The 98,281-nt window shown below is 73.4% G+C and carries 95 protein-coding genes and 1 pseudogene (1 of these 96 only partly in view); 50 read left to right on the forward strand and 46 right to left on the reverse strand.

The features are described 5' to 3' along the window. Nucleotides 1-96: the 5' end (the start) of a DUF5997 family protein gene (locus tag FB563_RS30195; RefSeq protein WP_055707890.1), read on the reverse strand. 306 nt of this gene lie to the left of the window's left edge; the window shows 96 of its 402 coding nt (coding positions 1-96); its start codon is at nt 94-96; the stop codon falls past the left edge of the window. 58 nt (nt 97-154) lie between these two features. Here FB563_RS30195 and FB563_RS30200 point away from each other — a divergent pair, with 58 nt between their 5' ends. Continuing rightward, nucleotides 155-916, forward strand: a complete 762-nt coding sequence (locus FB563_RS30200) for a LysR family transcriptional regulator substrate-binding protein (RefSeq protein WP_107100702.1) — start codon at nt 155-157, stop codon at nt 914-916. 584 nt (nt 917-1,500) lie between these two features. Here the strand turns inward: FB563_RS30200 and FB563_RS30205 are convergent. The 3 genes from FB563_RS30205 to FB563_RS30215 form a co-directional block, all read right to left on the reverse strand. Beyond that, nucleotides 1,501-2,964 carry an MFS transporter gene (locus FB563_RS30205; protein WP_055707892.1) on the reverse strand — a complete coding sequence of 488 codons (1,464 nt, stop codon included), beginning with the start codon at nt 2,962-2,964 and terminating at the stop codon, nt 1,501-1,503. 211 nt (nt 2,965-3,175) lie between these two features. Continuing rightward, entirely contained in the window at nt 3,176-3,871 is a 696-nt protein-coding gene (locus FB563_RS30210) for an HAD family hydrolase (RefSeq protein ID WP_055707900.1), read from the reverse strand. A 20-nt stretch (nt 3,872-3,891) separates the two neighbouring features. Then, entirely contained in the window at nt 3,892-4,368 is a 477-nt protein-coding gene (locus FB563_RS30215) for an Lrp/AsnC family transcriptional regulator (RefSeq protein ID WP_055707893.1), read from the reverse strand. Nucleotides 4,369-4,609: 241 nt separating this feature from the next. On the opposite strand from FB563_RS30215, the gene FB563_RS30220 reads away from it, so the two are divergent. Next, entirely contained in the window at nt 4,610-6,100 is a 1,491-nt protein-coding gene (locus tag FB563_RS30220; protein WP_055707894.1) for an FUSC family protein, read from the forward strand. 1,048 nt (nt 6,101-7,148) lie between these two features. Next, nucleotides 7,149-8,186 (forward strand): lactonase family protein, encoded by a 1,038-nt coding sequence (locus FB563_RS30225; protein WP_055707895.1) that lies wholly within the window; start codon nt 7,149-7,151, stop codon nt 8,184-8,186. 96 nt (nt 8,187-8,282) lie between these two features. Here FB563_RS30225 and FB563_RS30230 read toward each other — a convergent pair whose 3' ends face one another. From FB563_RS30230 to FB563_RS30245, 4 genes are all read right to left on the reverse strand, one after another. After that, nucleotides 8,283-9,209 (reverse strand): sirohydrochlorin chelatase, encoded by a 927-nt coding sequence (locus FB563_RS30230; protein WP_107100703.1) that lies wholly within the window; start codon nt 9,207-9,209, stop codon nt 8,283-8,285. Between the two features lie 176 nt (nt 9,210-9,385). Beyond that, nucleotides 9,386-10,360, reverse strand: a complete 975-nt coding sequence (locus FB563_RS30235) for an N-acetylglucosamine kinase (protein WP_055707897.1) — start codon at nt 10,358-10,360, stop codon at nt 9,386-9,388. Continuing rightward, nucleotides 10,357-11,034, reverse strand: a complete 678-nt coding sequence (locus FB563_RS30240) for a uracil-DNA glycosylase (RefSeq protein WP_055707898.1) — start codon at nt 11,032-11,034, stop codon at nt 10,357-10,359. Before FB563_RS30240 ends, FB563_RS30235 begins: the two co-directional genes overlap by 4 nt. A 90-nt stretch (nt 11,035-11,124) precedes the next feature. Continuing rightward, nucleotides 11,125-12,213 carry a WD40/YVTN/BNR-like repeat-containing protein gene (locus tag FB563_RS30245; protein WP_055707901.1) on the reverse strand — a complete coding sequence of 363 codons (1,089 nt, stop codon included), beginning with the start codon at nt 12,211-12,213 and terminating at the stop codon, nt 11,125-11,127. Nucleotides 12,214-12,501: 288 nt separating this feature from the next. On the opposite strand from FB563_RS30245, the gene FB563_RS30250 reads away from it, so the two are divergent. Continuing rightward, nucleotides 12,502-13,092, forward strand: coding sequence for an Rv1733c family protein (locus tag FB563_RS30250; RefSeq protein ID WP_055707899.1), 591 nt, complete (start codon nt 12,502-12,504; stop codon nt 13,090-13,092). Nucleotides 13,093-13,310: 218 nt separating this feature from the next. Then, nucleotides 13,311-15,380: a serine/threonine-protein kinase gene (locus FB563_RS30255; protein ID WP_280116575.1), complete on the forward strand. Its 2,070-nt coding sequence runs from the start codon at nt 13,311-13,313 to the stop codon at nt 15,378-15,380. A 5-nt stretch (nt 15,381-15,385) separates the two neighbouring features. Here FB563_RS30255 and FB563_RS30260 read toward each other — a convergent pair whose 3' ends face one another. Further along, complete coding sequence (locus FB563_RS30260) at nt 15,386-17,371, reverse strand: hypothetical protein (RefSeq protein WP_055709364.1); 1,986 nt, start codon at nt 17,369-17,371, stop codon at nt 15,386-15,388. A 167-nt stretch (nt 17,372-17,538) separates the two neighbouring features. Next, nucleotides 17,539-19,218 carry a DNA alkylation response protein gene (locus tag FB563_RS30265; protein ID WP_055709365.1) on the reverse strand — a complete coding sequence of 560 codons (1,680 nt, stop codon included), beginning with the start codon at nt 19,216-19,218 and terminating at the stop codon, nt 17,539-17,541. Nucleotides 19,219-19,289: 71 nt separating this feature from the next. On the opposite strand from FB563_RS30265, the gene FB563_RS30270 reads away from it, so the two are divergent. The 4 genes from FB563_RS30270 to FB563_RS30290 all read left to right on the forward strand — a co-directional run bounded on the left by FB563_RS30270 (nt 19,290) and on the right by FB563_RS30290 (nt 26,467). Then, nucleotides 19,290-20,048, forward strand: a complete 759-nt coding sequence (locus FB563_RS30270; protein ID WP_055709368.1) for a PaaX family transcriptional regulator C-terminal domain-containing protein — start codon at nt 19,290-19,292, stop codon at nt 20,046-20,048. Further along, nucleotides 20,045-20,455 carry a DUF6221 family protein gene (locus FB563_RS30275; RefSeq protein ID WP_055709366.1) on the forward strand — a complete coding sequence of 137 codons (411 nt, stop codon included), beginning with the start codon at nt 20,045-20,047 and terminating at the stop codon, nt 20,453-20,455. The genes FB563_RS30270 and FB563_RS30275 overlap by 4 nt, the downstream gene beginning before the upstream one ends. An 805-nt stretch (nt 20,456-21,260) precedes the next feature. Then, a complete protein-coding gene (locus FB563_RS45550; protein ID WP_411573220.1) occupies nt 21,261-22,124 on the forward strand; it encodes a hypothetical protein in 864 nt (287 codons plus the stop codon). Nucleotides 22,125-22,132: 8 nt separating this feature from the next. Further along, entirely contained in the window at nt 22,133-26,467 is a 4,335-nt protein-coding gene (locus FB563_RS30290; protein WP_055709367.1) for a cation-translocating P-type ATPase, read from the forward strand. 606 nt (nt 26,468-27,073) lie between these two features. Here FB563_RS30290 and FB563_RS30295 read toward each other — a convergent pair. Then, nucleotides 27,074-28,153: an NADH:flavin oxidoreductase/NADH oxidase gene (locus FB563_RS30295; RefSeq protein WP_142219000.1), complete on the reverse strand. Its 1,080-nt coding sequence runs from the start codon at nt 28,151-28,153 to the stop codon at nt 27,074-27,076. A 131-nt stretch (nt 28,154-28,284) separates the two neighbouring features. Here FB563_RS30295 and FB563_RS30300 point away from each other — a divergent pair, with 131 nt between their 5' ends. Continuing rightward, a complete protein-coding gene (locus FB563_RS30300) occupies nt 28,285-28,641 on the forward strand; it encodes an ArsR/SmtB family transcription factor (RefSeq protein ID WP_142219002.1) in 357 nt (118 codons plus the stop codon). On the opposite strand, the gene FB563_RS30305 is transcribed toward FB563_RS30300, so the two are convergent. Further along, nucleotides 28,558-29,949: a nucleobase:cation symporter-2 family protein gene (locus tag FB563_RS30305; RefSeq protein ID WP_142219003.1), complete on the reverse strand. Its 1,392-nt coding sequence runs from the start codon at nt 29,947-29,949 to the stop codon at nt 28,558-28,560. The genes FB563_RS30300 and FB563_RS30305 overlap by 84 nt on opposite strands. A 168-nt stretch (nt 29,950-30,117) precedes the next feature. Beyond that, on the reverse strand, nt 30,118-31,452 hold the full coding sequence (locus FB563_RS30310; protein WP_142219004.1) for an FAD-dependent oxidoreductase: 1,335 nt from the start codon (nt 31,450-31,452) through the stop codon (nt 30,118-30,120). Between the two features lie 206 nt (nt 31,453-31,658). Here FB563_RS30310 and FB563_RS30315 point away from each other — a divergent pair, with 206 nt between their 5' ends. Beyond that, nucleotides 31,659-32,339: a DUF6214 family protein gene (locus FB563_RS30315; RefSeq protein ID WP_079048951.1), complete on the forward strand. Its 681-nt coding sequence runs from the start codon at nt 31,659-31,661 to the stop codon at nt 32,337-32,339. Between the two features lie 33 nt (nt 32,340-32,372). Here FB563_RS30315 and FB563_RS30320 read toward each other — a convergent pair whose 3' ends face one another. The 5 genes from FB563_RS30320 to FB563_RS30340 all read right to left on the reverse strand — a co-directional run bounded on the left by FB563_RS30320 (nt 32,373) and on the right by FB563_RS30340 (nt 36,010). Next, nucleotides 32,373-33,041, reverse strand: a complete 669-nt coding sequence (locus tag FB563_RS30320) for a TetR/AcrR family transcriptional regulator (RefSeq protein ID WP_055708299.1) — start codon at nt 33,039-33,041, stop codon at nt 32,373-32,375. 201 nt (nt 33,042-33,242) lie between these two features. Next, on the reverse strand, nt 33,243-33,932 hold the full coding sequence (locus FB563_RS30325) for an HAD family hydrolase (protein ID WP_055708315.1): 690 nt from the start codon (nt 33,930-33,932) through the stop codon (nt 33,243-33,245). Nucleotides 33,933-34,096: 164 nt separating this feature from the next. Then, complete coding sequence (locus FB563_RS30330; RefSeq protein ID WP_055708300.1) at nt 34,097-34,369, reverse strand: phosphatase PAP2 family protein; 273 nt, start codon at nt 34,367-34,369, stop codon at nt 34,097-34,099. Between the two features lie 60 nt (nt 34,370-34,429). Next, entirely contained in the window at nt 34,430-35,365 is a 936-nt protein-coding gene (locus tag FB563_RS30335) for a M56 family metallopeptidase (protein WP_055708316.1), read from the reverse strand. A gap of 87 nt (nt 35,366-35,452) precedes the next feature. Next, nucleotides 35,453-36,010 (reverse strand): DUF5134 domain-containing protein, encoded by a 558-nt coding sequence (locus FB563_RS30340; RefSeq protein ID WP_055708317.1) that lies wholly within the window; start codon nt 36,008-36,010, stop codon nt 35,453-35,455. Between the two features lie 173 nt (nt 36,011-36,183). Here FB563_RS30340 and FB563_RS30345 point away from each other — a divergent pair, with 173 nt between their 5' ends. Together FB563_RS30345 and FB563_RS30350 are read left to right on the forward strand one after the other, a co-directional pair. Continuing rightward, on the forward strand, nt 36,184-37,866 hold the full coding sequence (locus FB563_RS30345; protein WP_055708301.1) for an FUSC family protein: 1,683 nt from the start codon (nt 36,184-36,186) through the stop codon (nt 37,864-37,866). A gap of 734 nt (nt 37,867-38,600) precedes the next feature. Next, nucleotides 38,601-39,218, forward strand: a complete 618-nt coding sequence (locus FB563_RS30350) for a MarR family winged helix-turn-helix transcriptional regulator (RefSeq protein WP_142219088.1) — start codon at nt 38,601-38,603, stop codon at nt 39,216-39,218. A gap of 10 nt (nt 39,219-39,228) precedes the next feature. On the opposite strand, the gene FB563_RS30355 is transcribed toward FB563_RS30350, so the two are convergent. Then, entirely contained in the window at nt 39,229-40,281 is a 1,053-nt protein-coding gene (locus FB563_RS30355; protein WP_055708302.1) for an aldo/keto reductase, read from the reverse strand. Nucleotides 40,282-40,397: 116 nt separating this feature from the next. Beyond that, nucleotides 40,398-41,162 carry a VOC family protein gene (locus FB563_RS30360; RefSeq protein WP_055708303.1) on the reverse strand — a complete coding sequence of 255 codons (765 nt, stop codon included), beginning with the start codon at nt 41,160-41,162 and terminating at the stop codon, nt 40,398-40,400. A gap of 147 nt (nt 41,163-41,309) precedes the next feature. Here FB563_RS30360 and FB563_RS30365 point away from each other — a divergent pair, with 147 nt between their 5' ends. Further along, nucleotides 41,310-42,149: a class I SAM-dependent methyltransferase gene (locus FB563_RS30365; RefSeq protein ID WP_055708304.1), complete on the forward strand. Its 840-nt coding sequence runs from the start codon at nt 41,310-41,312 to the stop codon at nt 42,147-42,149. On the opposite strand, the gene FB563_RS30370 is transcribed toward FB563_RS30365, so the two are convergent. Next, nucleotides 42,146-42,538, reverse strand: a complete 393-nt coding sequence (locus tag FB563_RS30370; RefSeq protein ID WP_055708305.1) for a VOC family protein — start codon at nt 42,536-42,538, stop codon at nt 42,146-42,148. The two genes, FB563_RS30365 and FB563_RS30370, sit on opposite strands and share 4 nt — an antisense overlap. Before the next feature lie 69 nt (nt 42,539-42,607). On the opposite strand from FB563_RS30370, the gene FB563_RS30375 reads away from it, so the two are divergent. Further along, nucleotides 42,608-43,147, forward strand: a complete 540-nt coding sequence (locus FB563_RS30375) for a GNAT family N-acetyltransferase (protein WP_055708306.1) — start codon at nt 42,608-42,610, stop codon at nt 43,145-43,147. 5 nt (nt 43,148-43,152) lie between these two features. Here FB563_RS30375 and FB563_RS30380 read toward each other — a convergent pair whose 3' ends face one another. After that, entirely contained in the window at nt 43,153-43,836 is a 684-nt protein-coding gene (locus tag FB563_RS30380; RefSeq protein ID WP_079048952.1) for a glycerophosphodiester phosphodiesterase, read from the reverse strand. Between the two features lie 416 nt (nt 43,837-44,252). On the opposite strand from FB563_RS30380, the gene FB563_RS30385 reads away from it, so the two are divergent. From FB563_RS30385 to FB563_RS30405, 5 genes are all read left to right on the forward strand, one after another. Then, nucleotides 44,253-45,650, forward strand: a complete 1,398-nt coding sequence (locus FB563_RS30385; protein ID WP_055708308.1) for a DUF6421 family protein — start codon at nt 44,253-44,255, stop codon at nt 45,648-45,650. Beyond that, nucleotides 45,647-46,441 carry an SDR family oxidoreductase gene (locus tag FB563_RS30390; protein WP_055708309.1) on the forward strand — a complete coding sequence of 265 codons (795 nt, stop codon included), beginning with the start codon at nt 45,647-45,649 and terminating at the stop codon, nt 46,439-46,441. The genes FB563_RS30385 and FB563_RS30390 overlap by 4 nt, the downstream gene beginning before the upstream one ends. Next, nucleotides 46,438-47,508 carry a threonine aldolase family protein gene (locus FB563_RS30395; RefSeq protein WP_055708310.1) on the forward strand — a complete coding sequence of 357 codons (1,071 nt, stop codon included), beginning with the start codon at nt 46,438-46,440 and terminating at the stop codon, nt 47,506-47,508. Before FB563_RS30390 ends, FB563_RS30395 begins: the two co-directional genes overlap by 4 nt. Before the next feature lie 79 nt (nt 47,509-47,587). Continuing rightward, nucleotides 47,588-48,181, forward strand: coding sequence for a transglutaminase-like domain-containing protein (locus FB563_RS30400; protein WP_055708311.1), 594 nt, complete (start codon nt 47,588-47,590; stop codon nt 48,179-48,181). Nucleotides 48,182-48,238: 57 nt separating this feature from the next. Further along, a complete protein-coding gene (locus FB563_RS30405; protein WP_055708312.1) occupies nt 48,239-48,571 on the forward strand; it encodes a hypothetical protein in 333 nt (110 codons plus the stop codon). Nucleotides 48,572-48,751: 180 nt separating this feature from the next. Here FB563_RS30405 and FB563_RS30410 read toward each other — a convergent pair whose 3' ends face one another. Next, nucleotides 48,752-49,474, reverse strand: coding sequence for a lysophospholipid acyltransferase family protein (locus FB563_RS30410; RefSeq protein WP_055708313.1), 723 nt, complete (start codon nt 49,472-49,474; stop codon nt 48,752-48,754). 188 nt (nt 49,475-49,662) lie between these two features. Continuing rightward, nucleotides 49,663-50,079, reverse strand: coding sequence for a DUF4395 domain-containing protein (locus FB563_RS30415; protein WP_142219006.1), 417 nt, complete (start codon nt 50,077-50,079; stop codon nt 49,663-49,665). Nucleotides 50,080-50,154: 75 nt separating this feature from the next. On the opposite strand from FB563_RS30415, the gene FB563_RS30420 reads away from it, so the two are divergent. The 7 genes and pseudogenes from FB563_RS30420 to FB563_RS44255 all read left to right on the forward strand — a co-directional run. Next, entirely contained in the window at nt 50,155-50,568 is a 414-nt protein-coding gene (locus FB563_RS30420; RefSeq protein WP_142219007.1) for a TlpA family protein disulfide reductase, read from the forward strand. Between the two features lie 83 nt (nt 50,569-50,651). Further along, nucleotides 50,652-50,732, forward strand: coding sequence for a putative leader peptide (locus FB563_RS45555; RefSeq protein ID WP_425281743.1), 81 nt, complete (start codon nt 50,652-50,654; stop codon nt 50,730-50,732). 44 nt (nt 50,733-50,776) lie between these two features. Next, on the forward strand, nt 50,777-51,286 hold the full coding sequence (locus FB563_RS30425; protein ID WP_142219008.1) for a flavin reductase family protein: 510 nt from the start codon (nt 50,777-50,779) through the stop codon (nt 51,284-51,286). A gap of 218 nt (nt 51,287-51,504) precedes the next feature. Beyond that, nucleotides 51,505-52,290: an electron transfer flavoprotein subunit beta/FixA family protein gene (locus FB563_RS30430; protein ID WP_055710555.1), complete on the forward strand. Its 786-nt coding sequence runs from the start codon at nt 51,505-51,507 to the stop codon at nt 52,288-52,290. Between the two features lie 53 nt (nt 52,291-52,343). After that, on the forward strand, nt 52,344-53,306 hold the full coding sequence (locus FB563_RS30435; RefSeq protein ID WP_142219010.1) for an electron transfer flavoprotein subunit alpha/FixB family protein: 963 nt from the start codon (nt 52,344-52,346) through the stop codon (nt 53,304-53,306). A gap of 183 nt (nt 53,307-53,489) precedes the next feature. Beyond that, complete coding sequence (locus FB563_RS30440; RefSeq protein WP_142219012.1) at nt 53,490-54,788, forward strand: DUF6986 family protein; 1,299 nt, start codon at nt 53,490-53,492, stop codon at nt 54,786-54,788. Between the two features lie 122 nt (nt 54,789-54,910). Then, nucleotides 54,911-55,285: pseudogene (locus FB563_RS44255) on the forward strand (protein kinase domain-containing protein); the annotation flags it as partial. 67 nt (nt 55,286-55,352) lie between these two features. On the opposite strand, the gene FB563_RS30450 reads toward FB563_RS44255, so the two are convergent. Together FB563_RS30450 and FB563_RS30455 are read right to left on the reverse strand one after the other, a co-directional pair. Next, nucleotides 55,353-56,132, reverse strand: a complete 780-nt coding sequence (locus FB563_RS30450) for a hypothetical protein (protein WP_055710491.1) — start codon at nt 56,130-56,132, stop codon at nt 55,353-55,355. Between the two features lie 7 nt (nt 56,133-56,139). Next, entirely contained in the window at nt 56,140-57,189 is a 1,050-nt protein-coding gene (locus tag FB563_RS30455; RefSeq protein ID WP_055710490.1) for a LacI family DNA-binding transcriptional regulator, read from the reverse strand. A 217-nt stretch (nt 57,190-57,406) separates the two neighbouring features. Between FB563_RS30455 and FB563_RS30460 the strand changes: the two genes are divergently transcribed. After that, entirely contained in the window at nt 57,407-58,357 is a 951-nt protein-coding gene (locus tag FB563_RS30460; protein ID WP_055710489.1) for an ROK family protein, read from the forward strand. A gap of 48 nt (nt 58,358-58,405) precedes the next feature. On the opposite strand, the gene FB563_RS30465 is transcribed toward FB563_RS30460, so the two are convergent. The 3 genes from FB563_RS30465 to FB563_RS30475 form a co-directional block, all read right to left on the reverse strand. Beyond that, complete coding sequence (locus FB563_RS30465) at nt 58,406-60,445, reverse strand: NPCBM/NEW2 domain-containing protein (protein ID WP_142219013.1); 2,040 nt, start codon at nt 60,443-60,445, stop codon at nt 58,406-58,408. A gap of 226 nt (nt 60,446-60,671) precedes the next feature. Further along, nucleotides 60,672-61,436 (reverse strand): maleylpyruvate isomerase family mycothiol-dependent enzyme, encoded by a 765-nt coding sequence (locus tag FB563_RS30470; protein WP_142219014.1) that lies wholly within the window; start codon nt 61,434-61,436, stop codon nt 60,672-60,674. Continuing rightward, nucleotides 61,433-61,786 (reverse strand): hypothetical protein, encoded by a 354-nt coding sequence (locus tag FB563_RS30475; RefSeq protein ID WP_055709325.1) that lies wholly within the window; start codon nt 61,784-61,786, stop codon nt 61,433-61,435. Before FB563_RS30475 ends, FB563_RS30470 begins: the two co-directional genes overlap by 4 nt. A gap of 644 nt (nt 61,787-62,430) precedes the next feature. Here FB563_RS30475 and FB563_RS30480 point away from each other — a divergent pair. Both FB563_RS30480 and FB563_RS30485 read left to right on the forward strand, forming a co-directional pair. Next, on the forward strand, nt 62,431-62,637 hold the full coding sequence (locus FB563_RS30480; protein ID WP_199832984.1) for a hypothetical protein: 207 nt from the start codon (nt 62,431-62,433) through the stop codon (nt 62,635-62,637). Nucleotides 62,638-62,781: 144 nt separating this feature from the next. Beyond that, on the forward strand, nt 62,782-63,825 hold the full coding sequence (locus tag FB563_RS30485; protein WP_055709324.1) for an NUDIX hydrolase: 1,044 nt from the start codon (nt 62,782-62,784) through the stop codon (nt 63,823-63,825). 30 nt (nt 63,826-63,855) lie between these two features. On the opposite strand, the gene FB563_RS30490 is transcribed toward FB563_RS30485, so the two are convergent. Together FB563_RS30490 and FB563_RS30495 are read right to left on the reverse strand one after the other, a co-directional pair. Next, nucleotides 63,856-64,560: an MBL fold metallo-hydrolase gene (locus tag FB563_RS30490; RefSeq protein ID WP_055709328.1), complete on the reverse strand. Its 705-nt coding sequence runs from the start codon at nt 64,558-64,560 to the stop codon at nt 63,856-63,858. Between the two features lie 62 nt (nt 64,561-64,622). After that, a complete protein-coding gene (locus tag FB563_RS30495; protein WP_055709323.1) occupies nt 64,623-65,978 on the reverse strand; it encodes a dipeptidase in 1,356 nt (451 codons plus the stop codon). A 141-nt stretch (nt 65,979-66,119) separates the two neighbouring features. Between FB563_RS30495 and FB563_RS30500 the strand changes: the two genes are divergently transcribed. After that, the gene (locus tag FB563_RS30500) at nt 66,120-67,361 is read left to right on the forward strand and encodes a geranylgeranyl reductase family protein (protein ID WP_055709322.1); all 1,242 of its coding nucleotides are present in this window, start codon (nt 66,120-66,122) and stop codon (nt 67,359-67,361) included. A 126-nt stretch (nt 67,362-67,487) separates the two neighbouring features. Here the strand turns inward: FB563_RS30500 and FB563_RS30505 are convergent, their stop codons facing one another. After that, entirely contained in the window at nt 67,488-67,937 is a 450-nt protein-coding gene (locus tag FB563_RS30505) for a nitroreductase family deazaflavin-dependent oxidoreductase (RefSeq protein WP_055709327.1), read from the reverse strand. 126 nt (nt 67,938-68,063) lie between these two features. Here FB563_RS30505 and FB563_RS30510 point away from each other — a divergent pair, with 126 nt between their 5' ends. After that, on the forward strand, nt 68,064-68,756 hold the full coding sequence (locus FB563_RS30510) for a TetR/AcrR family transcriptional regulator (RefSeq protein WP_055709321.1): 693 nt from the start codon (nt 68,064-68,066) through the stop codon (nt 68,754-68,756). A 27-nt stretch (nt 68,757-68,783) separates the two neighbouring features. Here the strand turns inward: FB563_RS30510 and FB563_RS30515 are convergent, their stop codons facing one another. After that, complete coding sequence (locus tag FB563_RS30515) at nt 68,784-69,821, reverse strand: medium chain dehydrogenase/reductase family protein (protein ID WP_055709320.1); 1,038 nt, start codon at nt 69,819-69,821, stop codon at nt 68,784-68,786. A 184-nt stretch (nt 69,822-70,005) separates the two neighbouring features. Here FB563_RS30515 and FB563_RS30520 point away from each other — a divergent pair, with 184 nt between their 5' ends. The 3 genes from FB563_RS30520 (at nt 70,006) to FB563_RS30530 (ending at nt 72,624) form a co-directional block, all read left to right on the forward strand. Next, complete coding sequence (locus tag FB563_RS30520; RefSeq protein ID WP_055709319.1) at nt 70,006-70,656, forward strand: TetR/AcrR family transcriptional regulator; 651 nt, start codon at nt 70,006-70,008, stop codon at nt 70,654-70,656. An 82-nt stretch (nt 70,657-70,738) separates the two neighbouring features. Next, nucleotides 70,739-71,962, forward strand: coding sequence for a sensor histidine kinase (locus tag FB563_RS30525; protein ID WP_167528517.1), 1,224 nt, complete (start codon nt 70,739-70,741; stop codon nt 71,960-71,962). Next, entirely contained in the window at nt 71,959-72,624 is a 666-nt protein-coding gene (locus FB563_RS30530) for a response regulator transcription factor (protein ID WP_055709317.1), read from the forward strand. The genes FB563_RS30525 and FB563_RS30530 overlap by 4 nt, the downstream gene beginning before the upstream one ends. On the opposite strand, the gene FB563_RS30535 is transcribed toward FB563_RS30530, so the two are convergent. Together FB563_RS30535 and FB563_RS30540 are read right to left on the reverse strand one after the other, a co-directional pair. Beyond that, complete coding sequence (locus tag FB563_RS30535) at nt 72,585-72,869, reverse strand: DUF6332 family protein (protein ID WP_055709316.1); 285 nt, start codon at nt 72,867-72,869, stop codon at nt 72,585-72,587. The two genes, FB563_RS30530 and FB563_RS30535, sit on opposite strands and share 40 nt — an antisense overlap. A gap of 71 nt (nt 72,870-72,940) precedes the next feature. After that, nucleotides 72,941-74,431 (reverse strand): MFS transporter, encoded by a 1,491-nt coding sequence (locus FB563_RS30540; RefSeq protein WP_055709315.1) that lies wholly within the window; start codon nt 74,429-74,431, stop codon nt 72,941-72,943. Between the two features lie 85 nt (nt 74,432-74,516). On the opposite strand from FB563_RS30540, the gene FB563_RS30545 reads away from it, so the two are divergent. Next, nucleotides 74,517-74,915, forward strand: coding sequence for a MarR family winged helix-turn-helix transcriptional regulator (locus FB563_RS30545; protein WP_055709314.1), 399 nt, complete (start codon nt 74,517-74,519; stop codon nt 74,913-74,915). A 49-nt stretch (nt 74,916-74,964) separates the two neighbouring features. Here FB563_RS30545 and FB563_RS30550 read toward each other — a convergent pair whose 3' ends face one another. After that, a complete protein-coding gene (locus tag FB563_RS30550; RefSeq protein WP_055709313.1) occupies nt 74,965-75,717 on the reverse strand; it encodes a maleylpyruvate isomerase family mycothiol-dependent enzyme in 753 nt (250 codons plus the stop codon). Between the two features lie 81 nt (nt 75,718-75,798). Beyond that, entirely contained in the window at nt 75,799-76,977 is a 1,179-nt protein-coding gene (locus FB563_RS30555) for an MFS transporter (RefSeq protein ID WP_142219089.1), read from the reverse strand. A 507-nt stretch (nt 76,978-77,484) separates the two neighbouring features. Here FB563_RS30555 and FB563_RS30560 point away from each other — a divergent pair. Beyond that, nucleotides 77,485-77,880: a luciferase domain-containing protein gene (locus FB563_RS30560; protein ID WP_159045649.1), complete on the forward strand. Its 396-nt coding sequence runs from the start codon at nt 77,485-77,487 to the stop codon at nt 77,878-77,880. 141 nt (nt 77,881-78,021) lie between these two features. Here FB563_RS30560 and FB563_RS30565 read toward each other — a convergent pair whose 3' ends face one another. After that, nucleotides 78,022-78,801: a DeoR/GlpR family DNA-binding transcription regulator gene (locus FB563_RS30565; protein WP_055710545.1), complete on the reverse strand. Its 780-nt coding sequence runs from the start codon at nt 78,799-78,801 to the stop codon at nt 78,022-78,024. Nucleotides 78,802-78,926: 125 nt separating this feature from the next. Between FB563_RS30565 and FB563_RS30570 the strand changes: the two genes are divergently transcribed. Together FB563_RS30570 and FB563_RS30575 are read left to right on the forward strand one after the other, a co-directional pair. Continuing rightward, on the forward strand, nt 78,927-79,808 hold the full coding sequence (locus tag FB563_RS30570; protein ID WP_055710544.1) for an SIS domain-containing protein: 882 nt from the start codon (nt 78,927-78,929) through the stop codon (nt 79,806-79,808). 31 nt (nt 79,809-79,839) lie between these two features. Continuing rightward, a complete protein-coding gene (locus FB563_RS30575; protein ID WP_055710543.1) occupies nt 79,840-80,691 on the forward strand; it encodes a class II fructose-bisphosphate aldolase in 852 nt (283 codons plus the stop codon). Between the two features lie 12 nt (nt 80,692-80,703). Here FB563_RS30575 and FB563_RS30580 read toward each other — a convergent pair whose 3' ends face one another. Then, nucleotides 80,704-81,837, reverse strand: a complete 1,134-nt coding sequence (locus FB563_RS30580; protein WP_055710542.1) for a methyltransferase — start codon at nt 81,835-81,837, stop codon at nt 80,704-80,706. 79 nt (nt 81,838-81,916) lie between these two features. On the opposite strand from FB563_RS30580, the gene FB563_RS30585 reads away from it, so the two are divergent. After that, entirely contained in the window at nt 81,917-82,633 is a 717-nt protein-coding gene (locus tag FB563_RS30585; RefSeq protein ID WP_055710546.1) for an alpha-ketoglutarate-dependent dioxygenase AlkB family protein, read from the forward strand. Nucleotides 82,634-82,797: 164 nt separating this feature from the next. Further along, nucleotides 82,798-84,036: an ROK family protein gene (locus FB563_RS30590; protein ID WP_142219016.1), complete on the forward strand. Its 1,239-nt coding sequence runs from the start codon at nt 82,798-82,800 to the stop codon at nt 84,034-84,036. A 34-nt stretch (nt 84,037-84,070) separates the two neighbouring features. Here FB563_RS30590 and FB563_RS30595 read toward each other — a convergent pair whose 3' ends face one another. The 5 genes from FB563_RS30595 to FB563_RS30615 all read right to left on the reverse strand — a co-directional run bounded on the left by FB563_RS30595 (nt 84,071) and on the right by FB563_RS30615 (nt 87,059). Then, nucleotides 84,071-84,307: a hypothetical protein gene (locus FB563_RS30595; protein WP_055710601.1), complete on the reverse strand. Its 237-nt coding sequence runs from the start codon at nt 84,305-84,307 to the stop codon at nt 84,071-84,073. A 258-nt stretch (nt 84,308-84,565) separates the two neighbouring features. Then, nucleotides 84,566-85,477 (reverse strand): phosphotriesterase family protein, encoded by a 912-nt coding sequence (locus FB563_RS30600; protein WP_055710600.1) that lies wholly within the window; start codon nt 85,475-85,477, stop codon nt 84,566-84,568. Continuing rightward, complete coding sequence (locus tag FB563_RS30605; RefSeq protein ID WP_055710602.1) at nt 85,474-86,058, reverse strand: DUF4865 family protein; 585 nt, start codon at nt 86,056-86,058, stop codon at nt 85,474-85,476. The genes FB563_RS30600 and FB563_RS30605 overlap by 4 nt, the downstream gene beginning before the upstream one ends. Before the next feature lie 15 nt (nt 86,059-86,073). Then, nucleotides 86,074-86,463, reverse strand: a complete 390-nt coding sequence (locus tag FB563_RS30610; protein WP_055710599.1) for a (R)-mandelonitrile lyase — start codon at nt 86,461-86,463, stop codon at nt 86,074-86,076. 5 nt (nt 86,464-86,468) lie between these two features. After that, nucleotides 86,469-87,059 (reverse strand): TetR/AcrR family transcriptional regulator, encoded by a 591-nt coding sequence (locus FB563_RS30615; protein WP_055710598.1) that lies wholly within the window; start codon nt 87,057-87,059, stop codon nt 86,469-86,471. 183 nt (nt 87,060-87,242) lie between these two features. On the opposite strand from FB563_RS30615, the gene FB563_RS30620 reads away from it, so the two are divergent. From FB563_RS30620 to FB563_RS30630, 3 genes are read left to right on the forward strand one after another with little or no spacing between them, the layout of a single operon-like run. Continuing rightward, a complete protein-coding gene (locus FB563_RS30620) occupies nt 87,243-87,533 on the forward strand; it encodes an SHOCT domain-containing protein (RefSeq protein ID WP_142219017.1) in 291 nt (96 codons plus the stop codon). Next, the gene (locus tag FB563_RS30625) at nt 87,530-88,276 is read left to right on the forward strand and encodes an ABC transporter ATP-binding protein (RefSeq protein WP_142219018.1); all 747 of its coding nucleotides are present in this window, start codon (nt 87,530-87,532) and stop codon (nt 88,274-88,276) included. The genes FB563_RS30620 and FB563_RS30625 overlap by 4 nt, the downstream gene beginning before the upstream one ends. Further along, nucleotides 88,273-90,834 carry an ABC transporter permease gene (locus FB563_RS30630; protein WP_055709251.1) on the forward strand — a complete coding sequence of 854 codons (2,562 nt, stop codon included), beginning with the start codon at nt 88,273-88,275 and terminating at the stop codon, nt 90,832-90,834. Before FB563_RS30625 ends, FB563_RS30630 begins: the two co-directional genes overlap by 4 nt. Before the next feature lie 553 nt (nt 90,835-91,387). Here the strand turns inward: FB563_RS30630 and FB563_RS30635 are convergent. Together FB563_RS30635 and FB563_RS30640 are read right to left on the reverse strand one after the other, a co-directional pair. Further along, the gene (locus FB563_RS30635; protein ID WP_079049032.1) at nt 91,388-92,050 is read right to left on the reverse strand and encodes an ATP-binding protein; all 663 of its coding nucleotides are present in this window, start codon (nt 92,048-92,050) and stop codon (nt 91,388-91,390) included. A 253-nt stretch (nt 92,051-92,303) separates the two neighbouring features. Next, nucleotides 92,304-92,627 (reverse strand): hypothetical protein, encoded by a 324-nt coding sequence (locus tag FB563_RS30640; protein WP_055709253.1) that lies wholly within the window; start codon nt 92,625-92,627, stop codon nt 92,304-92,306. 328 nt (nt 92,628-92,955) lie between these two features. Here FB563_RS30640 and cds1 point away from each other — a divergent pair, with 328 nt between their 5' ends. From cds1 to FB563_RS30670, 6 genes are all read left to right on the forward strand, one after another. Then, nucleotides 92,956-94,080, forward strand: coding sequence for an L-cysteine desulfhydrase Cds1 (gene cds1 / locus FB563_RS30645; protein ID WP_055709254.1), 1,125 nt, complete (start codon nt 92,956-92,958; stop codon nt 94,078-94,080). Nucleotides 94,081-94,313: 233 nt separating this feature from the next. Beyond that, a complete protein-coding gene (locus FB563_RS30650; protein ID WP_199832979.1) occupies nt 94,314-95,516 on the forward strand; it encodes an ATP-binding protein in 1,203 nt (400 codons plus the stop codon). Then, complete coding sequence (locus tag FB563_RS30655) at nt 95,513-95,914, forward strand: roadblock/LC7 domain-containing protein (protein WP_055709255.1); 402 nt, start codon at nt 95,513-95,515, stop codon at nt 95,912-95,914. Before FB563_RS30650 ends, FB563_RS30655 begins: the two co-directional genes overlap by 4 nt. Then, nucleotides 95,911-96,285: a DUF742 domain-containing protein gene (locus FB563_RS30660; protein WP_055709256.1), complete on the forward strand. Its 375-nt coding sequence runs from the start codon at nt 95,911-95,913 to the stop codon at nt 96,283-96,285. Before FB563_RS30655 ends, FB563_RS30660 begins: the two co-directional genes overlap by 4 nt. Then, nucleotides 96,260-96,862 carry a GTP-binding protein gene (locus FB563_RS30665; protein ID WP_055709257.1) on the forward strand — a complete coding sequence of 201 codons (603 nt, stop codon included), beginning with the start codon at nt 96,260-96,262 and terminating at the stop codon, nt 96,860-96,862. Before FB563_RS30660 ends, FB563_RS30665 begins: the two co-directional genes overlap by 26 nt. 152 nt (nt 96,863-97,014) lie before the next feature. After that, on the forward strand, nt 97,015-98,281 hold a 1,267-nt coding region (locus tag FB563_RS30670; RefSeq protein WP_142219090.1), incomplete at its 3' end, for a cytochrome P450 family protein.

The raw sequence follows: 98,281 nt of genomic DNA on the forward strand, positions 1-98,281 counted from the left end.
CTCCTGGAACGAGGCGGGGGTGGCGGGGAGGTACACACCCAGCTTCTTCGCCGCGGTCGCGGGCTTCATCGTCTGGGTGCTCTGCTGCGAACTCATGAGGTCAAGGGTATCGGCCGCGTGCCGGGCCGCCGACCACGCCCGGTAACCTGGCCTGGTGACAGGCTCGGAGGAATCACCGTCGTTCCGGCTCGCGTACGTACCCGGAGTGACGCCCGCCAAATGGGTGAGGATCTGGAACGAGCGCCTGCCGGACGTCCCGCTCACCCTCGTCCAGGTCCCGGCCGCCCAGGCGTCCGAGGTACTGCGTGCGGGCGAGGCCGACGCCGGTCTCGTCCGGCTGCCGGTGGACCGCACGTTCTTCAGCGCGATCCCCCTCTACACCGAGACCACGGTGGTCGTGGTTCCGAAGGACCACCTGATCACGGCCGCGGACGAGGTCACTCTGGCGGATCTCGCCGACGAGGTGCTCTTCCATCCGCTGGACGACGTCTTCGACTGGGACGGCCCGCCCGGCGAACCCGCCTTCGAGCGCCCCGCGACGACCGAGGACGCGATCGAGCTGGTGGCCGCGAACGTCGGCCTCCTCGTCGTCCCGCAGTCCCTGGCCCGCCTCCACCACCGTAAGGACCTCACCTACCGCCCGGTCACCGACGCCCCCCAGTCCAGCGTCGCCCTGTCCTGGCCGGAGGAGGCCACCTCCGACCTGGTGGAGGACTTCATCGGCATCGTCCGCGGCCGCACCGTCAACAGCACGCGCGGCCGCGCCAAGCCTCCGGCGGAGCAGCAGCGGAAGCGCTCCGAAGCGAGCGGCACCCGGCAGAAACCGGCGCCGAAGCCGACGGGCCGCAACCCGCGGGCCCGCACGGCGGGGGGCAAGCCGACGCCCAAGCGGGGCAAGCCGCGCCGGAGGTCGTGAGCGGAGGGAGGCCGGCTTCCATCGCGCCGGTTCCCGACACCGACGGCGCCTTGTGGCGCGGTCGGGCGTGGCGGGGGCAGCCCCGGCGGCCGCGTGGCGGCGTGGACGCGACCCCCGGGAAGCGGGCCCCGGGCCCAGAGCCCGTCGGCACCGGTTCCAACGGCTTCCGGCTGCGGCAGCCGCGTCGGCCGGTCACGGAAATGGGTGCGGCTCGCCCCGCGCAAGGCTGCGGTCGGTGCCGTGCTGGGCGCGCGGGTGCTGATGCGGGACGCGAGCGCGTTTGGCGGGTGGGGGTTCGGCGAGGCGGGCCTCGGGTCGCGGCCCGGACAGTGCAGGGATCCTGGCATACGGCAACTTGTCCAGAGGCCATGCGCCCCACGCCCCGTACACACCCGGTGCCGTAGGCCCGATGCCGTACCGCCGCAGCCTCGACGTGCCGGCCCCGTCGCGCGACCGAGATCGACCGCCCTGCCACACGAGTCCTGGACACGCCCCGATGCCGGGGCCCGCCACCGCTCTCCGCGACCCCGCCCACTCCGTGCCGTGCCGTCACGGCCCGCCAGGCCCGGGCCGGCCACGGGCCCCTACACCCTCTCCCGCGCCGTCTCCCTGGGCTGCTGCGGCTGTGCATGGGCGCGGCGTTCGCGCAGGTCGGCGAAGGCCAGGCAGAGGGCCAGCAGGATGATGCCGACCGAGGTGAGCAGGCCGTACTGGAGCGCGGTCGCGGGGCTGCCATGGGTGGCCAGACGGGCGAAGTACACCGAGCCCACCACGGCGACACCGGCCGCCGAGCCGATGCGCTGCGCGGTCTGCAGTACGCCGCCCGCGGCCCCGCCCCGCCGTACGGGCACGAGGGACAGGGTGAGCGTGGTGTTGGGGGAGATGGTCAGGCCGGAGCCGATGCCGGCGAGGAGCAGCGGGACAGCGGCCGCCCAGGCCACGCCCCGCCCCGGTACCCAGTGCACGGCCGCGACGACCCCCAGCATCCCCGCCGCCACCGTGCACAGCCCGGCGATGACCAGCCTGCGCCCGAAGCGCACCACCAGTCGGCCGCCCACTGCGGCACCGGCCGCCGAGCCCGCCGCGAACGGCATGGACGACAGGCCCGCCGCCAGCGCGCCGTAGCCCATGCCGTTCTGCAGAAACAGCGTGTAGACGAAGAACAGCGTCGTGAAGCCGCCGAAGTACACCAGGCTCAGCAGCACGCCCAGTGAGAAGGAGCGCAGCGAGAAGAGCCGCAGGTCGACCAGCGGTGCCCGGTCGCGCCGTCCCTGGCGCCGCTCCCACGCCCAGAACGCGGCGAGCAGGCCGGCGCCCACCGGGAGCAGGGCCCACTTCAGCCGTCCTTGCCACTGCTGTTCCTGCACCAGGGGCAGCAGCAGGGCGAGCACACCCGAGCCGAGGAGCACGACACCCGGCACGTCGAAGTACTCACGCCGTCCCGGTGAACGGGGGGAGCGGGGCAGCAGCCGCAGCGCCGCGCAGAAGGCAGCCGCCCCGATGGGCAGGTTGACGTAGAACACCCAGCGCCAGGCGTCGGGGCCACCGACCGCCTGGATCAGCAGGCCGCCCGCGAGCGGGCCGACCGCCGTGGAGATGCCGATGGTGCTGCCCATCATGCCGAACGCGCGGGCTCGCTCCGCGCCCTGGAACATCTGCTGGATCAGCGCCGAGGTCTGCGGTGCGATCAGGCCCGCCGAGGCCCCCTGGACCAGCCGGAACAGCACCAGCCAGGCCGCGCCGGTGGACAGCCCGCAGGCCGCCGAGGCGAGCGTGAACAGCGCGAGCCCGGTCAGGAAGGTCTGGCGCCGCCCGCGCATGTCGCCGAGCCGCCCCGCCGGGACCAGGGTGAGGCCGAGGGTGAGGGCGTAGCCGGACATCACCCACGACAGCTCGGCCGGGCTGGCGCCCAGTCCGTGCTCCACCGAGGGCAGCGCCACGTTCACGATCGAGGTGTCCAGCAAGGTCATGAAGGCCGCGGTCAGGCAGACGGCGAGCGCTTGCCACCGTCGGTCGTGCGGGGCCGGCCCGGCCCGGTCTGTGGTCATGGGATCACGCTAGGCAGCCACCGCCGCGGGCGCACGGCAGGAACCACCACGGCGGGACGGCCTGCCCCACCCTCGCCGCCAGGAACTCACCGACCCGGGCGGGCGGTGCCTCCTTGCTCCGGACGGGTGCCCCGGCGCCAGGCTCAGCCGGACCGCGCCGTGGCCCGGCCCCCACGCTGAGCAGGCCCGCGCCGTGGCCCAGCCCCCACGCTCAGGCGGTGAGTGCCGTGGCCCGGAGCCACGCGTAGGCCGACTGGGCGGTGAACTCCGTCTGGCCGCCCCGCAACAGCAGGCTCGCGGTGGCGAACTCGGGCAGGTCGGCCTGGGCGGCCACGTAGGGGACGGCGATGCAGCGCATGCCGGCCGCGTGGGCGGCGGCCGCGCCAGGCGCCGCGTCCTCGAGGACGACACAGTCACCGGGGTCCGCGCCGAGCCGCCGGGCCGCCTCCAGCAGCACATCGGGGGCGGGCTTGCCGTGCGGCACCTCCTCGGCGGACACCACCGTGCGCAGGAAGGCGCCCAGGCCGGTGCCCGTCAGGATCGCCTCGATCGCCTCCGGGGAGGACCCCGACGCGACGGCCATCGGCACACCCTCGGCGGCCAGGAGCTCCACGAACTTGCGCATCTCCGGGTAGACCGGGGTACGCGCGCGGGCGAGTTCCAGATAGCGCTGGTTGAGCTCGGCGAGCAGTTCCCCGGCCGGCGCACTCAGGCCGTAGCGCTCCTTCCAGAGCCGCGTCGCGTCCTGGTTGCCGATGCCGACGTAGGCCTCGTTGTCCGCCCAGGTGAAGTCCAGGACGCCATGCCCGGCCAGGGTCTGCCGGCTCGCCTCGTAGTAGTTCGGCTCGCTGTCCACCAGCGTTCCGTCGAGATCGAAGATGACCGAGAGGCCGCCGAGATCGCTCATGCGCTCCAGCATGCCAAGCGTCAGGCGCGCGCCGCCCGCCCGATCGACTCCACCAGGGGCAGCAGCCGGTGCGGGACGCGCTCGCGCAGCGCCACCTCGGTACGCGTGCGCACGACGCCCGGCAGGCTGATCAGTTTCTGGATGACGTCCTCCAGATGGGCGTTGTCGCGGCCCACCACCCGGGCGAGCAGATCGCCACCGCCCGTGATCGAGAACGCCTCCACGATCTCCGGTACGGCGGCCAGCGCGTCCCCCACGTCGTCCAGGTGGCCCTGAGTGACCTCGATGTGCACGAACGCCAGCACTGGATGACCCAGGGCGGCGGGGGAGAGAGAGGGGCCGGTGCCCGTGATCACGCCGTCCCGCTCGAGTCGGTCGAGCCGGGCCTGGAGCGTGCCGCGGGCTACGCCGAGGATGCGGGCGTACTCGCGCACGCTGGTGCGCGGCTGTTCCAGGAGCAGTCGCAGGATGCGGGTGTCGAGTTCGTCCACGGCCATGATGGACGACTGTACCAATGGCTCAGCGGCCGCATCTGCGCCTGTGCCCTCCGACCTGGTCCGTTGGCTCTGCGCTCGGCGCGACCACAGGCGCGCGGCTGGACCAATGGCGCAGCGATTCGGGACACACTTGAGCCAGTGACGTCGGTGATGCTCTCATGGAGTCGTCGATGGCGCTGCGGACCTCCGCGGCGCCTTTTCCGTGCCGGTGCTCCATCCGGTTTTCATGGGGAGGGCAGTAGTGCTGAAGAGGATGTTCGTGGCTCCGGACCCGGGGCGGGCGCGGTTGCGCTTCGCCGCGCGGGCCGTCCTCGGCATCGGCCTCGCGGTCGTCGTCTGCTTCCTCGCCGGGCACTCCCTCGCCGGCGCGGTCACCGGTGGCCTCGCCGCGCTCCTCGCCCTGTTCACCGTCGCCGACCCGACCGTGCGCGGGCAGGCGGTCACCACCGCGCTGCTGCCCGCCGTGGGTGTGCCGGTGCTCGCCGCCGCGGCCGAGCTGCACGCCGTGCCCGTCGCGCGGGATCTCGTCTTCCTGGCCGTCGTCGGCGCCGGGGTGTACGCGCGCCGCTGGGGGCCGCGCGGGCACAGCCTCGGCGTGTTCGCCTTCATGACCTTCTTCGTGGCCCAGTTCCTGCACGCCACCCCGGCGCAACTGCCCGAGCTGTACGCCGCCGTCCTGCTGTCCGTGCTCAGTGCGGCCCTGGTGCGCTTCGGCGTGTGGTGCTACGAGCGCCGGCTGCCCCCGGCTCCCGTACCGGCCCCGCCCGCCGGGCGCGGTCTGGCCCGGGTGACCACGCGGCAGGCCGTTCAGGCGACCACGGGCGCGGGCTTCGCCCTGGTGGTCGGCCAGCTGGTGTCCGGACAACGCTGGTACTGGGCCGTCGGCGCCACCTGGTGGATCTTCGTGAACACGGCCTCGCGCGGGGAGACCCTGGTACGCGGCTTCCGCCGGGTCCTCGGCACGGTGATCGGCATCGTCCTGGGCTTCCTCGTCGCCGTCCCGGTGGGCGGCGCGCCGGTTCCGACGGCCGTCCTGGTCGCCGTCGCCGTCTTCGGCATCTTCTACACGGCAGCCGTCTCCTACACCTGGATGATGCTCTGCGTCACCCTGCTCGCCGAACTGCTCTACGGCCTCCTCGGGGTCCTGAGCCCCGGTCTGCTCGCGCTGCGTCTCGCCGAGACCGGCGTGGGCGCGCTCGGTGCCGCGCTCGCCGTGCTGTTCGTCCTGCCGGTCACCACCCACACCACCACGGACGCGTGGATCCAGCGTGCCCTGCGCTGCGTCCACGCCTGCACGGCCGAGGCCGCGGCCCGGCTCGCGGGCTCCCCCACGGCGGACCCGGCGCCCCGAGTCGCCGAACTGGAGCAGCTGCTCGGCCGGGTACGGCTGTCGGTGGCCCCGCTGGTGCACCCGCTGAACCCGATGCCGGCCCGCAAGCGGCGCGCCCGCCGGGTCCTGGCGCTCCTCGACGACTGCGCCCGTGAGGTGCGCGGCCTGGTGGCGGTCGCCGCCGATCCCGAGGCCTCGCACGACGCCCGCCTGGCCGCGGCCTGCTGGCGCGTGGAGTCGGCCGTCGAGGCGCTCACCGCGGGTCGGCCGGAGCCCGTCCGCAGCCCCGCCGAGCCGCCCGCCGAGCCCGCCCTCGCCCACCTGCACGGCCTGGAACGCGCTCTTGCCGACCTGGCCGAGCCCCTGCGGGCCCCGACGGGGTCGCGGCTGGTGGGGGCCTGAGGTATCGAGTGGGTGCGGTCGACGGGGCGGCGTGAGGGGCGCTCGGCTGGGGTGCGGCTGCTCGGTCCTGAGCCGTGGGCGTGGGGAGTGGCCGGCGGGGCCTGAGCCCTGGGCTTCGATGTGGGCCTGAGGGTGCTGCTGGTGACACTTCGACCGGGACGTCGCGGGTGTGTGGTGGGAGCCTGAGCCGGGACGTGCCGGAGCTGTGGCGAGGTCGGTCCCGAGCCGGGAAGTTCCGGATCTGTGTGACTTGTTCCTGAGCCGGGACGGGCGAGAGCTGTCTGGCTCAGGCCCGAGCCGGGCCGCTTCGTGGCCTGGCTGTGGGGGCCACCGGACGGGCGCCGGGTCGTGCCCGCGGCAGCGACTCGACCCGGGCAGCATCGGGAGTTGCGTTGACAAGGCCGGAGCCTGGGACATCAGGGACGGGGCTCGTGGGCCTGCGCACGCGGGCCCGAGAGGCACGGACACGCCGGAGGTCCCGACACGGGCCGCGAGGCGATGGCGCGGATCCGCGAGTCGATGGCACGGCCCCCGCGGCAACCGCGGGCCCTGCGCAGTCACAGGGCTCGCAGGGTAATGGCACCGCCCTGCGAGCAATGACACATCCCCTGCGGCAACCGCAGCCTTGCGGATGCGGGCCCGAGAGGCACGGACACGCCAGAGGCGCCGGTACGGGCTCGCGAGGCGATGGCACGGCCCCGGTCGATGGCGCGGACCCGCGAGGCGATGGCACGGCCCCCCGGCAACCGCAGCCTTGCGGATGCGGGCCCGAGAGGCACGGACACGCCAGAGGTGCCGGTACGGGCTCGCGAGGCGATGGCACGGCCCCGGTCGATGGCGCGGACCCGCGAGGCGATGGCATGTACCCCGCGGCAACCGCAGGCCCTGCGCAGTCACACGGCTGGCAGGGTAATGGCACCGCCCTGCGGAGCAATGACACAACCCCGCCAGGAAAAGAACCGCCGACAACCCCCGCCCCTTGGTCTAGACCGGCCATGATCGGCTGCTACCGTCGGCCCCGGACGGGCTCGACCGAGAGGGGACAGCGGTGGCACAGGACGGCAGGCCCGGCAGGCGTCGGGCCTTCATCGGCTCGTTCACGGCGGCGGGCGGCCCCGGACTCGTGACCGCCGAGGTCGCGCCGGACAGCGGCGCGCTCCTCCTCGGCACCGCGCTGTACGACGTACCCGACCCGTCCTACCTGGTCCTGTCGCCGGACGGGGAGATGCTCTACGCGGTCAGCGAGACGGCCGAGGGCGCCGTCGCCGCCTACCGCATCGCAGGCGGCCGGCCGGAACTCGCCGGGCCACCCGTCCGGGTCGACGGCAGCGGACCGACCCACCTCGGCCTGTACGGCGGGCATGTGCTGACCGCCAACTACGGCTGCGGCAGCGTCACCGCCGTCCCCGTGCGTCCGGACGGCTCGCTCGCCGCCAAGCCCTCCGGGCGGCTCCAGCACACCGGCTCCGGCCCGCACGACCGCCGCCAGCGCGGTCCGCACGCCCACCAGGTGCAGTCCGACCCGAGCGGCAGGTGGGCCGTCAGCGTCGACCTCGGCACCGACTCGGTGCGCATCTGCACCCTCGAGGACGGCGTGCCCGCCGTGCACCGCGAGTTCGCCCTGCGCCCCGGCTCCGGTCCCCGCCATCTGGCCTTCCACCCGGACGGCGCGCACGCCTACGTCGTCAACGAACTCACCCCCACCGTGACCGTGTGCCGCTGGGACGCCGGGGCCGGCTCCCTCAGACCGCTGGCCGAGGTCCCGCTGCTGTCCGGCGCCCCGGCCGGAGACGCCTATCCGTCAGGGATCGTGGTCGCGCCCGACGGCCGTTTCGTGTGGACCGCGACCCGCGGCGAGGACGTCCTGTCGATCCTCGCCGTCGAAGGCGAGGCGCTCCGGCTGATCGGCACGGTGCCCTGCGGCGGGCACTGGCCGCGCGCGCTCGCCGAGCACGACGGCTTCCTCTACGCGGCCAACGAGCGCTCCGGCGACGTGACGTGGTTCGCCCTGGACGAGGCGACGGGGCTGCCCCGCTACGAGGGCTCCGTGCCGGTCACCGCGGCCTCCTGCGTCGTCTTCGGCTGAGGAGCCTGCGGGCGGGGCGCCCAGCACGGCGCAAGGCCCGCTCCGGGGTGCGGAGCGGACCGTGTGTCGTACGGGTGCCGTGGAGGCCGGCGCGGGTCAGTGGACCGGCGTGCCCTGCGGCTGCGGCGGGACGATGCCCAGCGCCGTCGTGTACTTGGCGAGGGCGAGCTTGCCGATCGCCGGGTACGCGCCGAGCGCCTCGGCCGTGGCGCAGCCCGCCTCCTCGGCGGCCGCCGCCAGCAGCGCCGGGTCGATCTCCGGTCCGACCAGATACGGCGCCAGGGCCAGCTGCTGCGAGCCCGAGGAACGCAGCTGCTCGGCGACGGAGGAGATCGAGCCCTCCTGGTCCAGGGCCGCCGCCATCACCGGCACGGCGAGGCGCGCGGCGAGCAGCATGCCGGTGATCCCGGCCGCCTGTACGGCTTCCTCGCCGCCCACGGACGCCAGGATGATGCCGTCGGCTGCGGTGGCCACGGTGAACAGGCGCGCGCGGTCGGCACGGGCCAGGCCCGCCTCGGACAGCCGCACGTGCAGCGCCTCGGCGAGCAGCGGGTGCGGGCCGAGCACGTCGGTCAGATCGGCGGCGACCCGGCTGTCCATCACGGACTGGCGGATCTGCCGCAGCAGCGCGCTGTCCGGCCCGGCCAGCAGCGGGACGACGACGGCGACCGGGCCGTCGGGTTCCTTGACGCCTTCGACCCCGGCGGCGACGGCCTGCTCGTAACGGGCCGTGCGCTCCTCGGCCGCGCGCACCAGCACGGTCCGCAGCGTGGGGAACTCGGCGTCGTCCCCGTCCAGGAATCCGATCCGGGCGTCCAGGCCGGGCAGCTCGGAGCGGGCGATGCTCACGACCTCCTCGGCCAGGGCGCGCGTGGCGGCGCTGGGCGCACCGGGCACCGCGAGGGCGAGCGCGGGCGCGCCCTCGGGAGCAACCAGCGGTTCCGGCCGGCGGTGCCGTCCGGGCTGGCGGGGTCGCGGCATTCGTACGGGCAGGCCGGACGCGGGCCCAGTGGGGGTGCTCATGGCGCCGCATGTTACTGGCTTTCCGGGTTACTCCGTTCGGGGAGGGTGCAGGTGAGCGGTATCCGTCCGGATTTGTCTGATGAGTTGCGCGACGGAGACACGTGTTCCGGGCACGTGCCGGGTACATCGGCCGATAAAGGGTTCGTAAGGCGGAACAATCGGATTTTGCGGTGACCTCAATCGCCTTGTGCGGGGACCACGTAGAGCATGGTCGATTCACCCGGCAGGGTGAGCCGGCCGGCCGCCAGGTCGCTCGCGAGCCGTACCGAGCCGTGCAGGGGATCGCCCTCGGCGGGCACCTGCCGGGCGTGCGGCAGCCTGCGCGCCAACTCCTCCCGCAGGGGGGCGAGCAGGGGCTCGCCCAGCCGGAACAGGCCGCCCGTGAGCGCCGTTCGAGGTTCCCCGTCCGCCGGGCACACGGCCGCGACGGACTCCGTCATGTGCCGGGCCGCGGCGCGCAGGATGTCCGCGGCGACCGGGTCGTGCGCGGCGCACGCGGCCACCTGGGGGGCGAAGGAGGCCAGTACGGCGGGCCGGTCGGTGCGCGGGTAGAGCAGCCCCGGCAGTCCGCGCGCCGGGCCGAACTGCTCCTCCGCGCGGGTCAGCAGCGGTGCGGAGCCGCCGTCCCGGCCGTCGTGGGCGCGCAGCGCCGCCTCCAGCCCGGCCCGCCCGATCCAGGCGCCGCTGCCGCAGTCGCCGAGCAGATGGCCCCAGCCGTCGGCCCGGCGCCAGGCCGTGAGGTCGGTGCCCACCGCGATCAGCCCGGTCCCGGCGGCGAGCACAGCGCCCGGACGCGGACCGAGCGCGCCGACGTAGGCGGTGACGGCGTCGGCGGCGAGCGCCACCTGCCGTACCCCCAGCTCCCGGGCCAGGGCGCCCGGCAGTTCGGCGCGCAGGGCGTCGCCCAGGGTGGCGAACCCGGCGGCGCCGACGACGGCCGTCTCCAGCGGGCCGGTTCCGGCCTCGGCGGCGCACGCCCGCGCCAGCGGGGCGAGTTGGGCCATCAGATGGGCGGGATCGATGCCCCGCGCACCGGTACGGACCGGCTCCCGGGACTCCCGCTGTGCGGCGGGCGCCCGGCCGGGCACGCCGACGGCGACCCGGAGACCGGAGCCTCCGGAGTCCACCGCCAGATAACCGGCGACGGTCACGGCAGTCGCCAGTCCACCGGCTGTCCGCCCTGCTGGATCAGCAGGTCGTTGGCCCGGCTGAACGGACGCGAGCCGAAGAAGCCGCGGTCGGCCGACATCGGCGAGGGGTGCGCGGACTCCACGGCCGGCAGCCGGCCCAGCAGCGGACGCAGATTGCGCGCGTCCCGGCCCCACAGGATGGACACCAGCGGCTTGCCGCGCGCCGCCAGCGCCCGGATCGCCTGCTCGGTGACCTCCTCCCAGCCCTTGCCGCGGTGGGCGCCCGGGCTGCGCGGGGCCGTGGTCAGTGCCCTGTTGAGCAGCAGCACGCCCTGCTGGGTCCACGGTGTGAGGTCGCCGTTGGACGGCTGGGGCAGACCCAGGTCGGTGTTCAGCTCGCGGAAGATGTTGATCAGGCTGGGCGGCAGCGGGCGTACGTCGGGCGCGACCGAGAACGACAGGCCCACCGCGTGCCCCGGGGTCGGATACGGGTCCTGACCGACGATCAGGACCCGTACGTCGTCGAACGGCTGCTGGAAGGCCCGCAGGACGTTGGGTCCGGCCGGGAGGTAGGTGCGTCCCGCGGCGATCTCCGCCCGCAGGAAGTCGCCCATCCCGGCGATCCGTTCCGCGACGGGTTCGAGGGCCTTCGCCCAGCCCGGTTCGACGATCTCATGCAAGGGTCGTGGTGCCACGGGCGTCACCCTACTGCCGTACCCGGCCCGGTGATCAACCGATGGCCGGAGCCCGGCGGCGACGCCCGCCCGCGGCCCGCCCCGCCCGTGTCAGCCGATCACCGCCGCCCGCACGCACAGCACGTCCGGCAGATGGGACGCCAGCTGCTGCCAGCTGTCGCCGTCGTCGGCCGAGGCGAAGACCTCGCCGTTGCGGTTGCCGAAGTACACCCCCGCCGGGTCGGCGTCGTCGGTGCACAGGGCGTCCCGCAGCACCGTGCCGTAGTGATCCTCCTCCGGCAGACCCTTGGACAGCGGCTCCCAGGACCGGCCCGCGTCCGCGGTGCGGAAGACCCGGCAGCGGTGCTCTGCGGGCACCCGGTCCGCGTCCGCGTTGATCGGGAAGACGTACGCCGTCTCGGCGCGGTGCGGATGGGTGGCCACCGCGAAGCCGAACGTGGACGGCAGATCCCCGCCGATGTCGGTCCAGTGCGCACCCGCGTCGTCGCTTCTGTACACCCCCCAGTGGTTCTGCAGATACAACCGGTCGGGGTCGCCCGCGTCCTTGGCGATCTTGTGCACGCACTGGCCGAACTCCGGGTTGGGATCCGGCAGGAACACCGCCGACACACCGGAGTTGGACGGTGCCCAGCTGGCCCCGCCGTCGGTCGAGCGGAACACCCCGGCCGTCGAGACGGCCACGGTGACCGCCTTCGGATCGCGGGCGTCGGTGATCACGGTGTGCAGGCCCTCACCGCCGCCGCCCGGCACCCACTGCGAGCGCGTCGGATGCTCCCACAGCGGCCGGACCAGCGTGAAGCTCTCGCCGTGGTCCTCCGAGCGGTACAGCGCCGCCGGTTCCGTGCCCGCGTACACCACGCCGGGCTCCGCGGCGGCCGGGTGCAGCTGCCAGACTCGCTCCAGCGAGGCGCCGGTGTCCTTGGGGAACTTGACGGCCGGCTGCGGCGGTTCGGTCCAGGTGCGGCCGAGGTCGTCGGAGTGGAAGACGGACGGGCCCCAGTGCGCGCTGTCGCCGCCCGCCAGCAGCCGTGGCCGGTCCTGACGGGTGTCGATCGCGACCGAGTACACCGCCTGCGCGTTGAAATACGGACTGTCGTCGAACTCCCAGGCGCCGCCGCCCCTGCGCCGCCCGATGAACAGGCCTTTGCGGGTGCCCACCGCCAGCAGTACCTCGGTCATGCCGATCACCTCCGGGACGCCTTCGTCCAGGTAGTCGCGAGACACGTAGTCGTCGGTTATCGGCCAGTCTGCACCCCGCCACTGACACTCTGCCCTGATGTGCACGTTCCCGCAGGTCAAGGCGGTGTCGCCGGCCTGTGGCGGAGATCGGCCCGGGCTCGTTGCGGCATGCGCCTGCGCGGGCGGGGCGTGCCGTGCGACCGTCGGGGAGACGGCTCGTCGTGAGCAGCGGGGCGATCTCCCGCGTATGGGAGGGAGTTCCGGCCGGTCGGTGCGCTCGTGAGGAGGATGCCTTTGAAGGCGTTCCGTGGTCCGAAGGTGTGGCTGTGGCGCTGGCGGCGCAACCCGCTCAGGCGCCGGGCCGATGTGGTGGAGGCCTGGGTGGTGCTCGGCGCCTGGCTGCTGACCGTCCTGGCGGGGGTCGCGGCCGGCCTCGTGGCGGCCGGGACGGTGGAGCACGGACTCGCGAGAGAGCGCGCGGCCTGGCGGCCCGTCGTGGCCCACGTGGTGGAACGAGCCCCCGGAACCTCTCCCATGCACCGCCACGCCACGGCCGGGGAACGCGTCTGGGCCAAGGTCGGCTGGACCGTGGCCGACGGTTCCACCCACACCGGTCAGGTCCGGGTGGAGCCCGGCAGCAGGGCCGGCACGCCGGTCACGGTCTGGACCGACCCGCAGGGCCGGCTCGTCGGCCGCCCCGCCTCCGCCTCCGAGGCCGCCTTCCGGGGCAACCTGATCGGCTGTCTGGTGGGCGTGAGCGCCGCCGCCGTCCCCCTCGTCGGCGGCCTCGCCCTGCGCGGCCGCCTGGAACGCCGCCGCATGCGCGCCTGGGACACGGAGTGGGCACGGCTCGGACCGCAGTGGGGACGGATGGTCTGACCACGGCCGACGGCCCCGGCCCCCGGCCCGGCAGGGACCGGCACTGCTTGCGGAGCCGTCAAGTCCGGTGCAGAGGCCGCCTATTGTCACGATCCGATGACATCGTCCGAACCGAGGCAACCTCACAGGTTCTTCACCGGTCACACACGCGCAAGACACGGCATCCGGCCGGCCACGGGCCGGGGCCGCTGCCCACCGCACCAAGGAACGGAAACTCTGTGAGCACTGCCGGCTCCCCGGGACGCGTCCAGCCCGCCCACCCGGGCGACCCTTCCCGCATCGGCCCCTACCGGATCATCGGCCGGCTCGGCGTCGGCGGCATGGGCACCGTGCACGCCGGTCTGACCGCCGACGGGCTGCGGGTCGCGGTCAAGGTGATCCATCCCGCGCAGGCCGAGGACCCCGAGTTCCGTGCCCGGTTCCGGCGCGAGGTGCAGCTGTCCACCCGGGTGCAGGGCCCCTGCCTGGTGCCGCTCCTCGCGGCCGATCCCGAGGCCACCGCGCCCTGGCTGGCGACGGCCTACGCCCCCGGCCCCACCCTCAGCCAGTACCTGACCGACCACGGCCCGCTCACCGGCGGGAACCTGTACGCCTTCGCGACCGGCACCGCCGAGGCGCTGGCCGCCATCCACGCGGCCGGTGTCGTGCACCGCGACATGAAGCCGCAGAACGTCATCCTCACCCCGGCCGGCCCGAGGGTCCTGGACTTCGGCATCGCCCGTGCCGCGGACGGCACCAGCGTGACCCGCACCGGGGTGATGACCGGCACTCCGGGCTGGATCAGCCCCGAGTACTACCGCACCAGCACCGCGGGGCCCGAGGGCGACCTGTTCGCCTGGGGAGCGCTCGTCGCCCACGCGGCCACCGGGCGGCTGCCGTTCGGAGCCGGCGCCCCGGACGCGGTCGCCTTCCGGGTCATGTCCGGTGAACCCGACCTGGACGGGGTCCCCGAGGCGCTGCTCGGCCTCGTACGCAAAGCCCTCGCCAAGGCTCCCGCCGAGCGGCCGACCGCGGCCTCGGCGGCCGAGGAGTGTGCCCGGCTCCTCGCCGGCCAGGCCACCCAGGTCCTCGGCGGCGCAGCCGGGGCGGAGCCCACCATGGCCGGCGAACTGGTCACGGCCCGGTGGCACATACCCGCGCCGGACGACCCCACCTGGCACGCCCCGACACCCCCGTCCCGCAGGCGCACCCTGATCGCCGTCCTCGCCGCCGCGGCCGTGCTCGGCGCTGCCGCGGGCGGCGTCGTCGCGGTCGGCCGACAGGGGCACGGTGCCGCGGACGGCAAGGGCTCCCCGGGCCGCGCCACCGCGGCCCGGGCCGGCGCCTCCACCGGACCGCGCGCCGACGCGAGCCCGCACGGCAACACCCCCACCGGGACCCCGGACGAGGCCACGCAGTCACCGTCCGACCCACGCCGGATCCCCATCCCCGTGGACCCGCTGGCCGGGGTGCCCGATCCCGCCTTCACCCGCGCCGGCGACGAGTCCGAGCCGACCTCCGACGAGTGGCGGGCCAGTGCCGTCGCGAGCACCCCGCAGGAGCGGGCCGTCGACCGGGCGGTCCGGGCCGAGGTGACGGACATGCTCGCCACCAAGGACATGGACTTCATGACGCCCACGGTCACCTTCGACAGGCGGGCCCAGACCGTCATGGTGACCGGCGGCCCGGTCTCCCAGATTCCCCCCGAGGACCAGGAAGTCTTCGCCCGGGCCGGGGAGATGGCCGCCTGCACCGCTCTGGCCCGCCGGCTGAAGGACGACCCGGCCACGTGGGCCTATGGCCGTTACGCCGTCGCCTGGAAGGACTACGACGGCGATCCCGAGGCGGAGATCCTCGGCTTCGGCGAGGCCACCGACGGATGTTTCCACCGGATCGCCGGGCAGTGGCAGGGCGGCGAGGAGGGCATCGCCACCGCCGGGATCCCGAGCAGTGACAGGGCCGAGATACGGGTCGCCGACGCCACCGACAAGGCCATCACGGCCGAGTGGAACTCCCGGATCGCCCAGGGGAACGGCCTCGCGCCGTTCGGCAGCGCCGACCCCATCGACCTGGGCTTCGACCCGGTGGAGAAGGCCGCCTATGTGTGGGCGCGGGACACCGACGAGGTCCTCGTGGGCCGGGCCCAGCGGTCGGACTTCCAGGACGCGGTGTCCAGGACCGTCTGCCCGAGGCTCACGGCCGAGTACCGGCGCAACCCTGCCTGGAACTACACCCGCTGGAGCGTCGCCGTCTACGAGGCCAACAGCCGCGTCCCCGAGTTCATCGGCTCGGGCGAGTGCCTGCCGTGACACCCCTACACCCTCGCCAGCACCTCCCGGCACGCGGTCAGCAGCGCCTCGTCCTCCGCGATGTGCCGCACACCGCCTCCGCCTGCCTGGGCCAAGTGGCGGCGGGGGGCGGCCAGTTCCGCTGCCGCCAGGTGCCGTAGCGGCGCGGCGGCCGGGCCCATCGTGGGCAGGCAGCGCGCGATCGCACGGCGGGTGTGCGGGTCCTGGGCCCAGGCCTGCTGGAACACCGGCAGAACCGGCTCCGGATCAGCGCTGATGTGCCACACCGCGCACGCCGCCGGTACCCGCTCCCCAGCGTGCCGCGACCGGGTCATGCGGTGCAGCGCGGGCAGCGCGGCGCGCGCGGCCGGACCCAGCCGGCCGAGCTGAACGGCGGCCGTGCGCCGGCTCGCCGGCTCTCCCTCGGTCAACTCCCGCAGCAGTACGGGGAGTACGACGGAGGCGTCCCGCTGCGTCGACCAGAGTGCACCGGCCGCCGCGGCGGCGAGCCGGGTGCCGAGGAGCGCGCGGAGGGCCGGCACCGCCCGCGCGGTGGCGCCCAGTGCCTCCAGCGTTGCGATGACCCGGCCCGCGACAGCCTCGCCCCGCGCCCCGGGTTCGCCGAGGGCCCCCGGCAGCAGCCGCAGCACCTCCGGAACGGCGTCCTCGTCCCCGATCGCGCCGACCGCCGCCAGCAGCGGGGCGGCGAGCCGGGCGGTGTCGGGAGAGGCCGGCGGGATCCGGCCGAGGTGGTGCCGCAGCGCGGGGGCGAGCGGGGCCGCGGCGGCGCCCAGGTGGGCCGCCTCGAAGCCCAGGTCCACCGGTGCGGCCGGTCCGGCCAGCAGGTGTGCCAGGGCCGGGACCGCCCGCGGATCGCCGCTCCTGGCCAGCGCCTTGAGCGGACCGCCCAGCGTGCAGGAGCCGCGCTCCACGCGGTGCGTCCACAGGTCGGGCCGGGCATACACCAGGGCGTACAGGTCGTCCGCTGCGGGTGCGGCCAGCGCGAACAGCTCCGCCAGCACGGCGACCGCCGCCTCCGGCAACCAGTCCTGCTCCGCGTCCAGTTGGGCACCGAGCAGCCGGACCGTGCCGCCGTGGTCGCCGCGCCAGCCGCGCAGCAGCGCCGCCGCCATCCACACGCCGTGGCACCGGACCACCGGGTCCGGGCCGGTCAACTGCCCGCCGAGGAGCGCGATCCGGTCATCCACGCGGTCGCCCAGCGCCGTGTGCAGGGTGCGCAGCAGCCGGGCGCCCTCCTCGTCGGACGGGCGCAGCCGCCATATCCGCCCGACCAGGGAGTCGGCGACGCGGGGCTCGCAGACCCGGGCGCGGTGCGCGGAGCGCTCCCGCAGCAGCCGGACCGCCGTCGGCACCAGGTCGGCGGGCAGCCGGGCGGGCGCGACCAGTGCGAGCTGACCGAGTGCGGCGAGCCGCAGCCCCGGGGCGTACGGCGGCGCGCTCAGTTCGGCCAGGAGGTCCACCGCGGCGTCGGCGTGCGCGGGGTGCCGGCGGACGAACAGGGCGAGTGCCTCCGGGAGGGCGAGCAGGACCCGGTCGTCCCGCTCCGCCCGCAGCCGCTGCCGTAACAGGTCCAGGACCCGGGCCGGCGCGGGCAGGAAGTGCACCAGGGCGGGGGCGGTCGCCCGGCGCACCGCGGGGTCCGGGTCCCCGACGAGACGGACGAACACCTCGGCACCCGCGCACACGGCCTCCCGTGCGCGTGCGTCCCCGTCCGTGCTCTCCGCGCCGATGCCGACCAGCAGTTCCACGATGCCGCCCCGGTCCGGCACCTCCTCGCGGGCCACGAGCGAGAGCAGGAACGGGACGCAGGCCAGCGTCGAGTCGTACACACACCCCTGGGGGTGCAGCGCGCCGTACATCCCGTCGAGCGCGGTCGCACGCTCGGCGGCGTCCGCGGACGCCAGCGCCCGTAACCAGCCGGGCACGTCCTGCGCGCTGCCGTGGGCGTGCCGCAGCGAGGCCCAGTCGACCTCGTCGATCCCCGTGAACACGTTGTCCTCCCCAGACGAGTGCCACCTGATCGCGAGTGTGCACCACGGCACTGACAACGGTCCGGAGTTGCGTGCTGACTGTGTGCGATCCGTCGGCTGTCACCGGCCAGGGTGCGAGCCGCCCGCGGCCACCCGCCGGGGAGGAGCACCGGCGCCCGGGGGAGGAGTCAGTTCAGGCCGGGCAGGGCACGCTCGAGGATCGTGTCGAGGTCGGTCCCGGAGCGCAGCGTGCCGAATGCGTGCCCCCAGTCGCCGCCCAGCCGGCTCGCGCAGAAGGCGTCCGCGACCGGGTGCGGGGCGTGCCGTACCAGCAGGGAGGCCTGGAGGGCGAGCGCCATCCGCTCGACCAGTCGGCGGGCGCCCACCTGGTCCGTTTCGGCCAGCTGGTCCTTGATCGCGGCCACCGCCGCGTCCAGGCGGGCGTCCGCCCCGCGCGCGAGGCCGAGCTCGGCGAACAGGGCCTCGGCGGTGTCCGGTTCGCGGCCGAGGGCGCGCAGCACGTCAAGCGCGTTGACATTGCCCGAGCCCTCCCAGATCGACAGCAGTGGGGCCTCCCGGTAGTGCCGCGGCATGCCGGAGTCCTCGACATAGCCGTTGCCGCCCAGGCACTCCAGCGCCTCCGCGGTGAACGCCGGGCCCCGCTTGGTGACCCAGTACTTGCCGACGGCGGTGGCGATCCGCCGGAAGGCACGCTCCCCGGCGTCCCCGCGCACCGCGCGGTCGGCCGCGCCGGCCAGCCGCAGCGTGAGCGTCGTCGCCGCCTCCGACTCCAGCGCCAGGTCGGCCAGGACGTTGCGCATCAGCGGCTGCTCGATCAGCCGGGCCCCGAACGCGCTGCGGTGCCGGGCGTGATGCCCCGCCTCGACAAGCGTCTTGCGCATCAGGGTCGCCGAGGACATCACACAGTCCAGCCGGGTGCAGTTGACCATCTCGATGATGGTCTTCACCCCGCGCCCCTCCGGCCCGACGAGCCAGGCCACCGTGCCGTCGAACTCCGGCTCCGAGGACGCGTTGGAGCGGTTGCCCAGCTTGTCCTTCAGCCGCTGGATGCGGAAGGTGTTGCGGCTGCCGTCCGGCAGCACACGCGGCACCAGGAAACACGACAGCCCGCCCGGAGCCTGCGCGAGAACCAGGAAGACGTCGCACATCGGGGCCGACGTGAACCACTTGTGCCCGCGCAGCGTGTACACGCCGGGCTCCGCGGTGGGCGTGGCCGCGGTGGTGTTCGTCCGGACGTCCGACCCGCCCTGCTTCTCGGTCATGCCCATTCCCGCGAGCAGACCCGGCTTCTCCGTCGGCACGCGCAGCTGCGGGTCGTACTCCCGGCTGGTGAGCAGCGGTTCGTAGACCTTGGCCAGATCCGGCTGGGCGCGCAGTGCGGGCACGGCGGCGTACGTCATCGACGTCGGGCAGCCGTGCCCGGCCTCCGTGTGCCCCCACACCAGCCCGCCCGCGGTACGGGCCACATGGGCGCCGGGCCGCGCGTCCGCCCACGGGGCGCCGGCCAGGCCCTCGGCGACGGCCGTCCGCATCAGGCGGTGCCAGCTGGGATGGAACTCCACCTCGTCGACCCGGTGGCCGTAGCGGTCGTGGGTGCGCAGGACCGGCTCGTGCCGGTTCGCCAGTTCACCCCACTCCTGCGCCTCGGCGCTGCCGGCGCGCGCCCCCAGGCGCCGGATGTCGTCCTCGGCCCAGCCGGCGCCCTCCCGGCGCAGCCCCTCCAGCAGGGCCGCGTCGTCGGAGGCGTCGTAAGGGGCCGACGGCGGGGGCTGGTTGGTGACCTCGTGTGTGGCGTACTGCGGCTGAGGCTGCGGCTGCGCAGGCGACTGCGCGGGAATCGAGACCATGGGAACATGTTGCACTCTCGCTGCGGTCGTAGCAATGCTGCAACAAGGAGGTGCACGTACAGTACGCGTCCATGCTCATGAACCCCTCGCCCGAGCCGGAGGAGGCAGGCCTGCGGCCGCTGTCCGCGCGGTCGGTCGTGCTGAGCCTGCTCCTCGGCGCGCACCCGGCGGAGCTGCCGGTGAAGGACCTGGTCCGGCTGGTGGAGCCCTTCGGTGTCGGCGGCTCCACGCTGCGGGCCGCGCTCAGCCGGATGGTCACCGCGGGGGACCTGCGCCGCACCGACGCCGTCTACCGGCTCAGCGACCGGCTGCTGGCGCGCCAGCGGCGCCAGGACGAGGCGCTGCGGCCGGGCACGCGCGCGTGGGACGGCGACTGGGAGATGGTGGTCATCACGGCGACCGGCCGCGGCCCCGCCGAACGCGCCGAGCTGCGCACCCGGCTGGCCGCACTGCGCCTGGCGGAACTCCGCGAGGGCGTATGGCTGCGCCCGGCCAACCTCGACCGTCCCCTGCCGCACATGCTGGGCTCCGTCGCCCGGACGTACACCGCGCGCCCCGACGAGCCCGCGCACGACCTGGTCGCCCGCCTCTGGCCGCTGGACGCCTGGACGGCCACCGCGCGGACCCTGCTCGCCCGCACCGCGACCGCCCGGACCCCGGCGGACCGCCTCACCGCCTACGCCGCCGCCGTACGCCACCTGCTCACCGACCCCGTCCTGCCCCCCGGGCTCCTGCCCGCCGACTGGCCCGGGGAGACCCTGCGCGCGGCCTATGCCGGCTATCAGCGGGAGCTGGCCGCGTCGGTGGGGCGAAGGGAGCGCGCCGCATGACGGCCGTGGCCCTCGAACGGTTCCTGCGCGCCCGGTTCCAGGAGGAGGAACGGGTGGCCCGGGACGCGATCGCCGGTGCGCCCGGGGCGGTCTGGGGCGTCATGGCCGACGAGATCGAGCAGGTGCTCACCTCCCAGGACGCCAGGACCACGCACACACCCATGGTGCAGTTCGGGGCGGAGGATCCCGTGAAGCTGCTCACCCATGTCGCCCGGCACGATCCGGCGCGGGTGCTGCGCGAACTCGAGGCGAAACAGGCGCTGTTGGCGGAGCACCGCACACGGGACGACGGCACGTGCCGCGCCTGCCGCGAGGCCGAGTGGCCCCGTTCACCGTGCACCACACTGCGCCTGCTCGCCGTGCCCTACACCGACCACCCCGGATACGACGACTCCTGGCGCCCGTAGGCCGCCGGTCGCCGACCTCGGCCGTGGGCGCGCCCCGGTGCCACCGTCACGCAGCGCTGTCGGTCGCCGCGCCGGTTCGGGCGGCGGGGACGTCGTACGGGAGCTCACCCGCCATCGCCGCCCGCCCGGCCGGTCGAAAGGCCCAGGCTGGTCCGTCCCTCCGCGACTATACGGCGCGCCATCCCGGTGTCCGACAGGTCGACGGCGTCCGCGGTCGCCACCGGGACAGGCCGTACCTGGCCCCTGCGGTGGCGGATGGGCCACCGCCTGCTGTTCGACGGTCGGCGGTCGGCTTGATCCGGGGCTCGCAGACGATCACGACGGAGGCGGGCTGGAGGCTGAGCCCGACGCCCGCCGCCTGGATCAGGGCTGAGCGGCACGGTCGTGGCCGCAGGGAGGGTCCGGGCGACGGTGAGGCGCCAACGGGCGCGCACCGGGTCTTCGTGGATGCGGTAGGTCACGGCTCGGTCGACGCGACGCTGGTGATCGACTTCGACGGCGCGGTGGGCGACCCCGCGGCACCGGACCGCTGCCGGCCGCCCTCCAGGCCGGCGACTGGCTGCATCTCGACCCCGAGGGGTACGGGTCCTCGCCTCGGCCGTGCCCGAGGGGCTGTTCCACGACAGGCCGCTGAGCCGCCCGGGAACGGGACGTCCGGGGCGGGGTGCTCGCGCGGCGCGGGTGGCGCGGGCGCGGTGCCGGGCGTTCCCTGGATAGTGGACATCCCCGGGCGGGAAACGGGGATGACCAGCCCGGTGGCGGGCACTCGGTGGGGCACGCAAGAGGATCTCACCCGAGGAGAGTCATGGCTGAGCAGAAGTCGTCGTCGGCCCTCACGGCGCCCCTGCGCGGCGCGGCCTCGGTACTGCGCAGGGTGCCCGGCGCCGGGATGGTGAGCAGGGCCGCGGAGGGAACCCTGGACAAGGTCGGCGCGGTCTCGCCCCGCGGGCGGCGCATCGCGGTGTACGCGGGGGCCGGAGTGCTCGGTGCCGCGGGCGTGGTGGAGTGGCCCGTGGCCCTCACCGGCGCGGCGGTGGCCTGGCTCACCCAGCCCCGGCCCGCACATCCGGCGGACGGCGGGGGCGGGGGAGAGCACACCGTCGAACCCGCCCATGACCTCGCCACCGCCGCCCTCAGGTCCGGCCACGGCAGCGGGGCCCGGGCCCCCGCCCCGGGTGGCGCGGCGTCGGCGGGAGCGAGGGACCCGGGCGGTCGCGGCGCGGGGGTCGCGGAGGCCGCCGAGACCACCGGCGAAGCCTGGGACGCCGGCGCCGCGGAGGCCGGGGTCGAGGCGGCGGGCGCCGCCGAGGCTGCCGCGGCGGAGAGCCCGCCCCCCGGTGGCACCGGAACACACGGAAGCGGCCGGGCAGCCGGCAGCGCGACAGCGTCACGGACCGGCCGGGAAGGCGGCGGCACCGCGACTCCCGGCAGCGCGACGGAGTCCCCGGCCGCCCGGGCGACCGGCGGCCTCGGGACGTCCGGCGACACCGCCGCATCCCGGACCGGCCACACATCCGGCGGGGGCAAGGCGACCGGCAGCGCCAGAACAGCCGGAAGCCACGGGGCCACCGCCCGCACCCGGACCGCCCAAGGCGCCGAGAGCGCGGTGGGCAAGGCGTCCACCGGACGGCTCGGTCCCACGGCGCGGCCCGACCGCACCACGCTCTGAGGAGGGCCATGGTGGTCCGACTGCTGACGGTGCCCTCGGCGGCCGTACGCCTGCTGCCCGCCGCACCGCGGCTGCTGGCGCCGGCGGTCGGAGCGGCCGCCGGCGCCGCCGCGGGAACGGCGCGCGCCGGAGTGCGCGGCGCGGACGCCGCCGTACGGGTGGCACGGGTCGCGCGCAACGCGCTGCCCGGCGCCGGCGACCACTGGCGCGCCGGGGCCCGTGCCCATCTCGCCCTGCGCCCGGCGGAGCAGGAGCGCGTCCGGCGCGCGGGCGGCACGGCACATCTGGCGCGCCGGGTGGCCGAGACGCTGGCGGAGCGCCCCGATGTGCTCGTGGCCTACTGGGACCAGGGGCTCGCGCGTCTGGTGGTGACGGCGACCGAGGAGGAGGCCACCGACCGGATCATGGACCAGGCCGCCGAACTGGCCGAGCGGCACGGGCTGCTGCTGGCCGCCGCGGACGTCGACGACACCACGCATCCCGCGGACCCGGCCGGGGTGCGCGCGGCCGTGGCCACGCTCGCCGCCGACACGGTGGGCATCGGCGTCGCGCTCACCGCGTACGCGCTCCGGCTGCCGCCCTCACCGCGCCTGGCCACCGCGGTGGTGACACTGCTGCGGGAGAACCCGCGCTTCCGCGGCTGGCTGCGCGCCCGGGTCGGGGACAACCGCATGGACCTCCTGCTCGCCTGCGCGAACGCCGCGGTCCACGGGGCCGGACAGACCCCCACCTCCCTCCTCCTCGACGGTGTCCTGCGGGCCTGCCAGGTGGCCGAGACGGTGGCGCGCGCCGCCGCCTTCGACGCGGTGCACGACCAGTTGTGCGCGCCCGGCCGGGTCAGTCTCCCGGCGGACGGCGCCCCCCGCCCGCCGCTCAAGGAGTCCCCGGCACAGGAGTACGCCGAGCACGCCTCCGCGGGCAGCGTGCTGGGCGCCGCTGCCACCCTGCTGGTCAAGCACGACGGGACCGAGGCGGCGGAGGCGGTCCTCGCCGGCTCGCCGAAGGCCGCCCGCTACGGCCCCGCCGCCTTCCACGCGCTGCTGAGCGCCGCGCTCGCCCGCGCGGGAGTCCTGGTCCGCGACCCGGACCGGCTGCGCCGCCTGGAGCTGGCCGGCACGATCGTTCTGCACCCCAGCGCGCTGCGCACCGCCGAGGGAGAGCCCGACCCGTGGGCCGAGCCGGTGCTGGACGCGGCCCGCCGGGCCGGACTGCGCGTGGTGCTCGTGGACGACCCCGCCCTGGAGGACTTCACCGGCCTCGCCGACCAGGTGGTCGACGCGCGCCGGCCGCTGGACGACGTGGTGTACCAGGCGCGCGGCGACACCGGCGCGGTGCTCGCCGTCGCCCGGGTGCGCACGGCCGACGAACGCGACGTGCTGGACGGGCTGCGCTGCGCCGACATCGCCCTCGCCCTCACCGACCACGACGGCGCCGTGGTCTGGGGCGCGGACCTCCTCGCCCTGCACGGACTGCCCGACGTATGGCGGGTGCTGACCGCGATCCCGGCCGCCCGCACGGTCGGCGGGCACGCCCAGACCCTGGCCCGCTCCGGTGCCGCGCTGTCCGGGCTGCTCGTGGCCGTCGGCGAGTCGGGCAGCGGTCGCGGGCGCCTCGCCGCGCTGCCGGGGCTGCGGCACGCCCCGGTCGACGCCGCCGCCGTGTCGGCCCTGCTCTCCGGGGGCCGGGCCGCGCTCGGCGTGGCGGCGGCCCGGCCCCCGCATCCGCACCCGCGCGTGCACTGGCACGAGCTGGACCCCGAGCAGGCCCGGGAGCGGCTGGAGCACGAACCGGCCGAGGAGATCGGCGCGTTCGAGGCGCTGACCGGCCGGGCGCGCAACGCCGCCGCCGGCGTCCTCGGGCACCCGGCCGCCGCACCCCTGCGCTGGACCTACCGGCTCGGGCGTGCCGTACGGGGCGAACTCCACGACCCGCTCACCCCGGTCCTCGCGGTCGGCTCGGCGGCGTCGGCGCTCCTCGGCTCGATGGTGGACGCCCTGCTCGTCGTCGGCGCCCTTGACCTGAACGCCCTGGTCGGCGGCATCCAGCGGCTGCGCGCCGAAAGGGCGCTGTCCGGACTGCTCGCGGAGCAGCGGCAGAAGGCGCGCCTCGTCCCGCCGGAGACCGAGGCGCCGGCCGGCGGCACGCGCACGGTGGAGGCCGGCAAACTGCATCCCGGCGATGTGATCCAGCTCAAGGGCGACGACGTGGTGCCCGCCGACGCCCGGCTGCTGTGGCAGGACGGTCTGGAGGTCGACGAGTCGGCCCTGACCGGCGAGTCCCTGCCGGTGGAGAAGCAGACGGACCCGACCCCGCACGCCCCGGTCGCCGACCGGCGCTGCATGGTCTTCGAGGGTACGACCGTGGTGGCGGGCCAGGCCCGTGCCGTGGTGGTCGACATCGGTGACCACACGGAGGCCGCCCGCGCCGTCCACCTGGCCGCCCGGGTGCCCCCGGCCGGTGGCGTACAGGCCCGGCTGCAGGAACTCACCCGCAAGGCATTGCCGTTGACCCTGGCCGGCGGCGCCGCGGTCACGGGTCTGGCGCTGGTGCGCGGCACCGCCATCCGGGAGGCGGTCAGCGGTGGGGTGGCGGTGGCCGTGGCGGCCGTGCCCGAGGGCCTGCCGCTGGTGGCCACGGTCGCCCAGCTGGCGGCCGCCCGGCGGCTGAGCCGCGACGGAGTCCTCGTGCGTACCCCCCGCACGCTGGAGGCGCTGGGCCGCATGGACACCTTCTGCTTCGACAAGACCGGCACGCTCACCGAGAACCGGCTGCGCCTGGTGCGCACCTCGGACGCCGACGGCACGGTGCGCCCGGTGGGCGACGCCGGCTCCGCGGACACCGTCCGGGCCGCCGCCCGCGCCTGCCCGCGCATCGACGGAGATTCCGAGCAGCCGGTGCACGCCACCGACGAGGCCGTGCTGGCCGCGGCCGGTCCCGACCCGGAGTGGACGCAGCTGGCGGACCTGCCCTTCGAGGCGGCACGCGGTTACGCCGCCGCCGTCGGCCGGAGCGGGGACGGCCCGCCGGTGCTGGTGGTCAAGGGCGCCCCGGAGACCGTGCTGCCCGCCTGCGCCGGGCTGCCCGAGCACGCCGCCGAGGCGGCCCACACGCTGGCCGGGGACGGCCTGAGGGTGCTGGCCGTGGCCGAACGGCGGCTCGGCGCCGGCGAGCAGGAGGCCGACGTCCTCGAACAGCCGCTGGGCGACCTGGAGTTCACCGGGCTCCTCGCCCTCTCCGACGTACCGCGCGAGACCTCCACGGCGCTGGTGGCGGGGCTGCTCGAGGCAGGGGTACGACCGGTCATGCTCACCGGGGACCATCCGCAGACCGCGCGGGCCATCGCGGCCGAGCTGGGCTGGCCCGAGGACACCGTCGTGGTCACCGGCGACGAGCTGGCGGCGGCGGACCGGGCGTCCAGGGCCCGGATGCTGCGCGACGCGGGCGTGGTGGCCCGGGTGGCGCCCGAGCAGAAGCTCCAGGTCGTGGAGGCGCTGCGGGACGCGGGCCGGGTCGTCGGCATGGTCGGCGACGGCGCCAACGACGCCGCGGCCATCCGCGCCGCCGACATCGGCGTCGGGATCAGCGCGCGCGGTTCGGCCGCCGCGCGCAACGCCGCCGACATCGTCCTCACCGACGGTGATCTGACGGTCCTGATCGACGCGGTGGGCGAGGGCCGGGCGCTGTGGCACAGCGTGGCCGACGCCATCGCCATCCTGATCGGCGGCAACGCGGGCGAGGTCGGGTTCGGCATCCTCGGCACGCTGCTGTCCGGCCGGGCGCCGCTGTCCACTCGGCAGATGCTCATGGTGAACCTCTTCACCGACCTGTTCCCGTCGATGGCGGTGGCGGTGACCGAGAAGGAGGACGCGCCGGTACCGGGCCACGGCGGATCGCCCGAGGGCGGCGAACCCGGCGCCGTGCGTGCCCGCGGCGGATCGCCGGAGGACGCCTCCGCCGTCCTGGGCGCGCCCCTGCTGCGGCAGATCCGGCACCGGGCGCTCACCACCTCGCTGGGTGCGGTGACGGCCTGGCTGATCGGCCGCTTCACGCCCGGCAGCGCGCGCCGCTCCAGCACGATGGCGCTGTGCGGGGTGGTCGGCACCCAGCTCGTGCAGACGTGGCTGGACCGGCGCGAGAGCCGCCTGGTGCAGATTACCTGCCTGGGTTCCGCCGCCGCGCTGGTCGCGGCGGTGCAGATCCCCGGCGTCAGCCACGCCGTCGGATGCACCCCGCTCGGCCCGGTCGCCTGGACCGGCGTCCTGGCAGCGATCGCCCTGGCCCTGGCGGGCCAACGGGTCCTGCCCCGCCTGGAGGAAACGGTCGGCCGCCTGCTGCCCCGCTGACCGGCCTCTCGGCCGTGGCCGTACCGGCCGGCGGTGACCGTGGCGGCCGGCAGGTGCCGGGCGGTCGCGCTGCCTGGCCGGTGGGTGGCCGTGTGGCCGCGCTCGGACCGGGCTGGTGGTGGCTGGGGGCGGTGGTCGGGTCGGCTGGTGGTGGCGGGGTGGTCGCGCTGCCCGGCCGGTGGGTGGCCGTGTGGCCGCCGCTCGGAGCGGGCCGGTGCCGGCGGTCGGGTTGGCCGGTCGCTGTGGTCGGGCTGGGCGGTCGGCCTGCCGGGCCGGTGGTTGCCCGGTGGCCGGCCACCGACCGCGCCAAGGGTGGCCGGTTGCGGCCGTTGCCGGTGTCGGCGGTCGGGTTGGCCGGTCGCTGTGGTCGGGCTGGGCGGTCGGCCTGCCGGGCCGGTGGTTGCCCGGTGGCCGGCCACCGACCGCGCCAAGGGTGGCCGGTTGCGGCCGTTGCCGGTGTCGGCGGTCGGGTTGGCCGGTCGCTGTGGTCGGGCTGGGCGGTCGGCCTGCCGGGCCGGTGGTTGCCCGGTGGCCGGCCACCGACCGCGCCAAGGGTGGCTGGTTGCGGCCGTTGCCGGTGTCGGAGGTCGGGGCGGTCGGCCGTGGTCAGACCGACCGGTGGTACGGGTCCGGGACCCGTACCTCGCCGCCCAGTTCGCGGGCCGCGTGCCGGGCCCAGGAGGGGTTGCGCAGCAGCTCGCGGCCCAGCAGGACGGCGTCGGCCTCGCCGTTGGTCACGATCTTCTCGGCCTGCTCGAACTCGGTGATCAGGCCCACGGCGGCGACGCGCAGCGGTGTCTCGGCCTTCACCCGGGCGGCGAACGGCACCTGGTAGCCGGGCCCGGTCGGAATGGTCACGCCGGAGGCGTTGCCGCCGGTGGAGACGTCGAGCAGGTCGACGCCGTGGGCGTGCAGATCACGGGCGAGCCGGACGGTGTCCTCCGTGGTCCAGCCGCCGTCCTGGAGCCAGTCGGTGGCCGAGATGCGGAAGAACACGGGCTTGTCCTCGGGCCACACGTCCCGTACGGCGTCCACGACCTCGAGGGCGAACCGGGTGCGGTTCTCGTAGGAGCCGCCGTAGGCGTCGGTGCGGTGGTTGGAGTGCGGGGACAGGAACTCGTTGATCAGGTAGCCGTGGGCGCCGTGGATCTCGGCGATCTCGAAGCCGGCGGCGAGTGCCCGGCGGGCCGCTGCGGCGAACCGGCCCACGATCTCCTGGATCCCGTCCACCGTCAGCTCGGTCGGCACGGGGTGGTGCTCGTCGAAGGGCACCGCGCTCGGAGCGACCGGCTGCCAGCCGTGCGCCTCCGGTCCGACCGGAGCGCCGCCCTTCCACGGCTGGTCGGTGGACGCCTTGCGGCCACCGTGTGCCAGCTGGATCCCCGGGACCGTGCCCTGGGCGGTGAGGAAGCGGGTGATCCGGCGGAAGGCCTCCACCTGGGTGTCGTTCCACAGGCCGAGGTCGTAGGGGGAGATCCGGCCCTCCGGCGAGACCGCGGTGGCCTCCACGACGATCAGGCCGGTGCCGCCCGTGGCGCGCGCCGCGTAGTGCGCGAAGTGCCAGTCGTGCGGGGCGCCCGCGCGCGGACCCTCAGGCTCGGCCGAGTACTGGCACATCGGGGGCATCCATACCCGGTTCGGGATGGTCACTTCGCGCAGGGTGATGCTCTCGAAGAGCGCGCTCACGTCAGACTCCGTTCGCCACGGGACCTCTGGTCGACTCATACGATAGGACTCGTACTACGAGAGGTGTCAAACTACGACGCCTCTCGTATAATGGTCGTAGCCGAGACGTTCCGCGACGAAGGGCAGCCGCCGTGACCGACATCGCCCCCGCCGGCCGCGCGCTGCCGCATCCGGAGCGGGAGGAGATCCGCCTGGAGGCCGTGCTGCACGCGCTCTCCGACCCCATGCGGCTGCAGATCGTTCGTGAACTCGCCTCGCGGGAAGCGGAGTTGGCCTGCTCGCAGTTCGACCTGCCGGTGACCAAGTCCACCACCACGCATCACTTCCGGGTGCTGCGCGAGAGCGGGGTCGTCCGGCAGGTCTACCGCGGCACGGCCAAGATGAACGGCCTGCGCCGGGACGATCTAGACGGGCTCTTCCCGGGTCTGCTCGACAGCCTCCTCGCGGCCGCCGACCGGCAGGCCGGCCGACTTGGCGACGGCACCTGAACCCGACTTCCGCGGAAGGTGGTTGAAGAGCAGGTTGAGTACGATCGCGGACAGGCAGCCCGCGCTGATCCCGCTGTTCATCACCGTCTGGAACCAGTCCGGGAACTTCTCGTAGACCGTCGGCACCCCCACCGGCAGCATGCCGATCGCCACCGACACGGCCACCACGGTCGGATTGTGGTTGCCCCGGAAGTCGACCCGGGCCAGCGTCCGCAGCCCGCTCGCCGCGACGGTACCGAACATGACCAGCCCGGCGCCGCCCAGCACCGGCGCCGGGACCGCCGCGACCACCGCGCCCAGCTTGGGCAGCAGGCCGAGCAGCACCAGGATCCCGCCGGCCGTCGCGACCACCCAGCGGCTGCGCACCCGGGTCATCCCGACCAGGCCCACGTTCTGCGCGTACGCCGTGTACGGGAAGGTGTTGAACACCCCGCCCAGCACCGTCGACAGACCGTCCGCGCGCAGGCCGTCGGCGAGCGAGCGCGGCTCGACCTTTCGCCCGGTCAGCTCGCCCACGGCGATCAGGTCACCCGTCGTCTCGGTCATGGTGACGAGAGCGACGACCAGCATGGACACGATCGCGGAGGCCTTGAACTGCGGCGCCCCGAAGTGGAACGGCGTGCTGATGCCCACCCAGTCGGCGCCGGAGACCCCGCTGAAGTCGGTGAACCCGAACGGCACCGCGACCGCCAGGCCCACCGCGATCCCGATCAGTACGGCGATGCGGCCGAGGGTGGCGGGCGCGAACCGCTGCACGGTCAGCACCACCGTCAGCACGAAGGCCGCCAGCGCCAGGTTCCTCGGCTCCCCGAAGTCCTTCGCGCCGGCGCCGCCCGCCGCCCAGTTGCCCGCGACCGGCAGCAGCGAGATCCCGATGACCAGGATGACCGTGCCGGTCACCAGCGGCGGGAAGAAGCGCAGCAGTCGGCCGAAGACCGGCGCGAGCAGCACGATGGCCAGGCCCGCGACGATCACCGAGCCGTAGATCGCGGGCAGTCCGCCGCCCGTCGTCCCGATGAGCACCATCGGCGACACCGCAGCGAACGTACAGCCCTGCATGATCGGCAGCCGGACGCCGAACCGCCAGAAACCCACGCACTGGATCAGCGTGGCGATCCCGCACACCAGCAGGTCGGCGGTGATCAGATACGCCAGGTCGGCGGGCGACAGCTTCATCGCGCCGCCCACGATCAGCGGCACGGCGACGGCACCCGCGTACATCGCGAGCACATGCTGCAGCCCGAAGGCCGCCAACTGCCGTGCCGGTGGTATCTCGTCGACGGGGTGGACGTCTGCGGTGGTGGCCATGGGGACTCCAGCGGTGCGCGGGCGGGGAGTGGCATCCGAACAGGACGAGACCGTAAGCTGCTTGAACAGTTTGTTGATTTCCGGTCTGTTGCTGCTGTGTGTCCTGGTGTCCTGCCCGCCCGGCCGGTACGGAATCCCCGGCTCCACCGGGATGCCCGGCCACCGGGCCTACGCCGACCGTGCCGCCGTGAGCAGCGCGTCCCAGTCGGCCAGCTTGACCACGCCCCGCCCGAGCCGCGCGCCCAGCTCGGCCTCGGCCCGCTCGATCGCCAGCCAGCCCGTCCAGGTCACCGGTTCGATCCCGGCCGCCCGCAGCGCGGGCACCGGATCCCCGGGCACCTGCCGGCGCAGCAGCGCCGGAGCGTCCGCCAGCAAGGAGGTCACCGTCTCCTTGGCGCAGGGCCGGTTGGTGCCGATGACACCCGTCGGCCCGCGCTTGATCCACCCGGCGACGTACTCGCCGGGGCAGGGGGCACCCGCGCGTACGACACGCCCCGCCGCGTTCGGCACCGTGCCGCTCGGCGCGTCGAACGGCAGCCCGTCCGGCGGCACTCCGCGATAGCCCACCGAACGCAGCACCAACTGCGCGGGCACGTCCACGAACCGGCCCGTGCCCGTCACTCCGCCCTGCCCGTCCGGCGCCGTCCGCTCGAAACGCACGGCGCCCACCCGGCCGGCGTCCGCGAGCAGTTCCACGGGCCGCAGGAAGAAGCGCAGTCCGATGCGGCGGACGGCAGGGGCCGAGGACCGGGCGGCCCAGCCGCGGAGCACCTCCAGGTTGCGGCGCTGCACGGCGGGCAGGGCGGCGGGGTCGGCCGGATCCAGCGCCAGGTCGGCCGGATCGACGCCGACTTCGGTGCCGGGCAGCGCGCCCAGTTCGCGCAGCTCCTTGGTGGTGAAGCGGGCCTGTGAGGGGCCGCGCCGGCCCACCATGTGCACCTCGGTGATCCCGCTCGCCGTCAGCGCCTCCAGCGCCGCCTGCGGCATGTCCGTCGGGCGGAGCTCCGCCGCACCCCGGACCAGCATCCGCGTGACGTCCACCGCCACATTGCCCACGCCGATGACGACGGCCGACCGCACTCCACGCAGAAAGCCCGCGTCGGCCGCGTCCGGATGCGCGCTGTACCAGGCCACGAAGTCGGTCGCCGACCAGCTGCCGGGCAGCTCCTCGCCCGGAATCCCGAGCCGGCGGTCGGTCGCGGCGCCCACGCAGTACACCACCGCGTGGTACAGCTCCCGCAGCCGCTCGACGGGCAGCCCGCCCGGGCCGCCCACCCGGACACCGCCGAGGAACCGCACCCGCTCGTGCTCCAGCACCGTCCGCAGGCTGCCCTGCAGGGACTTGATCTTCTCGTGGTCCGGGGCGACGCCGTACCGGACCAGCCCGTAGGGACACGGCAGCCGGTCGAGGACGTCCACGCACACCTCGGGATCCTGCTGAACCAGACTCTGGGCGGTGTAACACCCGCTCGGACCCGAACCGACGACGGCGACACGCAGCACAGCGGTACTCCTCGGACGACGGAGGTGACGAAGGAGGGGCGTGCGGACCGTTCCAGCATCGCACTGCCGGGCGCCCGGCGGCAGGGGCTGGCGGGGTGACCTCGACGCGTGTCCGTTCGTACGGGATGTGATCACACGGGTACGTTGCGTGTGTGCCCGAAGCATGCTTTCTTCATCTTTCCGATCGGAACGCGGAGGACGGCGCGGTGTCCGTGTGGCCCGCGTGGAAGGTGCGGGAGCAGGGCGACGCCACGTCCTGGTTCTATGTGCGGCTCGCTTTCCCGGACGGCGCACGCGTCGACGCGCTGGCCGTCGTGCGCGAGGACTGCGTGTCCATCGAGGACGTCACGGCCGAACCGGCCCTGTCCCTCGCCGACCTCACGGTGCTCGCGGACTGGATCCAGGGGCCGCTGTTCGAGGCCTGCGGGGTGGCGGCGGAGCGGTCGTACGAGGGCGACGGCGAGGGCGGAAGCGTCGGCGACGGCCGGCCGGAGGCGCGGCACGAACCGGAGACCGCCGACCAGGACGAGCGCGAGGCGGAGAAGCCGGGCGAGGCGGAGTCCGCCGCGGAGGAACACGCGGAGCGGCCCACCGAGGATGCGGGCGACGGGCAGGCCGGCGACGAGAGGGCCCGCGACGAGAAGGCCGGCGACGAGTCGGCGAGCGCGTTCTGCGTGGGCCCGCGGCGCGCCCGGGCCGTCTGGCCGCGCGGCATCGAGGGCCGTCGGCTGGTCGCGCAGGAGTACCGCGCCGCACAGGAGGAGGGCGGCGACCCGGTGCTCGCCGTGATGAGCGCGACCGGACACAGTCGTCGCCGCGCCCTCAGACTGATCGCCCAGGCGCGCGACGCCGGTTTCCTGACCCCGCGTCACGTACGCCGCGACTGAGGCGGATCGCCGCCGTACCGCCCCACCTGTCCGTCACGCGCTGCTCGGGCGCTCCTCCGTGGCGAAGAACCGGGACAGATCCCGCTCCCGCCCCTTCCTGCCCGTCTCGCTCTCCGGTGGCACCCCCGACTCCCAGTCGAGCCCGTAGCGCTGGAACAGTTCGGCCCGCAGCACCGGAACGGGCATCGGCACCCCGGGGATCAGCGCCGCATACACGGCCCCCATCAACAGGGCCCGCAGCATCGGATAGTCGGCGGCGACGTCCTGGGAGCCGTACCGGTTGACGGTGTCGGTGAGCAGCTCCGCCAGCCGGCGCTGTTCCGGGCACGCCACGAACCCCTCGGCGTGGAGCAGCCCCGCCATGTGCTGGCGCATCAGCACCGGCCGGTCGTGGGCCAGGCCCAGGATCGCGTCGATGGCCCGGGCGAGGCGCTCCCGGCCGTCCTCGGTGCGCGGTTCCCGCTCCAGCGCCTCCTCCAGCGTGCGGTGCATCAGCCGGTGCACGGCGGACTGCACCAGCTGGCGCTTGCCGGGGAAGTAGTACGACACCAGTCCGCGCGCCGAACCGGCACGGTCCGCGATGTCGCCGAGCGTGGTGGCCTCGAAGCCGTGCTCGTCGACCAGTTCCACGGCGGCCTGCAACAGCCGCTCCCGGGAACGGCGCCGCAACTCTTCATTGACCGAGGCGCTGCGCGGGGACATCCTGTAACTCCTGCGTTGACTGGCTGCCAGCCAACTATACTCACCGCAGTGGGTACCGTCTTGCGCGGGCCCAGTCCAGGGCTGCCGTCCGTCTGGGGCGACGCGGGGGATCGTCTCAGGCGGACGGCGTGGCGGCGAGACCTTTTCCCGGGCGTCGCCGACCCTGTCGCCGCAGTGCCGCACCGAGGCCGGCCGCCGGGCTCAGCTCACCAGGTCCAGCACGGGCAGCAGCGCGTCGGGCCGGTCCGTCACCGGCAGGTGGTCGACGAAGTGCACCCGGCAGCCGAGCGCGGCCGCGCCACCGTCGGCCTCCTTGCTGTCGCCCACCATCACCACCTGCCGCGGATCGGCGCCCAGCGCCGCACAGGCGACCGAGAACAGCCGCGGATCCGGCTTCTGCACGCCGTGCTCGTACGACAGGACGTACGCGTCCACGTACCGGTCGAGCCCGTGCTCGCGGAACACCGGGCGCAGATTCCAGCCGATGTTGCTGACCACGCCCACGCCGATGCCGCGCTCGTGCAGCGTGCGCAGCACCTCGGGGGCGTCCGGGTACGGGGCCCAGGCGGCCGGGACCTTGTGCCGTTCGTACAGCGCGTCGTGCAGCCCGGGGTCGGGCAGCGGAACCCGCCGGGACAGGCCCGTGTAGGCGGCCCGGTGCAGCTCCGCGCTCTCGTCCCGCACCGCCCAGACCCCGGCCAGGTCCGCGGGCAGCTCCACCGGATTCGCACCGCCCGGCAGCGCACCGGCCGCCTCCAAGGCACCTGCGGCCGCCTTCAGTTCGGGTTCGGGCAAAGTGTGCCCCGTCTCGGCCAGTACGGCGCGCAGCCAGGACTCGGTGGACTCGACGCGGAACAGCGTCCCGGAGAAGTCGAACAACACGGCAGTCATGCACCCGACCCTATCCGGCCGGTGCTCGGCGGAGTCGGCGTGACCGGGCCGCGGCCACGCGTGGACGATCACGGCCAGGACCACCACCAGCGCCCCGAACAGCCGGCCGCCCAGCGCCTCCGAGGGCCGGTGGAGACCCAGCCACACCCGGGTCACGCCCACCCTCACCACCGAGACCACCGCCACCGCCACGGCCGTACACCACCGGACGCGGCCCCGCCGAAGCGGTGCGGCAGCCACAGCAGCAGGCCGCACACCATGGTGACCGTCATGGCGTGACCGGACGGGAAGGCCGCGTAGCGGGCCCAGTCGACGGGATCCGGCCACACCGGCCGGGACCGGCCGACGGCGATCTCCACCGGCCGCTGCACGACCGCCGCCAGGGCCACGGTGACCGCCGGCCACAGCACCGTCCACCAGACGGCGTGCCGCCACACGAGCAGAGAGGTCGCCGTCCACGGTGAGCAGCGGGTACCGGCGGATCACGACCAGGGGCGTCAGCCGAGTGCCCGCAGGCCCGGAACCAGGGCCACCAGTACCGGGATCACCGGCGCCAGCGCCGCGAAGGCCGTCAGACGCAGCCGGTGCAGAACGGGGAGCCGGTCCGGGGGAGTGAGCAACCGGTGTACGCGCTGCGGCACATGGGCCTGGGGGGTGGGGCAGGGACCGAACACGCCCCGCTCCTCATTGAGTTCGAGCAGCGCCAGCGCCGTCGTGAGCCGGCCGAAGCGCCGGGAGGCCATGTCGTCGGCGGCCAGCTCGACCAGCCGGTGCATCTCGGCGCGGAACGCGGCGAACACCGGTACCTGCGGGAACCCGCCCGCCAGCGCCGCCGAGCAGTGCAGCAGCCAGTCGTGCCGGGCCTGTGCGTGGCCCTGCTCGTGGGCGAGCAGCGCGTGCAGTTGACGCTCTTTCAGGCGCCGCAGCGCGGCCGTCGTGATGACCAGGCGGGGTGCCGCACCGGGCAGCCACCAGGCGTCGGGGCGCTCGCCCTCCAGCACCACCAGCCGGCCGCCCGTCGGTTCCTCTCCCGGCAACAGCGGTGCACGCGCGAGGAGTTCGGCCCTTCGGGTACGCCGCCGGGCCCGGGCCCGTACGACCTCGCGCACCAGCATGGCGAGGCTCCACAGGCCGCCCGCGGCGAGAGCCACGGCGGTGGGCGCCGCCCACGGCCCGGCCGTACCCAGGGCGTAGGCGTCCACGACCGCGCGCGGGGCCCGGGCGAACAACTGCCCCCGCACCTGCTGCCAGGCGGCCGACGCGCTGAGCGTCATCGACAGCGCGCAGCACAGCAGGACGGCCGCCACGACGCACTGCCACACCCACAGGGCGACGACCGGTTCGCGGTCCGCCCAGTCGGCCCGGGCGAGCAGCCGCGGGGCGAGGACGGCGGTGAGGGCGCCGAGCAGCAGCAGGGTCACGGGGACCATCATGGTCAGCACCCTATGAGCGCGAGGCCGCTCCCGGGTACGGCCCGGGCCGGCGAAGTGACGCAGGCAACGCACCCCGGCAGACGCCGCTCACATCGTCAGCAGCATCGCCACCATGCCGATCCCCATGGACAGCCGGCAGGCCCGCGCCAGCTCCGGCCGGTCGCCCCAGCCGACCGGGCCGCCGCCCGGCCCGGCCACCGCGACGGCGGCCGGCACCAGACGGGCGCCGGCGAGCAGGACGTAACCCGCGAAGTACAGCAGCAGCACACTGGTCAGCAGGGGCACCCCCGAGCCGCCGTGCACGTGATGGGCGCCGGGCGGGGCCGCGGCCATGGCCACCGCCATGTAGGCCATCGCTGAGGTGCCCACCAGGTGGTGCAGGTGGTGCGGGGCCGCGCGCGCGGCCCACAGGGCGCGCAGCGCCGCCGCGCCGAACACGGCCGCGTACACCGGCCACGCCCACCTCGGCGGCGCGAACACCGCCGCCGGTACGGCCATCACGGCCATCCCGAAGCCCATGAGCGCCTCGCCGCCCGCGGCCCGGCGCTGCTCCTCGATCCGGCTGCGCATCCGCAGCAGGCAGTAGACCCCGGTCGCCGCGCACAGGGCGACCAGCAGCCACGCTGCCGGTACCGGTCCGTGCACGCGCACCTCCCCGTTCGACGGTCGGTCGAGGAATGCGATGCCCACGCCATGCGGAGCGCACGCGAGCGCAAGGGTGTACACGGGGAGCATTCGGCGGAGCACGCCTGGTGAGCGCGCCGTCTCCGGACCTCCGCCAGGAATTTTACGAGTAAAACACATGCTAAATTAGTGTGATGCGCAGTGCCACCCTCCACCGACTTCCCCTCGCCGGGGTGCTCCGCCTCGGGCGGCCCTCCGACATCTGGTTCAAGCCCGCGCTCAGCGTGGTCGCCGCGGTCGCGCCGCCCAACCTGATCCTGCTGGGACTCGGCCGCCTCGACCTCGCGATGTACACCATGGCCGGGGCGCTGTGCGCGCTCTACGGGCACAACCGGCCGTACGCCGCCCGCGCCCGCGTCCTGGCCTGGGTGGTGCTCGGCATGGTCGGCGGCCTCGCGGTCTCCCTGCTCGCGGCGTCGCTCACCGGCAACGCCGTCGTCCTCGTCACCGTGGGCGCCGTCATGGCGGCCGTGCAGAAGACCGTGTGCGACGCCACCCGGCTCGGACCGCCTGCCAACGTGGTCCTGACCTTCATCAGCTCCGCCTCGCTGTTCGCGCCGCAGATCCTCGGCCAGGTGCCCGGGCACGTCGGGCTGGCCCTCGCGGCCGGCGCCTGGGCCTGGCTGGTCGGCATGGCGCCCGGGCTGCTCCGCCCGCACGGCCCCGAGCGCCGCGCCACCGCCCAGGCCCTGAGCGCGGCCGCCGCCTACGCCGACACCCGCGGCACCGCCGACGGGCACGCCCGGGCCCGGGCCGCGAGCGCCGCCGCGATCCACGCCGCCTGGCAGTCGCTGCTCGCCGCCGGCACCCGCCCCGACCGCACCCGGCGCGCCCTCGAACGGCTCCTTGTCCGCGCCGAGGTCGCCCTCGCCGCCCCCGCCGACACCGACCCGGCACGACTGCGTTCCTGGGCCCGCGGGCTGCGCGGCACCGGGCGGATCCCGCGCGTCGAGTCCCCGCGCGAGTCCGTCGACGAACTCCTCGGCATCGACGCCGAACTCGCCCTCCCCAGGCGGCCGTTGCGGCACCGTCTGGCCCCCCTCGCCCCGATCGCCGCACGCACCGCGATCGGCTGCGCCCTCGCCGGTTACGCCTCCCTCGCGCTCGGGGTGGGCCGTCCCTACTGGGCTCTGGTCACCGCGGCCTCCCTCTACCAGGCCAACGTCACCCTCACCTGGAGCCGGGGCGTCCAGCGGGTCGTCGGCAACGTCCTCGGCGTCCTCGCGTTCGCCGTCGTCGCCCCGCTCGCCCATCTCCACCCCGTCGCGCTGGTGCTGAGCTGCCTCGTCCTCAACTTCGGCGCGGAGGCGCTGATCGCCCGCAACTACTGGCTCGGCAGCGTCTGTGTGACCCCGATGGCCCTGCTGATCACCGAGTTCGCCCGCGCCCAGAACCCGGCCGAGCTGATCACCGAGCGGGTCCTGGACACCCTGGTCGGCGCGCTGGTCGGCTTCGTCGCGGCCGTCGCCGTCACCAACCGGCGCGTCGGCGACCGGCTCGAACACGCGCTGACCGCGGCGGAACGCGCCCGCGAGAACGCCGCCCGGCTGCTGGCCGAGCCGCACCCGGCACCCCGCGCCCTGGAGGCGGCCCGTCGCGGCCTCGCCGCCGCCCTCGCCGACCTGCGCGCCACGGCCGACGCCGCGTCCGGCGAGTGGTGGCAGCGCGCCCTGCCCGAGGAGCGGGTCGTGCTCGCCGAGCAGTCCGGACACCGTACGCTCGCGGCGACGGTGCGACGCCAGGGGTTCGTACCGCACGACCAGCAGCAGGGTCAGGTCCAGGACCCGGGCAGGACGACGGAGGGCATACGGCCATGACGGCGACGAACCGTGGACACGCGCCGAAGGGCGACACGGCCGACGCGGCCCCCCGCGATTCCGCCGCGCGGCCCGCCGGCGCCCGGCCCAAAGGAGGCGCGCGCCCGGGGAACAGCGAGGCCATGGCCGGCACGGGGAAGCGCCGTGGCGGCCCGCGTGCGGCCGGGACCGAGCCTGCCCCGGGCCGAGATGCCGGCGAAGCCGGCAACCCCGGCGAGCGGACGACCGGAACCGCCCGCAGCGCCGCCGCCGTGAGCGACGCCACCGCCCCGCGAACACCGCGTGGCACATCCCTGTCCGGGTCTGTCCCCGCCTCGCCCGAGTCCGGCATCGATCCCGATTCGCCTCCGCCCGGAAGTGTCTCGGCCTCGGCCTCGTCCGGTATCGGCCCCGTCTCGGCACCGCCCGGAGCTGCCCCCGCTTCGGCCTCGGCCGGGTCTGTCCCCGCCTCGCCCGAGTCCGGCATCGATCCCGATTCGCCTCCGCCCGGAAGTGCCTCGGCCTCGGCCTCGTCCGGTATCGGCCCCGTCTCGGCACCGCCCGGAGCTGCCCCCGCTTCGGCCTCGGCCGGGTCTGTCCCCGCCTCGCCCGAGTCCGGCATCGATCCCGATTCGCCTCCGCCCGGAAGTGCCTCGGCCTCGGCCTCGTCCGGTATCGGCCCCGTCTCGGCACCGCCCAGAGCTGCCCCCGCTTCGGCCTCGGCCGGGTCTGTCCCCGCCTCGCCCGAGTCCGGCATCGATCCCGATTCGCCTCCGCCCGGGACTGCCCCGGCCTCGCCCCCGCCCGGTACCGACCCCGGCGCTGACCCGGCCGGCACCGGACGCCCCGGGGCCGCCGGCTCCGCCGTTCACCACGACAGCGTCGCCTCCGTCGTGCGGCAGTGGCGGGCCGTCCACCCCGAGCTGGACACCGGGCCCATGGAGGTCATCGGCCGGATCAACCGGTGCGCCGCGCTGCTCCAGCAGGCCGAGGACGCGCCGCTGCGCCGGGCCGGGCTCAGCCGTCCCGAGTTCGACCTGCTGGGCGCGCTGCGCCGCACCGGCCACGAGCTGACCCCTGGGGAGCTGGCCCGCGAGACGTTCTCCTCCGGGGCCGCCGTCACCAAGCGGCTCAAGCAGCTGACCGAGCGCGGGCTGGTCGAGCGGCGCGGTGACACCCGTGACCGCCGCGTCGCCCACGTCCGCCTCACCGACGCGGGCCGCGACCTGGTCGACGGCATCCTCCCGGAGCAACTCACCTACGAAACAGCCGTGTTGAGCGTGCTCGCCCCGCACGGGCAGCGCGAACTCGCCGGACTCCTCGGCGAGTTGCTCGGTCGCCTGGAGGGCCGGATGGGGGCCCTGCGGGCGTAGGGCAGGGGCGTCAGAGGACGTCGTGCGCCGTACGACGGTACGTGGAGCGGCGGTCGACGATGTCGGTCCAGCGGTCGCCGAGTACGTTCCGCGTGATGAGCGGCTCCCGCAGGAAGTCGTGCGGGAAGCCGAGCGGCACCGCGCTTGCCTCGTCCAGTCGCTTCACCGCGTCCGCGTCCAGCCGGACCCCGGTGCTCGCGAGGTTCTCGGCCAGTTGCTCCGGCTTCGTGCCGGAGACGATCGGTACGACGTTCCCGGGCCGGCCCAGCAGCCAGGCCAGGGCCACCTGCGCGGGGCCCCAGCCGCCCTGCTCGGCGACCTCCAGCACGACGCTGATCACATCCTCCTCCCAGGCGGCAGGCCTTTCACCCGAGGCGTCCAGCCGTCCCGTCTCCCCGCGCCGGTACTTCCCGGTGAGCTTCCCCCGCGCCAGCGGCTCCCAGGCGAACACGGCGAGGTCGAACGCCCGGGCCTGCGGCAGCAGTTCGCGCTCCGGGGTGCGCTCCAGCAGGCTGTATCGCAGCTGCGAGCCCGCGAAGCTGGTCCAACCCCGCAGCCCCGCCAGGGTGTTGGCCTGGGCGATCTCCCAGGCCGGCCAGTCCGACACGCCGACGTACAGCACCTTGCCGGAGCGCACGACGTCGTCCAGGGCGCGCATCACCTCCTCGACCGGGGTGAAGTTGTCACGAGCGTGCACCCACAGGACGTCGAGCCGGTCCGTGCGCAGCCGGCGCAGGCTGTCCTCGACCGACCGGACCAGGTTCCCGCGGTGGTTGCCCGCCGAGTTGGGCTCCCCGTCCCGGGTGCCGCACGTGTACTTGCTCGCCAGGACGAAGCGGTCCCGGCGGCCGGCGAGCAGTTCGCCGAGGATCCGCTCGGAGCTGCCGTCGGTGTAGTTGTTCGCGGTGTCGACGAAGTTTCCGCCTGCCTCGGCGTAGACGTCGAGGATGCGCGCGCTGGTGCCCTTGTCCGCACCCCAGCCCCAGTCCTCGCCGAAGGTCATGGTGCCGAGCGCGAGTTCGCTGACGCGCAGACCGGTCCGTCCGAACAGCGTGTAACGCACGTGTGCTCCCTTTCCGAGTTTCCGGGATCCCCGGGCGACGGGTGGTGCACAGGACGCTAGGAGTTGAAGCGCACGCCAAGGCAAGCAAGCGGCACGGACGGCAAACCGAGCCCCCCTCAGCCCTCCTCGCCGGCCCGGTGCACCCCGAACGCCGCGCCCTGCGGGTCCCGCAGCACCGCGATGCGCGGGCCGTCGGGCACCGACACGGGTGCCAGGACGATCGCCCCGCCCGCCCGCTGCGCGACCTCGGCCGTCGCGTCCACGTCGTCCACGGCGAAGTACGGCAGCCAGTGCGGCGGCACCTGAGGCGGGAACCGGTCGCCCATGTCGGCCATGCCGCCGAAGTCGTCGCCGTCGATGCCCCACTGCGTGTACCACTCCGAGGCGTTGACGCTCCAGCCGAACACCGTGGTGTAGAAGTCCCGGGCCCGTTCGGTGTGCCGGGTCGCCAGTTCCACCCAGCCGAGGGTGCCGGGCGCGTTGAACAGCCCGGCGCCGGGGAAGGACCGCGCCTGCCACAGCTGGAACACCGCGCCGGTCGGGTCGAGGGCCACGGCGAACCGGCCCACGTCGAACACGTCCATCGGGCCGAGGATCACCGTCCCGCCGGCCTCCTCCACGCGCCGTACCGCCGCGTCCGCGTCGGTGACCGCGAACGAGACGTTCCAGGCCACCGGCTGGGACTCCTGGTACAGCGGGGTGAGCGCGGCGACCGCCGCGTCCCCCAGGTGTGCCACCGTGTACCCGCCCGCCTCCGGCCGCGGATCGGTCTCCGGCCGCCAGCCGAACAACTCGGTGTAGAACCGCTTGGCCCCCTCCAGGTCGCTGGTTCCGAGCTCGGTCCAGCACGGTCCGCCGGTCACCGGCCTGTCGAACTTCATGAGGTTTCCTTCCGGCCGGGGCCGCCGTACCGCACAGAGATCTCCTCCGCACGCTAACGCCGGCTCCCGGCCCCGGCCATCCGGGACGGACCCCGTGGCGGCGAAATCGGTTGATCGCGGCGCGCGGGCCGCGGGAGGGTTCCGGCCATGGACCCCGAGGACACCACGGCGCCCGCGCTGGCCGAGGAGATCGCCGAGTACTACGGACGCGACCGGGAGGACGCCCGGCTGCGCACCGGCGCCGGACGGCTGGAGTTCTGGCGTACCCAGGACGTCCTGCGCAGGCTGCTGCCGCCCGCACCGGCGCGGATCCTGGACGTGGGCGGTGGCAGCGGTGTCCACGCGGAGTGGCTGGCCGCCGACGGCCACGACGTGGAGCTCCTCGACCCGGTACCCCTGCACGTCGAACGTGCGGCCCGGCTGCCCGGCGTCCGGGCACGCCCCGGCGACGCCCGCGCCCTGGACGCCCCGGACGCGTCCGTGGACGTCGTGCTGCTCCTCGGCCCGCTCTACCACCTGCCCGAGCGTCCGGACCGGGTACGGGCCCTGGCCGAGGCGCGCCGGGTGGTGCGGCCCGGAGGGCTCGTGGTCGCCGCCACCATCAACCGGTTCGCGGGGCTGCACGACACACTCGCCAAGGGTGTGTACTTCGACGCCGACCGGCGCCCGCACATCGAGGCGGCCGCCGGTGACGGCCGGCTGCGTCCGGGCCGCGGGCCCGAGGCGCTGTTCACCACGGCCTGCTTCCACGCACCGGAGGACGTCCCCGCCGAGTTCGCGGACGCCGGCCTGACGGCGCACGGGCAGTACGGCCTCGAAGGCGCGGCGTGGCTGATGGGCGACCTCGTCTCCTGGCTGACGGATCCGCGGCAACGGACGCTGGTCCTGGCGGCGCTGCGGCGGACGGAGTCCGTGCCCTCGCTGCTCGGGGTCAGCGGCCACCTGCTCACCGCCGGCACCCGCACCGAGGAGGCGTCCGCAGGTTAGATCCCCGGCCGGTACCGCAGCGGATGGTCCCCCGGGACCTCCACCAGTGCGATGCGGATGCCGTCCGGGTCGGCGATCCACATCTCGACCAGGCCCCACGGCTCCTTCACCGGTGGCCGGACGATGTCGACGCCCCTGTCCCTGAGCTCCTCGTGTGCGGCCGTCACGTCGCCGACCTGCCACCACAGCCGGACCGCGGGCGACGGCGGGGCCTCGGCCCTCCCGGAGACCTCCAGGAAGCCACCGCCGAGGAAGTAGACCGTGCCGCGCTCGGGCCCGGTACCGAACTCGCGGTAGACGGACAGCCCCAGCTGCTCGCCGTAGAAGGTCCGGGAGCGCTCGGGGTCGGTGGGGGTGAGCAGGGTCCGGCTGCTGAGTACGTGCACCATGCAGGCGGAGCCTAGGGCAGGGTTACGCTCGACCCTGGTTCTGCCACGCCCGACACCGAAAGGCCGCCCATGGAAACCGCCGCCACCGGACCCACCTTCCGCGACGCCACGGACGCCGACGTCGACGCGCTGGTCGCGCTGATCGAGTCGGCCTACCGCGGGGACTCCAGCCGGGCCGGGTGGACCACCGAGGCGGACATCCTCCAGGGGCAGCGGACGGATCCGGAGGGCGTGCTGGAAGTGATCAAGGCGCCCGAGAGCAGGCTGCTGGTCGTCGAGCAGGACGGCCGGATCGTCGCCTGCTGCCAGCTGGAACACCGCGGCGACCACGCCTACTTCGGCATGTTCGCGGTCAGCCCCACGCTGCAGGGCGCGGGCCTCGGCAAGACGGTCATGGCGGAGGCGGAGCGCCAGGTCCGCGAGGCCTGGGGCGTCGCCGAGATGCACATGACGGTGATCTCCGTAAGGGACGACCTGATCGCCTGGTACGAGCGCCGTGGCTACCGCCGTACGGGAAAGATGTCCCCCTTCCCGTACGGCGACGAGCGCTTCGGCATCCCGCAGCGCGACGACCTGCAGTTCGAGCTGCTGGTCAAGAAGCTCGTCTGACCGGGTCAGGCCGTGAAGCGCCCGGTGCGCTTGATCTCCGGGAAGTCGGTCGTCGCGCCGTCCAGTTCCAGGGCGCGGACCAGCCGCAGATGATCCTGGGTGTTGACGACCCAGCCGATGATCCGCAGCCCTGACGCGCGCGCGTGCTCGACGACCTCCAGGGTGAGCCGGCGGATGTTGAGACACAGGGTCGCCGCGCCCACGGCGACCGCGCGCTCCACCACGTCCGTGCCGTAGCGGCCGGCGATCAGGGCCGTGCGCACGCCCGGCACCAGCCGGGCGATCTCGGCGATGGCGTCGTCGTGGAACGAGGACACCTGCACGCGCCCGATCAGGTCGCGCTCGTGCATCACCGCCGCCAGGGCCCGTGCGGCGGCGACGTCCTTGATCTCGGCCTGCAGTGGTGTGCGTACCGCGTCCAGCACCTCCTCGAACACCGGCACCCGCTCCCCGCGGCCCGCGTCCAGGGCGCGCAGCTCGGCCAGGGTCTTGTCGGCGATCGGCCCGGTGCCGTCGGTCGTGCGGTCGACCTCCGCGTCGTGCATGACGACCAGGGCGCCGTCCTTGCTGAGGTGCAGATCGAGTTCGATCAGGTCGAGGCCGGCGTTCTGCGCGGCGACGAAGGAACGAAGGGTGTTCTCGGGCTCGACACCCATGACCCCGCGGTGACCGATGGTAAGGAAGTTCAAGGTTCGACTCCGTTCCGTCGACGGCGGCTCGGCGCGCGCGGAACGGGCGGACGCCGTCGTCCGCGCGGGCAGAGTCGCAGCCTAACGGCCGGGCCCCGCGATGAACCCGCACGTGCGTGAGGCATCCGGGTTGCGTGGCGGTCGCGGATTGGCCGGTATGCGCTCCCGTCGTCACCCTCGCGTGGGCGCGTCACCCGCACCCTTGACGACCGGACGGGACTCCGCTCACCACGCGGTGGCACACCGGGCGAAGGCACGGGCTGCTCGATGGAAGTGAGCGCCGTCACGGTTTACGGCAGGAAAAACATCGGTGACCAAGGGGTCGGACAGAATAATTTCCCGAGCAGCCTCTTGCTGGCTGAAACCGGGTATGCATACGGTGTCCTTACGCGAGCTTCTCCCGTGGAGGATGGGACATGACGGAAATTCTTGTGCAGGCGGGTACGGAGGGACGGATTCCTTCGTCGACCAGGGTGGTTGAGCACCCGGCCTGGCCCGTGCTCAAGGATGCCGTGGAGCAGATCCGGCCATGGCAGTCCAAGGACGGATCGATCGACTTCGACGCCGAGGGCGCTCCCGCCCGGGCGGACGCCGAGGCCGCCGTACGCAGTGTCGTGGCCGCGGTCGAGGAGCTCTCCCCGCTGCTCCCGCACGACGAGGCCTACCACCAGGCCCTGGTGAAGGATCTGCGCCGCTGGGCCGAGGGCGGCTTCCAGGTGCCGGACTTCCTGGACTCCCTGCTGGCCTTCCAGCCCGCCGCACACCGCGCGGACGGCCTGCAGCACCTGGTCGTCTTCCCGATGTACACGCAGAACGGCAACCCGGACCGCAACCTGGAGGCGGTCGTGCTGCGCATGGTCTGGCCGGACTGGCTGGCCGAGCTGGAGCGCACCCGGTACGACAACCCGCTGTTCTGCGGCATCACCTTCGAGGACTTCACGTCCGGCTACGACACGAACTCGGCCGTCCTCTTCCCGGAGACCATCGCCGTGCGTGAGGCGCCGGAACGTTTCTCCTGGGGTGGCATCTTCTGCGACCGCGAGGCCGCCCGCTTCCGCCGGGTCACCGAGGCCGCCGTCGACATCCTGGGCCTGCAGCTGCCCGAGGACATCGCCGCGATGGTCCACGACCAGAAGCGCTGCGAAGAGGCCTTCGTGCTCTGGGACATGGTCCACGACCGCACCCACAGCCACGGTGACCTGCCGTTCGACCCGTTCATGATCAAGCAGCGCCAGCCGTTCTGGATGTACGGCCTGGAGGAGCTGCGCTGCGACCTCACCGCCTTCAAGGAGGCCGTGAAGCTCCAGGCGGACGGCGTCCCGCAGGCCCGTGACGTGCAGTACGCGGTGCTCTTCGACCGGATGTTCCGCTTCCCGGTCACCGGCGACCGCAACCGCAACTACGACGGCCTCGGCGGCCAGCTGCTCTTCGCCTATCTGCACAAGCACGACGTCCTCCGGTGGACCGACAACAAGCTCTCCATCGACTGGGAGCGCGCCCCGCAGGTCACCAACCAGCTGTGCGCCGAGATCGAGAAGCTCTACAAGGACGGCATCGACCGCCCGAAGCTGGTGCACTGGTTCGCCGGCTACGAGCTGGTCTCCACCTACCTCGCCCCGCACCCCGGCTCCAAGTGGGCCAAGGGCCCGGACGCCCTGGACCTCACCCAGCCGCCGCGCAAGCTCGTGGACGACGTGCTTCCGGACGAGTTTCCGCTGAGCATGTTCTACGAGGCCCTGTCGAAGAAGCTGAAGAATGTGATCGCCTCCACCAAGGGCATCACGGCGGACAGCGCCGAGCGGATCGCCGCGTGAGCGACCGCAGCGAAGAGAACACTGCTTCAGAGGGGAAGAACGTGGCGAACAACGGGTCTCTCAGCGGTGCGGTGATCGCGGTGGCCGGCGCGGGCGGACCCGCCGGACACGCGGCGCTGGTCCGGCTCGCCGAGGCCGGCGCGGTCGTCGTCGGCGCCGACAACAACCCCGAGCGGCTGGCGGAGGCCGTGGACGCGGCCCGCTACGCGCGCGGCGGTGCCACGGTCACCGGGGAGACGGTCGACCTGCTCGACCTGGACTCGACCCGGGCCTGGGCCGACCGTATCGAGAAGGAGCACGGCCGGATCGACGGCCTGGTCCACCTGGTCGGCGGCTGGCGCGGCAGCGCGACCTTCGAGGAGACGAGCCTCGCGGACTGGGACCTGCTGGAGAAGCTGCTGATCCGCACGGTGCAGCACACCTCCCTGGCCTTCTACGACGGCCTGCAGCGCAGCGACCGCGGCCGGTACCTGCTGATCAGTGCCGCCGGGGCGTCGAAGCCCACCGCGGGCAACGCGGCGTACTCCGCGTCCAAGGCCGCCGCCGAGGCGTGGACGCTGGCCATGGCCGACGGCTTCCGCAAGGCGGGGGGCGAGGCCGGTCCGCGTGCGGCTGCTGCCATCCTGGTGGTGAAGGCGCTGGTGCACGACGCGATGCGCGCCGAACGCCCCAACGCGAAGTTCGCGGGCTTCACGGACGTCAAGGACCTCGCCGCCGAGATCGAGGGCGTCTGGAGCAAGCCCGCCGCGGAAGTGAACGGAAACCGCCTGTGGCTGACCGAGAAGCCGTGAACCCTCCCAAGACCGACGCGCGTCGCCATCACGACCCCGAGGTCCGCGGTTTCGCCAGTGACAACTACGCCGGGGCCCACCCGGAGGTGCTGGCCGCCCTGGCCCTCGCCAACGGCGGCCACCAGGTGGCGTACGGCGAGGACGCGTACACCGAGAACCTCCAGCGGATCATCCGCAGCCACTTCGGGTCCACGGCGGAGGCCTTCCCGGTCTTCAACGGCACCGGTGCGAACGTCGTCGCGCTCCAGGCGGTCACCGACCGCTGGGGCGCGGTGATCTGCGCCGAGAGCGCCCACATCAACGTGGACGAGGGCGGCGCGCCCGAGCGCATGGGCGGCCTGAAGCTGCTCACCGTGCCCACGCCGGACGGCAAGCTCACGCCCGAGCTGATCGACCGGCAGGCCTGGGGCTTCGAGGACGAGCACCGCGCCATGCCGCAGGTCGTGTCGATCACCCAGAGCACGGAGCTCGGCACCCTCTACACGCCGGAGGAGATCCGCGCGATCTGCGAGCACGCCCATGCGCACGGCATGAAGGTGCACCTGGACGGCTCCCGGATAGCCAACGCCGCGGCCTCCCTGAACGTCCCCATGCGGACGTTCACCGACGCGGTCGGCGTCGACATCCTCTCGCTGGGCGGGACCAAGAACGGCGCCGTCTTCGGCGAGGCGGTGGTGGTCCTCAACCAGGACGCGGTGCGCAAGATGAAGCACCTGCGGAAGATGTCGATGCAGCTGGCCTCCAAGATGCGCTTCGTCTCGGTGCAGTTGGAGGCGCTGCTGGCGAAGGACCTGTGGCTGCGCAACGCCCGGCACGCCAACGAGATGGCCCAGCGCCTCGCCGAGGGCGTCCGCGCGGTGCACGGTGTGGAGATCCTCTACCCCGTGCAGGCCAACGGCGTCTTCGCGCGGCTCCCGCACGACGTGTCCGAGCGCCTGCAGCAGCGCTTCCGCTTCTACTTCTGGGACGAGGCCGCCGGGGTGGTGCGCTGGATGTGCTCCTTCGACACCACCGAGGAGGACGTCGACACCTTCGTGGCCGCGCTCAAGGAGGAGATGGCGCGCTAGCCCCGAGCTATTGCATAGATATGCGGCCACTCGAAAAGTCATTGACTGTCGAGTGGCCGCGTTCCTATCCTCTGCGGGCATGGAGCTGATCCAGAACACCGCCGATCTGTCCGCGTACCTGGCCGCGGACGAGGCCATCGACCATCACCATCCCGTGGTCCGGGAGACGGCCGAGAGACTGGCCGCCGGGGCGGCCGACTCGTATGCCTATGCGCGGGCCGCCTATGAATTCGTCCGGGACACGATCCCGCACTCCCAGGATTCCGGTGACCCGCGTGTCACCTGGCGCGCATCCGACGTCCTCGGAGGACGCACGGGCATCTGCCATGCCAAGGCGCACGCGCTGACGGCCCTGCTACGCGCGGAGGACATCCCGACGGCCCTGTGCTACCAACGGCTGACGCATGACGACGGAAGCGGACATGTGCTGCACGGACTGGTCGCCGTCCGCTTCCACGGCGCCTGGCACCGGCAGGACCCGCGCGGCAACAAGCCCGGCGTGGACGCCCGGTTCTCGCTGGACGGCGAGCGGCTGGCCTGGATCCCCGACCCCGCGGCCGGTGAACTGGACTATCCGGCCCTGTACGCCGCACCGCACCCGGTCGTCCTCGACGCCCTGAAGGCGCCCCCGGACCGGCCGCACCTGTGGAAGACGCTGCCCGACGCGCTCTGAGGGCAGGGGGCACCCCCGCCCGGCGCCGTCGCGATCGCACTCGCCAACCTCCCCGCCATGAGCAACGGGGGAGCGGCAGAAGGCGACATCAACGGCACGGAACACGGTTCGGCGGACGGGCAAGGCGGCGTCGGCTCCGGTGGCCGGCTCGCTCGGCTGCGGAGGCACAGGGCGCTCGCCTCGGCCGTGGTGCCGGCCCTGGTCGCCGGTGCCGTCGCGGTGCCGCTCGCGCTCGGCGCGTGGAACGACCCGTGCAAGGAACTGCCCGCTACCACACGCGAGTTGGCGAAGGAGGCCCCGGCGGTGGCGACCCGGGCCCTCGATCCCCGGGACGACATCGCGCTACGACGCCGTGGCGCGGCTCCTGCCGTCCGGCAGGCTGTGCGGTGACGGCGGCCGGGTGCTCGGGCAGGTGCTGGACGCCGCCACCGGCGCCGCATCCACGAGCCCCCGTGCAGCGATCGGCACACGAGAGCCGTGGCGACTCTCCCGTCACGCTCGCGAACCCTACCGACAGCCCCGCTGCGCGCATGTCGCCGGGTGCTGCAGCCCGCTCAGGGGCGACGCACGTCAGCCTGCCGCCCGCAGCTCCTCCACCGTAGGTGCCGTACCCCCCAGGTGGGCGGGCAGCCACCAGGAGTCCTCGGGGCCCTTGGGGCGGCCCGGGTAGGCGCGCTGGGCAGCCTCCAGCAACTCCTGGACGCGCTCGCGCAGTCGGCGGGTTATGGCGCCCGCGTACTGGTCGCGGGGTGCCTCGACCGCCTCGCCGACACGAATGGTGACGGGCAGGTGGTTGCGCTTGAAGTTGCGGGGGTGCCCCTTCGTCCACAGCCGCTGGGTGCCCCACACGGCCATCGGGACCAGCGGGACGCCGGCGTCCTGGGCGAGCCGCGCCGCACCGGACTTGAAGCTCTTCAGCGTGAACGACTGCGAGATGGTGGCCTCCGGGAAGACCCCGACGACCTCACCGGAGCGCAGCGAGTCCAGCGCGTGCGCGTAGGCCGCCTCGCCCTGGCCCCGGTCCACCGGGATGTGCTTCATGCCGCGCATCAGCGGACCGGAGATCCGGTGGCGGAAGACGGACTCCTTCGCCATGAAGCGCACCAGGCGCTTCTGCGGCAGGGCCGCGAGGCCGTTGAAGACGAAGTCCAGGTAGCTGATGTGATTGCTCACCAGCACGGCGCCGCCCGAGCGCGGGATGTTCTCCGACCCCTGGCAGTCGATCTTCAGGTCCCAGACCTTGAACAACGTCTTGGCGAATCCGATGACGGGACGGTAGACCAACTCTGCCATGGGCGGGACAGACCCTTTCTGCTCTGCTCGGGAAAGGGGGCTCCCGGCGGGTAAGTTACGCAGCCGTAGGTTTACGGCGTCTCGCAGATCGTGCCCGAAGAACGGACGGGTAGCCAGTCCTGGTGCCCGGCGGGGGCGAGATTCTCGTCACGTCGGCCTACATCCGACCTCGACTCTTTAGTGATCCTTTACTCCGCCCGTGCCGTGACCCTCTTCAGAAGCAGGAACATTTCGCACCCCAGGCAGTAGCCGAACGCCGCGTTCAGGAACGCGGCGGCGAGCGCCGCGCCGGTCGCGACCAGCCCCAGCCACTGCGGTCCCACCGTGAACCCGACGAGACCGAGCCCCGCGAACACCAGCCCCACCGCCTGCGCGAACCGCGGCGGCTCGGGCGCCTCGAACTCCTTCGGAGGCCCGAGCCGCGGCCGCACGGCCGTGCGGAAGGCCCAGCCGTACGGCGAGCGCTGCACACCCGCGGCCGCCCCCAGTGCGAACGCCAGCGTCTGCCAGCCCAGCACCCAGGCGTTCTCCAGGCTCAGGGCCACCGCCAGAACGGCCGTCGTCACGGCCGCCCCGAAGCGCGGCCCTCTCACGTCGATGTCCATGAATCCAGCATTCCGCAAGGGAAACTCCGGCGGGAGGCGGGAATCTTTGCAGTCTGATGAATGCTTGTGCAGGTGATGACTGGACTGGTGGTGTGCGTGGCGGTGCTCGTCGTGGCGAGCGCCGCCGGAGTGCTGCACAAGCGGCGGAGCGGGAGAGTACGGGTGCGCGGGAGGGACGAGGGCAAGCGGCTCGGAGCCGCGGAGCTGGGCGGCGAGCTCGGCGAGCGGGCCACGCTGGTGCAGTTCTCCAGTGCCTTCTGCGCGCCCTGCCGGGCCACCCGGCGTGTCCTCGGCGAGGTCGCCGAAATGGTACCCGGCGTGGCCCATGTCGAGATCGACGCCGAGGCCCACCTGGACCTCGTACGCGAACTCGACATCCTGAAGACACCCACCGTGCTGGTGCTCGACGCCGAAGGACGGGTCGTACGGCGGGCCACCGGGCAGCCCCGCAGGGCCGACGTCATCGCGGCCCTGGGGGAGGCGGTGTGAGGGGGCCTCAGGTGACGGTACGGCGCCTTCCGTATCCCGGACCCTGCTTGACTGGGCGCACCAACTATCGTCAGCCTGACCGTATGCCGATCGAACTCCTTCTCCACGGGCGGGTCCACGTGGACCTCGCCCGCACCGCGAGCGCCATCTGTCCGCAGTGTTGAGCACCGACGGACCAGCTCGCGACCTCCAGCAGAAGGACAACTCCATGACGGCCTCGCCCGACCTCGGTACCGTTCAGCTCGCCTCGCCCGACCTGTTGCGCTCCACGTTCCGCCGGCACGCCGCCGGTGTGGCGGTGATCACCGCGCGTGGTGCCTCCGGACCGGTGGGCTTCACCGCCACCTCCCTCACCTCGGTCTCCGCCGAGCCCCCGCTCGTCTCCTTCGGCATCGGCACGGGCGCCTCCAGCTGGCCCGCGGTGGCCGAGACGGAGCACATAGGCGTCCACATACTCGGCGAGCACCAGCGCGAGCTGGCCGCCACCTTCGCCCGCAGCGGTGCCGACCGTTTCGGCGCGCCGACCGCCTGGCGCGAGGGCCCGGAAGGCGTACCGGTGCTGGACGACGTGCTCGCCTGGCTGGTCTGCCGGATCGTGGGCCGGGTCCCGGCCGGTGATCACCGGATCGTGCTCGCCGAGGTGGTGCTCGGCGACCCCTCCGGCTCCGGCCGTCCGCTCCTCTACCACCAGGGCCGCTTCAACGCTCTGCGGGACTGATCACACCGCGGCTCTCCTGCGAAGCCGTCGAGTTCCGGTTACGCTGCGTTGCGAAGGTCACAGTTCAAAGCGCTTGCTTAGCGGGCATGGACTGGGTGTACTGACGAGTAATATTTCGGTCGGAGCGCGCGGACGCCCCGACCGGGATCGGCCGCTTGAGGCGCCTATGCTGCCTGCAAGAGGCAGCCCGGAAATGACGATGCAGTAGGAGAGCCGGCGTGAGCTTGAGGATCGTTGTCACTGTGAAGTACGTGCCCGACGCCACTGGCGACCGGCACTTCGCCGATGACCTGACCGTCGACCGCGACGACGTGGACGGTCTGCTCTCCGAGCTGGACGAGTACGCGGTCGAGCAGGCCCTGCAGATCGCGGAGAACGCGGACGACGCCGAGGTCACCGTCCTGACGGTCGGCCCGGAGGACGCCAAGGACGCGCTCCGCAAGGCCCTGTCGATGGGTGCCGACAAGGCCATCCACGTCGAGGACGACGACCTGCACGGCACCGACGCCATCGGCACCTCCCTGGTGCTGGCCAAGGCGATCGAGAAGGCCGGCTTCGACCTGGTCGTCTCCGGCATGGCCTCCACCGACGGCACCATGGGCGTCGTACCGGCCCTGGTCGCCGAGCGCCTGGGCGTCCCGCAGGTCACCCTGCTGTCCGAGGTCTCCGTCAAGGACGGCGTCGTGAAGGGCCGCCGCGACGGCGACGCCGCCTCCGAGCAGCTGGAGGCCTCCCTCCCGGCGATCGTGTCGGTCACCGACCAGTCCGGCGAGGCGCGTTACCCGTCCTTCAAGGGCATCATGGCGGCCAAGAAGAAGCCGGTGGAGTCCTGGGACCTGTCCGACCTGGACATCGAGGCCGAGGAGGTCGGCCTGGACGGCGCGTTCACCAAGGTCGAGGCCGCGAACGAGCGCCCGGCCCGCACGGCCGGCACCATCGTCAAGGACGAGGGCGAGGGCGGCAAGCAGCTCGCTGAGTTCCTCGCGAGCCAGAAGTTCATCTAAGGGCTCGCCCCCGCTGACCGCCCCTCAACTTCGTTACGCAGGAGAGCAATCCCATGGCTGAAGTCCTCGTCTACGTCGACCACGTGGACGGTGCCGTCCGCAAGCCGACCCTCGAGCTGCTGACCCTGGCCCGCCGCATCGGCGAGCCCGTCGCCGTCGCGCTGGGCAACGGCGCCGCCGACACCGCCGCCACGCTCGCCGAGCACGGCGCGGTGAAGGTCCTCACCCACGACGCCTCCGAGTACGCCGACTACCTGGTCGTACCGAAGGTGGACGCCCTGCAGGCCGCCTACGAGGCCGTCTCCCCGGCCGCCGTGCTGGTCCCGTCCTCCGCCGAGGGCAAGGAGATCGCCGCCCGCCTGGCGCTGCGCATCGGCTCCGGCATCATCACCGACGCCGTCGACCTGGAGGCCGGCGACGAGGGCCCGGTGGCCACCCAGTCGGTGTTCGCCGCGTCCTTCACCACCAAGTCCCGCGTGATCAAGGGCACCCCGGTCATCACGGTCAAGCCGAACTCGGCCGCCGTCGAGGCCGCCCCGGCCGCGGGCGCCGTCGAGGCCCTGTCCGTCTCCTTCTCCGAGAAGGCGACCGGCACGAAGATCACCGCCCGTACGCCGCGTGAGTCGACGGGCCGCCCGGAGCTGACCGAGGCCGCGATCGTGGTCTCCGGCGGCCGTGGCGTCAACGGCGCCGAGAACTTCTCGATCATCGAGGCGCTGGCCGACTCCCTCGGTGCGGCCGTCGGTGCCTCGCGTGCCGCCGTCGACGCGGGCTGGTACCCGCACACCAACCAGGTGGGCCAGACCGGTAAGTCGGTCTCGCCGCAGCTGTACATCGCCAACGGCATCTCCGGCGCGATCCAGCACCGCGCCGGTATGCAGACCTCCAAGACGATCGTGGCCGTCAACAAGGACGCCGAGGCCCCGATCTTCGAGCTGGTCGACTTCGGCGTGGTCGGCGACCTGTTCGACGTCGTCCCGCAGCTGACCGAGGAGATCAAGACCCGCAAGGGCTGAGTCTCGTCCAGGCACTCCGAGGCCCCGGTGACCGACGCGGTCACCGGGGCCTCGGTGCATCCTGGTGACGATCCGCCGGGCGCCGACCACGGTCCGGACGGGGTGTTGACCATCGAGAACCACCCGGATAACTTCATTCTACGGATTGTTGATTCCGTACAGCGGAAAATTGGAGGGTGTGGGATGGGTCAGCAGGAGAAGGTGGCGACGAGCCTCGCGGGCGCCGTGAGCGAGGAGATCAGCGCCTCCCTCGCGCCGGTCGACGCGGAGCTGGAGCGCCGCTACCCCGGGGACCCCGGCACCCGGCAGCCCGTCCACACCGTCTACGTCCCCGGTGACGCCTTCGCCGCCGACACCATCCGATCCTGGGGCGACCAGGCCCTCGCCGCCCTCGACGAACACGCTCCGGACGCCCCCTCCTTCGCCGCCGTCCTCGGCCTCTCGGACGAGCTGGCCGAGCCGGTCCACTCCCGCGTCCGCGCCAAGCTGGAACGCGAGCCGATCGAAGACCTGCGCGTCGACTTCGAGGACGGCTACGGCCCCCGCCCCGACGCCGAGGAGGACCGGGCGGCGGCCCGCGCGGCCCGGCTGATCGCGGAGGCGTACGAGAACGGCACGGCGGCGCCGTACATGGGCATCCGCATGAAGTGCATGGAGGCGGCGGTGCGCGACCGGGGCATCCGTACCCTCGACGTGTTCCTCACCGGCCTGATCGAGTCCGGCCCCCTGCCCGAGGGCCTGGTGCTGACCCTGCCGAAGGTGACGTACCCCGAGCAGGTGACCGCGTTCGTGCGCCTGCTGGAGGCCTTCGAGAAGGTGCACGGTCTGGACGCCGGGCGGCTCGGCTTCGAGATCCAGATCGAGACCAGCCAGTCCATCCTCGCCACCGACGGCACCGCCACCGTCGCCCGGATGATCCAGGCCGCCGAGGGCCGCGCCACCGGGCTGCACTACGGCACCTTCGACTACAGCGCCTGCCTCGGCGTCTCCGCCGCCTACCAGGCCAGCGACCACCCGGCCGCCGACCACGCCAAGGCGGTCATGCAGGTCGCGGCGGCGGGCACCGGGGTGCGTGTCTCCGACGGCTCGACCAACGTCCTGCCCGTCGGCCCGACCGCCAAGGTCCACGACGCCTGGCGCCTGCACTACGGCCTCACCCGCCGCGCCCTGGCCCGCGCCTACTACCAGGGCTGGGACATGCACCCCGGCCACATCCCGACCCGCTACGCCGCCGTCTTCGCCTTCTACCGCGAGGGCTTCGAGCAGGCCGCCGGCCGCCTCGCCCGGTACGCCAACCGGGCAGGCGGCGACGTCATGGATGAGCCCGCCACCGCCAAGGCCCTCAGCGGCTACCTGCTGCGCGGCCTGGACTGCGGTGCCCTCGACATCGCCGAGGTCGCCCGCCTCACCGGCCTGACCCGCGCCGACCTGGAGGGCTTTGCCGCTCCCCGGCGCGGTGACCTGACGGCCTCCGCCAAGTAGAGGTCGCGGACCGGTCGCTGCCCCCGGCCGGGGGGAGTGGGCTGTCACCGGCGCCCCGTACGCTGGACGCCACGCAGCGACCAGGCGGACGAGGCAGAGGACGACACAGGGACGGGGCGGGGGTGTCGTCGGGGGAGCAGGGGCCGGAGGAGTACGGGAACACGGACGGCGGGGCCGGCGGGCTGCCGGCCGGGCGCCACCGCGTCACCGCGCGGCTCGGGCGCGGCGGCATGGGCGTGGTCTGGCGGGCGGTGGACGAGGTCCTCGGCCGCGAGGTCGCCGTCAAGGAGCTGCGCACCTACACCGACGCGGCCGGACCGGAACTGTCCGGGCTGCGGCTGCGCATGCGGCGCGAGGCCCGGGCCGCCGCCCGGGGCCGCCACCTCGGTGCCGTCGCCGTGCACGACGTCGCCGAGGTCGACGGACGCCCGCTCATCGTCATGGAGCTGATCGACGGCTCCTCCGTCGACGACGTCCTGCGCGAGCGCGGCACCCTCGGACGAACGTGTGGTGGGCGAAGACCGACGACGACAGCGGCAACACCGGCGTCTACGTCAGCGACGTCTACCTCAAGGGCGGGAACAACGACCAACCGGTGCGCGGGCTCCCGGTCTGCTGACCGTCGGCGTACGGCTCGAGGCCCGACTCCGTCACCCACTTGTGCTCGGCGAACAGCCGGGTGCCCCGCGCGCAGAGCCCGGGGTCACGGCGGGCCCGGGCGCAGAACTCCTCCGGCGTGACCCCGAACAGCTCGCGCAACGGAGCGGAGTCCAAGAGGAGTTCGCCGATCAGGACACGCTGGTCGCCGGGATGGGGGCGCGGCGCACCGCTGCCGCCCAGCAGCACGCCGTGCCGGTTGACGTAGGCGTACGCACCGGTGAGTCCGGAACCGTCCGGCAGCTCGATCCGCACCTCGGGCGCGGGCAGCCAGGCCCGCCGGAAGTGCGACTCGCCGGCGTCGAGCACCTCCAGCTGCGGCCGGTCCAGCCAGATGACGAACAACTCCCGTAACGAGCGCGGTGATCTGACGGGAGACGCGGAGACATAGCCCAGGCGGCTGACGTGCGCCGAGATGCCCACGTCGATACCGGACACCCGTGACCGCAGCATCGGCACGGGCGAGTCGATCCCGAACTCGTCCAGCTTGTGCCGCAGTTGCCCCGGACAGGCGTTGGAGCCGACGGCGAGGACCGGCACCCGGTCGTCGTACACCAGGCGCTCCAGCGGCAACATCCGGTCACCGTGCAGCAGCCCGGAGTCCGCGGGCCAGGCGCCGGGGTAGGTCAGCGGATGGTCGCGGGGAGCGCCGGCGAGGCCGAGCTCCGCCAGGGTGCGGCCGGTCACGGGCGGCTCAGTCGGCCGGCGGCAGCTCGCCCGAGCCGCGCGTGATCAGCCGGGTGGGCAGCTCGATGCGCTCCGGTGCGACGAGGCTGCCGTCCAGCTGACGGAACAGGCGCTCGGCGGCGGTACGGCCGAGGGCGGCCGCGTCCTGGGCGACGACCGTGACACCCGGCTGGAGCAGATCGGCCAGCTCGATGTCGTCGAAGCCGACGAGGGCGACCCGGCGTGACTGCTCGGCCAGCACCCGGATCACGGTGACCGTCACCCGGTTGTTGCCCGCGAAGATCGCGGTGACGGGGTGGGGCCCGGCGAGCATCTCCTCCGCCGCCCGGCGCACCCGCTCCGGGTTCGTCTGCCCGAGGGACATCCACGCGTCCTCGACCGGTATCCCCGCGTCCTCCATGGCCGCCCGGTAGCCGCGCAGTCGCTCGGCGGCGGTGTGGATGCGCGGCATGTCGCCGATGAAGCCGATCCGGCGGTGTCCGTGCGCGATGAGATGGGCGACGCCGTCCCGGGCGCCGCCGTAGTTGTCGGAGAGGACCACGTCGGCGTCGATGCGCCCGGCCGGACGGTCCACGAACACGGTCGCCACGCCCGCCCTGATCTCCGGTTCGAGATAGCGGTGGTCGTCCCCGGCCGGGATGATCACCAGTCCGTCCACCCGCCGTGCGCACAGGGCCAGCGCCAGCTCCTGCTCGCGCTCCGGGTCCTCGGCGCTGGAGCCGTTGATCAGCAGGGCGCCGTGGGCCCGGGCCACCTCCTCGACGGCGCGGCTGAGCGGGCCGTAGAAGGGGTCGGCGAGGTCCTCCAGGACCAGCCCGATGCTCGCCGTACGGCCCTTGCGCAGGACCCGGGCGCTGTCGTTGCGGCGGAAGCCCAGCGCGTCGATCGCCTCCTGCACCCGGCGCTCGGTGTCCGGGGTGACGCCGGGCTCGCCGTTGACCACCCGGGAGACCGTCTTCAGGCCCACACCGGCCCGCGCCGCCACGTCCTTCATGGTCGGGCGGTTGCCGTAACGGGTCCCGGAAAGGCTGTCTGTGCGGCGGGTGGTCTCGGGCACGATGCGGGGTCCTGTCCTGTCGTACGACTTGTCCGACTTGTCAACGGGATGGTGCGTCGATCCTCGGTTTGTATGAGGATGTGGCGTCGAGCATAGAGCCTGGACAACGTTGTCAGCTGCGAGAGACACTGTCCAGCGCTGTCCCCGGCCTGCGCCCCCAACGCTTGACCGGCCTCCTTTCCTTGGTTTGCAAGCTTCAACGGGGAGTCTGACTCTGATGCACACCGACCTCGTGGCGGCCCTGGACATCGGCGGTACCAAGATCGCCGGCGCGCTGGTGGACTGCGACGGACGGATACTGGCGCGGGCCCAGCGCGGCACACCCGCCCAGCAGGACGGCGAGACGGTCATGGGGGCCGTCGAGGAGGTGCTCGCCGAGCTCGCCGGGTCACCGCTGTGGGAACGCGCCGGTGCCCTCGGCATCGGCAGCGCCGGCCCGGTGGACGCCTCCGCGGGCACGGTCAGTCCGGTGAACGTGCCGGGCTGGCGGGACTTCCCCCTGGTCGAGCGGGTCCGCGCGGCCGTCGGCGGGCTGCCGGTCGAGCTCATCGGCGACGGCGTCGCGATCACGGCGGCCGAGCACTGGCAGGGGGCCGCGCGCGGTCACGACAACGCGTTGTGCATGGTGGTGTCGACCGGGGTGGGAGGCGGCCTGGTCCTGAACGGCCGGCTGCACCCCGGGCCGACCGGCAACGCCGGGCACATCGGTCACATCAGCGTCGACCTCGACGGCGACCCGTGCCCGTGCGGCTCGCGCGGCTGTGTGGAGCGGATCGCGAGCGGCCCGAACATCGCCCGCCGCGCCCTGGAGCAGGGCTGGCGTCCCGGCCCCGACGGCGACACCTCCGCCGCCGCCGTGGCCGCCGCCGCCCGCGAGGGCGACCCGGTCGCCGTGGCCTCCTTCGAGCGGGCCGCGCAGGCGCTCGCCGCCGGTATCGCGGCCACCGCGACCCTGGTCGAGATCGACATCGCCGTGATCGGCGGCGGCGTCGGCAAGGCGGGTGACATCCTCCTCACCCCCCTGCGCAAGGCACTGACCGACTACGCGACCCTCTCCTTCGTCCAGCGACTGACGGTCGTGCCCGCGCAGATGGGCACGGACGCGGGGCTGGTCGGCGCGGCGGCCGCGGCGCTGGCGCGGAGGCCGGACGCCACGGCGGGGGTCTGACCCAAGTGCGGTGCCCTGGGGGCGCCCCGGCGGATGGGCGCCCCGGCGTCAGCAACTCACCTGCACCTTCGCCCAGTCCGCATGGTCGGAGTCGTTGCCGTCTCCGGCGTCGGTGACGACCAGGTCGATCACCTGGGCGCCGGTGATGTCGGCGGTGACCGGCTGGGCCGGCATCGTGTTGGCCAGGACGCCGGTCGAGGCGACCTTCGTGCCGTCGGCCCAGATCTCGAAGGTGACGGTCCCCTTCGTGCCCTTCTCGTCGTCGACGCCGACGTCCGCGGTGACCTTGTCGCAGACCCTGCCGGTGTAGAACGAGACATCGCTCGGGGCGTGGACACCGAGGCCCTTGGCGTACACGGCGCCGCCGATGGTGATCGGGTGACCGTCACCCGCGGCGCTCTCCCCGTTGCTGGTGTCGCGTTCCACCGGCCCCCAGCCGCTGGTCGCCGACAGCCAGGGCAGGTCGCTGAGGTACGACGTCCCGGTGGGCGGCCGGACGACGACGGACGCGTTCAGCGGGAGGCTGCTGGTGACGCGTTGGCCGGACGGTGAGAGATAGCGCGCCTGGAGAGTGAGGCCGTAGGACCCGGTCGCCGTTCCGGGCGGTGCGGCGACGCTCCAGCCGGTGCGCAGGGAGCCGCCGGTGCCGAGGGCTGTGGCCGTGGTCGGCGATGTGGGCCGTACCGTCCACCCCTCGGGGCCGGTCAGGGACACGGACACCTGCCGCGCGGCGGTGCGGCCGAGGTCGGTCACGGTGCTGGTCAGCGTGGCCGGAGTCCCCGCCTCCAGCAAGGGGCTGCCGCCCAGGCCCAGTTCGGCGGCCGGCGGGTGCGTGGCCCAGTGGGGGTCGGCCGAGACGCGCAGCAGCACGGTGCCGTGGGCGGGGACGGTCGCCGCGACGGTGCCGGCGGTGTTGTAGCTCTTGTGCTGCCACAGGTCGCGCAGGGTGTACGCGGAGGCGTCGGGGAGGCCGACGGCGGCCGCGGTGGTGGCGATCCGCTGGGCGGTCCCGGACTCGTTGAACAGGGCCACGGTGCGGCTGCCGTCCTTCATCTCCTTGGCGATCACCCAGCGGCCGCCCGCCGAGGAGAGGACCGTGCCCTGCTTGCCCAGCGGGTCCTGGTCTACGGCGATGACCTCCTTGTTGTCCAGGATGTCGAAGGTCGCGGGTGAGGCCTTGCGCAGGTCGGTGCCGATCAGCAGCGGCGCGGCCATGGCCGACCAGAGCGAGAAGTGCGAGCGGTACTCGGTGTCCGTCATCCCGCCGTTGCCGACCTCCAGCATGTCGGGATCGTTCCAGTGGCCGGGTCCCGCGTACGGCGCGAGCGGCAGGTTCTGCTTCAGGATGGACAGCATCGAGCCCCAGCTGTCGCTGATGTCGCCCGTGGTGCGCCACAGATGGCCGACGCCCGAGGCCCACTCCCAGGGTTTGTTCTCGCCCCATTCGCAGATGCTGTACACGATGGGCCGCCCGGTCGCCTTGAGCGCGTCCCGCATGGTCGTGTACCGCTGTTTGGCGTCGACGCCCTGGTTGTTGCAGTTGTCGTACTTCAGGTAGTCCACGCCCCAGTCGGCGAACTGCCGCGCGTCGCTGTACTCGTGGCCGAGCGCACCGGGGAAGCCCGCGCTGTTGCAGGTCTTGGTGCCGGCGCTGGTGTAGATGCCGAGTTTGAGGCCCTTGGAGTGGACGTAGTCGGCGACGGCCTTGATGCCGTTCGGGAAGCGGGCCGGGTCGGGCACCAGCTTGCCGGCGGCGTCGCGCTGCGGCAGGGCCCAGCAGTCGTCGAGATTGACGTACTGGTAGCCGGCGTCCTTCAGACCCTTGGCCACGAAGAGGTCGGCGATGCCCTTGACCATCGTCTCGTTGAAGTCGGCGCGACAGTGCGTGGAGTTCCAGTTGTTGAAGCCCATGGGCGGGGTGAGGGCGAGACCGTCGGCCAGGGCGGGGGCCGCCGCGTCCCGGGCGGGGGCCGCCAGCGCCGGGCCGGCGAGGGCCGCCGCGCACAGCAGGCCCGCGGTGAGTGCTCCGACGACTCTTCGGCGGGTTGTGCGGGTTGTGCGGGTTGTGCGGGTGTGAGGGTGACGCATCGTTGACGTTCCTCCCGACTCGCGAAAGGTGGCTGACGGCAGGGCGGTGCCCGGGCGTCATATAGGTGTCAGCTGTGCGCGATTACGGTAGGACGTGTCTGACTCTGTTGGAAGAGGTGGGAGTCGTCTGTTCGATAACCCGTCAGATCTCGTCAAAGGGGTTGACGTCGGGATGGTTTGACTCGTGGACTGCTGTCCGGTGTTCGGATGTGTTCGCTTCCGGCGTTCACCTCTCGTCGTCGACGCGGCCCCAGCCGGGCAGCGGCGGCTGCGGCCATGCGGGTGGGGCGGGGAGCGCAGGGGCCGGACCGTCGACCGTCAGCACATCGGCCGGGGTTCGTCCGCTGAGCCAGCCGAGCACCTGGTGCCCGGCCCCGGCGACCGAGGGCCCCTCCGCCGCCATGGACCAGCGCCGGCCGAGATCCACGGCCGTCACCGAGGCCAGCGGAAAGCCCTGGGTGCGCAGCGTGGTGAGGGTGTCGTCCAGGGCCCAGGAGACATAGGTGTCGGGCCACCGCGCGGTGCCGTGGCCGACGCCCAGGTCGAGGTGATGCGTCTCCAGCTCCCGCAGGCAGCGCAGCAGGAGGTACCAGGCGGGGTGCCGCCAGCCGGCCAGCGCTGGGACCGGACGGTCCCAGGCGGGGGCGGGCAACGCGCGCGCCTGCGCCGCGAACCGGTCCAGGCTCTCGCACAGCCGGGTCGCGAGCCGCTCGGCGGACAGCGCCGCGTCCCGCTCGATCGCGGCCGACAGCGTCGCCGCGTCCGCGCGCGGCCCCGGTTCGCGGCCGGTGTGCGCGAGCCGCAGCAGCCAGACATAGGCGTCGACGCTGTGGGCGACGTGGGCGAGCACATGGCCGCGCGTCCAACCCGGCAGCCCCGACGGGGCCCGCAGCCCGGCGTCGGACAGGCCGGACGCGGCCCGCACGAGCCGGTCGCCCGAGCGTACGACGTCCTCGACGTGTTCGCCCGCGCTGTGGGCGGCCGGGTTCACCGGAACTCCCGCACGACTTCGATCCGTCCGACGACATGGGCGTTGAACTCGTCCAATTCCTCGGCGGGAACCCACAGTTCGAGGATCGTCTCGCCGCCGGCCTGCCGGACCGGATACCGGGCGAGGAACTCCGTGTCGACCTCGAACCGCGTGACGAAACCGGCGCCGTCGTGCCGCACGTTCCAGTCCCGGGCGATGCGGATCGCGTAGTCCTCGTTGAGGACCGGGTAGAAGATCGGCTGCTCCGGGAGCCGGGGCGGCCAGGCCCGCCAGTCGAGCGCGCGTACCAGCTCCAGTTCCTCGGGGCCCGTCGGGCGCCAGAGGGTCGTCGTCAGGGGCGGGCTGGTCATCGTCGGGTCTCTCCGGTCGGGGCCTGCCGCGGCCGGCGGCCGGGTCGGGACGTCGGACGTTACCGGGCGCATCGAGAAGCGGACCAGCGGATTTCGGCAGGGCCGGCAGCCTCACGGCTCCGCGAACCACCGTGCCGGGTCGCGGTGATGGGCGGTTGCCCGGTCCCCCCGGGCCTGGTCGACGGGCGGTCCGGTCAGGCCCGGCCGGTCTCTCGACCCGGGCGGCGAGCCGCTGGTACCGGTCCCGGGCCTGCCCGGGGCACGGCAGACACGTGGCGTGCCCGCAGCACGGCAGACACGTGGCGCGCTCGGAGTGCGGCACACACGTGGCGCGCTCGGGGTGCGGGGACGCGAAGGCCGGGGCACCCGCGGTCCACAGCCCGTGGTGGCCTCCGCAGGGAGCGTGCCGACCGGTCCGAACGTGTCGGCCGGCATGGTGCGGGCGGCGGCCACGCCCTGCGCCTCGACACGGAGGGGACCACCGGACTCGTCCATGCGCCCTCCCGCCGGAACGGTGGCCCGGCCCTCCCACCAGGGCGGCAACCCGGCCTCCCCACTCTGCCTCCTGTCCCTGCCGGCAGTCCCCGCTCGTCCGCTCGCAGGTATCCGCGTGACCCCTGGCCCGGTCGGCAGTTGATCAGCGCATGAAGAAGCGCAGCATGCTCGCCATCGCCACCCTGGCCACCGGATTCGTCGTGGCCGCCGTCACCCCCTCCCACGCGGCGGACAAGGGCTCCACCGGGCTGCCCGTCGACGGCCTGAACGTCTCGGACACGCTCGACTCGGCCGGCGGCCACCCGGTCACCCTGGACAGCTTCACCTTCGACGACCAGCCCCACGGGCAGCAGTAGGCCCGGCGGTCCACGGCGCGCGTGCCGGTGTCCCCGATCCGCGGGGGCACCGGCACCGCCGTTCCGGCGCCCTCACCGGGGCGGGGTTTCCGTGGCAGGGTGGAGCGGGCAAGCCTCAGGGGGCCAACACAAGAGGGGGAGTCCGTGACCGTCGTCTGGATCAACGGCGCGTTCGGTGCGGGGAAGACCACCACCGCACGGGAGCTGATCGAGCTGATCCCGAACAGCACGCTCTTCGACCCCGAGGTCATCGGCGCGGGGCTCACGCACCTGCTGCCGGCCAAGCGGCTCGCCGAGGTGGGTGACTACCAGGACCTGCCGATCTGGCGCCGGCTCGTGGTCGACACGGCGGCCGCGATGCTCGCCGAGCTGGGCGGGACCCTCGTGGTGCCGATGACCCTGCTCCGCCAGGAGTACCGCGACGAGATCTTCGGTGGCCTCGCGGCCCGCAGGATATCCGTGCACCATCTGCTCCTGGCCCCGGCCGAAACGATCCTGCGCGAGCGGATAGCCGGCCGGGAGGTGCCGCCGGACCTGCCCGACGGCGAGCTCCGGACACGGCAGTGGGCCTACGACCACATCGAGCCCTACCGCGCCGCCCTCGCCTCCTGGCTCACCACCGACGCCCACCTCGTGGACACCAGCGCCCTCACCCCGTACGCCACCGCCGTCCGTATCGCCGACGCCGTCGGCAGCGGCGCCGTACCGCCCTGCGACATCGTGCAGACCCCCGAGCCGACCGCCGAGACCCTCGCCGCCGGGGTGCTGCTCTTCGACGAGCACGACCGGGTGCTCCTCGTGGACCCCACCTACAAGCCCGGCTGGGAGTTCCCCGGGGGCGTGGTGGAGCGCGGCGAGGCACCGGCCCGCGCGGGGATCCGCGAGGTCGCCGAGGAGACCGGGATACGGCTGCGGGAGGTGCCCCGGCTGCTCGTCGTGGACTGGGAACGGCCGGTGCCGCCCGGCTTCGGCGGGCTGCGGCTGCTGTTCGACGGCGGCCGGCTGGAGTCCGGCGAGGCCTCCCGGGTGCTGCTGCCGGGACCGGAGCTGCGCGGCTGGCGCTTCGCCACCGAGCAGGAGGCCGCCGGGATGCTGCCGCCGGTCCGCTACGAGCGGCTGCGCTGGGCGCTGCGGGCCCGCGAGCGCGGCACCGCGCTCTATCTGGAGGCCGGGGTACCGGTCGGCTGAGCCGGTCGCCGGTCGCCGGTGGCCGTGCGGTCAGCGGGCGCCCGCCGCATCGCGCAGAGCGGCACCGGCGCCTCCCACGACCGGGTCGCCGTGCCCGAAGCACGCCACGTCCGCCTCCAGCTCCGCCAACCGGCCGAGCGAGACGAGGAGTTGGGGCCGGTCGAGGTTGAACACCCCCGGCCTCACCGAGCCGTCGACCGGTGAGGCCGCCACCGTGTCCCCGGTGAACAGCACGCCCTCCTCGGGCAGGAACAGCGCGATGCTGCCGTCGGTGTGCCCCGGCACGTGGATCACCCGGGCGCCCCCGCCGAAGTCCAGGAGGTCGCCGTCCGACACGCCGGTGACCGCGGCGGGCGGCACCGGCGTACCGCCGGGGAGGTGCTGGGCCACGGCCGCGTGGACCGGCACCTCCCAGTCCTCGAACCGCGGGGCCGGACCGGGGAGTTCACCTCGTACGAACGGTGCGTCCAGCTGGTGCGCCAGTACCTCGGCCCCGCTGAGCGCGGCGAACTCGCCCGCCCCGCCCGCGTGGTCCTCGTGGAAGTGGGTCAGCACGATCCGCCGTACGTCCCCCGGTGCGCGCCCCAGTGTCCCGACCGCCTCGGCGATCGCACGCCCGGCGCCGATCGTGCCCGCGTCGATCAGCGTCAACTCCTCCTCGTCGTGCCAGAGGTAGGCCTGTCCGACGGGGAAACGCAGAAGATGGAGCCGGGGGAGGAGTTCGATGACGTCCATGCGGCGACCGTAGGCGGCGCCCCCGCCCATGGGCGAGGGCGCTCTGCCGACGGCAGAAGGGCTCAGCCCGCCGCGTAGTTGCGCAGGAACAGCGCCTCGGCGACCGACAGCCGCTCCAGCTCCTGCGGGTGCACGCTCTCGTTGACCGCGTGGATCTGCGCCTCCGGCTCGCTCAGGCCGATGAGCAGGATCTCCGCCTGCGGGTACAGGCCGGCGAGGGTGTTGCACAGCGGGATGGAGCCGCCCTCACCGGCGTACTGCATCGTCTCACCCGGGTAGGCGACCGCCATCGCGTCGGCCATCGCCTGGTAGGCGGGGCTGGTGGCGTCGGCGCGGAAGGCCTGGCCCTGGCCGATCTGCTCGGTGGTGACCCGGGCGCCCCACGGGGTGTGGGCCTGGATGTGCGCCTGGAGCAGCTTGGTCGCCTCCGCGGCGTCCACGCCCGGCGGCACCCGCAGGCTGATCAGCGCGCGGGCGCTGGAGTGCACGGACGGGGTGGCGCCGACGACCGGCGGGCAGTCGATGCCGAGGACGGTGACGGCCGGGCGGGCCCAGAGGCGATCGGCGACCGAGCCGTCGCCGATCAGCCCGACCCCGTCGAGCACCTTGGCGTCGGCGCGGAACTGCTCCTCGGTGTACTCCAGGCCGTCCCAGGTCCCCGTGGCGTCGAGGCCGTCGACCGTCGTCGAGCCGTCCTCGGCGCGCAGCGAGTCCATGACCCGGATCAGCGCGGCGAGCGCGTCCGGGGCGGCACCGCCGAACTGGCCGGAGTGCAGGTTGCCCGCGAGGGTGTCGATCCGCACCCGGACCAGGGTCATTCCGCGCAGCGTGGTGGTCACCGTCGGCAGGCCGACGCGGAAGTTGCCCGCGTCGCCGATCACGATGGTGTCGGCCTCCAGCAGCTCGGGGTGCTCCTCGGCGTACCGCTCCAGGCCGCCCGTGCCCTGCTCCTCCGAGCCCTCGGCGATCACCTTGATGTTGACCGGGACACCGCCGTTCGCCTTCAGGGCGCGCAGGGCGAGCAGGTGCATGATCACGCCGCCCTTGCAGTCGGCGGCCCCGCGGCCGTACCAGCGGCCGTCGCGCTCGGTCAGCTCGAACGGCGGGGTGGTCCACCCGGCCTCGTCCAGCGGGGGCTGCACATCGTAGTGCGCGTACAGGAGAACCGTTTTCGCACCCTCCGGGCCCGGCAGGTAGCCGTAGACGGACTGCGTGCCGTCCGGGGTGTCCAGCAGGGCCACGTCGACGAATCCCTCGGCGCGCAGCGCGTCGGCGACCCAGCTCGCGGCGGCCTCGCTCTCGCTCCTCGGGAACTGGGTGAAGTCCGCCACCGACTTGAAGGCGACCAGCTCGGCCAGCTCCGCCTTCGCCCGGGGCATCAGCGAGGCGACGGTCTCGGCGACCGGATTCGACGACATGGGCACGCTCCTCGTGGGTGCGACGTTGAACAGCTTGAACAGGGTAGGTACCCCCGATACTCCCACAGTGGCCTGCGACGACGGCCGCCGTAGGATGCGGGGGACACCACGGCAGCGGCTTGATCGGAGCGGTAGACCAACGTGAGCGGCGAGAACTCTTCGGCGGACGGCGTGCGGCGGGTGTGGGACGTCGTCGTGGTGGGCGCGGGACCCGCGGGGGCCTCGGCCGCCTACGCGGCGGCGGTCGCGGGACGCCGCGTGCTGTTGCTGGAGAAGGCCGAGCTGCCGCGCTACAAGACCTGCGGCGGCGGGATCATCGGGCCCTCGCGCGACGCGCTCCCGCCCGGCTTCGAGCTGCCGCTGCGCGACCGGGTGCACGCGGTCACCTTCTCGAACAACGGCCGCTTCACCCGCACCCGCCGCTCCAAGCAGATGCTGTTCGGTCTGATCAACCGGCCCGAATTCGACCAGCAGCTCGTCGAGCACGCCCAGAAGGCGGGCGCCGAGCTGCGTACGGGCGTCACGGTGCAGCGGGTCGAGCAGCACGGTTCGGCGGTCCCCGACCGGCGCACGGTCGCCCTGATCCTCCAGGGCGGCGAGACGGTGCTGGCCCGCGCGGTCGTCGGCGCCGACGGCAGCGCCAGCCGCATAGGAGCGCACGTCGGGGTGAAGCCGGCCCAGGTGGACCTCGGTCTGGAGGCGGAGATCCCGGTGCCGGAGTCCGTCGCCGAGGACTGGAAGGGGCGGGTGCTCATCGACTGGGGCCCGATGCCGGGCAGTTACGGCTGGGTGTTCCCCAAGGGCGACACCCTGACGGTCGGTGTGATCTCCGCGCGCGGTGAAGGCGCCGCCACCAAGCGGTACTTGGAGGACTTCGTCGCCCGGCTGGGCCTGTCCGGCTTCGAACCGGCCATCTCCTCCGGGCATCTGACCCGCTGTCGCGCCGACGACTCGCCGCTGTCCCGGGGCCGGGTGCTGGTCTGCGGTGACGCGGCCGGGCTGCTCGAGCCCTGGACCCGCGAGGGCATCTCCTTCGCGCTGCGCTCGGGCCGGCTCGCGGGGGAGTGGGCGGTACGCATCGCCGAGGCGCACGACGCGGTGGATGCCCGACGCCAGGCCCTGAACTACGCGTTCGCGATCAAGGCCGGGCTCGGCGTCGAGATGAGCGTCGGCAAGAGCCTGCTGACCGTGTTCGAGAGGCGACCCGGCCTCTTCCACGCGGCCCTCACCGGCTTCCGCCCCGCCTGGAAGGCCTTCCGCGACATCACCCAGGGCTCGACCTCCCTGGCCGAGATCGTCCGCACCCACCCCTTCGCCCAGCGCGCCCTGACCGCACTGGACCGGGGACCGGCGGTGCCGCTCGAGGAGCCGGCCGGGTCCTGAGCGGGCCGGGGAGGGATGTGCGCGGACCGCGCCGGTGGGGGGGGACGGCGCCGGTCCGCGCCCGGGTGCGCCGACCCGTCGGAGCATCCGGTCGGGTCGGAGCTTCCGGTGGGTCGGAGCCTCCGGTCAGTCCGTGACCGTGATCCGGAAGACCGGGTGGTCGGGGGCGATACGGCGCAGCTCCTCGTCCGGGGAGTCGGGGCCGACGCCGTCGAAGAAGACACCGACCTCCGCCTTCCAGCGCTCGAGGTAGGCCCGCAGCAGCGGGACCTTGTCGTCGTCGGCGATCTCGGTGACGGTGAAGACGTCCACGTTCTTGCCGAGCCGCAGCTCACCGCCGCCGGCCGCCCGCATGTTGTGGGTCCACTGGACGTGCCCTCGCGGGGCGAGCAGGTACTGCCGGCCGTCCACCGTCAGCAGGTTCACCGGAGTGGTGCGCCACTGACCGCTCTTGCGTCCGCGCACCGCGAGGACCCGGGAGCCCCAGACGCTGATCCCGCGTCGGGTGAGCCAGGCGACCGCCCGGTTGAAGACGTTGACGGTGAACCAGCCCGGCTTCTTGACGTGTGTCGACATGGTGACCCCCACGGTTTGGAGAGCAGTGCTCTCGCCTGACTCCAGTGTGGGGGAGACAGGTGCTCCAGAGCAAGAGCGGTGCTCTCTTTTGTGGGCGCCGCTCTCTGTTCGTGGCACACTGCTGGCATGAGCACCGCACGCGGCGCCCGGGCAAGGGCCAGGATGGAAGTCACGGCAGCCATCAAGGAAGAGGCGCGCAGACAACTGGCCGAGGAAGGCGCGGCCAAGCTCTCGCTGCGGGCCGTCGCGCGCGAGCTGGGCATGGTCTCCTCGGCGCTGTACCGCTACTTCCCGAGCCGCGACGAGCTGCTCACCGCCCTGATCATCGATGCCTACGACTCCCTCGGCGAGGCGGCCGAGGCGGCCCACGCGGCGGCCGCGGGCGCGGATCACGTGCGGCGCTGGACGGCCGTGTGCGAGGCCGTGCGGGCGTGGGCACTCGCCCATCCGCACGAGTACGCCCTGATCTACGGATCGCCGGTGCCCGGCTACTCCGCCCCCGAGGCCACCATCCCTGCCGCCTCGCGCGTCGGCCTGCTGCTCATCGGCATCGTCCGTGACGCCTTCCGGGGTCGGCGCCTCGCGGATCTCCCGCTGCCGGCCGAGCTGCGCCCCGAGGCCGAGCGCATGGTGGCGGACTTCGCGCCCGACCTGCCCCCCGAGGCGGCCCTGGCGCTGGTCGCGGCCTGGGCCCAGCTGTTCGGGCTGGTCGGCTTCGAGCTGTTCGGGCAGTTCCACCGGGTGGTGGAGGACCGGGAGACCTTCTTCCGGCACGCGGCGGCCCGGCTCGCCCGGGACGTGGGGCTGGTCGACCCGTGACGCCCGGGGCCGGGCCAGGCTCGGGGCCTAGTCACCGGGAACGAGTACGACCTTCCCGGTCACCGTGCCGGACTCGGCCAGCCGCATGGCCTCCGCGACCTCGGTGAGCGGCAGCCGGGCGGCGATCCTTGCGGTCACCTCGCCGCGTTGCAGGGCGTGGAACACCTCGGTGAGGTCGGCGCGCAGCCGGGTCCGGAAGCGGTCCTTGTTCAGGGCGCGCCCCGCCCAGACGTTGAAGAAGCAGGCGCGGCGGCCGTTGGGCAGCGCGTTCCACCACCACACCCGGCCGAGGATCTTCAGGACCGGCCACTGCTTGGAGCCCGAGTCGTCCCGCGTGGTGGCGCTGCCGTAGGCGACGAGGGTCCCGCCGGGGGCGAGCAGCCGCCAGGAGTCGGTGACACTGCGCCCGCCGAGGTGGTCGAAGACGGCGTCGACTCCGTCGGGGGCGAGTTCCCGGACCCGGGCCGGGACGTTCTCGGTCCGGTGGTCGACGGGGGTGACGCCCAGCTCGCGCAGGGCCTCGTGGTGGCGCGCGGACGCCGTGCCGATCACCTTCAGGCCGGCCGCACGCGCGAGCTGGACGAGGACCGTGCCGACGCCGCCGTTGGCGCCGTGGACCAGGACCGTTCCGCCGCTGCGCACCCGGGCCCTGCGATGCAGCATCTGCCACGCGGTGATCCCGTTGACCACCAGGGTCTCGGCCTCCGCCGCGCCGATGCCGGCGGGCACCTCCACCGCGTCGGCCGCGTCGAGCACCACATGACTGGCCCAGCCGCCGACCTTGACCAGCGCCGCCACCCGCTTGCCGACCAGGCCCGCCCTGACGCCCGTGCCGGCCGTGAGGACCGTGCCGACCAGGTCGTAGCCCGGCACGAACGGGAAGGGCGGCTGGTCGTAGTAGCGGCCCCGGCGCATCTGCTGTTCGGCGAAGGACACCCCGGTGGCCTCCACCCGGACCACGACCTGCCCGGCGCCGGGAAGGGGCACGTCCCGGTGCCGGAGCTGCAGCTCCTCCGGCTCGACCGTGCCCGGCAGGACGACCTCGACGAGTTTCTTGCTTTCCATGACGACCTCCGGGTCGGAGAGAGGCGCTGGTGCGCCGTGCGGCGATAGAGGGCACTTCGCTTGCGTTAGAAGTTATAACTAAAATGACGCTAGCTAGCTCCAGTGTCAAGGCCTCACTCGCAGTGCTGTTATGGGCTCTCTCGGTGGTGATAGGGTGAAACAAGCGGAAAGGAGCGTGAAGGCGATGGCGGCAGGCGCGGCGAGTCCCCGGGAGCGGTACCGCAGTCAGGTGCGGGCCGAGATCAAGGCGAAGGCCTGGGAACAGATCGCCGTCTCGGGCGCGTCGGGGCTGTCCCTCAACGCGATCGCCAAGGAGCTGGGCATGAGCGGCCCGGCGCTCTACCGGTACTTCGGCGGGCGGGACGACCTGATCACCGAACTGGTCAGGGACGCCTACCGCAGCCTCGCGGACACCTTCCGTGCCGCGGCCGACGCGGGCGCGGGGCCGTCCGGCCTGGCCCGGGAGCTGCGCCGCTGGGCGCTGGAGGACCCCCAGCGCTACTTCCTCGTCTACGGCACGCCGGTCCCCGGCTACCGCGCGCCGGACGACACCACCGCGCTCGCCCGGGAGATCATGGCCGCGCTGCTGGACGTCTGCGCGGCCGACGAGCCCCGGGCCGCGTCGCCCGATGTGCTCGAGACCCACCTCGCGGACCATCGCGGCTGGGCAGGCGACCACCCCGCCCCGCCGGCGGTACTGCGCCGGGCCCTGGCGTTCTGGACCCGACTGCACGGGGTCCTCTCCCTGGAACTCGCCGGCCACTTCACCGGCATGGGCTTCGACCCGGAGCTGCTCTTCACCGCCGAGGCGGACGCCCTGGGAGACGGGGACTGAGCGGACGGGCGCCCGTACTCCCCCGGGAGTAGAGGTGATCACCGCGTCCGGCTGACGCCCGGGCCGTCCGGCGCCGTCTACCGTGGCCTGCATGGAAGAGCAGCGCGCCCCCGGTCCGGGGTGGTGGCACGGGCCGCCGTGGCGGAGTGCCCCGGACGAGGCGGAGCCGCACCGGGTCCACCGGCCGTGGCGCAGCACCGTGCTGCTCACGGTGTTCGTCCTGATCGGCACCAACTTCGCGGCCCACAGCCAGCTCCATCGCGCGCCCCTGGACGGCTACGCGCGCGTGCTGCTGCTCGTCGCCTCGGTCCTGCTGCTGTGGCGGCACCGGCATCCGGTGGCCGTGGCCTACGGCACCGCGGTGGCGACCCTCGGCTACCTGGCCGCGGGCTACCCCTACGGGCCGGTCTTCCTGACCGTCGCCGTCGGCTGTTTCAGCGCGGTCGTGGCCGGGCACCGGCGGGCCGCCTGGGGGGCCCTCTGCCTGCTGTGGGCGGGGCACGCCCTGCTCGCCCTGTGGCTCTACCGCTGGCTCCCGCCCGCGGGCGACAAGAGCGGGAACGTCTACCAGGAGATCGGTATCGGCGCCTGGGTGCTGGCCGTCGTCGCGCTGGCCGAACTGGTCCGGGTGCGGCGCGAGCAGTGGGCGCGGGAGCGCGCCGACAGGGCGGAGGCCGCGCGGCGCCGCGGGGACGAGGAACGGCTGCGGATGGCCCGCGAGCTGCACGACGTCCTCGCGCACAGCATCTCCGTCATCAACGTCCAGGCCGGCATGGGGCTCGCCCTGCTCGACAGCGACCCCGAGCAGGCGCGCACCGCGCTCACCACCATCAAGGCCGCCAGCAAGGAGGCGCTCGGCGAGGTGCGCCAGGTCCTGGACACCCTGCGCGCCCCCGGCGCCGCCCCGCGCACCCCCGCCCCCGGCCTGGACCGTCTTGCGGAGCTGGTGGAACAGGCGGCGGCGGCCGGACTCGCCGTCGAGATCGAGGGCGAACCACCCCGGCTGCCGCCCGGCGCCGACCTCGCCGCCTTCCGCATCGTGCAGGAGGCGCTGACCAATGTCGTACGGCACTCCGGATCGCGGCACGCGCGCGTGCGGTTCGCCCACGACGGCGACGCGCTGCGGCTGCGCATCGACGACGACGGCCCGGCCACCGGCGCCGACGCCGGGGGCAGCGGCAACGGGCTGGCCGGCATGCGCGAGAGGGCCGCCGCGCTCGGTGGCACCATCGAGGCGGGCCCGCGCGCCGACGGCGGCTTCCGGGTGCTCGCCGTACTGCCGTCGCACACCAGGGAGGACCAGTGATCCGGGTACTGCTCGCCGACGACCAGTCGCTCGTGCGGGCCGGTTTCCGCGCGTTGCTCGACGCCCAGCCGGACATCGAGGTGGCCGGGGAGGCGGCCGACGGCGAGGCGGCGGTGCGCCTGGTGCGGGAACTGCGGCCGGACGTCGTCCTGATGGACATCCGCATGCCCCTGCTGGACGGCCTCGCCGCGACCCGGCGGATCACCGGCGACGGAGAGCTGCCGGACGTGAAGGTGGTCATGCTCACCACCTTCGAGCTGGACGAGTACGTCTTCGAGGCGATCCGCTCCGGCGCCTCCGGCTTCCTGGTGAAGGACACGGAGCCGGACGAACTCCTGCGCGCCGTCAGGGCGGTGGTGCAGGGGGACGCGCTGCTGTCGCCGGGCGTCACCCGCCGGCTGATCGCCGAGTTCGCCGCCCGCTCCAAGGAGCCCGCGGCGGCGGACGCGCTCGGCCGGCTCACCGAGCGGGAGCGGGAGGTGATGGCGCTGGTCGGCATCGGGCTGTCCAACGAGGAGATCGCCCGCCGGCTGGTGGTCAGCCCGCTCACCGCCAAGACGCATGTGAGCCGCACGATGGTGAAGCTGGGGGCGCGGGACCGCGCCCAACTCGTCGTACTGGCCTACGAGTCGGGGTTGGTACGGCCCGGCTGGCTGGGCTGACCCGCCTGCCGGAAGCGCACCAGCACGCTGATCACCCGGGCCACGAACACCACCGGTGCGACCACCGTGCCGAGCCGCAGCAGGGTCAGGGACAGCAGGTGCGGCAGGTCGAAGAGGAGCGCGGGCCCGGCCACGGCCCCGAACAGCACCGCCGCCGCGAAGGCGGCGCTCACCAGCGCGTAGCCGGTCTCGACCGTGGCCGCGTCCTGCCGGGCCCTGGTGCGGCGTCCCCCGTGTGCGTCCATTCCCCCAGCTTCACAGACGCGCGCCCGGCGGGGCAAACGGCCCCGCCGGGCGCGCTGTTGGAGGCTTCCCCCTAGTCACGGACCGCCACGCGCTCCGTCCCAGCCTCCTCCACGGTGGACCTGGCGACGACGAGGGACCGCTGCGTACGGCGGCCGCGCAGACCGGTGAGGGTGATCAGCAGACCGGCCGCCGCGATGCCCGTGACGACCATGAAACCGGGCCGGTAGCTGTCCAGGACGGCCTGCGGGGTGGCGTGCGCGGGGCCGTTCGCGGTCACCACGGCCGTGACCACCGCCAGGAAGATCGCGCCGCCCACCTGCACCGAGGTGTTGAGCAGACCGGAGACCATGCCCTGCTCGTGGTCCTCGACCCCGTTGGTGGCCTGGATGTTGAGCGACGGGAAGACCAGTGCGCAGGCCGCGCCGATCAGCAGCATGGACGGCAGGATCACGGCCGCGTACACGGGGGCGAGGTCGACCCGCAGGAACAGCGCGTAGCCGAGGACCATGAAGGCGAAGCCGGTGGCGATCAGGCGCGGGGTGCCGAACTTGTCGACGATCGCGCCGACCTTCGTGGAGGACACCGCCACCAGCGCGCCCGCCGGCAGGAACGCGAGCGCCGTGTGCAGCGCCGACCAGCCGAGCAGGGACTGCATGTACAGCGTGGTCAGGAACTGGAAGCCGACGTAACTGCCGAAGAAGGCGATCGCGCCGAGCTGGGCGCGGACCTGGCTGCCCGAGCGCAGCACGCCCAGCCGGATCAGCGGGCTCGGCGAGCGCCGCTCGACCAGGACGAAGACGGTCAGCAGCACCGCGACGGCGAGGAAGGACAGCAGCGTCCGGGCCGAGGCCCAGCCGGCCTCGGGCGCCTGGACGACGGTGAAGACCAGCAGCAGCATCGCCGCGGTGCCGAGGACGGCGCCGGGGATGTCGTAGCCGTCGTGGTTCTCCTCGCGGGCGCTGCGCGGCAGCAGCCGCAGGCCGGCCAGGAGCGCGAGGAGGGCGATCGGCGCGGGCAGCAGCATCGTGAAGCGCCAGCTGGCCTCGGTGAGCAGGCCCGAGAGCACCAGGCCCATGGAGAAGCCGGTGGCGGCGCAGGTGGTGTAGATGGAGAGGGCGCGGTTGCGCAGCGGGCCCTCCGGGAACGTCGTGGTGATGATCGACAGGCCGGCCGGAGCCGTGAAGGCCGCGCTCAGGCCCTTGATGAAACGGCTGGCGATGAGCAGCGGGCCCGAGTCCACGAGTCCGCCGAGCAGCGAGGCGAGCGCGAAGACACCGAGGGCGACGAGGAACACCTGACGCCGGCCGAGCAGGTCGGCGGTGCGGCCGCCGAGCAGGAGAAGGCCGCCGTAGCCCAGGATGTAGCCGCTGACGATCCATTGCAGCGTCGACGTGGACAGGTGCAGGTCGGAGCCGATGGAGGGCAGTGCGACGCCGACCATCGACACATCCAGCGCGTCCAGGAACATCGCCGCGCAGAGCACCAGCAGGGTGCCCCACAGCCGGGGGGTCCAGCGAACCGCCGGGGACGGGGACGCGGGGGTGGTGAGCGGAGAGGTCATGGCGACGACGCTACATGCATACGCATCGAATGCAAATGCATTTAATTCCGATGCAATAATCTTGTTTCTCTGCTACGGTGCGGCCATGGCGTCCAACAAGGCCGAGCAGGCGCTCGTGGAGCAGTGGCGGGACATCCTGTCCCTGCACGCCCGCACCCAGTGCGAGCTGGACCGGGCGCTGCACGGACACGGCCTGTGCGCCAGCGACTTCGAAGTCCTGGACCTGCTGGCGGAGGGCGCGGCGGCGGACGGCGGCTGCGCCTACCGCGTGCAGGAGATCTCCGAACGCGTCCACCTCAGCCAGAGCGCGCTGTCCCGGCTGATCGGGCGCCTGGAGAAGGACGGCCTGGTCGAGCGCGCCATGTGTGCCGAGGACCGGCGCGGGGTGCGTGTGGCGCTCACGGCGAGGGGGCGCGCGCTGCACGGCGAGGTACGGCCGGTGCAGCGCGCGGTACTGACCCGGATGCTGGCCGAGGGCGATTGACGAAGGCGGCTGACGAAGGCGGCTGGCCCGAAGAAGGGCCGACCTGGCGTCAGATACCGCTGTTCTCCCGCCAGAAGGCGGCGAGGGAGGGGTCGCCGGACACACTCGGCACGGGCTTCCGGTTCCACAGGGCCAGGTACAACTCGTCGGCGGGCCCGGCCAGTTCGGCCTCCGCCTCGCCGACCGCGTCCGGTACGGTCACCGGCGGCTCGGCCGTGAGCCGTACGGTCCACACCGCGTCCGGCCCGGCGTCCGTCCCCGCGCCCAGCGCCCGCACCCGCAGCACGCGCGGCTCCCCGGTGCGCAGCCGGCTCTTGGCGCGGGCGTGGAAACCCCTCAGCAACTCGTCGATGCCGTCCACCGCGAAGTCCGGTGCGACCGGCGACGCCGTACCACCCCGCGCGGCCTCGGCGTCGTACCGGTGGACGGTCGTCTCGTGCGCCTGCCGGCGGGTCCAGAAGGCCAGCGGTGAGGGGTTGGGTGCCGAGTGGAAGGTCCAGCACTCCAGGTCGGCGGGCGCGGCGGCCAGGGTGTCGACCAGCAGGCGGTGACTGTCCCGGTACCAGTCCACCAGTTCGTCGCCGTCCAGGTCCGGCGCGTCGCCGAAGGGGCGGGGCTCCCGGTGCCCGTCGGCGACGAAGGCGGTGGCCCACCGGTGCACCGCGCCGGTGTGCCGCAGCAGGTCACGCACCTGCCACTCCGGGCAGGTCGGAACCTTGGCGTCGGTTCCCGCCGCGGCGGCGGCCGCCGCGAGCAACCGGCCCTCGCGGTCCAGGATCCGAAGGAAGTCGGCAGTGTCCATGGGGTGAGTGTGCCGGACGCAGGGCGCCGATCCGTCGGCAATTCCGGTGCGACGGGTGACCGGCTCGCTCCGGCCGCCGCCTCACGCGCCCATCGTCCGCCGGGTGAACACCCCGATGGCCGTGGCGACGGCGGCCAGTGCCGCGACGCTGGTGAGCGCGGCCGGCAGGGAGAACCAGTCGGCCATGAACCCGATCGCGGGCGGTCCGAGCAGCATGCCGCCGTAGCCCAGCGTCGAGGCGACGGCCACGCCGGACGGGCCGGTCAGCGCACCCGCCCGCTCCACGGCGACCGGGAAGAGGTTGGCAAGCCCGAGCCCGGTGATGGCGAAGCCGGTCAGCGCCGCCCACACGGACGGCGCCAGCGAGCCGAGCAGCATGCCCACCGCCGCGACGGTGCCGCCCGCGATCACCGTGCGGGCACGGCCGAGGCGCTCCAACAGGGTCGTGCCGGTCGCCCTGCCCACGGTCATGGCCAGCGCGAAACACGCGTACCCGGCCGCCGCCACACCGGACGACGCCGCGAGGTCCTGCTGGAGGTGGAGCGCGCCCCAGTCGGCCATGGCGCCTTCGCCGTAGGCGGTGCACAGTGCGATCAGCCCGAAGACGACGACCAGTCCCCGTCCGCCGGTCCGCCGTGCCGCGGCACGGTGTGTCTCCGGGGGTGAGGAGGGGTTGCGCTCCGCCAGGGCGGGCGGCTCCTGTCGCAGCAGGGCGCGCCCGGCGACGGCCGTGACGAGCAGCCCGATCAGGCTGAGGCCGAGCAGATGCCGCGTGGGCGAGAGCGCACCGGCGACCAGTCCGCCGAGACCGGCGCCGATCATGCCGCCGAGGCTGAACGCGGCATGGAACGACGGCATGATCGGCCGCCGCAACGCGGCCACGAGGTCGACTGCGGCGCTGTTGAAGGCCACGTTGATCCCTCCGTAGGCGGCCCCGAAGAGCAGGAGTACGGCGCCGAGGGCGGGCGCGGAGTGGGTCAGCGGGGGCAGGCTGACGCTGAGGGAGAGAAGGACGGCGCAGACGACGGTGACCGGATGGCTGCCGTAGCGGCGGCACAGCCGGCCGGTCAGCGTCATGGTGATCACGGCACCCGCGGAGACGCCGAGGAGAGCCAGACCGAGGGCGCCGGCAGAGGCGTTCGTCTGCTGCTTGATGGCCGGGATACGGACCACCCAGCCCGCGAAGACGAACCCGTCGAGGGCGAAGAAGGCGGTGAGCGCGACGCGGAGCCGGGAGAGATCGCGGCTGCCACCCGGCACGACGCTGTGCGAACGGGGTTTGTTTATTTGCGGCACAAACTCAGGCTAGGCGGGTGCGCGGGGTGGGGCAAGGGATGTGCTCGGGCGACCGCCTTGGGATCGGGGTACCTTCGCGCCCGCACCCGGATCGGCGCCACGGTCGCGCCCCCGGGCCGGTCCGGCATGGAACATGCACCCTTCGGGCGCCCCGCCTGTGGACCTGAAGTTCTCACACTGCGAGACGACCGGGTCTGCGCCGTCAGCCCGCCTTGGCGTCAACGGCATCCTGTCCCGCTTCGGCCGCCGCCGCTGCGGGAACGAGGCGCGCTTGGCCGAGAATCGGCCGATGTGTCCTTGGCCTGCATCGACTTGTGCCGGCTAGCGTCGGTGGCGGCATCAACGCGGGGGAGAATGCGCCGCTTTGGGCATGTAGTGAGGGTGTCCAGGCGTGTTCTGCGGCCGGATACAGGTCGGTTAATGCTTGCTCACGAGCTGGTTGCCGAGGGGTGAGCGGTCCATGATGGGCCCATGACGTTGGCCTCGCGCGCGCTCGCGCAACTGGCGACCTGGCCCGACCTGAGCCGGGCGGTCCCGAGCTGCGGCCTTGGACAGGCGGTGAGTTCGGCCCAGGGCGAGATCGCCCACTTCCACTCGGACCGCGATGTGGACCTGCGGCTGACCGACCGGGCGATCCGGCGGTTCGCCAAGGACCTCAGGGGCTCCGGCGCGATCAGGATCGTGCCCGGCTCGCAGTGGGTGACCCTGCGCCTGGACGCGGCGAGCGACGTCGACCTGCTGCTGACCCTGGTGAGCGTGGCGCTCCAGGCCCAGGAGACCTGGCCCGACCCGCTCGACCGGCCACCGGCGGGCTGCAACGACCAGCGCGGCGCGGGCTTCGTGAAGGCCGACCTCGGCGGCATCTGAGCGGGCCGAGGAGGCGGTCGCGGGGACGTGTCTGAGCCGGTGCCCGCACGGATCCGCCGAGCCGGCGTCCGCGAGGACCTGCTCCGGTCGGTGTCCGCACGCAGCTGCCCGGCCATGCATGGGCCCTTGGCGGTGCCGTCGTCACACCGTGAGGACCCTGACGCCCGCCTCCTCGAAGCGGCGTACCGTCTCCTGTGCCACCGCTGTGTCCGTCACGAGGGTGTCGACCAGCTCCGCTCCGCAGATCCGGGCGAAGGCCCGCTGGCCCAGCTTGCTGGAGTCGGCGGCGACCACCACCCGCTCGGCGCGCTCGCACAGCAGCCGGTTGATCGCGGCCTCCGCCTCGTCATGGGCCGCCGCGCCGTGCGTGACGTCGAAGGCGACGACCCCGAGCACCGCCACATCGAGCGTGATCTGCCCGAGCACCCCGTCCGCGAGCGCGCCGATGAGCTCGTAGGACTGCGGGCGCGCCACGCCACCCGTCACCACGATCTTGAACTGGGGCCGTACGGCGAGCTCGTTGGCGATGTTGAGCGCGTTGGTGACGACGGTCAGCGCGGGCGATCCGGTGGACAGATCGCCCCGTACGGCCAGGGCGCGGGCCACCTCCGTGGTGGTCGTGCCGCCGGTCAGCCCCACGGCCTCGCCCGGAGCGACGAGTTCGGCCACGGCCTTGGCGATGCGCTGCTTCTCCGAGGCGCGGCGGGCCGTCTTGTAGCGCAGCGGGAGTTCGTACGACACCCCGTGCACCACCGCGCCGCCCCGGGTGCGCACCAGCATCTGCTGCTCGGCGAGCTGGTCGAAGTCCCGGCGGATCGTCGCCGCCGACACCGCCAGCTCGGCCGCCGCCTCCTCCACGTCCAGCCGGCCGCGCTCGACGAGTAGTTCCAGCAGCGCCTTCCAGCGGGCGTCCCGGGACATCCGCAGCCTCCGTTCCGAAGTGTTCCCGGTGACCCTAGCGCACCTCGCTCTGCGCACGAATGCTTGATAGTGCTCGAAAGATCGCTATATCTTGCAAGAACAATCAGCAAGGGGAGGGTGTGGGCATGACCCATGTCGAGAACGAGCTGAACAGCCAGCCGGAGTGCTGGATACGGGCGGCCGAGGAGGCGGGGCGGTACCGGGACGCGCTGCCGGGGCCGGGGGAGCGGGTCGCGATCGTGGGGTGCGGGACCTCGTACTTCATGGCGCAGGCGGTGGCCGCCCTGCGCGAGGGCGCGGGCCAGGGCGAGGCCGACGCGTTCGCGGCCTCCGAGTTCCCGTACGGGCGCTCGTACGACCGGGTGGTGGCCCTCACCCGCTCCGGCACCACCACCGAAGTGCTGGAGCTATTGGGCGAGTTGAGGGGCAGGACCCGGACCACGGCCGTCACCGGCGACCAGGACACCCCGGTGGCGTCGGCCGCCGACGACCTCGTGGTGCTGGACTTCGCCGACGAACGCTCCGTCGTGCAGACCCGGTTCGCGACCACCGCCGTCACCCTCCTGCGCACCCATCTCGGCCTGCACACCGACGCCGTCGTCACCGATGCGCGCACGGCCCTCTCCACCCCTCTTCCCGAAGGGCTGGTCGCCTGCACCCAGTTCACCTTCCTCGGGCGCGGCTGGACCGTCGGGCTCGCGAGCGAGGCCGGGTTGAAGATGCGGGAGGCCTCGCTGTCCTGGACCGAGGCGTACCCGGCGATGGAGTACCGGCACGGCCCGATCAGCATCACCACCGAGGGCACGGCCACCTGGATGCTCGGCGAGGCACCGGACGGGCTCGCCCACCAGGTCCGCACCACGGGCGGGTTGTGGATCGCGGGCGGCCTCGATCCGCTCGCCGAACTCGTCCGGGTCCAGCGCCTCGCGGTGGCCGTCGCCGCCGCGCGCGGACTCGACCCCGACCAGCCGCGCCATCTGACCCGCTCGGTGATCCTCGCCCCCTGAGCCCCGACCCGCGCCCGGAAGGACACCACACGTGCCCCTTGCGTCCACCGGCGAGCTGGTCACCCCAGCCGCCGCAACCCGCTCCGCCGTCGCCGCGTTCAACGTCATCACTCTGGAGCATGTCGAGGCCGTCATCGCCGGCGCCGAGAAGGCCGGCGCGCCCGTCGTGCTCCAGGTCAGCGAGAACGCCGTCAAGTTCCGCTACGGGCGGCTGCTGCCGCTCGCCAGGGCCGCCGTCGCCGCAGCAGAACGCGCCACCGTGCCCGTCGCGTTGCACCTGGACCACGTGCAGAGCGACCACCTGCTGCGCCAGGCGGCCGACGCCGGGTTCAGCTCGGTGATGTACGACGCGGCCCGGCTGCCGTACGCCGAGAACCTCTCCGCCACCCGGGCCGCCGCCGACTGGGCCCATGCCCAAGGGCTGTGGATCGAGGCCGAGCTGGGCCAGATCGGCGGCAAGGACGGCAGGCCACCGCTGGACGCCCACGCACCCGGCGCCCGCACCGATCCCGACCAGGCCCGTGACTTCGTGTCCGGCACCGGCGTCGACGCGCTCGCCGTCGCCATCGGCAGCGTGCACGCGATGACCACCCGCTCGGCCACCCTCGACCAGGCCCTGCTCAAACGGCTCTCCGCCGCGCTGTCCGTCCCGCTCGTCCTGCACGGCTCCTCCGGCGTCCCGGACGAGGGACTGGTCGCGGCGGTCGCGGGCGGCATCGCCAAGGTCAACGTGGGCACGGCGCTGAACGTGGCCATGACCGGTGCGATTCGGGAGTTCCTCGCGGCGCATCCCGAGGCGGTCGACTCCCGCACGTACCTGAGTGTGGGGAGGGAGGCGATGGTCCAGGAGGTGCGGCGGACCATCGGGGTTCTCGTTCGGTGAGGCGCCCCGGTGTCAGACCCTCTTGACGGCCCTCAGCACCACGAACTTCGGGTCGCTGGCAACCAGTTCACAGTTCCCGAACAACCGCCTCAGCTTCACGTGGTACCCGAGGTGCCGGTTCCCGATCACCCACAGCTCACCCCCGGGCCGAAGCGAGCGCCGTGCCCCCGTGAACATGCGCCACGCCGTTGCGTCGGTCGTGGCCTGGTGGGAGTGGAACGGCGGGTTGTTCAGGACCAGGTCCACACTGCCCGGCGCCACCCCGGCCAGTCCGTCCCCGACCCGGAACTCGGCGTGCCCGGGCACGCCGTTGGCCTTGTAGGTCGCCTCCGCCGAGGCCACCGCCTGGAAGGACTCGTCCACGAACAGCACCTCGGCCGACGGGTCCGCGAGCGCCATCGCCGTACCGACGACGCCGTTGCCGCACCCGAGGTCCACCACGCGGCCCGCGCCCGGTGCGGGCAGGTGCTGCAGGAAGAAGCGGGTGCCGATGTCGAGGCGGTCGGCGCAGAAGACGCCGGCGTGGTTGACGACCGGGCGCCCGGAGACCGCCCCGAGGCCGTCCGGCAGGGTGTAGCCGTACGGCCACGGGTTCGCCGGCCGCTCCAGCGCAGGGTCCGGGGTGCAGAAGATCAGCCGGGCCTTCTGGCGGGCCAGTGAGGTCCGGGTCGGGCCGAGGATCCGCTCGAACAGCTCCAGCGTGGAGGTGTGGATCTCCTTCACCATCCCGGTGCCGACGACCACCGTGCCCGCGTGCACGGCCGGCGCCAGCCGCAGCAGCTGGTCCTCCAGCAGCGCCAGGCTCTTCGGCACCCGTACCAGAAGCACGTCCACCCGCTGCGGCGGCGGATCCTGGGTGGTCAGCAACCGCACGGCACCGGGCTCCACACCGGCCCGGGCCAGATTCGCCCGGGTCGCCTCCTGGCTCAGGAACGAGTCGGTGATCTGCGTCGGGTGGTGCTCCGCGAGCGCCGTGGCCAGCGCGCCCCAGCGGTCCCCGAGCACCACGACCGCGCCCGTGAGCGGCACCCCCTCCTCGGCCAGGTGGCGCAGCAGGTACGCGTCGGAGGCGTCCCAGGCGCGCAGCCGGTCGCGGGGATCCTCGGGGAAGCGGGACAGCTCGACCTCGCCCCACGGTGTCGTCATACGGTCGCTCATCGTGCCCCCAGGCTAGCCGAGCCGCAGCTCAGGGCTGGTGGGGCGGGCCTGGGGCAAGATGGAGCGCGTGGACGCGGAGCTGTTTCCCCGGGAGCGCACTCAGGTCGCGCCGGGCGCCGTGCACGTCCCGGACTGGCTGGACGCAGACGCGCAGCGCGAGCTGCTCGCCGCCTGTCGTCAGTGGGCGCGGCCACCGGCCGGACTGCGCACCGTGCGCACACCGGGCGGCGGCACCATGACCGCCCGCCAGGTCTGCCTCGGCTGGCACTGGGGTCCTGTACGCAGGTGCCCGAACTGCGGGCGGGCGGTACGGGACAATCCCGAGTGCCCCGGCCGGCACTGGTACCCGTACGCCTACGCCCGTACGGCCGTCGACGGCGACGGCGCCCCCGTGAAGCCGTTCCCGGCCTGGCTCGGCGAGCTGGGCCGGCGGGCCGCCGTCGCCGCGCTGGGCCCGCAGGAGCCGTACGCGTACGACATCGCGCTGATCAACTTCTACGACGGCGACGCCCGTATGGGCATGCACCGCGACAGCGACGAGAGCTCGGACGCGCCGGTGGTGTCGCTGAGCCTGGGCGACACCTGTGTCTTCCGGTTCGGGAACACCGCGACGCGGGCCAAGCCCTACACGGATGTCGAGCTGCGCAGCGGCGACCTGTTCGTGTTCGGCGGGCCGTCCCGGCTCGCCCACCACGGGGTGCCGCGGGTGCACGGCGGCACCGCGCCGACCGAGTTGGGCCTGTCCGGACGTCTGAACATCACACTTCGGGTCAGCGGCCTGTAGGGCCTGTCCGGGAGCCCATGGCGTCGACGCCCTCCTGCGCCCTGCAGCTGGACGCACCAGCCCCGGCTCACCCACGCTGATGAGGTGCTGTCGATTTCCTGCGACCTGATGCGCCGGACCGGCGCTGGGCCGCCGCACCTGCGGATCATGGGAGACTCGCCCTCATGAGCGGCAAGGCGGATCCCCGGAGTGCGGGGGAGAGGACCACCTCGAGGGCGCGGCTGGACCGGGGGCGCGGAGCGCTCGGACCCGCGCTGGAGCTGGTGCACACCGGGCGGGCGCCGACCCGGGCCGTGCTCACCGCGGAGCTCGGGGTCACCCGGGCGACCGCCGGCGCGGTGGCCGCCGAGCTGGAGGCGCTCGGGCTGATCCGGGTGGATGCCCGGCCCGGCGCCGCGGCCGGCTCCCAGGGCCGCCCCTCGCACCGGCTCCAGGTCGCCGAGGACGGCCCCGTGGCGCTTGCCGCGCAGGTCCACGCCGACGGCTTCCGAGCGGCCCTGGTCGGACTCGGCGGGCGGATCGTGGCGACCGCGCCCGGCTGCGAGACCGTCGACGCCGACCCGGCGAAGGTGCTCGGCTCGGTCGTCGAGGCGGGCGCGGAACTGCTGCGCACGACCGGCCGCCGCTGTGTCGGCGCCGGACTCGCCGTACCGTCCGCCGTGGCCGAGCCCGACGGTCTCGCCCTCAACCCCCTCCACCTGGCCTGGCCCGTCGGCGCCCCGGTCCGGCGGATCTTCGCCGAGTGCGTGCACGCGGCGGGCATCATCGGGCCCGCCTTCGCCGGCAACGACGTCAATCTCGCGGCCCTCGCCGAACACCGGCACGGCGCGGGGAGGGGCGCCCGGGACCTGCTGTGCGTGGCCACCGGACACCGCGGTGTCGGCGGCGCCCTGGTGCTGGACGGCCGTCTGCACACCGGCAGTTCGGGGCTCGCCCTCGAGGTCGGCCACCTCACGGTCAACCCGGAGGGCCGCCCCTGCCACTGCGGCAGCCGCGGCTGCCTGGACGTCGAGGCCGACCCGCTGGCCCTGCTGATCGAGGCCGGCCGCGAGCCGGGCCCCGAGGTGTCGTTGCTCCAGCAGGCCAACGACCTGCTGCGCACCCAGTACGACGACCCTGCCGTCCGTACGGCCGCCGAGGCCCTGATCGACCGCCTGGGCCTGGGGCTGGCCGGACTGGTCAACATCCTCAACCCCGACCGCATCATCCTCGGCGGCCTCCACCGCACCCTCCTGGACGCCGACCCCGGCCGGCTGCGGGCGGTGGTCGCCGACCGCAGTCTGTGGGGGCAGAGCGGTGGGGTGCCGATCCTGTCCTGCACGTTGGATCACAACAGCCTGGTCGGGGCGGCCGAACTGGCCTGGCAGCCGGTCCTGGACGACCCGCTGGGGGCGCTGCGCTGACGGCGGTCCCGTTGTCCTCTGCGGGATCTCGCCGTCACCCGGCAGCGCCGCTCGGCAGCTCGTCCGGGCGGGACCGCAGCGCCCAATGGGCCGCCGACAGGCCCACGCGGCGGGTGAAGTGGAGGGCGGCCGTCAGCGTGAACACACTGCTGCCGAGCATGTTCACGAAGCCGGCGGCGGCGAGGGTGCGCCGAGGGCCTCGCTCCAGCAGGATGCCGTGCGCGACCAGCCAGGATTCCCGGCGCTCACCCTTGGCTGCCTCTGTGCTCATCAAACCCCCGGGTTCCGGCCGGGCGAGTATGCGGAGCTCGGGGCGGCCACGAAAAGCCCTGGCCGACGGGGCAGGAGTCACATCCGAAACGGGAACGATCGCCCTCGCGCGCAGCGTTGGAACGGACGTGAGGGCCGCCGTAGAAGCGGGAGGATCCAGGACATTACGGAATCTCCGCCCTGCGCGCACGCAGCCCGATCGGGAAACAGCTGCAGCCGCCGAACAACAGAGCCACGCCGGCGTTGGAGCAGAGGACGACTACCGCCAGTCAACGGCAAACGCCCGCCCCGGATTCTCGGTAAACATCCGCGCCACCAACTCCGCACCCAACTCCACCTCAAGCCGCGGCCAGGCCCTGCGCAGCAGATACGGCATGCCGGGCCCACCGTCGACCGAGCGCCCCCCGGCGACCACGGTGTCCCCGCCGAGCAGCAACCGGTCACCGAAGCCGGCGTCCGCCAGATCCCGGATCGCCGCCGGCATCCGCCAGTCGGTGGCGTGATGCGCGCGGGAGGGCCCGTCGAAGGCCAGCCAGCACCCGGACTCGGCGGCCTGCCGTTGCACCACCGGGTCGGGGAAGCGGTTCAGATGGCCCAGGATCACCCGGTGGCCGGGGACGCCCAATTCGCCGCACAGCAGCTCGAGTACGTCCAGTGCGGCGGTGCCCATCTCCAGGTGGACCGCGATGGGCGCACCCGTGGCGTGGTGCGCCTCGGCCGCCGCCGTCATGGTCCAGCGGGCGTGCGCGTCGAGCGCGTGGAAACCGCCCGCGACCTTGATCAGCCCGGTCCGTACCCCGGTCGTACCGATGCCGTCGGTCAGCTCGGACACGAAGAGCCCGGCGAGGCCGCTGCCGCGCAGCTTGTCGAGCAACTCGGGGTCGTAGTGCGCGGCTTGGTGCAGTCCCGTGGCGCACACGAGCCGCACACCGGTGGCCCGGGACAGCTCCGGCAGGTCCGCCGCCCGCCGTCCCATGCCGTACGGCGTCCACTGCACGACGGCCACTCCGCCCGCCGCCCGGAACGCGGCCAGCTCGGCCCGCGCGGCCGGCAGGTCGTTCAGCTCCTGGCCCGGCAACCGCGGGCTGCACAGGAAGAGATGGTCGTGCGCGTCGCACACGCCCAGCTCCTCGGGCGGGATGTCGCCGAGGACCGTACGGACCCGGCTCACCACTGCCGCCCGCGCGGGAGCCGGGCGCGGCCGGGCGCGGAGAGGTGCAGCACCTGGTAGAGGTCGCCGTCGGCCTTGGGCGTGTCGTGCTCCCAGAGCGAGAAGTGGACCAGCTCCCACGCGCGCGTGTCCACGGCCGCCGCCGCGAGAACGGCGCCGTCCTCCGCCGCCAGCCGCCCGGTCTCGGCCGCCGCGTCCGCCATGAAGGCGGCCAACTCCACGCCCTCCGGTACTGGTTGCCGTCGGCGCACGGCGAAGGCGGGTCCGGACCCGCCGGCGGTGCCCTCCTCGAACGCCAGGCCGGTCCACTGCCGGATCGCCGGCCGCCCGAAGTCGTCGACCGGCCCCTGGAAGGCACCTCCCCACAGGAAGCTGTTCATGCCCTCCATGGTGTTCCAGAGGTAGAACGGCCCGTACTGGTTCACCGGCGAGCCGTGCATCCCGCGCTCGCGCAGCACGTACGTCTTGATGCCGAGGCCGTCCCAGTCGTCCAGCAGATGCGCGACACGGTCGACGCGGGAGCGGATGACGCCCATGTCGTAGTCGGCGGGCAGGGTGAACTCGTACTGCATGGCGTGCATGTCCTGCATCCCTTCTCAGGCGGGGTAGTCGTCCACGTGCGCGTGCCACTCGGTCGTCGTGCCGTCCTCGGCGGCCTCCACGACCGCGAGGTGGGTCATGAAGGTGCGGGGCGCGGCGCCGTGCCAGTGCCATTCGTCCGGCTCGATCCACACCGTGTCGCCCGCGCGGATCGCCTCCACCGCACCGCCCCTGCGCTGCACCAGCCCCTCGCCCTCCAGAACGTGCAGCACCTGGCCGTGCGGGTGCCGGTGCCAGGCCGTGTGGGCGCCCGGGGCGAAGTGGACGTTGAACACGCGCAGCCGGGACGGCGCGGGGGGTGCGGCCAGCTCGTCCAGCCACACGGTGCCGGTGAAGTTCTCCGCCGGGCCCTGCCGGGTGTCGGGACGACGTCCGGTGATGTGCACGTGACTCAGTTCTCCTGTCCGGGAGTTCGGGGTGCGAGCAGGGAGAGCAGACCGCGCACGCCGGCGTCGAAGGCGGCGGGGGAGCCGGAGGCGCGGGCGAGGACATAGCCGCCTTGAACGGTGGCGAGGACGGCCGCGCCGATCTCCTCGCCGTCGAGCGAGGGCGCGAACTGCCCCTGCCGCTTGCCCTCTTCGACGATCCCGGCGATCCGCTCCCGGATCCACGCGATCGTCTCGTCCACCGGTGCGCGCAGCTCGTCGCCGGCGATGATGTCCGGGTCCATGGTCAGCCGCCCGATCGGGCAGCCGCGCAGCACGTCACGCTCGCGCAGCAGATACGCCTCGATGCGCTCGTACGGGGTGCCGGGGCCGCCCAGGACCCGCTCCGCGGTGGCGCGCAGTTCCTCGGCGGTCCGCCGGATCGCCGCCAGGGCGAGGTCCGGCTTGCCCTTGAAGTGGTGGTACATGCTGCCCTGACCGGCACCCGCGCGCTCCAGGATGGCCTTGGGGCTCGTGCCCACGTAGCCGCGCTCCCACAGCAGCTCACGCGTGGACTCGATCAGTCGTTCCGAGGTGCTCATGCCTCCACTGTACATACTAGTAGTTACAGCGGGCCGCCAGGAAGCCGCCAGCCGGTCCCCGGGGAGCAGCCCGCCGCCCCCGCCGTACTCCCCGGGAGGTACCCGCACTGCCGCCGGCCGCACGACGCCCCGGACCCCCTCCCGCCGGGACCCTCGCGGCATCCCCGCAGAGAGAAACGACAAGGGAGATGACCCGAGATGCAGACCCTGGCCAACTGGGACGGCGGACCCGGCCCGTGGATCCTGTTCTTCCCGCTGATCTGGGCGGCCGTGGTGGTCGGCGCCGTCACGTTCCTGCGCCGCACCGGGTGGCGCGGCCGCGGCGGCCCCTGGCGGCCGACGGACGGCGGACGCCCCGCGGGAGACTCCCCGCTCGCGGTCCTCGGCCGCCGCTTCGCCTCCGGCGAGATCGACGAGGACGAGTACTGGCGCCGCCTGTCCGTCCTGGAGGAGCAGTTCGGCCGTACGGGCAAGGGGGGCGCGGCATGACCACGACCGCACTGCGGGCCGCGGCCCGTGTGGTGGACGCGGTGAAGGTGTACGGCGGTGGCGACACCGCCGTACGCGCCCTCGACGGCGTCGACGTCTCCTTTCCCGCCGGACGCTTCACGGCCATCATGGGCCCCTCGGGCTCCGGCAAGTCCACCCTCATGCACTGCGCGGCCGGCCTCGACACGCTCACCTCCGGCGCCGCCTGGATCGGCGACACCGAACTCGGCGCGCTGGACGACCGGCGCCTGACCCTGCTGCGCCGCGACCGGGTCGGCTTTGTGTTCCAGGCGTTCAACCTGGTGCCGACGCTGTCCGTCGCGGAGAACATCACACTGCCCCTGGACCTGGCCGGACGGCGCGGCGACCGGGAGTGGATCGACGCCCTCGTCGACGTCGTCGGCCTGCGCGACAGGCTGCACCACCGGCCCTCGGAACTCTCCGGCGGCCAGCAGCAACGCGTCGCCGTGGCCCGGGCGTTCGCCGCGCGGCCAGACGTGGTCTTCGCCGACGAGCCGACCGGAAACCTCGACTCCCGCTCCGGCGCGGAGGTCCTCGGGCTCCTGGGCTCCGCCGTGCGGGAGATGGACCGCACGGTCGTCATGGTCACGCACGACCCGGTGGCCGCCACGCACGCCGACGAGGTGCTCTTCCTCGCCGACGGACGGCTGGTCGACCGGATGGAGTCGCCGACCGCGGACCGGGTCCTGGACCGCATGAAGGCCTTCGAGGTGCGGACATGAACGCCTCGCTCCGGCTCAGCCTCACCTCCCTGCGCGCGCACCGGCGCCGGTTCGCCGGCACGTTCCTCGCCGTGTTCCTCGGCGTCGCCTTCCTGACGGGCACGCTCGTCATGGGCGACACGCTGCGCGCGAGCTTCGGCAGCATGTTCGGCGAGGCCGCCAGCGGCACGGACGCCGTCGTACGCGGCGCCGACGCCATCACCACACCCGGCGAGGCCCAGGGCGTTCGGCGGCCGGTGGACACCTCGCTGGTGAAGACCGTCGAGCGGGTGCCCGGTGTGGCCGCGGCGGTACCGAACATCCAGGGTGCCGGCCAGCTCGTCGGCTCCGACGGCAAGCCGGTCGGCGGCCAAGGACCGCCCACGCTCGCCGGCAACTGGATCACCGACCCGCGGCTCAACCCGTACCGGCTCGCCGAAGGCCGGGCTCCCGCCGAGCCGGGCGAGGTCGTGGTGAACCGGGGTGCCGCGAAGAAGGGCGGTCTGAAGCTCGGTGACACCACGACCCTGCGCACCCCGGACCCCGTGAAGGTCACTGTCGTCGGGCTCGCCACCTTCGGCGGCCAGGACGGCATGGCCCAGGTGACGTTCACCGGCATGACCCGGGCCGACGCCGAGAAGTACCTCACCGCGCGGCCCGGCCAGGCCGCGTCCATCGCGGTGCGGGCCGAACCGGGAGTCAGCCAGGAGGAGTTGGTCCGGCGGTTGACTCCGGTGCTGCCCGAGGGAGTCGAGGCCATCACCGGTCAGCAGTCGGCGCAGGAGAACACCGACATGATCTCCAGCCAGTTCCTGACCCTCTTCACCACCTTCCTGCTCGTGTTCTCCGGTGTCGCCCTGCTCGTCGCCACCTTCTCCATCCACAACACCTTCGCCATCGTGGTCGCCCAACGCACCCGTGAGAACGCCCTGTTGCGTGCCCTCGGCGCGGCCCGCCGGCAGGTGACCGCGGCCGCCCTCGCCGAGGCCTGCCTCGTCGCGCTCACCGCGTCCCTCACCGGACTCGCGGGCGGCATCGGCATCGCCGCAGGGCTCCAGGCGCTGTTTCCGGCGATCGGATTCCCGTTCCCCGACGGCGACCTGGTGATCAAGGCGCTGTCGATGGTGCTGCCGCTCGCGGTGGGGATCGTGGTCTGCGTGGGCTCCGCGCTCCTGCCGGCCCGGCGCGCCGGACGGACGGCGCCGCTCGCCGCCCTGCGCGAGACGGCCGTCGACACCTCCGGTGCCTCCCGCGCCCGTGCGATCGCCGGGGGTGTCCTCGGCGCGTCGGCGCTCGCCGCGACCTTGACCGGTGTCCTCGTCTCCCCGTCCGTGTGGCTGGCGGGAGTCGGCGCGCTGCTCGCCCTGGCGGCGTTCGTCGTCCTCGGCCCGGTCGCCGCCACCACGGCCGTACGGCTGCTCGGCGGCCCCCTGGACCGGCTGCGCGGGGTCACCGGCTCCCTGGCCCGGCGCAACGCCCTGCGCAGCCCGAAGCGGACGGCGGCCACCGCGAGCGCGCTGATGATCGGCGTGGCCGTCGTGTCGCTGTTCACCGTCTTCGGCGCCTCGCTGAAGGCCACGATGGACCGGACGGTGTCCCGGTCCTTCGCCGGTGACATCGCCGTCAGCAGCCCCTCCTTCGGTGCGGGCGGCAGCGGACTCAGCCCGCGGCTCGCCCCCGCACTCCAGCGGCTGCCCCAGGTGGACACGGCCGTGGGACTCGGCCGCGGGGTCGCCGAAGTCGACGGCAGCGGAAGGGCGTTGACCGTCACGGATCCGGCCGCGCTCGCCCGCACCTTCGACCTCGGCACGGTCACCGGCTCGCTGCGCGACCTCGGCACCGACGGCATCGCCATCACCCGCAAGGAGGCGGACCGGCAGCATCTGCGCACCGGCGACACGGCCAGGCTGACCTTCACCGACGGCCGGACGGACGACTTCACCGTCCGTGCCGTGTACGGTCAGTCGGAACTCGTCGGCGACTACGTCATCACCCGCGCCGCCTGGGCCCCGCACCGTACCCAGGACGCGGACTCGCTCATCGCGGTCACCTTCAAGCACGGGGTGGGCACGGACGCGGGCAAGGCGGCGGTGAAGAAGGTCGCCGCGCAGTACGGCAACCCGTCCGTGCAGACCCGGGACGAGTACGCGCAGTCCTCGGCGGGCGGCATCGACATGATGCTGACCCTCGTCTACGCGCTGCTCGCCCTCGCGGTGGTCATCGCCCTGCTCGGCATCGCCAACACGCTGACCCTCGCGCTGCACGAACGCACCCGGGAACTGGGCCTGCTGCGAGCCGTCGGCCAGACCCGCGCCCAGCTGCGGGCCATGGTCCGCTGGGAGTCGGTCCTGGTCGCAGCGTTCGGCACGGTCGGCGGTCTCGGACTCGGCGCCTTCCTCGGCTGGGTGCTGGTCAAGGCCTCCGACGGCGCGAGCGACACCGCGTTCGCCTTCTCCCTGCCGGCCGCCCGGCTCGCCGTGGTCGCCCTCGTCGGCCTCACCGCCGGCGCTCTGGCGGGTCTCCGCCCTGCCGGCCGTGCGGCACGGCTGGATGTCCTGCGGGCCATCGCGACGGAGTGACTGCGTCGCTTTGGCCGGGGCGCCTACGAGGGTGGGGCGAGTGGAGCCGTGCGCGGGTGCGGGTGCGTGGGGCTGGTCGCGCCGTTCCTCGCGCCCCTGGGGGTGTGGGTGCCGTTTGTCGGGCTGGTGGCGTGTGCTGGTGGGGTGCCTACCCGGTGGGCTGGTGCGGACCGGGTGCGGGTGCGTGGGGGGCTGGTCGCGCCGTTCCTCGCGCCCCTGGGGGTGCGGGTGCTGCTTGCCGTGCTGGTGCCGTGCGCCGGTGCGGCGCCTACCCGGTGGGCGGGTGCAGACCGTCTGCGGGTGCGGGTGCGTGGGGGCTGGTCGCGCAGTTCCCCGCGCCCCTTTGGGGCGCTGCAGTGCCGTCGGCTGTCGAGGGCCGCTGCGGGCATCCGATCAGTGTCGGGAGCGCCCCAGTCCCGGCCGGCGCCGGCGCCCGTACCCTGCCCGCGCCGGTGAGTAAAACCCTCGTTGCACAGCGACAGCGCCCCGTACCCTGCCGGCGCCGGTGAGCGAGACCTTGTCGCTCACCGGCGCGGGCAGGGTCACCGCCCGGTCAGCCGGGAACGGTCGACCGGGCGGGAGTCTGGGCGCCGGCGCCGGCGGGAGCGGGCGTCGCGGTCGCCACGGTGGCCGCGCTCGCCACCGGCGCTGCCGTGACGGGCGCTTCGGCGGTCAACGTGACCCCGGCCCCGACACGCGCCCCCGCCGGTGCCTTGGCCGCCGTTCCGACGCGGACCGGCTCCGGCGCGGGCCGTACCGCGGCGGCACGGCGCGGGCCATGGGCCGGATGCGGCCGTACCACCGCCGGGGCGGACAGCGTGAACCAGACGACCTTGCCGTTCTCGCCGTCCGGCCGGGCGCCCCAGCTCTCGCTCACCGCCGCTACCATCGCCAGCCCCCGCCCGCAGGTGGCCAGCGGACCGCCGTCCGGCAGGTCCACGACGTCGGCCGGCACCGGAAGCCGTGGATCGTTGTCGCGCACCGAGACCGTGAGCCGGTCCGGCGCCAGCTCGAGTTCGACCGTGCACGACTTGTCGGGCCTGGCATGCCGGTGGACGTTGCTCAGCAGCTCCGTCACACCGAGCGCGGCTCGGTCTATCAACGCGTCCATGTGCCAGTAGCGCAACTGCGCAGATACGATTCTGCGGACCTGGCCGATCCGCGACGGCAGGGCTTGGAGCTCCACCGTGCAGTGCCTGCTTGGGTGACTGATCACGGCTGCGACTCCCCGATGTAGAGGTCCGACGGGACCGGAAGAACACGGAGAACAACGGATCCAGCAGGGTGCTTGCGTCCAAACGTCCGCCTGCTGCATGGCCGGCGGGCTGGTTCGCAGCGTTATCGCCGGTAAACCCAGAGTGACGTGAGACCAGCGTGACGCAGCGGATGCGGTCCCGCAACTCGCCGCGACGGACCGCTGCTCGGAGTAACGCGACCGGCTGCTCCCCGGCCGACGGCCGTACGGGCTGTCAGCCGCCGCGCCCGGCGGCCCGGCGCACCGCCTCGATGAACCGGCGTGCCGCGGGCGGTCCCGGCTCGCCCGGAGCGGGGTCCTGCTCGCCCAGCGTCAGCAGGTACCGCTTGCCGTTGAGGTCGGCCAGCGCCTTGTCGTCCGGCCGGAACCACGGGCGGGACGCGCGCACCGCCTGCACGGGCGCACTGTCGATCTCGCTGCCGTAGCTGGTGAGCAACTCCAGCCTGCCGTCGTTGATCCGGACCTGACCGGCCCGGGTGAGCGAACGCAGCCGCTTGCCGATCCGCACGCCCGTGGCTGTGAACTCCGGCTCCGCCATCCTTCGCCGCCCCCTTGCCCATGTGCTTCCGCGATCCAGTGTGCGCCCGCTCCCGGTCCAGTGTGCGCCTGGGTTCGGGACGATCGTCCCGTCGCGTGCAGTCTGCCCCGATGCGGCCGGGAGCACCAGTACGCGCGAGGCGCCCGCCGAAGCAGCCCGGAGCACTCCCGCCAATGCGCCCCCGCATGCCTCGTACGCCTGTGCCCCAGTGCGGCTTTGGGTGGCTCAAAGATGCGTTTATGCAGGTGGGAAGCGGTGCGAAAGATGCCTATGCTCGAAATGCCGGCCGCGCGAGGTGTCGTCGGCGCCCAGCGTAAGGAGCACCGCCGTGAGCACCACACACCAGACCCGGACCGGCGCCACCCTCGACGTCGACCGCAGCGACGCCGCCTACCGTGACTGGCTGAAAGAGGCCGTCCGCAAGGTCCAGGCCGACGCCAACCGCTCGGCGGACACCCACCTGCTGCGCTTCCCCCTCCCCGAGCACTGGGGCATCGACCTCTACCTCAAGGACGAGTCGACGCACCCCACCGGCAGCCTCAAGCACCGCCTCGCCCGGTCCCTCTTCCTCTACGGCCTCTGCAATGGCTGGATCCGCCCCGGCCGCCCGGTCATCGAGGCCTCCAGCGGCTCCACGGCCGTCTCCGAGGCCTACTTCGCCAAGCTGATCGGCGTGCCCTTCATCGCGGTCATGCCGCGCACGACCAGCGCCGAGAAGATCCGCCTGATCGAGTTCCACGGCGGACAGTGCCACTTCGTGGACGACTCCCGGAAGATGTACGAGGAGTCCGCCCGCCTCGCGGTGGAGACCGGCGGCCACTACATGGACCAGTTCACCTACGCCGAGCGGGCCACCGACTGGCGCGGCAACAACAACATCGCCGAATCCATCTTCCGCCAGCTGGAGTTGGAGCGCTTCCCGGAGCCGACGTGGATCGTCGCCACGGCCGGCACCGGCGGCACCTCCGCGACCCTCGCGCGCTACGTCCACTACATGCAGTACGACACCCGGATCTGCGTCGCCGACCCGGACAACTCCTGCTTCTTCGAGGGCTGGACCTCCGGTGATCCCGAGGTCACCTGCGACTGCGGCTCACGGATCGAGGGCATCGGCCGGCCGCGCATGGAGCCCAGCTTCGTGCCCGGGGCCATCGACCGGATGATGAAGGTCCCGGACGCGGCCAGCGTCGCCGCCGTACGCGCCCTGGAGCGGGCCATCGGCCGCAAGGCGGGCGGCTCCACGGGCACCGGGCTGTGGAGCGCGCTGAAGATCGTCTCCGAGATGGTGGCCGAGGGCCGCCGGGGCAGTGTCGTCACCCTGCTGTGCGACCCGGGCGACCGCTACCTCGACAAGTACTACTCCGACGCCTGGCTCGCCGAGCAGGGCCTGGACATCGCGCCGTACACCGCGGCGATCGAGACCCTGCTGGCCACGGGGGTGTGGCCGGACTGAGCCGGTCCCCGCCCCTTCGGCGGCCGGTGCCCAACGGGCGGGTGACGCGGTTGTGAGGGTTTGGTGACGTCTCAATTGAGGTTGTGGGCAAGCGGGTTGTGCCTGTGTGACTGATAAGATCATCCCACTTTTCGGTGGGCTGACGGCGTGTCACCAACACGCACGGGGGGACAGTCTCAAAGGCACCATCGCGCTCGCACGCTCCTGGCGCGATGCGACTTGAAGAGAGTCTCATGACGTCATTGACCACGGATCCACTGCTGTGGATCTTGCTGGTGGTGCTCGTCGCTGCGGTCGTCGCAGTGATGCGTGCCCGGAGAACCAACATGGAGCTCCGAAGAACGAGAAAGGACCTCGAGGCAGAACTGGGACAGGCCCGCGGCGACATCGGGCAGCTCCACACGCACATCGCCGCGCTGACCGCACAGCATCAGCGTGACCTCGCGGACGTGCGCGCCGACGCGGAGGCGGCCACCAAGGCGGTGCTGAAGTCCGCCATGGGCACACTCCAGTCGCTCGCCGAGGAACAGCAGGTGCTCCTGGACAGCCTGCTGAAGAAGTACGGCGACACCACGGAGGTGCTGGCCGACCTGATGACGGTCGACCACACCGGCAGCCAGTTCGGCCGCCGCGCCAAGGGCATCTCCGTGCTCTGCGGCGGATGGCTGGGCCGGCGCGAGGGCGCCGCCACCGTCTACGACGTCGCCCGCAGCGCCCAGGGCAGGATCAAGGACTTCGAGCGGGTCGGCGTCCACTCGCAGGTCAACGTGTCCCTCGTCGGCAAGGCGGTCGAACCGGTGGCCGTCGTGCTGGCCGAACTGCTGGACAACGCCACGAACTACAGCGCACCCGGAACGCCGGTCGAGATCAACATCCAGGCCGTGCCCACCGGTGTGTGCTTCATCGTCGACGACGCCGGGCTGGGCATGGACCAGGAGACCAAGGACCGGGCGGCTGCCCTGCTGTCCGTCGACGGTCCCGTCGACATCACCGGGCTCGGCGATCCGCCGCGGTTCGGCTTCGCCGTGTGCGGCATGCTCGCCGCCCGCTACGGCTTCGCCGTCTCCGTCGGTTCCGTTTCCCCCTACGGCGGAGTGCGTGCAGTGATTCGTGTGCCCGAAAGCCTGCTCTCGGCCGACACTCCTTCCCCGGCGGCCGACGACCAGGACGCCGCGGCCCCGGAGGCCGCCCCCCAGCGACTGGCGCCCGTCCCGGTCGTGGGCCCCTCGCACGTGGTGGGAACGACCTCGGGAGGTCTGCCCAAACGCCGCCGGCGCAGCGGCCCCGTCACCGTGGTCCCGTCCCCCGGCAACGACGGCCAGGAGGGGTCTTTCGAGTCGGCCGGCGAGGTGACGGCGTCGCGGATCGGGGCGTTCGCGCGCGGTACTCAGCTCGGGCGGACCACGAACACCACGGAAGGACCTGACAACCAGTGAAGATCGACCTGTCCTGGGTGCTGAACGACGTGCTCGAGGTACGCGGGGCCCGGCACGCGATCCTCGTCTCTGGAGACGGCCTGCTGCTGCAGCGCTCGGACGACATCGGACGCGACGACGCCGAGACGAACGCCGCCGCGATGAGCTCGATGCAGTCACTGAGTCGCGCCGTCGCGGGATTCGTGGGAGCGGGACACGGCATCTGGAAGCAGACGCTGCTGGAGTACGACGGCGGCTGGATCTTCCTGATCGCCGCCGGCCAGGGCTCGTACCTCGCCGTCTCGGCCGCGCTGGACGTCGACATGGAGGCCATGTCCTTCCGCATGCAGAAGACGGTGGCCGCGCTGAGCAAGGCGATGAGCGTGGCTCCGCGCTCCGACAACGGCGTGGGCGTATGACCAAGCCCGGCGAGGAAGCCTCCGTCACCAGCGAGTTCGTCCGCTCCTACGTCATCACCGGTGGCCGGACCCTGCCGGCCTCGGACGACCTGGCGCTGCACACCCTGGTCACCCTGGCTCCCGAGCGGACCCCGCCGCTGGGGGCCGGCCCCGAGGTGATGGCGATCTGGCGACTGTGCGCGGGCGGCTACCTGTCGGTCGCCGAGGTCGCGGGCCATGTGGGACTGCCGGTGGGGGTGGCCCGGCTGCTGCTGACCGATTTATTCGAGCAGGGCCACCTCCTGCGCCGCGCCGAGCCGCCCCGGGCTCAGAACGTTGACAGAGCGACCCTCGAGAAGGTTCTGAATGGACTCCAATCCCTCATCGGCTGAGACGGCCCCTGGATCCATCTACGTCTCCAGCGCGGTGACCAACGCCGCCAAGATCCTTGTCGTCGGGCACTTCGCCGTGGGCAAGACGACGTTCATCGGCTCGCTGTCGGAGATCGCCCCGCTGCGCACCGAGGAGAAGATGACGCAGGCGTCCGTCCACGTGGACGACCTCAGGGGCGTGGCGGACAAGACCACCACCACCGTGGCCCTGGACTTCGGCCGGCTGACGCTCAGCGACGATCTCGTGCTCTACCTGTTCGGCACCCCGGGACAGCAGCGTTTCATGCAGCTGTGGGAGGACATGGCCCGCGGCGCGCTGGGCGCACTGCTCCTGGTCGACCCGGCCCGGCTGGAGGAGACCTTCCCCGTCATCGACCTCGTCGAGCGCTACGGCCTCGAGTACGCCATCGCGGTCAACGGCTTCGACCGGAACCACGTCTACGAGGAGGCGGAGGTGCGCGAGGCCCTCGACCTGCTCCCGGACACCCCCGTCGTCTACTGCGACGCCCGTGACCGGCAGTCCTCGGCCCACGCGCTGATCGCGCTCGTGCGCCACCTGCTCACCCGAGCCGCCTGATCCGACCGTCCCCGGACCATTTCCCCCCGGACCCCACCCCGGGACCCCACCCCCGGACCAACCCCCGGCCCGCCTCCCCCGGATCCGCGGCCGGAGCCAGCAGAAGGAAACCCATGGACCGCCAGTCAGTCCCCGCGCCCGCCAGATGCCCCATGCACGACGCCGCGTTCGCCGCCGACCCCCACGAGGTCTACGACCGGTTGCGCGCCCACGGTCCGGCCGGACCGGTCGAGCTCGCACCCGGCGTCGACGCCACGCTGGTCGTCGGGCACGAGACGGCCCTGCGCGTGCTGCAGAACACCACGCTCTTCGCCCGGGACTCCCGCCGCTGGAAGGCCCTGGCGGAAGGGCGGATCGGGCTGGACAGCCCGGTGCTGCCGATGATGGCGTACCGGCCCAATTGCCTGTTCACCGACGGCGCCGTGCACCTCAGGCTGCGCAAGGCCGTCACGGACAGCCTCGCCCGGCTCAACATCACCCGCATCCGCCGTGACGTCGAGCCCATCGCCGACTACCTCATCGACCAGTTCTGCGAGCGCGGCCGTGCCGACCTCCTCAACGACTACGCCAAGCTGCTGCCGCTGCTGCTGTTCAACAAGCTGTTCGGCTGCCCGGCGGACATCGGTGACTCCCTCACCAGCTCCATGTCGGCGATCTTCGACGGCAAGGACGCCCTGCGTGCCAACGAGGAGCTCACCGCCTGCCTCATGGAGCTGATCGCCCTCAAGCGCCGCCGGCCCGGCGACGACGTCACCTCCTGGCTGATCCAGCACCCGGCGGGACTGACCGACGAGGAGCTCAAGGACCAGCTGGTCATGCTGATGGGCGCCGGCGTGGAACCCGAGCGCAACCTGATCGGCAACGCCCTGCTCCTGCTGCTGTCCCCCGGCACCAGCGGACGCGACTCCGGGCTGCTGGTCCAGGAGGCGATCGATCACGTGCTGTGGAACCAGACGCCCATCGCCAACTACGCCACGCACTACCCGGTCCAGGACGTGGACCTCGGGGGAGTGGTGGCCGAGGCGGGCACGCCGGTCGTCATCAGCTTCGCCGCCGCCAACACCGACCCCGCGCTGGCCGAGGCCCGCCGCAAGCACAGCACGGGCGCCCACCTGGCCTGGGGAGCCGGTCCGCACGCCTGCCCGGCCAAGGACCCGGCGCAGGTCATCGCCGTCACCGCGATCGAGAAGCTGCTCAATGCCCTGCCCGACCTGGTGCTGACCGTCCCCGAGAAGGACCTGGACTGGCGGCCGGGCCCGTTCCACCGGGCACTGGTCGCGCTGCCCGTGGCCTTCAGCCCGGCACCGGCCACCCATGTCGCCGCCGCGCTGCAGAGCCGTACCGTCCCCGCCGCGGGGGAGCAGCCGCTGCCCGCGGCGCCGGTCGCCGCCGCGCGTCAGGAACCGGCCAGGAAGAAGG

Source organism: Streptomyces puniciscabiei (assembly GCF_006715785.1).
GTDB classification, from domain to species: domain Bacteria; phylum Actinomycetota; class Actinomycetes; order Streptomycetales; family Streptomycetaceae; genus Streptomyces; species Streptomyces puniciscabiei.

Coding starts and splice junctions, on each gene's coding strand:
- FB563_RS30205 (WP_055707892.1), bottom strand. CDS start 2,964: ATGACCACAGACCGGGCCGGGCCGGCCCCGCACGACCGACGGTGGCAA.
- FB563_RS30210 (WP_055707900.1), bottom strand. CDS start 3,871: ATGAGCGATCTCGGCGGCCTCTCGGTCATCTTCGATCTCGACGGAACG.
- FB563_RS30215 (WP_055707893.1), bottom strand. CDS start 4,368: ATGGCCGTGGACGAACTCGACACCCGCATCCTGCGACTGCTCCTGGAA.
- FB563_RS30230 (WP_107100703.1), bottom strand. CDS start 9,209: ATGAGCACCCCCACTGGGCCCGCGTCCGGCCTGCCCGTACGAATGCCG.
- FB563_RS30245 (WP_055707901.1), bottom strand. CDS start 12,213: ATGACCGAGGTACTGCTGGCGGTGGGCACCCGCAAAGGCCTGTTCATC.
- FB563_RS30250 (WP_055707899.1), top strand. CDS start 12,502: ATGCCTTTGAAGGCGTTCCGTGGTCCGAAGGTGTGGCTGTGGCGCTGG.
- FB563_RS30265 (WP_055709365.1), bottom strand. CDS start 19,218: ATGGTCTCGATTCCCGCGCAGTCGCCTGCGCAGCCGCAGCCTCAGCCG.
- FB563_RS30270 (WP_055709368.1), top strand. CDS start 19,290: ATGCTCATGAACCCCTCGCCCGAGCCGGAGGAGGCAGGCCTGCGGCCG.
- FB563_RS30275 (WP_055709366.1), top strand. CDS start 20,045: ATGACGGCCGTGGCCCTCGAACGGTTCCTGCGCGCCCGGTTCCAGGAG.
- FB563_RS45550 (WP_411573220.1), top strand. CDS start 21,261: ATGGCTGAGCAGAAGTCGTCGTCGGCCCTCACGGCGCCCCTGCGCGGC.
- FB563_RS30290 (WP_055709367.1), top strand. CDS start 22,133: ATGGTGGTCCGACTGCTGACGGTGCCCTCGGCGGCCGTACGCCTGCTG.
- FB563_RS30305 (WP_142219003.1), bottom strand. CDS start 29,949: ATGGCCACCACCGCAGACGTCCACCCCGTCGACGAGATACCACCGGCA.
- FB563_RS30320 (WP_055708299.1), bottom strand. CDS start 33,041: ATGTCCCCGCGCAGCGCCTCGGTCAATGAAGAGTTGCGGCGCCGTTCC.
- FB563_RS30325 (WP_055708315.1), bottom strand. CDS start 33,932: ATGACTGCCGTGTTGTTCGACTTCTCCGGGACGCTGTTCCGCGTCGAG.
- FB563_RS30335 (WP_055708316.1), bottom strand. CDS start 35,365: ATGATGGTCCCCGTGACCCTGCTGCTGCTCGGCGCCCTCACCGCCGTC.
- FB563_RS30345 (WP_055708301.1), top strand. CDS start 36,184: ATGCGCAGTGCCACCCTCCACCGACTTCCCCTCGCCGGGGTGCTCCGC.
- FB563_RS30360 (WP_055708303.1), bottom strand. CDS start 41,162: ATGAAGTTCGACAGGCCGGTGACCGGCGGACCGTGCTGGACCGAGCTC.
- FB563_RS30365 (WP_055708304.1), top strand. CDS start 41,310: ATGGACCCCGAGGACACCACGGCGCCCGCGCTGGCCGAGGAGATCGCC.
- FB563_RS30370 (WP_055708305.1), bottom strand. CDS start 42,538: ATGGTGCACGTACTCAGCAGCCGGACCCTGCTCACCCCCACCGACCCC.
- FB563_RS30375 (WP_055708306.1), top strand. CDS start 42,608: ATGGAAACCGCCGCCACCGGACCCACCTTCCGCGACGCCACGGACGCC.
- FB563_RS30385 (WP_055708308.1), top strand. CDS start 44,253: ATGACGGAAATTCTTGTGCAGGCGGGTACGGAGGGACGGATTCCTTCG.
- FB563_RS30400 (WP_055708311.1), top strand. CDS start 47,588: ATGGAGCTGATCCAGAACACCGCCGATCTGTCCGCGTACCTGGCCGCG.
- FB563_RS30405 (WP_055708312.1), top strand. CDS start 48,239: ATGAGCAACGGGGGAGCGGCAGAAGGCGACATCAACGGCACGGAACAC.
- FB563_RS30410 (WP_055708313.1), bottom strand. CDS start 49,474: ATGGCAGAGTTGGTCTACCGTCCCGTCATCGGATTCGCCAAGACGTTG.
- FB563_RS30415 (WP_142219006.1), bottom strand. CDS start 50,079: ATGGACATCGACGTGAGAGGGCCGCGCTTCGGGGCGGCCGTGACGACG.
- FB563_RS30420 (WP_142219007.1), top strand. CDS start 50,155: ATGACTGGACTGGTGGTGTGCGTGGCGGTGCTCGTCGTGGCGAGCGCC.
- FB563_RS45555 (WP_425281743.1), top strand. CDS start 50,652: ATGCCGATCGAACTCCTTCTCCACGGGCGGGTCCACGTGGACCTCGCC.
- FB563_RS30425 (WP_142219008.1), top strand. CDS start 50,777: ATGACGGCCTCGCCCGACCTCGGTACCGTTCAGCTCGCCTCGCCCGAC.
- FB563_RS30435 (WP_142219010.1), top strand. CDS start 52,344: ATGGCTGAAGTCCTCGTCTACGTCGACCACGTGGACGGTGCCGTCCGC.
- FB563_RS30440 (WP_142219012.1), top strand. CDS start 53,490: ATGGGTCAGCAGGAGAAGGTGGCGACGAGCCTCGCGGGCGCCGTGAGC.
- FB563_RS30460 (WP_055710489.1), top strand. CDS start 57,407: ATGCACACCGACCTCGTGGCGGCCCTGGACATCGGCGGTACCAAGATC.
- FB563_RS30465 (WP_142219013.1), bottom strand. CDS start 60,445: ATGCGTCACCCTCACACCCGCACAACCCGCACAACCCGCACAACCCGC.
- FB563_RS30475 (WP_055709325.1), bottom strand. CDS start 61,786: ATGACCAGCCCGCCCCTGACGACGACCCTCTGGCGCCCGACGGGCCCC.
- FB563_RS30480 (WP_199832984.1), top strand. CDS start 62,431: ATGAAGAAGCGCAGCATGCTCGCCATCGCCACCCTGGCCACCGGATTC.
- FB563_RS30490 (WP_055709328.1), bottom strand. CDS start 64,560: ATGGACGTCATCGAACTCCTCCCCCGGCTCCATCTTCTGCGTTTCCCC.
- FB563_RS30495 (WP_055709323.1), bottom strand. CDS start 65,978: ATGTCGTCGAATCCGGTCGCCGAGACCGTCGCCTCGCTGATGCCCCGG.
- FB563_RS30505 (WP_055709327.1), bottom strand. CDS start 67,937: ATGTCGACACACGTCAAGAAGCCGGGCTGGTTCACCGTCAACGTCTTC.
- FB563_RS30510 (WP_055709321.1), top strand. CDS start 68,064: ATGAGCACCGCACGCGGCGCCCGGGCAAGGGCCAGGATGGAAGTCACG.
- FB563_RS30515 (WP_055709320.1), bottom strand. CDS start 69,821: ATGGAAAGCAAGAAACTCGTCGAGGTCGTCCTGCCGGGCACGGTCGAG.
- FB563_RS30520 (WP_055709319.1), top strand. CDS start 70,006: ATGGCGGCAGGCGCGGCGAGTCCCCGGGAGCGGTACCGCAGTCAGGTG.
- FB563_RS30535 (WP_055709316.1), bottom strand. CDS start 72,869: ATGGACGCACACGGGGGACGCCGCACCAGGGCCCGGCAGGACGCGGCC.
- FB563_RS30540 (WP_055709315.1), bottom strand. CDS start 74,431: ATGACCTCTCCGCTCACCACCCCCGCGTCCCCGTCCCCGGCGGTTCGC.
- FB563_RS30545 (WP_055709314.1), top strand. CDS start 74,517: ATGGCGTCCAACAAGGCCGAGCAGGCGCTCGTGGAGCAGTGGCGGGAC.
- FB563_RS30550 (WP_055709313.1), bottom strand. CDS start 75,717: ATGGACACTGCCGACTTCCTTCGGATCCTGGACCGCGAGGGCCGGTTG.
- FB563_RS30560 (WP_159045649.1), top strand. CDS start 77,485: ATGACGTTGGCCTCGCGCGCGCTCGCGCAACTGGCGACCTGGCCCGAC.
- FB563_RS30565 (WP_055710545.1), bottom strand. CDS start 78,801: ATGTCCCGGGACGCCCGCTGGAAGGCGCTGCTGGAACTACTCGTCGAG.
- FB563_RS30570 (WP_055710544.1), top strand. CDS start 78,927: ATGACCCATGTCGAGAACGAGCTGAACAGCCAGCCGGAGTGCTGGATA.
- FB563_RS30580 (WP_055710542.1), bottom strand. CDS start 81,837: ATGACGACACCGTGGGGCGAGGTCGAGCTGTCCCGCTTCCCCGAGGAT.
- FB563_RS30590 (WP_142219016.1), top strand. CDS start 82,798: ATGAGCGGCAAGGCGGATCCCCGGAGTGCGGGGGAGAGGACCACCTCG.
- FB563_RS30595 (WP_055710601.1), bottom strand. CDS start 84,307: ATGAGCACAGAGGCAGCCAAGGGTGAGCGCCGGGAATCCTGGCTGGTC.
- FB563_RS30605 (WP_055710602.1), bottom strand. CDS start 86,058: ATGCACGCCATGCAGTACGAGTTCACCCTGCCCGCCGACTACGACATG.
- FB563_RS30615 (WP_055710598.1), bottom strand. CDS start 87,059: ATGTACAGTGGAGGCATGAGCACCTCGGAACGACTGATCGAGTCCACG.
- FB563_RS30620 (WP_142219017.1), top strand. CDS start 87,243: ATGCAGACCCTGGCCAACTGGGACGGCGGACCCGGCCCGTGGATCCTG.
- FB563_RS30625 (WP_142219018.1), top strand. CDS start 87,530: ATGACCACGACCGCACTGCGGGCCGCGGCCCGTGTGGTGGACGCGGTG.
- FB563_RS30630 (WP_055709251.1), top strand. CDS start 88,273: ATGAACGCCTCGCTCCGGCTCAGCCTCACCTCCCTGCGCGCGCACCGG.
- FB563_RS30640 (WP_055709253.1), bottom strand. CDS start 92,627: ATGGCGGAGCCGGAGTTCACAGCCACGGGCGTGCGGATCGGCAAGCGG.
- FB563_RS30650 (WP_199832979.1), top strand. CDS start 94,314: ATGACGTCATTGACCACGGATCCACTGCTGTGGATCTTGCTGGTGGTG.
- FB563_RS30660 (WP_055709256.1), top strand. CDS start 95,911: ATGACCAAGCCCGGCGAGGAAGCCTCCGTCACCAGCGAGTTCGTCCGC.
- FB563_RS30665 (WP_055709257.1), top strand. CDS start 96,260: ATGGACTCCAATCCCTCATCGGCTGAGACGGCCCCTGGATCCATCTAC.